Origin of the sequence: Hydrogenothermus marinus (assembly GCF_003688665.1) — a bacterium.
GTDB classification, from domain to species: domain Bacteria; phylum Aquificota; class Aquificia; order Aquificales; family Hydrogenothermaceae; genus Hydrogenothermus; species Hydrogenothermus marinus.
Genome location: NZ_REFO01000011.1, coordinates 171,354 through 286,696, shown reverse-complemented (window position 1 = coordinate 286,696; position 115,343 = coordinate 171,354). Strand labels below are relative to the sequence as shown.

Sequence of the window (115,343 nt, the reverse complement as noted above, 5' to 3'; positions counted from 1 at the left end):
AAGTTCTTTTCCTGTGCCATTTTCTCCATAAATTAAAACCCATGCATTTGTTTTTGCCACTTTTTGAATCTGTTGCTTTAGTTTTCTTATTGGAGGACTTTCCCCAATAATCTGAATTTCTGTTTCTTCTTTTTGTTTTAAAAACTCAAACTCTATTTCTTTTTTTATCTCTTCTTCAGCTTTTTCTAAAATAGCTAAAATAGCTTCTGTAGATATAGGTTTTTCTAAGAAATCATAAGCACCAAGCTTTAAAGCTTTAACTGCAATTGGTATATTTGCATGGCCAGAAATCATTACTATTTTTGCATTTTTGTTTGATTGTTTTATATCAGAAATAAGCTCTATACCATCTCCATCAGGAAGCCATACATCAAGGAAAATAATATCAAACTCTTTTTCTTTTAACTTCTGTTTTGCATCTTTTATTGAAATGGCAGTTTCTACAAAATATCCTTCATCTTCTAAAATATCCTGAACTAAATTTCTTATATTTTCCTCATCATCAACAACTAATATAGAAAGATTACCTTGTCCCATTTTTCACCTTTTCAATTCTTTTTACTCTTTTAGATATTCCACACATTATCTCATAAGATATAGTATCTGATATTTTTGCAATATCACTAAATTTTATTTCTTCTTTACCTGATTTTCCTATTATTATAACTTCATCACCAATTTTTGCATCTATATCTGTTAAATCTACAATTGTCATATCCATTGTAATATTTCCTATAATATATGCCTTTTTTCCTTTTATTAAAACATATCCTTTATTTGATACTGCTCTTGGAAGACCATCTGCATATCCAAAAGAAACAATACCTACTTTCATATCTTTTTTTGCTTTAAAGGTTCCACAATAAGATATTTTTTGACCTTTTTTTATGTTTTTAATAGAGATTAATCTTGCTTTTAAATACATTATATTTTTAATATTTAAAGGGAAATCTTCAAATGGTTTTTCACCATATAAAACAAGTCCAACTCTAACTAAATTGCAAAAATCACATTTATAAATAAGCCCTGCACTATTTTGGATATGGATATATTCTGGATAGATTTTATTTTTTCTAAAAAGATTAACTATACTTTTAAAATCTTCTATCTGTTTTAAAGTAAACTCTTTATCAATATCTGCAGAAGGAAAATGACTCATTAAGCCTTCTATTTTTATTTCATAGCTTTTCACTAAATCTATAATTTTATTTATATCTTTCTTATAAAATCCAAGTCTTGACATTCCAGTATCAAACTTAATATGGATATTTTTATTTTTTAAATAATTTACTAATTTTAAACTTTCAAAATCTGAAATTACAGGAATTAAAGAGTATTTATTAAAATATTCAATCTCATCTTTTAAAATTCCACCTAAAACAAGAATATCTTTTTTTATACCTTTTTCTCTTAAAATCTTTCCTTCTTCAGCAGTAGCTACTGCTAATATTTTTACAAATGGGATTTTTTCTAAGGTTTTAGAGATAATTACAGAATCATGTCCATAAGCATCTGCTTTTACTACTGCAATAATATCTTTTTTTGAAAATTTGTATATTTTTTCACAATTTCCAGTTAATAAATCTGTATAAACTTCTGCCCAGCTTCTTATTTTAATATATCTCCTTAGGTTTATTTTTATTTAGTATAAATCAGATTTTTATTTATTGTTAAATTTTAAGAAATGTTAAGATTTCTTAACAAAAACTTAATAATATCTTCATATTCAATTATTACAATAACTACCAAATAATTAACATTTGGAGGTTTGAAAAGTGAAGAAAAAAGTTTTAGCAACTCTTGGAGTAGCAGCATTATTTTCATCTTCTATGGCTGTGGAAGTAAAAACTAAAGCAGCTTTATTAAAGTTCAATGGAGTACATTACCTGGGTTATACTTACAGTCAGTATGACAAAAATAATTCCAATGCAAAAAATAATCGCAAGACTGATGTAAGTAGATTTGAAACAAGAAGAAACTATTTCCAAGTTAAAGCTTATTTTGACAAAAATAGCAAAGATTATGTAAGACTTACTATTGATACTTTTCAAAATAAAAGTGATGATAGAAAAGAGAAAGATAATGGTAGTTGGTTAGTTAGACTTAAATATGCTTACCTTTATTTAGATAATGTTTTACCTTATACAGGTGTTGAATTTGGACAAGTTCATAGACCTTGGATAGATTATGAAGAACACCATGGATGGCTTTATAGATCAATTTCTGAAACATTCGTTGAAACTTCTCATGCAGCTCATGTAATAAACTCTGCATCACCTGGTATAGACTTCAAAACAAAAACAGATTACTTTAGCAGTGAAATGGGTTTATTTAATGACAGTGGTTATCACGGAGAAAAAACTGGAAGTGGTCAAAGTTTTGAATGGAGATTAACTGCTCATCTTCTTGGAACAGGAAAAAAACATGTTCATGCAACAAAAGATAGCTGGGCAAATGTATCTTTCTATGGAAGATATTTAGCAGGTATAGACAGTGGACGTAGCAAAAATAATATGCTTGGTATCCATGCCGTATATAACAACCCTATGTTCCTTATAGCAGGACATATAATGACTAACGATGCTCCAAATTCATCTGGTAAAGATGGACATGGATGGAGTATAAATGGTGAAATTAGACCAATAGATAAAGTTTCTTTCTTAGCAAGATATGATCATTGGACAGTGAATAGCCAATATACAGATGTTAATAAAAAAACTTATAGTGACTATACTAAACAAAATATAATTGCTGGTGTAGCTTATCAATACAATAAATATGTAAAATTTATATTAAATACTATTTATTATGATCCAAGTAACCATGAATCTAGTGATAAATCAATTGATTATATGTTAACTGCTGAAGTTAAATGGTAATAAAAATTTATAAATAGGAGGAAAACTAAAATGAAAAAAAGATTATTATCTGCAGTAGTAGCTACTGCTGCTACTGTTTCTTTTGCAACTGCAGGAGAAACTATTACTGGAGCTGGTTCTACTTTTGTTTATCCAGTATTGTCAGCATGGGCTTATCAGTATTACAAAGAAACAGGAGTTAAATTAAACTACCAATCAATAGGTTCTGGTGGTGGAATAAGACAGGTTACAAATAGAACTGTTGATTTTGGTGCTTCAGATGCACCATTAAAACCAAAGCAATTAGATGAAAAAAGACTTTATCAATTTCCAGTAATTATTGGTGGTGTAGTACCTGTTGTTAATATCCCAGGAGTTAAGCCAGGACAATTAAGATTAGATGGATATACTTTATGTCACATATATATGGGACATATAAAGTACTGGGATAATCCAAAAGTAAAAAATTTAAATCCAAGTTTAAACCTTCCACATAAAAAAATTACTGTAGTTCACAGATCAGATGGTTCTGGAACAACTGCTATATTTACTCACTATTTATCAGCAGTTTGTCAAGATTGGAAAGAAGAAGTAGGAGCTGGAAAATCTGTAAAATGGCCTGTAGGAATTGGAGGTAAAGGAAACGAGGGGGTTGCTAACTATGTTAAAAGATTAAAATATTCAATAGGATATGTTGAGTATGCTTATGCAAAACAAAGCAGACTTTCTCATGCAATAATGAAAAATAAAGCTGGAAATTTTGTAGCACCATCAGTTGATACATTTAAAGCAGCAGCTGCAACTGCAAATTTTGATCCTAAAAAACATTTCTATCTCTGGCTTGTAAATGCTCCAGGAAAAGATGCATGGCCTATCGCAGGAACTCCATTTGTATTAGAACCTAGAGAAAAACAAGAAAGAAATAAAATAGTTAATAAATTCTTTAAATGGGTTTTTGAAAATGGAGATCAAATAGCACTAAGACTTGATTATGTTCCATTACCAAGAGAATTAAAAGGAAAAATATATAAATACTGGGAAGAAAAAGGAATAAATCCTTAATCTCCTGCTGCTACTAAACCTACTACTTGGGGGCTAAAAAGCCCCCTTTTTTTGTTATAATTTTAAATATATTCTAATAAGGTTAGGTAATAATGAAAAGACTTAGAAGATATCCTTTTGCAGATATAATATTTGGAACTGTTGCTTTTCTTGCATCTTTTTTAGTTTTAAGTTTAGTATTTTCAACAATTTTAGTTCTTTATAATGAATCATCTTTGGCTATCCATAAGTTTGGGATTATAAATTTTATTCTTACAAATGATTGGGATCCTGTTAGAGAAATTTTTGGTGCAGCGGCTCCTTTATATGGAACTATTATTACAACTGTATTATCTTTAATTTTTGCTTTACCAGTTGCCATAGGTATAGCTATATTCCTAAGTGAAGTATCTCCTTATCTTCTAAAATCTCCAATAGGAATAGCTATCGAGATGCTAGCAGCAATTCCAAGTATTATATATGGTATGTGGGGCTTATTTACCCTTGCTCCCTTAATGGCAGATTATATAGAACCTGCTATCCAAAAAACCTTAGGACATATTCCTATTATTGGGAAACTTTTTGAAGGTGAGCCTCAAGGTGTAGATCTTTTTACTGCAAGTGTTGTTTTAAGTATTATGATAATCCCTTTTATAGCAAGTATTGCAAGAGATTCTTTAAATCTAACTCCAAATATAATGAAAGAGTCTGCTTATGCTCTTGGTGCTACAAAATGGGAAGTAGTTAAAGATATTATGATACCTTATGCTAAACTTGGTATATACGGTGGTGTTGTTTTAGCTCTTGGTAGAGCATTAGGAGAAACTATGGCAGTAGCTTTTGTTCTTGGAAATAATCATCAAATTACAACCTCTTTATTTGATTCAGCAGCAACTATTACAGTAACCTTAGCAAACGAGTTTACTGAAGCAGATACAGATATATACCTTTCATCTTTATTCTATTTAGCATTTTTATTATTTATTTTAAGTTTTGTGATACTTGCAATAGCAAAATTCTTCTTGCTTAAAGCAGAAAAGAATTACTCAAGATAAAGCTTAGGAGCTATCATAATGATTTATAATGAAGCATATGTAAAAAGAAGAAAAATTCAAAGTTATATAGCTCTTTTACTTTCTACAGTAGCTGCTTTTATTGGGCTTTTTTGGCTTGGATTTATTTTGTTTGATGTTTTAAGACATGGCATTTCAGGATTAAATATTGAACTATTTACAGAAGATCCAGCACCTCCCGGTGTACCAGGTGGTGGTTTAAGAAATGCTTTTATAGGCCAGCTTGAGATAGTTTTTTATGCAACTATAATGGGAATTCCTTTAGGAATTTTAGCAGGTACTTTTATAGCAGAGTATGCAAGAGGTTCAAAATTTGCAAAAACTGTTTCTACTCTTTCTGATATTATGGTAAGTGTTCCATCTATTGTTGTTGGTACATTTATTTATGCAATATTAGTTAAACCTATTGGTCATATAAATTGGGGAGGGCTACTTGCAGTAGCATTTTTATCTGCAATAATAGCTATCATATTTGGTGGAATTTTAAATATTATAGTAAATAAATTTTTTAGTATAAAAACTGCTTCTGCAGGTAAATTTATAGGTCTTGTTATTGCTTTAATTTCAACGATTGTAGGTGTATTAGCATTTATAATACTTACTAATAAATTAGTTGATAAAATACAAGGATTCAACGGATGGGCTGGTGCTGCATCTCTTGCATTTATTATGATACCAGTTGTTTTAAGAACTACAGAAGATATGCTTTCTCTTGTGCCTTGGAGTTTAAGAGAAGCAGCATTTGCACTTGGAGCAACTTATTTTAAAGTAATTAAAGATATTGTTTATAAAGCTGCCGCTACAGGAATTTTAACAGGAATAATTCTTTCAATATCAAGGGTAGCAGGAGAAACTGCACCTTTACTATTTACATCATTTAATAATGCGTACTTCACAACAAATATGAATGAACCAATATCTTCTTTAACTGTTACTATTTTTGTATATGCAATGGGTCCTTATGATGACTGGCACTCTAAAGCTTGGGCAGCATCTTTCATAATTACATTTTTTATCCTAATTGTTACAATAGTAGCAAGAGCTATAATACATCTCCGTTATAAAGGATAGGAGGATTTTAATGTCTGAAAAAGAAAAAATAAAAGTTGAAAATCTGAAGTTTTGGTATGCAGGAGCAAAAGAACCTTCTTTAAAAGGTATTACAATGCCTATATATGAAAATAAAGTTACTGCTTTAATAGGCCCTTCTGGATGTGGAAAAACTACCCTTTTAAGATGTTTCAATAGAATGCATGACTTATATAAAGGAAACAGATATGAAGGTAAAATCTTACTTGATAATGAAAATATCTTAGACAAAGATTATGATTTAATCAAACTAAGAACAAAAGTTGGAATGGTATTCCAAAAACCAACACCATTTCCAATGAGCATATTTGATAATGTGGCTTATGGTTTAAAATTAAGAGGAATAAAAGATAAAAAAGTTTTAGAAGAAAAGGTAGAAAAAGCATTAAAAGAAGCTGCTTTATGGGATGAAGTTAAAGATAGATTAAATGAATCTGCTAACGGTTTATCAGGTGGTCAGCAACAAAGATTAGTGATAGCAAGGGCTTTAGCAGTTGAGCCTGAAGTGCTTCTTTTTGATGAGCCAACATCTGCTTTAGATCCAATATCTACTGCTAAAATTGAAGAATTAGTTGTTAAGCTAAAAAAAGATGTAACAATAATAATAGTTACTCATAATATGCAACAAGCGGCAAGAGTTTCAGATTATACTGCTTTTATGTATCTTGGAGAACTTGTTGAATTTGATAAAACAGATATTATATTTACATCACCTTCTAAAAAATTAACAGAAGAGTATGTATCAGGAAAATTTGGATAAGAGGTAAAAGAAAATGCTTATAAAACCAAAACTTGAAGAAATAAGAAACAAACTTATAGAAATGGCAGATTTATCTGTAAGAATGTTAGAAAATGCAGTAAAATCTATTGTAGAACATAATCCAGAACCATTAAAAACAGTAGAAGCTTTAGAAGAAGTTGTAGATAAATTAGAAGTTGAAAATGAAAGTTTAATTATTACAACTATAGCAAGATACCAGCCAGAAGCAAAAATACTTAGATTTTTAATAATGGATTTATTTGTAAATAGAGATTTAGAAAGAATAGCAGACCATGCAGAAAATATAAAAGAGCAAGCAGAAAGAATTATTAAAAAACCAAAACTTAAAGAATATGTTGATTTACCTTTAATGTCAGATATAGCTTTAAAAATGGTAAAAGATGCAGTAAAATGTCTTGAAACCTTAGATACAGAACTTGCAAGAGATGTTATTAAAAGAGATGATAAAGTAGATGCATTAAATGAGCAGATAATAAGAGAAATTTATACATATATGGTAGAAGATCCTAAAAATATTAAAGTAGGAATAAGATTAATAACAGTTGCTTCAAATATTGAGAGAATAGCAGATATAGCAACAAATCTTGCAGAAGAAGTAATTTATATGAAAGAAGGAAAAATGCTTAGACATCAAGAAGTAGATGAAAATGGAAAATCCTAAAAAAATAAATATTGCAGATTTAAAGACATTTTTAAAATTTTTAGATTTTTTAAATGAAGGAATTATTGTTATAGATGAAAATAAAATTGTAAATTATGCAAATAAATATGCAGAAAATCTTCTTGGAGTAAAAGAGCCTGAAGGTCAACATTTTTCAGAAGTTATAAAAAACAATTATCTATATTCAATAGTATCCCATAAATATAATGAAGATATTTATCAAACTGAAATAATAATAGATAGTAAAAAATTTTTAGTAAAAGTTTATAACATAGATAATAAAAAGTTTGTGCATCTTACAGATATTACCCCTTTTGAAGTTTACAAACAAGCAAAAAAAGATTTTGTCTCAAATGTAAGTCATGAGCTAAAGACACCTATAGCAGTATTAAAAGGAGCAATAGAAACTTTAGACCAAGAAGAAAAGGATAAAGATAAAAAAAGATTTATATCTATGGCTTTAAAAAGAATAAATCAGATGGATACATTAATAAATGATCTTCTAATTATTGCAAGACTTGAATCAAAAGAAGATAAAGTAGTAAAAACGCAGATAGATTTAAAAAGATTTATAAATGATGTATATGAAGATTTATCTCATCTTACAAAAGAAAAAAATATAAACTTTAAAAATAATATAAAAGAAAATTCAATTATATATGGAGATGAGCAAAAATTATCTATACTTTTTAAAAATCTTATAGAAAATGCTATAAAATATAATAAAGATAATGGAGTAGTTGAAGTAAACTCTTTTGAAAATGGAAAATATATAGTAGTTGAAGTTAAAGATACAGGAATAGGTATTCCTAAAAAAGCTTTACCTTTAATATTTGAAAGATTTTACAGAGTTGATAAATCAAGGAGTAGAAGTGTTGGTGGAACAGGTCTTGGCCTTTCTATTGTAAAACATATTACAGAAGCTCATAAAGGTAAAGTTGAAGTTGATAGTAAACTTGGAGAAGGCTCAAGTTTTAAAGTATATTTACCAAAACAATGAAAATTTTAATTACAGGCTCAACAGGCTTTGTAGGAAGATATATAGCAAATAAACTTTCAGAAAAATATAAATTAATCCTTCCTGTAAGAAATTTTGAAAAAGCAAAAAATGTATTGAATATAAATGAGAATATAGAGCTGCTAAAATTTTCAGAAGAGTTAAATAAAATAGTAGAAGACACAAAACCTGATATAGTTATAAACTTGCTTGGTATTTTAAAAGAAGATAGAAAAAATAATATAACCTTTGAAAAGGTTCATTATATCTTTACAGAAAAACTAATTATTGGTTCTAAAAAAGTAGGAGTAAAACATTTTATTCAGATGTCAGCTCTTGGTGCAGATATAAAATCTAAAAGCAGATACCAAAAAACAAAGGCAATGGCAGAGCAAGTAATAAAATCTTCAGGTTTAAATTATTCAATATTTAGACCTTCTATTATATTAGGAAAAGAACAGCTTTTATTTAAACAGTTTAAACAAGTAGCAAGATATTTACCTTTCTTTGTAGCTCCAAAAGGGAAATTGCAACCAGTTAATGTTCTTGATGTTAGAGATTGTTTTATTAAAGTAGTTGAAGATTTTAAACAGAATAATATTTATGAACTTTGCGGTCCAAAAATAATAACTTACAAAGAGTTATTTCAATTTGCATTAAACTATTTAAATATAAAAAAACCAGTACTAGAATTAAATAGATATTTTTTACTACCAACAGCCATATTAGGTTCTATTTTTGATTTCTTACCAATAAATTATGACCAATGGCTTATGCTTAAAAATGATAATATTTGCAGTGGTAAATACGAAGGTGTAAAATCTCTTTTAAAAGATATAAGAGATCCATTTAATATTTAAAAATAAAAAAGGAGGATAAAAATGAAAATATCAGCTCAAAAAGCAGTATTATTTTTACATGCATTTCCATTAAATAGTGATATGTATAAATATCAGTTTGAAGCTTTAAATAAAGAAGGAATTTCTTATATAGCAGTAGATTATCCAGGATTTGGTAATACTCCTGTTTTTGATACATTCCAAGATTTAAGACAATACACAGATTATATAGTTTCTAAATTATATGAAGCAGGAATTAAAAAAGTTGTTCCTGTTGGTGATTCTATGGGTGGATATATAATGTTTGATATGTGGAGAAGACATAGAAAACTTATAGAAGGTTTTGTTTTTGTATCAACAAGAGCAGAATCAGATACTCAAGAGCAAAAAAAAGTTAGACAAGCTACTATTGAAAGAGTGAAAGAAGAGGGAATAGATTTTCTTATAGAAGCTATGCTTGAAGTTCAAACTTCACCAGCTACAAAAAAAGATGATAAAAAAATGAAAGAGCTTGAATGTATAATGAGAAAAGCAACAAAACAAGGAATTATTAATGCAATTACATCTTTAGCAAATAGAGAAAATAATTTACCTATATTAAAAGAAATAGATGTGCCTACTATAGTTATAGCAGGAAAAGATGATGAAAAAGTAACACCACCAGAAATAGTAAAAATAATAGCAGATGGTATAAAAGGTTCTAAATATCAGGAAATTGAAAATGCGGCGCACCTTCCACCATTTGAAAATCCAGAAAAATTTAATGAGATATTAATAAACTTTTTAAAGGAAATAGGATTTTGAAGAAAGCTTTCTTAATATTCCTTATCTTTTTTTCTTTTTTAAAAGCAGAAACTTTAAAAACCTGCTATAAAGGTTATTACTTTTTTTTACCTTTAGTTGAAGACTGTATTATATATGAAAATGGAAAAATAACTGCAAAAGCTCATTCAACACCTATAGGCTCTTTATTTAAAAAAGTTGAATATTCAGGATATGCTATTTATAACAAAGAAAATTTAGATTCTAAAAAGTTTTACTTTGTCCAAAAAGAAGGAAAAATAAAATTTATCCATGAATATACTTTTTCAAAAGATTATATATTTTTCAAAAAAACAGAATATAGATTAAAAGATAATCAATATATTTTCAGGAAAAAGATTGAGAAAAAAATAAAAAATAACAACTATAAAGACCCATTTACATCTTCTATATATCTTTATACCATTGTAAAAAAACAGAAAGAAGGTAATCTAAATATATTTTATGATGGAAAAGGTTATAAAGTTCCTTTTAAAGTATTAAATGAAAATGAAACTATAAAAGTAAATGGCAAAAAATATAAAACAATAAAAGTATGGCTACATCCAAATTTTAAAACAAGAGGACTTTTAAAACCTACAGGAAACTGGATTATATGGATAGATAAAAAACTAAATATTCCTGTAAAAATGAGTATATCTTTTACAATTGGAAGCTTTAATTTATATTTAGAATAAATTCTAACTGGTATAATAATTAAAAACAATCTTATGTTTGGTGAGTAATGGCAGATATTTTAAAAGTTTTTGAAACAAGAAAACCTTTAATATGCTATTTTATGGCAGGTTATCCTTCTATTGAAGATAGTATAAAAACAGCTCAAGCTTTAATAGATAGTGGAGCAGATATATTAGAAGTTGGCCTTCCATTTTCTGATCCAGTAGCTGATGGTCCAACAATTCAAGTTGCCCATGAAAAAGCAGTAAAAGATGGAATTACACCTTTAAATGTTTTTGATATAACAAAAAAGATAAAAGAAGAAAATCCTAACATTCCTTTAATATTAATGACATATTTCAATCCTGTTTTTAGATTTGGTGTAGAGGAATTTTGTAAAAAGTCGCAAGAAAATGGTATTGATGGATTTATAATACCAGACTTACCACCTGAAGAGGCTACTGAGTTTAAAGAAATTGCAAATAAAGAAGGTTTAAAAACTATATTTCTACTTGCACCAACCTCAGATGAAGAAAGAATAAAATTAGTAAGTAAATTTTCTGATGATTTTATATATTATGTTTCTTTAACAGGTATTACAGGAGCAAGAGATACTTTGCCTTGGGAAGAGATAAAACAGAAAATAAATGAGATAAAAAATATTACAGGAAAATATGTTGCTGTTGGTTTTGGTGTTTCAAAAAAAGAACATTCTCAAATTTTATCTAAGTTTTGTGATGGAATTATAGTTGGTAGTGCAGTTGTTAAACTTCAAGGAATGAAAGATTTTGAAGGAATTAAAAATATTGTAAAAGATATAAAAGAGGGTATAAGTTGATTGTAGTTGTTGATTATGGAATGGGAAACTTAAGAAGTGTAGCAAAAGCTTTTGAGAAAGTAGGCTTTAATATAAAGGTTTCATCAAATCCAAAAGATATAAAAGATGCTAAAGCTATAGTTGTGCCCGGTGTTGGTGCTTTTGGAGATGCAGTTCATAACCTAAAAAGATTTAATCTTTTTGATGAAATTATAAATCATATACAAGAAGGAAAACCTTATTTTGGAATTTGTCTTGGACTGCAACTTCTTTTTGAATATGGGTATGAGTTTGGAGAACATGAAGGTTTTGGAGTATTAAAAGGAAAAGTTGTTAGATTTGAGAATAAAGAAGGTTATAAAATTCCTCATATGGGCTGGAATCAGGTTTGGATAAAACAAAAAGAAGGTTTATTTTCAGATATAAAAGAAGGGGAATATTTTTACTTTGTTCATTCTTATTATGCAAAACCTGAAAATAAGGAAGATATAGCATCTACTACAGATTATATAACTGATTTTTGCTCTGCAATTCAAAAAGACAACATATGGGCTGTTCAGTTTCATCCGGAAAAAAGTCAAAAGGCAGGATTAAAATTAATATCTAATTTTAAAAATTTTGTTGATAAATATTAATTAAGAAGGGGCTAAAGCCCCCTTCAAATTTTAAAACTCTGGTTTTGGAGTTTTATCTGTTGATGGTGGTAAAACAGGTGTTTTTAAAGCATCTTCAGGAAGTTTTCCTGTTAAAGATTTTAAAAATGCAACTATATCTTCAACTTGTTGATCTGTTAAATCTTTACCAAGCTGTGTTTTAGCCATTATTCTAACTGCATCTTCTAATTTCCATACACTACCATCATGGAAGTATGGATAAGTTTCAGCTATATTTCTAAGAGATGGTACTTTAAATACAAACATATCTGCTTTATTTTTTGTAACTCCAAATCTACCAAAATCAACTTTTATTGCAGGAGATTCTTTTAATACATAAGGATAAGTTTCTTTCCAGTATTCCTCAACTTGTCCAAATTTCATAAACATTGTTCCACCTATAGCTGGGCCATTATGACATCCTGCACAACCTACTGAAATAAATGTTTTTAGGCCTCTTTTTTCTTTTTTTGTTAATGCATTTGTATTTCCATTTAAAAATTCGTCAAATCTTGAAGGAGTCATTAAAGTTCTTTCAAAAGCTCCAATAGCTTTTCCAATATTTTCAAATTTAACAGGATCAGAATCATTTGGAAAAGCTTTTTTGAAAAGTTCTACATATTCAGGAATTGATTTTACTACCTTTACAACTCTTTCTTTCGTAGGCATTCCCATTTCTATTGGATTTAATATAGGACCTAATGCTTGTTCTTCTACATCTTTTGCTCTTCCATCCCAAAACTGAGCAATATGAAGAGCCGCATTGTAAACAGTAGGAGCATTTCTTGGACCTATTGCCCATTTATGTCCTACAGATGTTGGAGTATTATCAACTCCATATCTTGCTAAATTATGACAAGAATTACAGCTAATTATATTACTTCTTGAAAGTCTTGTGTCATAATAAAGCATTTTTCCAAGTTTTACTTTCACTTGTGTTACAGGATTTTCAGGATTATTAGCTACTTTTGGTAAAGGTTTAAAAAGATTCTTTGCCTGATTTAAAAGATCTGTATCAGAAGCAAAAGAAGATACTGAGAACATCAAAGCTGAACCTAAAACTGCAGTTAGTTTTTTCATTTCCATCCTCCTTAATAATAATTATTATTAATTATAATAATAAAATTATTATTAATTATAATAATAAAAATTTGAAACGAAGTCAATTTATTTATAATAATCTCTACAGATAAATATACATCAATTTTTGAATTATAAAAATATCTCGGTAAATATCAATATTTCCCATAATTTAAAGCATTAGGAAGTTTATCAACTTTAAAACTGAATACCCAAATCTTTCTTCTTTACTATATCCATACATATTCTGATCTTTCTGGGCCTGTAGAAAGCATTACTACCGGTGTTTCTGTCTCTTCTTCTATTGTTTCTATAAATTTCCAAGCTTCTTTTGGAATATCTTCTTTTTTCTTTATTCCTTTTGTTGATTTATCCCAGCCTTTTAAAGTTTTGTAAATAGGTTTACATTTTTCAAGAACTTGTAAAGATGCAGGAAAATCTTTTATTATTTCTCCTTCATACTCATAAGCAGTAGCTACTTTTATTTCGTCAAAATGATCCAATACATCTAATTTTGTAATAATTATTCCATCCATTCCATTTATACGAGATGCAAATCTTAAAGCTACTAAATCAAGCCATCCACATCTTCTTGGTCTTCCTGTAGTTGTTCCATATTCATGGCCTTCATCTCTTAGTTTTTGACCAATTCCATCGTTTAGCTCTGTAGGAAATGGACCAGCTCCAACTCTTGTAAGATATGCTTTACTTACACCATAAACCTTTGCTTTTCCAATCTGCTTTGGTGAAACTCCTGTACCATTACAAAGTCCTAAAGCTGAAGAATTTGAGGATGTTACATAAGGATAAGTTCCCATATCAATATCAAGCATTGTTCCTTGAGCACCTTCAAATAAAACTTTTTTGTTTCCTTTTAATGCTTTATAAAGCATTAATGAAGTATCTGCTACAAGAGGCTTTATTTTTTCAAACATTTTTAATGTTTCAAAGTAAACTTTATTTAAATCTATATTAATAGTTTCTCCATATACTTTTTCTGCTATTTCTTTTGCTTCATTAACTGCAGATTCAAGTCTTGTTCTAAAATAGTTTGGATCATATAAATCTGCTATTCTTATTCCTGTTCTTGCATACTTAGACATATAAGCAGGACCAATTCCTTTTAATGTAGTACCTACTTTATTTTTTCCTTTTGCTTTTTCTGAAAGCATATCTAAGATTTTATGATGAGGAAAAACAATATGGACTCTATCACTTATGAAAAGCTTTCCTTCAAAATCTCCAACAACTTCTTTTACTTTATCCATCTCTTTTAAAAGCTCTTCAAAAGAAACAACCATACCATTTGAAATAATATTTTTCTTACCTTCATGTAATATTCCTGAAGGTATTAAATGAAGGGCATACTTTTTATCTCCAACAATTACTGTATGGCCTGCATTACTTCCACCTTGGTATCTAACTATATATTCAAAATCTTCAGCTAAAAGATCAACTATTTTTCCTTTTCCTTCATCTCCCCATTGTGAACCAAGAATAACAAGAGAATTATCCATTAACAACAGCCTCCTAATTATTTATCCTCAAAGTAAAATTCTTTTATATCCTTTCTTTTCCAATGTCCAAGTGAAGGTACTCCTTCAATAAACTGCTTTTGAATATTTATTAATTTTTCTATACCAAGTTTTCCATATTCAATCATTTTATTTAGATGTTCTTGAGAAAATGTAAACTCTTCACCTGTTGCTTGTATCTCTACAAACTCTCCACTTCCAGTCATTACAAGATTCATATCTACTTTAGCCGCTGAATCTTCTTTAAAGTTTAGATCTAAAACAACTTCATTTCCATACACACCAGTAGATATTGCAGCTATAAAATCTTTTAAAGGATTAGATTTTACTTTTCCTGCTTCTGTTAGTTTAATCATTGCATCAGCAACTGCTATAAAAGCTCCAGTTATAGATGTAACTCTTGTTCCACCATCTGCTTGTAAAACATCACAATCAACCCATAAAGTTCTTTCACCTAATTTTTTTAAATCTACAACTCCTCTTAAAGATCTACCTATAAGTCTTTGTATTTCTTGAGTCCTACCTGAAGGAGAACCTCTTACAACTTCTCTTATATTTCTACTTTCTGTAGAGCGAGGAAGCATTGAATATTCTGCAGTTATCCAGCCTTGCCCTGATCCTCTTAAAAATGGTGGTACTTTTTCTTCTACAGATGCAGTAACTACTACTTTTGTGTTGCCAACTTCTATTAATACTGAACCTTCCGCATAAATATTAAAATCTCTTGTTATCTTTACAGGTCTTATCTGAGTTGGTTTTCTTCCATCAGGTCTCAAAAAATTTCCTCCATATTAAATTCACAAACATTTAATTTTACCATATCAAGAATTGGTTTCTTTAAATTTTATAAGTCTTGTAATTGTTTCATTTACAGGAACTTTTACTCTTTTTTCCTGTCCAAGCTTTACAATAGCTCCATTTAAAGCATCTATTTCTGTTTTTCTCCCTGATTTTATATCATAATACATTGATGGATAATGGTCTTTTGTTGGTGGTATAAGTTTTTCATAAAAATAATCTATATATTCTTTTGCTGTTTTCCATCTTAATTTTATTTTATGAAGTTTTGCAACTTTAAATATCTCAATAATTATCTTATTCATTAATCTTCTTGTTTCTTCATTTTCAGCTAAATCTCCATAAGAACATTCTAAGATAGCTCCAAGTGGATTTAATGCACAGTTATAAAGAATTTTATCCCATAAAATCTGATAAACCTCTGGAGAGTATCTTGCTGGTATTCCAGAGTTATTAATATAATCTACTATCTGTTTAACCTTTTCTTCATCTGCTAAATTTTCAGGCTGTCCTATTACAACATCATCTGCATTAACTGTAATTTCCACTTTCCCAGGCTTTAAAACCTTTGATCCAAATATAACTCTTGCAAGAAGAATATTTTTAGCAGGAATATATTTCTTTGCAGTTTCATAATTTCCATATCCGTTTTGAGCAAGCATTAAAAAAGTATTTTCTTTTACTAAATCTTTTAAATCTTTAACTGCTTTTTCTGTATCATAAGATTTTACAGAAAGTATAATTAAGTCAAAATTTTTTTCTGGAAGTTCATTAATATTTGAATATATTCCATTTAGTTTTGCTTGATGATTTCCCCATATACCTGAAACTGATACTTGATTATTTTTTATCTCTTTTAAATATTTTTCTTTAGTAATTGCATAAACTTTATAAGCATTTTCTTTTAAAAAGGTAGCAAATGCAGTTCCTATTGCTCCAAGTCCATAAATTAAAACTTTCATAATCCTAGATATTTTGCAATTTCATTAATATCAGGAGGTAGTTCTATAGGTTTTTCGCTCATTTTTATTGCAGTATCTGGGTCTTTTAAACCGTTTCCTGTCAAAGTACATACAATAGTTTCATTTCCTTTAAATAAACCTTTTCTATAAGATTTTATAAGTCCTGCTATTGATGCTGCAGATGCTGGTTCACAAAATACCCCTTCTGTTGATGCAACTAATTTATAAGCTTCAAGTATTTCCTCATCTGATACTGCATCTATAAATCCATTACTTTCTCTTGCTGCTTGAAGAGCTGGTTGCCAGCTATAAGGGTTTCCTATTTTTATTGCAGTTGCTATTGTTTGAGGATTTTTTATAGGAAAACCTTTAACTATAGGTGCAGCTCCTTCTGCTTGCCAACCTATCATTCTTGGAAGTTTTTTTGATTTTCCTTCTTTATGATATTCTTTATATCCTTTCCAATATGCAGTAATATTACCTGCATTCCCAACAGGAATAAAATGAAAGTCTGGTGCATCACCAAGCTGATCTATAATCTCAAAAGCAGCTGTTTTTTGTCCTTCTATTCTATAAGGATTTACCGAGTTTACTATCTCTACCGGATATTTTTCTCCAATTTCCCTTACTATTGTTAAAGCATCATCAAAATTTCCCATTAATGCAATTATCTTTGCTCCATATATCATTGCTTGAGATAACTTTCCAATTGCAACTGCACCTTTTGGAAGAAGAACATAAGCTTTCATTCCTGCTCTTGCTGCATAAGCTGCTGCTGATGCTGAAGTATTTCCTGTAGATGCACATATTACTGCTTCTTTACCTGCTTCTTTTGCTTTTGTTATGGCAAGGGTCATTCCTCTATCTTTAAAAGATCCTGTTGGATTTAATCCTTCATATTTTAAGAAGATTTTTAAGTTTTTATCTGGAGCTATAGCTTTTGATAAGTTATAAGCATCAATTAAAGGAGTATTTCCTTCATAAAGACTAACTATAGGAGTATTATCATCTACAGGTAAATATTTTGAATAAGCCTTTATTATTCCTTGCCATTTATAAGTCAAAATAAAAAATCCTCCTCATTGTTTAGATAGATATTATATCATTCATTTACACTATAGACATTAAAGCAATAGAAATATAAACTTAATATAGAAGAAAAAAAAGAAAGGAGTACCTAAATGAAAATAGTAGATTTAAGACATAAAGATTTTACAAAAGATGAAGATATTCAAAAGTTAATTAAAAGAAGTGAAGTAGATTTTGAAGAGTATGAAAAATCTGTAAAAGAGATAATTAAAAATGTAAAAGAAAAAGGGGATAAAGCTTTAATTGAGTATACAGAAAAATTTGACAATATAAAAATAAACTCTCCAGATGAACTTGTAATTGGGTTTGAAGAGTTAGAAGAAGCTTATGTTAACATTGAAGATGATGTTAGAAATGCTTTAGAAGTTGCAGCTGAAAGAGTAATGGATTTTCATCAATCTCAACTTGAAAACTCTTATATAAATGAGGAAGAAGGAATAATATTAGGTCAAAAGGTTATACCTCTTGAGAAAGTTGGGCTATATGTTCCTGGTGGAAAAGCGGCATACCCTTCAAGTGTAATAATGAATGCCATTCCTGCAGTAGTAGCAGGAGTAAAAAATATATATATGACATCTCCAAATCCAAATAAATATACCCTTGCAGCAGCTTATATATGTGGAATAGAAAAAGTTTATAGATTAGGTGGAGCTCAAGCAATAGCTGCTCTTGCTTATGGAACAGAAACAGTAGAAAAAGTAGATAAAATAGTTGGACCTGGAAATATTTATGTAGCTTTAGCCAAAAAAAATGTTTATGGAGTAGTTGGAATAGATTCAATAGCTGGCCCTTCAGAAATACTTGTTATTGCAGATAAAACTGCTAATCCAAAATGGATAGCAGCAGATCTATTATCTCAAGCAGAACATGATGAAATGGCAGCTTCTATTCTTATAACAGATGATGAAAATTTAGCAGAAAGAGTTCATGATGCAATATATGCAGATCTGCTTTTAAAAATGCCAAGAAGAGATATTATAGAAAAATCATTAAATAACTATGGAAAAATATTTATTGTTAATAACATAGAAGAAGCTTGTGCAGTAGCTAATTTTATAGCTCCAGAGCATCTTGAGCTTGTAGTAAAAGAACCTTTTTCTTATCTAAATGATATAGAAAATGCAGGAGCTATATTCTTAGGTGAATATTCAACAGAGCCTTTAGGAGATTATGTATTAGGTCCAAATCATGTACTTCCTACTGCAGGAACAGCAAGATTTTCCTCACCACTTGGAGTATATGATTTTGTAAAAAGATCTTCAGTTATATATGTTTCTAAAAAAGGATTTGATAGAGTTAGCAAAATAGCATCAGATATTGCAAAAGCAGAAGGTTTAATAGCTCATAAATTAAGTGTTGATATAAGAAGAAAGGATTAATGGATTTATCTTTTTTTAAAGAAACTTTATTTGAGATAGGTTTAATACTAGTTGTTGGTTATCTTTTTGGAAATATTGCTAATTACTTTAAACTTCCAAGGGTAAGTGGATATATTGTTGCTGGAATATTAATGAGTCCTTATGTTTTCAATATTATTGATAAGCAGTTTTTAGATAAATCTGATATTATTACCCATGCTTCTTTATCTATTATCACATTTTTAATAGGTGCATCTTTATCTTGGAAAAATATAAAATCTCTTGGGAAAAGTATCTCATTTATAACTTTAGGAGAGGCAGAATTAGCATATTTATTTGTTTCTATTGCTATGTTTTTATATTTTTTCTTTACACAACATTTAGATATTAAAGTTTTATTTGCTTTATCTTTATTATTTGGAGCTTTAGCATCTCCTACAGATCCAACAGCGACCCTTGAAGTTATTCATGAATATAAAGCCAAAGGTGTTCTAACTACAACTGTTCTTGGAGTTGCAGCTCTTGATGATGCAACAGGAATAATGAACTTTGTTCTTGGTTTTGCAATAGCTAAATCTGTAATGTCTGGACAAAATTTAGAAATTTTAAATATTTTTTTTAAAATCCTTTATCAGATAGGTGGAGCTGTTTTACTTGGTATTGTAATGGGATTTTTAATGCATTACTTAGGTAAGTTTGCAAAAGAAAGAAAAGAGGTTGTTACTGTAACTGTTGGTATTTTATTTTTAACATTTTCTATAGCACATGCAGTTAATGTAGATGAACTTTTATCTACTATGACAACAGGAATTACTTTAGTTAATATAGATAAAGAGAATGAAAAATTTAAAGGACCTCTTGAAAATTATATTGAGGATGTAATATTTACTGCATTTTTTGTAGTTGGTTCAGCATTTTTAAATATAAAGCTTATTTTTGTATTCTTACCTTTAGTTTTAGTTTATATTCTATCCAGATTTATTGGTAAATTTACTGGCGTTTATATTGGAGCTCATTTATCACAAGCACCAGAAAAAGTAAAAAAATATCTAGCCTTTGCTCTCTTTCCTCAAGGTGGTATAGTAATTGGTCTTGCTTTGCTTTCTTATCAAACTCCAGAATTTAAAGATTTTGGTTTAATTCTTGTTAATATGGTAATTGGAGCTACGGCAATTCACGAGTTCTTAGGCCCTGTGTTTTCTAAACTTGCTTTAGAAAAAGCTGGTGAAATAGAAGAGGTATGAAATTTTTTATATCTTTCATTGTAGGTTATATTTCAGGAATTATATATTTTTATCATCTTTATAAAAGTATTAAAAATGCTATTTTAAATAAAAAAATGAACTTAAAGTTCTTTTATAGATTTTTATTTTTATCAGTTATAGCTATCTTAGTTGCTTACTATTTTAAAGCTGGAATTATATTTTTTTTAATAGGATTTTATTTATCAAGGTTGACCTTTTCTAGATATTACCTTAAATTAAAGTTATTATGAATGTAGCTGAAAAAGTTTTTACAAAAGAGCTTTTTGATTTTGGATATATAACTATTGAGAATATAAAAATCCATCTTGCTCTTACAGATGTTGTAATAACAACATGGATAGCAATGGCTGTAATAATAGTTTTAGCATTTATATTTACAAGAAATCTAAAAATAAAAAATCCATCTACAAAGCAGATTTTTATAGAAACATTACTAATAGCAATAGCTAAACAGATTAAAGATTTTGCTCAGATGCCAATCTCACCTTTTTTTAATTTTATAGCTACAATATGGATATTTGTAGCATTTTCAAATATTATTGGAATGGTACCTCCATTTCATACACCAACAGGGGATATTTCGGCAGTGGCAGGGCTTTCTACAATTACATTATTTTCTATATATTATTATGGTGTCAAATTTCATGGTTTAAGCTATTTTAAAAAATTTTTTGAACCTGTTTTTATATTATTTCCTTTAAATATAGTAGGTGAATTTGGAAGAATATTGTCTTTAACATTTAGGCTTTTTGGGAATATGCTTGGATGGGACTTAATTATTGCTATTTTAGTTCTTTTAACAGCAGTAATTGTACCTGTTCCTATGATGCTTTTTAATATACTTGGAGATATTATTCAGGCATACTTATTTGGTATTCTTACTCTTGCTTATATAGTTGCAGGATTAAAGGTTGAAGAGTTAGATAAAAAGTTAGCATATTTAAAAGAAGACTGGTATGAACTATAAATAAGGAGGGAAAATTATGGATTCACTTACAATTATAGCAGCAGTATCAATATTTACAGCAGGTATTACAATAGCAATTGGTGGAATGATGCCTTCAAGAGGAGAAGGTGAAGCTCTAACAAAAGCTATAGAATCTGTTGCAAGACAACCAGAACAAGCAAATACAATTATAAGACTTTTCTTTATTGGTGCTGCAGTTGTTGAATCTGTTGCTATCTATTCTTTGGTAATTGCTTTAATTATACTTTTTGCAAATCCATTTATACATCTTTTTACAAAATAGGATAAAAAATGAAGTTTGATTTATTAACTTATCTTTTTGAGATTATAAACTTTTTTATTCTACTATGGATTTTGAAAAAGCTACTTTATAAACCTGTTATCTCTGTTTTGAAAAAAAGAAAAGAGTATATTGATACAAAGATAAGAGAAGCAGAAGAAGCTCAAGCAAAAGTAGAAAAGCTTAAACAAGAATATGAAAAACTATTACAAGATATAGAAAATATAAAAAAGGCTAAATTAGCAGAGATAACAAAACAAGTAGAAGAAGAAAAAGAAAAGTTGTATAAACAGATGAAAGCAGAACTTGATGCAGAAAGAGAAAAATTTTTAGAATCTCTTCAGATAGAGAAAAAGGAAGTAATCAATGAGATTAAGGAGTTTATTATAAACTACTCTCTTCAGTTTGTTTCTAAAATATTAGTTAAGGTTTCTGATGAAAATTTACATAAGAATTTATTCAAATTAGCCCTTGAAGCCATTGAAAATTTACCAGATGAAGATAAAAAATCCATATCAGAAGAATTAAAACATCAAAAATTTATTTTAATTGAAACTGCATATCCTTTAACAGAAGAAGAAAAAAACAAGCTGAAAGATTTAATAAAAAAAGAGTTTGGTATTGAAGTATCTATAAAAGAAGAAGAGAAAAAAGATTTAATTGCAGGAGTTAGCATACATATTGGTTCAAAACTTATAGATTTATCTCTTGAAGGCCAGTTATCTGTATTTCAAAATATAATGAGGAAAAAAATTGAAAGCTATTAATGGAATAGATAGATTTAAAGAAGCAATAAAAGAAGCAGTAAAAGATTATCAATTAAAGCCACTAATTGAAGAAGAAGGTGTTGTTGAATCTATAGAAGAAGGTCTTGCTAAAATTAGAGGTCTTCCAAATGTCCAGTTTTATGAAGTTGTAAAATTTGAAAATAATATAAATGGAATAGTTATAGATATAAAAGAAAATTTTTTAACAGCTATAATACTTGAAAAAGAAAAAAATGTTGAAGTAAATAGTATTGTTTACAGAACAGGCCATATAATATCAGTACCTGTGTCAGAAGATATAGTAGGTAGAATGGTTAATCCTCTTGGTAAACCTCTTGATGAAAAACCACCCATAAAAACTTCAACTTATTATCCTGTAGAAAGAGATGCACCTGCTATTTTTGATAGAGATTTTGTAAAAGATCAGCTCTACACAGGTATTAAAGTAATAGATTCTATGTTTCCTATTGGCAAAGGGCAAAGAGAGCTTATTCTTGGTGATACCTCTACAGGTAAAACTACCTTGGCAGTTGATACTATACTAAATCAGAAAGATAAAAATGTAATCTGTGTATATACTGCAATAGGACAAAGAAAACAGGCAGTTTTAGATGTCTACTCAACTTTAAAAAAATATGGAGCTCTTGATTACACAGTAATTGTAGCCGCAACATCAGATCAAAATCCTGGACTTAAATTTTTAGCTCCATACTCAGCAACTGCAATAGCAGAATATTTTCTTGATAAAGGCAAAGATGTTTTAATAGTTTATGATGATTTAACAAAGCATGCTTTTGCATATCAAGCTTTATCTCTTTTACTAAAAAGACCTCCAGGAAGGGAAGCTTATCCAGGAGATATTTTTTATATACATTCAAGACTTTTAGAAAGAGCTTGTAAAATAAAAAATGGTGGCTCAATTACGGCACTTCCTATAGTAGAAACTCAAGCAGGGAGAATTTCTTCATATATTCCAACAAATGTAATATCTATCACTGATGGACAGATATATCTTGATGCAAATCTTTTTAATATAAATCAAAGACCAGCAGTAGATGTAGGAAAATCAGTTTCAAGAATTGGAGGAAAAACTCAAATACCAGCTTTAAAAGATGTTGCAGAATCTTTAAGACTTTATTATGCTCAGTTTTTAGAAGTTGAGATATTCACAAAGCTTGGAGTAAAAGTGTTTGGAGAAACTGAAAAGATAATAAGAAGAGGAAAAAGATTAAGAGAGCTTTTAAAACAACCAAAAAGAAAACATTATCAGGTTGAACAACAAGTAATTATCTTTTTTTTATTAAATGAAGGTTATTTTGATAAATTACCAGAAGATCAGGTTAATTATAATGCAGACTTTGTTTTAGAAAGATTAGAAAAAGAAAAACCAGAAATACTAAAAGAAATTAAATACTCAAAAGTTTTAACAGAAAACCTAAAAAAAGAAATTAAAGATTTTGTAGAAAAGTTATGAATACAACAAAAGATATAGAACTGAAAATACATAAGTTTGAAGGCATCAAAAAAATAGTAATATCTATGAAATCTATAGCCTCTTTAAACCTACAAAAAGCTCAACATCTAATTGATAGTATTAGAGAGTATGAATCACAAATAAATGAAACATTAAAAGGTATATTATCTTACTATCCTGATATTAATTTATCCTTTGCAAAAGGCAAAAAAGCTGTAATTGTTTATGGCTCAGATCAAGGTCTTTGTGGTCTTTTTAATGAAAAATTAGCAAATTTTGTCCAAACAGAATTTAAAGAAAAAGAAGATTTTTATGGATTTATTGTAATTGGAAAAAAATTAGATGATTTTATTACCGATAATAAAATAAAAACCTTTCCAGCGCCTATAGATTATGGTTCAATTTATTCTTATGCTACAAACTTAATGGAGTTTTTATCAGATCTTTATATATCAAATCAGATAAATGAGATATATCTTTCTTATAATCAATTTGTAGGAATAGGTAAATTCAAAACAGTAATAAAAAAAGTAATACCGTTTGAGATAAAAAGAAAAAATATTTATGAATATCCTCCTATTGTTGATATAAATCCTATAGAGATATTATCCTCTTCAATTATTGAGTATATATACTCTAATGTTTTTAGAGCTTATATTGAGTCTTTCATATCTGAGAATGGTGTTAGGATGATGAATATGAATAATGCATCTAAATCAATAGAAAAAAGTATTAATAAATTAGAGATAGAAAAAAATTATTTTCGTCAAGAAGAAATAACAAATGAGATAGAAGAGATTATATCAGCTTATAAAGTTTTGGTAGGTGAAAAATGAGTGGTAAGATAGTAGCTATTAGAGAAAGTGTTATAGATGTTTCATTTCCTGAAAATGATATACCATTTATTAGAGAAATTCTTATAGTTGAAGAAACTCAAACAAAACTGGAAGTGCAACTTCTTAAAGAAAATAACATAGTTTCTTGTATTGTTCTTGGGAAAAGTATTGGAATTTCAAAAAGTATGAAAGTAAGAAGAACAAGAAAATATCTAACAGTTAAAGTTGGAGATGAAGTTCTTGGAAGGACTTTAAATGTAGTTGGAGAACCAATAGATAAACTTGGAGAAATAAATTCAGATAAAGAGTATCCAGTCTATAGAGACCCCCCTAAAATTACTGAAGAATCAGAAAAAAAAGAAATTCTTGAAACTGGTATAAAAATGGTTGATCTTCTTACACCGTTTGTTAAAGGAGGTAAAGTAGGACTTTTTGGCGGTGCAGGAGTTGGAAAGACAGTTTTATTAACAGAATTTATATTTAGAATGATAAAGATACATAAAGGTATATCTGTTTTTGCAGGTGTTGGAGAAAGAATAAGAGAAGCACATGAACTTTGGCATGAACTTAAAAGGGTTAATGTTTTAGACAAAACTGTTTTAGTTTTAGGACAGATGAATGAGCCTCCAGGGATAAGATCTAGAACTATATTCCCTGCTCTTTCTATATCAGAATATTTTAGAGATGAAAAAAATACAGATGTTTTATTTTTAGTTGATAACATCTTTAGATATGCCCAAGCTGGAATGGAAGTTTCTACATTACTTGGAAAACTACCAGCAAGAGCAGGTTATCAGCCAACATTAAAAGAAGAAATAGCATCTGTAGAAGAAAGAATAACCTCTACCAAAAAAGGATCTATTACATCTGTTCAGGCTATATATGTACCTGCAGATGATATAACAGATCCAGCACCTTCAAGTACTTTTCCTCATCTTGATAGTATCGTAATTCTTTCAAGGGAAAGAGCCGCAAAAGGATTTTATCCAGCAATAGATCCACTTTTATCAAATACAAAAGTTTTAGACCCTGAGATAGTTGGCATGGAGCATTATAATGTTGCAAATCTTGTTAGATATCATCTTCAAAGATATAAAGATTTAGAAGATATTATCAATATGCTTGGTATAGAAGAACTTTCTCAAGAAGATAGACTTATAGTTCAAAGAGCAAGAAAGTTAGAAAGATTTTTAACTCAACCATTTTTTACAACAGAAGCTTTCACAGGAAAAAAAGGTAAAAATGTACCTTTAAAAGAAACTATAAAAGGCTGTAAAGAGATTATAGATGGTAAATATGATGATATAGATGAAGCAAGATTTTATATGATAGGAGTTGTAGATGAAGCTATTAACCCTTAATTTTATAACTCCAGAAAAGAAGGAAAGCTATAAAGCAAAATTTATTTCTCTTGAAGATAAAGTTGGAAGTTTAGGAATTTATCCTAACCATGAAAGATATATAACAGTTTTAAATAGATCCATTGGTTATTTTATTGATGAGAATGAAAGTAAAAATTTTTTTGCTTATGATTATGGAATTTTAAAAGTAGAAAATAACTCTGTATCTATAATTACAAGAATATTTTTAAAAGGAAATTCAGTTGAAAGTTTAAAAGAAGAATTAGAAAAAAAATCTAGTAGAATTGATATATATGAAAAACAGTTAAGAGAAAATATAAAGATATTAGAAAGAACAATTTTAAAAAATATTGTAGAAATAGAAAGGTCTTAAAATGTCAGATTTTTTTAAAGATATAAAAGAAAAGATAAATAAATTAGAACAAAAAAAAGAAAAAAATATATGGTATGCTCTTACTTATATTGGAAGTATAAGTATTATCTTTTTACTTCCTGTTGTTTTAGGAGCATATATTGGCTGGTGGCTTGATGGAAGCTATAAAATTGGTAAAACTTCTTGGACAATAACAGGAATTCTCATAGGAATTTTTATTGGCATCTATAATATATATCAAATTGTTTATAAAAAAGATATAAAGGATTTTAAATGAAAAAAATAGTAGTAATAGATATAGGTTCAAACACTGTTAAACTTGTTTTGTATTCACTACAAGGAAAAAAAATAAAACAAATTTTTAAAAACTCTTATTATCTTAGGCTATTAAATTATCTAAAAGATGGAAAAATCACAGAAGAAGGAATAAATAAATTAGAAAATCTGATAAAAGATTTTTATAATGAAGTGAAACAGATAAATCCAGACTGTGTAATATCTTTTGCAACATATATAATAAGAGTTGCAGAAAATAAAGGTGAAATAATAAAAAGATTAAAAAAATATTTTGATATTCAAGTATTATCAGGGAAAGAAGAAGCTTATTACTCAGCTATAGGTGCATTATTGGATATAAAAGAAAAACAAGGATTAATATTTGATATAGGTGGCGGAAGTTTAGAAATTTGTGAAATAGAATCTTTAAAAAAGAGTAAATCTATAATAGATACTGAAAATTGTAAAAGCTATCCTTTAGGAACTTTAATATTTAAAGATTATATGAAAGATGGGAAAATAGAAGATGAGATAGCAATAAGAAGAAAAATTAGAGCTTTTGTTAATCCTTATGATTTTAAATTATACGAAACAAATATTATTGTAGGGGTTGGCGGTAGTATAAGAGCTTTAAAAAAGATAGCTGGAAAGAAAAGAATAAAAAAGAAAAAACTTAAAGAGATAGTAGAAAAAATAAAAAATATGACAGCATCTGAAATTATGGAGATTTATCCAATTTCTTTAGAAAGAGCTAAAACAGTAGCTGTTGCAAGTATTGTTGCTTTAGAACTAATGGATATCTTTAAAGCTAAAGAACTTGTAATTTCTAAGTATGGTATAAGAGAAGGAATAATTTACGAAAAGGTAGTAAAAAATGGGGAATGCTAAAAAGGATATAAATCTGGATAATCCTAAGCTTTATATTAATAGAGAACTTAGTTGGCTTGAATTTAATAAAAGAGTTTTAGAAGAATCAGAAGATGAGAATAATCCTCTTCTTGAAAGGCTAAAATTTATAGCTATCTTTTTCACGAATTTAGATGAATTTTTTATGATAAGAGTAGCAGGATTAAAAAAATTAGTTTCTGCAAATGTTAATACCCCTTCTTTTGATGGTTTAACACCAAAAGAACAACTTTCAAAAATAACAAAAAGAACAAATCAACTTTTAAAAGAAACAGAAAAGCAGTATAAACATCTGTTATCTAAGTTAAAAGAAGAAAAAATTCATATACATAGTTATAAAAAACTTTCTAAAAATCTAAAGAATAAAGCAGATAAATATTTTGAAGAGTTTGTATATCCTATATTAACACCTTTAGCAGTAGATCAGACTCATCCATTTCCTCATCTTTCATCTTTAAGTTTCAATATTATTGTTGAGATGATTTCTGAAGAAATACAATTTGGACTTGTTCCTATTCCAAAAATCTTGCCAAGATTTATAAGATTAAAAGAAAATGGTAAAGAAGAACATTATATATATTTAGAAGATTTAATAATTAACCATATTGATAAACTATTTCCAAATCAAGAAATAAGGAATGTAGCAACATTTAGAGTTACAAGAGATGCAGATATTGTAATACAAGAGCTAGAAGCAGATGATTTACTTGAAGAGATAGAAAAAGGTTTAAGAGAAAGAAGATTTGGAAAACCTGTAAGACTTGAAATAAAGGGTGGTTCTGAGTTTATACTAAACTTTTTAAAAGATGAGCTTAATATAAAAGATTATGATGTATATAGAATGAATATACCTTTAAATCTTTCTGATTTATGGACTTTATATAGAAAAATAGATAGACCTGATTTAAAATTTCCTCCTTATGTATCTTACTATCCACCTCAATTTAATGTAGAAAAAATATTTAATATTTTAAAAAAAAATGAGTACATAATTTTTACACCTTATGAATCATTTGATCCTATTGTAGAATTAGTAGAAGAAGCAGCAGAAGATCCAAATGTTCTTGCAATAAAACAAACTCTTTATAGAGTAGGTAAAAACTCACCTATAGTTGAAGCTTTAAGTAAAGCCGCTCAAAATGGAAAAGAAGTTACAGCAGTAGTTGAGATAAAAGCAAGATTTGATGAAGAAAGCAATATAGTATGGGCAAAAAGATTAGAAGAAGATGGAGTTCATGTAATATATGGAGTACCTGGATTAAAAACACATGCAAAAATATTAATGATTGTAAGGAAAGAAGAAACAGGATTAAAAAAATATATCCATCTTGGAACTGGAAATTATAATATAGAAACTTCAAAAGTATATTCTGATATTCATTTTTTAACTTCAGATAAAGACATAGGAGATGATGTTAACAAAATATTTAATTTAATAACCGGATATTTCCATCCACCAAAGCTAAATAAACTTTTTATATCACCAGTAAATCTAAAAGACAAAATTTTAGAGCTTATCAAAGAAGAAACTAAATATGGTAAAGATGGCAGAATTTTAGCAAAAATGAATTCCTTAGTTGATCCTGAAATTATTAAAGCCCTTTATAAAGCATCTCAAGCAGGAGTTAAAATAGATTTAATAGTAAGAGGTATATGTTGTTTAAGACCAGGTATTGAAAATATTAGTGAAAATATTAATGTAATTAGTATAGTTGGAAAATATTTAGAGCATGCAAGAATATTTTATTTTAAATCTGGTGGAGAAGAAAATATATTCATTAGTAGTGCAGACTGGATGCCAAGAAATTTCCACAGAAGAGTAGAAACCCTTGTTCCAATAGAAAAAAAAGAGCTTAAAGAAAAGCTGAAATCAATTTTAGAAATTCAGCTAAAAGATACTGCTAAAGCAAGGATATTAACTTCTTCAGGGGAATATATAAGACCTAAGAAAAGAGATTTTAACTCTCAGGAGGTGTTTGAAAAATGGGTAAGAAAGATATAAGAAAAATATTTTTAGTAAGACATGCAAAAGCAGAAAAAAGAGAAAATTGGGAAGGTGATGATTGCAAGAGACCTTTAACAGAAGAAGGAGAAAAAGAGTTTAGAAAGTTTACAAATTTTATTGTTCAGATATTACCTGAAGATATAAAAATAATATCAAGTCCTTGTGAAAGAGCTTTAAAAACAGCAAAGATTTTAGCAGAAGTTTTATATAAAGAGGTTAATATAGAAGAAAATCTTTCACCAGATGCAGAGCCTGAAGATTATTTAGAAGTAGTAAAAAATTATGAAGGTAATATTGTATTAGTAGGACATGAACCTGACTTAAGCCTATTTTTAAATGAAATTACCTGTATAAGTCCAAATAGAGTTGCTTTCAAAAAAGGAACAGTAGCTGAGATAATAGAAAAAAAAGATAAATTTCTTTTAGCAGGATTTTACAGACCAAACTTTTTAAAAAGCTAATTATTTTGCTTTTTCTAATATTTTTAAATAATTTTCATATCTCTTAGGGGATATTTCTCCTTTTTCTACTGCTTCTTTGACTTTACAACCAGGTTCTTTTGTATGTGTACAATCTGAAAATTTACAACTATATCTTAAAAACTCTCTAAAATGATTTTTAATCTCTTTTTTGTCCATAAACAAGGATGCATCAACACTTGAAAAACCGGGAGTATCAGCAATAAATGAGTTTTCTCCAAACTTAAAAAGTTTAATACCTGTTGTGGTATGTCTTCCTCTTTCTGTTTTTTTAGAAACATCTCCTGTTTCTAAATCTATATTTAAAATTTTTGATACTAATGAACTTTTACCTGTTCCTGAAGGTCCTGCTGTGATAATAATATCCCCTTCTAGAGATTTTTTTAACTTATCAATACCTTCGCCTGTTTTTGTACTTACTTTATAAACTTGATAGCCTGCATTTTTATAAAGATTTTCAATATCTGTAAGCTCTTTATTTTCTTCTTCGTTTAATAAATCAATCTTATTAAAAACAATTACCGGTTCTACTTGAAAATAATCATATATTACAAGAAGATTATCAAGAAGGAAATCATCAAAAGGTGGCATTTTTAATGTTTGAAGAATTAAAGCTTTATCAACATTTGCTACTTTTGGCCTTATTAAAAGATTTTTTCTATTTTCTATCTGTTCTATTGCAAAATTTTCATTATCTATGATCTTACCAAGAACATAATCTCCTGCATATATCTTTGTCTTTTTTAAAACCTTTTTTCTTGGAATACCTGTATATACTTTTCCATCTATATAAACACCTATATATTTAGCTTCTCTATCTACAACTAATCCTTTTTTCATAAATCTATCTCCTCAAAACTTTTAATCTGTTTATATGGAAAATTTTCCAAATATGGCACATCTTCAGGCCTTGAAACTTTAATTACTTCAAGTCCTGCTTCTTTTGCTGCCTTTATCTCATCAGGATTATCTGATAAAAATAGAATTTTTTCAGGTTTTAAACCTATTTCTTTAGCTATCTTTTCATAAGAGCTTTTTTCTTTTTTACTTCCTATTTTTAAATCAAAATGTCCTGAAAACCAATCTAAAATATTTCCATACTCTGTATAAGAAAAAAATAATTTTTGAGCATTAACAGAGCCAGAAGAGTATATATAAAGCTTATATTTATCTTTCCATTGTTTCATTTTTTCATAAGCATCTTTATAAATAGGAGCTTTTAATTTTCCTGTTTCAAATCCTTCTTTCCATATATATCCTTGAATTTCTTTCAATGGATCAATCTTTTTATCTTCATCTATCCATCTTTTTAATGTTTTTATAACTTCTTCATCTGTTAAATTTTTACCTTCTATTTCTCTAACTTTATCTAAAATATGCTTTACTTTTTCTTTATTATTTTTTATGTAATTTTCCATTTTTTCCATAGAATAAGGAAACATTACATCCTTAACAAAAGATATAGGTGATACTGTACCTTCTATATCAAGTAATATAGCTTTTATCATTAATTTCCTCCATGTAACATAAGATATAATTTTTGGATAAAGATATTCTTATTTTTGTATAGTCTGCTATATTATTATATTATGGATTTAGTTATATCAAAAAACAAAGTATTTAAAGCTATAAGAGATTATTTTAATAATACCGATGCTTATGAAGTAATTACAGATATACTTCAAGATTATCCAAATCTTGATCCAAATATTTATCCTATAGAATGTGAAGTGTTTAATGAAAAGAATGAAAAATTTATAAAATATCTTCATACTTCTCCTGAAATTCAGATGAAAAAATTACTTTCAAAATATAAAAAAGATATATATCAAATAACTAAGGTTTTTAGAAATTTTGAAGGTTCAAAAAAACATAAAATAGAGTTTATAATGCTTGAATGGTATAGAGTTGGATATAATCTTGAAGATTTAATGGAAGATACCCAAAATATCTTTATAGAAACTGCTATAGCTTTATATAAAAAGCCTGTTATTCAATACAAAGGAAAAAAGTATGACTTAAGAAAAGTAGAAAAAATATCTGTAGATGAAGCTTTTTATAAATTTACAAAAGTTTATCCAGAAGATTATGAAAACCTTTTAAGGTTTTTACACAAAAAAGAAGGATTGAAAAAAGAAATAGATTATGAAGAAGCTTATTTTAGAGTTTATGCTTTTTATGTAGAGCCAAATCTTGGAAAAGATAAATTAACTTTCATATATGATTACCCTCCAACATTTTCAGCTTTTGCTAAAATAGAAAATGGAAAAGGAAAAAGATTTGAAGCTTATATTAATGGAATTGAACTTGTTAATGGATACTATGAACTTACAGATCCAATAGAACAAGAAAAAAGATTTAAAGAAGATATTGAAAAAAAAGAAAAAGAAACAGGGAAAAAATACGAAATAGATAAAGAGTTTATAGATAGTTTGAAAAATATGCCTAAATCTTCAGGTGCTTCTTTAGGAATTGATAGACTTTTAATGATTTTATTAAATAAAGAAGATATTAAAGAGGTTAATTATTTGTATTATGTTTATTGAAGATAATTTTTTAAGAAAATTTACAAAATATTACAGGATTTTAAAAAGGAAAGTATATAACACAATTGAAAGTGAAACTAGTCCTCGTAAGCAGTTATATGATGTTGTTGCTCTTTTTGTTGTAATTACTTCATCTATAGCTATACTTCCTGATTTTATTCCTACATTCCAAGCTAAACTACCTCCTGACCTTAATAAATTTTTAAATGATTATGAAAATATAGCTCTATACTTTTTTCTAATAGAATATATATTAAGATGGTGGGTTATATCTAATTTTACGAAAGATTTTCTAAAAGGATTTGAAGAATACTTAGATTTACCTTTATATATAAGAATTTTTAAAGGTTTAAAATCAGCATTTATACCAAAATTAAAATGGATGATAACACCGTATGCAATTATAGACCTACTTGCAATACTTCCATTATTTAGACCTTTAAGAGCTTTTAGAATTTTAAGAGTTTTAAGAATATTAAAAATAATAAGATATGGCGGTGCTTTAAAAAGTCTTTATTTAGCATTAAAAGAACAAAGTTTTTTATTTGCATTTATTGCTTTTTCATTAATTACTTGGATATTTAGTATCTCTTTAATTGTTTATATTTATGAATATAATGCAGGAAATAAACTTTTTGAAAATATGTGGAATGCTTTATATTGGGGGCTTATTACTGTATCTACAGTTGGGTACGGAGATATTGTTCCTAAAACAGAAGAAGGTAGAATATTAACATCTGTACTTATAGCAGGTGGTATAGTTTTTGTTTCAGCTTTAACAGCTACTTTTTCTGCAGCATTAGTTGGAAGATTAATGGACATTAAAGGAGGAGAAATAAAATTGGATAACTTAGAAAATCATATTGTAATATGTGGATGGAATGAAACTGCTGAAGAAGTTATAGAACAGTTAATTGCTTCAGATGTAGAAAAAGAGATTGTAATTGTTACAAATTTACCAAAGTCAGAAATAGGAATTAAACTTCCAGATTATATAGGATATAAAAGAGGTGATTTTATTAATGATACTACTTTACTTGATGTAGCAGTAGATAAAGCTTCTGACGTAATAATAGTAGCAGAAAGAGAAGAAGGTATTTCTGAAAGAAATATAGATGCAAGAACAGCACTTACAGCTATGTTAGTTTCAAGTATAAATCCTACAGCAAATATATATGTTGAAGTATTACTTGATGAAGATGCTGAGATATTTAAAAAAAGAATGAGAGTTAAAGAAGTGTTAGTCCATGGACAATTATTAGGTAAAATCCTATTTAGTGGACTTGTAAATCCAGGTACAACAGATTTAATAAAAACATTAATAGATAAAGAAACAGGAATTAGAAAAGTTAAAGTATCAAGAATTGGAAAGTTTAATAATTTTGGAGAACTTCTTGCTTATGTAAGATCAAAAAATCTTATGCCTATTGCTATAGAAAGAAGAAAAAAGACATATCTAAATCCTCCTGACACATTCATAATTGAAAAAGATGATTATGTATTTTTAGTTCCAGGTGAAAGACAAGGATGAAAACATTACTAATTACAAGGGAAGATAAGTTAAATAAAAGTATAGAAAATTTGGCAAAAAGTAAGTATGTTAATTTAATATATTTTCCATTAATAAAAACAATTCCTTTAGATTTTGATTATATAAATTTACCCACAATTGATGGAATAATTTTTTCTTCAAAAAAGGCAGTTGATTATTTTTTAAAAAAACAAGATTTACCAAAAGATATATTAATTCTTGCAGTAGGAAATAAAACAGGTGAATATCTAAAAAATTTAGGATTTAATAATATTATTATTCCTGAAAAAAATTCTGCAGAAGGTATAAAAGAAATTATTGAAAAAAAATTTAAAGATAAAAAATTTATTCATATTACAACAAAAAAAGGTAGGCCAATAAATTTACCAAATATTAAAAGAGTTTTTGTTTATGATACAAAGCTTAATATTCCTGAAAATAAATATGAAATTTATAATTTATTAAAATCTGGAAATATAGATTATATTTTATTTTCAAGTCCTTCAACTTTTTTATCTTTCAAAAACCTATTTAAAGATTTTAAAGATTTATTAAAAAATACAAAAATTATATCTATTGGAAATACAACAAAAAAAGAGATAGAAAAAGAAGGTTTAAAAGTAGATATTATTCCTACGAAACCTTCTTTTGAAGAAATAATTAAGCTACTTTAAGATTTAAGCTTTCAAGTTTAGATGCAGGTACAAAATCAAATGCGTTTTCCTTTAATGCTTTTCTTAAAAATTCAGCATTTAATTTATGTCCACCTTTAAAAGATGTAATATCTGCAATTATAGGATACCCTAATAAATATAAATCACCTATCAAATCAAGAAGTTTATGTCTAACAGGCTCATCTTCATATCTTAATCCCTCAGGATTTAAAACATTGTCGTCTTTAAAAACTACTGCATTATCTAAGGAACCACCTCTTGCAAGCCCATTTTGTCTTAAAAATTCTACTTCTTCAAAAAAGCAGTATGTTCTTGCATCTGCTATATGATTATAGTTTTCTTCAAAAGGCTTAAACTCAAAATCTCTATTTCCGATTATATTATTATTATATTTAGCTTTGTATCTATATACAGGATTTTCAGAAATAGTTGCATGTATATATTTATCTTCATTTTCCACTAATATTTCTTTATTTAATACTGCATATACTTTTTCAGCTTTTTGATTTTGTATTCCTGCTTTTTTTATTTTCTCAATAAAACTTTTAGCACTTCCATCTAAAATAGGAATTTCCTTCCCATTAATTTCTATATAAATATTATCTATTCCTAAGAAAAACAAGCTAGCCATAAGATGCTCAATAGTTTGAACTTTTTGTCCATTTTTTTCTATAGTAGTAGAAAAATCAAATCCAGAAGCATATTTTATTTTCGCTGGGATAATTTCATTATTTTTTATAAAATTAATTCCTTCATTTTCACTTGCAGGTATTAATCTTAATGTAGTATATTCTCCAGAATGAAGTCCTATTCCTTCTATTAAAATTTCTTTTTTTATTGTTTTTTGATATTTATCCATAAATCCTACCTCTTTAGTATTCCAATTATTATATATGCAAAAAATATGCCATATAATATATAAACAAAAAACTATATTTTCCGATTATTTAAGTTGTATAATCTTTGATTATTTGCAAAAATAATAAAAAAAAGGTTAAAAAGTGAACACCGGAAATAAACTAAAACAACTTTATTCTTATATGGATCAAACCCAGAATATTGCTAAAAAAGTATATTCCACCTTAAGTAAATATATTGAAGAGACAAAAAATCTTTCAGATAAAGATGAAGTAAATATCTTCCTAAAAAATTTAGCTGATAATGAATTTAATAAATTATATTTATACTTAAAGCAAAATATAGAAACAATAAACACTCCAATAAGAGTACCAAAAAAAGGTTTTGATACTATTTATAAAGAAAAATTAGAAGAACTTATTGACACGTTAAATTACTTAGAACAAAAGTTAAATGAAATATATAAAAAATTAGAAGACTTTCAAGAAAAGCTGCATTCTAAAAGAGCAGAGAATGTAAGTTTTAAAGAGTTTATATTAGCAGAAAAAACTGAAATTGAGGATTATTTAAAGCTTGGGGTAAATAGAATATTAGATGATAAATTACACTTTTTCAAAGAAGAATTGGAAAAAATAAGAGAAATTGGAGAACCTCATTTAGTTATTAAATTTTTAAAAGAGTTTGAAAAAAATGTTAATTTATTTATAAAAGAGCAACTTTTTATGAATATTTCAGGGCTAAATAGATCATTAAAAGATACTTTATTAAAAAAAGCAGAAAACTATGTTGAAAAATTAGGAATTCCAGACCAGAAAAAGCATGTTTTATTAGATAATTTAAAAGTTTTCTTAGAAAATTATGAAGATATATATCCTTTAATATATTTTCAAATTCCACAAATTTCAGAAAAAATGTTTGATGCAGACTTAGAATATTCATCTCTTTTAGATAAATTTGCAGAGAATATAAATAGTTTTAGATTTTTATCTATATTTTTAACAGGAATAATCTTAACTTTAATAGGAATTTATGAAACTTTAAATTCAGATGTAGATATGTGGATGATTTTATCTATAGTAGGAATATTCTTTATTTTTGGTTCTTTAGTAGATGCTTTATTTTTCAATAAAAAATATAAAAAAGTATTTTTGCAAAAGCAAGAAGAGATATTAATCCAAAGTTTAAGAAAAAATTTAGATGAGATAAAAACGGCTCTACTTTTATATTTTTATGAAGAAAATCAGTTATTAATTGACAGAATAAACGAGATTATAAATGAAGAATTAGAAGTATACTCAACAGGTGGAAAATATCTTGAGAATATGAAAAATACCATAAAAAGTTTAAGAGATGAGGTTTATGATTTAAAAAGTAAAATAAAAACAGAGTTAAGTTAATGCTTCCAAAAACCATAGATATTAAATTTTTAAATGAAAAAGCTGGAAAAGTAAAAACATATATAAAAAAGATAAAGCAGATTTTAGATTTAGGCAAAGAAGAATTTGAAAATAAACCAATATATCCAGATAGGGTAAAATATTATTTAGTTGTTTTAAATGATGAATTAGAAGAAATATCTTGTCATTTACTTTCTATTATTTACAATAAATCTTTTAAAGACAACTGTTTAAAAATAATTTCAAAAGAGGAAATATTTAATCCTAAGCTTTCAAGGGCTTTACTTGATTTATATAATTTTAAAGAAAATCTAATGGAAAAAAATCTAAATTACCAACCTGAAAATATGTATTCTATAGTCTCTGATATAATCTTAACTTTAGACAATATGTTTATTCCAGAACTTTCAAAGATTGTAAAAGAATTAAAAGAAAAACAGCCTAAGCTAAAAATATCTATTAATATAAAAAGGGTTCAACAAAATATATCTGCCATTTTATCAAATATAAAAAAATTAAAAACTTTCTTAAAATATTCAAAAGAAGAGTTCATAAATTCGCCTTTGTTTATAGATAGATCTAAATATTTTTTAGTTGTTGCTATAGATGGAGCTAACTGGATATGTAAACATCTTTTAAGGAAGTTAGGAGAGAAAAATACAGATGAATGTTTTATAAAGCTATATGAAAAAAATATTATAGATAAAGAAACAGCATATTTTTTACAAGATTTACAAAATAACAGAATTAATCTTGCTGATCCAACAAAAGAAATTTCTTCAGAAAAAATTTATTATTGGGTTGAAAATAGTAATAAATATTTCAAAAGATTTATACAGGATATAATAAAGGCTGTAAAAGGTTAATTATATTTTTCTGTAAATTGCCCCTTTATTAGTTAATATACTTTCAATAACATTGACCTCAATATTAAATATATGTGCAAATTCTTTATATTGGTATTCTTTTAATTTTTCTTTAAATTGATGAATTTTTACAAATTTTGGTCTTTTTAATGTTATATGTGGAGTAAAACTTCTTTTTTCTCTCTCAAATTCTAAATTTTCTAATTTTTCTTCTACAAAATTATGTATTTCTTTTAAATCACCTTTTTTATCTTCAACAGATATGTAAAAAACCTTAGGATTTTCAATATTAGGAAATGCAGATAAGCCTTTTAAAATTATTTTTGTATTTATCTGTTTATCTAAAATTTCAGAAAGTACATTTTTTATATCTTTTACTTTGTTTTCGGGAACATTTCCTAAGAACTTATAAGTTATATGTAGATTTTCAGTAGGAATCCATCTACCAGAAATAACACCTGCAAAATCCTTTTTTATTTTTGAATAAAATTTTTTTGAAATTTTTTGGTCAATAAAACTTCCAACAAATACTCTTTTCATTTTTAAATCCTTAAAATTAGTGGGGTGTAGCTTTCAGGTAAGCCGGATTCTGTTTTAGACTGTCATTTATCTAAGCTCCCTACCCGAGAGCAAGCCGGGCCAGCCTTAACGCTCTCCTACTTGGGATTACTCCGGAAGGGGGTTGCCAGCTACTACTGTCGCCAGTAGTACTGGTAGGCTTTTACCCTACCGTTTCACCTGAACCTTCCTATTTACATTTCGGCTGTTTCCCAGCCTACTAAAATGAAGGTTGTCTATTTTCTGTGGCCCTTTCCGTGAGGTTACCCCCACCTGCCTTTCGGCAGCTTCCTGCCCTTTGGAGTCCGGACTTTCCTCTTTCTGAAAAATCAGAAAGCGACAGTCCCGAAAGCTACACCTACGAAAAAAAATATATAAATAATTTAAAATTTTCAAGTATAATAAAGAAAAAACAAAAAGGAGAATTTTTATGAAAAAATTTGTTTTATCTATCTTAACAATTTTCGTTTTAGCAGTTTCATCTTATGCAGAAGGGAAAATAGCTTACATTGATGTTCAAAAGGTTTTTACCCAATCAAAAGCAGGAATTGATCTAAAAGCTAAATTACAAAATATAGCAAACAAAGCAAAATCAGAAATTCAATCTAAAGCAGCAACTATAAACCAAAAAGATCAAGTAGCAATGCAAAAACTACAACAGGAAATAATTCAAAAACAACAAGAACTTCAGAAAATTCAGCAACAATCAGTCGAAAAATTTGCAAATTTCGTAAGAAAATCTGTAAACGAGTTTGCAAATAAAAATGGATATGAACTTGTTGTTGATAGTCAAGCAGTTTTATATGGAAAGGAAAAGTATGATAAAACTGAGGATTTTATAAAATATTTAGATAATAAATACCAAAAGGAAAAACCTGAATTTATTAAATGATAGCTCTTTTAACTGATTTTGGAATAAAAGATGGATTTGTTGGAACTTTAAAAGGGGTAATAAAAAATATAAATCCATCAGTAGATATTATAGATATATCTCATGATATAAACTCTTTTGATATATTAGAAGGGGCTCTTGTTTTAAGGGCTTCTTTTTCCTATTTTCCAAAAGGTACAATATTCTGTGTAGTAATAGATCCAGGAGTTGGTACAAAAAGGGATCCAATTATTATAAAAACAGAAAATTACTATTTTGTAGCTCCAGATAATGGTGTTTTATCATTAGCATTAGAAAAAGAAAAGATTAAAAAAATAATAAAAATTGAAAATGAAAAATACTTACTACCCAGAGATAATAATACATTTCATGGAAGAGATATTTTTGCACCTGTATCTGCTTATATTTCCAAAAAAATACCTTTAAATGAATTTGGCCAAGAAAAAAAAGATTACAAAAAAATAGTACTGCCAAAACTAAAAATAGAAATCAAGCAAATAATAGGAGAAATTATAAAATTTGATAAGTTTGGAAATGCTATTACAAATATAGAAGATTTACCTTCTTTCAAAATAGGTTATGTTAAAGGATTTAAAATAAATAAACTAGTAAATTCATTTTTAGAAGGAGAAAAAAATAATTTAAACATTATAAAAGGAAGTTTTGGATTTTATGAACTGTTTACTCCAATGGAAAATGCAAAAGAAAAATTTAATTTAAAAAAAGGGGATAAGGTAGTAATAGAAATTGAATAAATCTTACATTATAGTTAAAAATCTTGTAAAAAAGTTTGGAGATAGAGAAATATTAAAAGGTATATCTTTTGATGTAAAAAAAGGGGAAATTTTTGTTTTAATGGGAGGTAGCGGTAGTGGGAAATCAACTACTATTAAACATATAATAGGGCTTTTAAAACCAACTTCTGGACAGATAATAATAGATGGGATTGATATTACAAAACTATCTCAAAATGAACTTATAGAATTTAGAAAAAAAATGGGATATCTATTCCAAGAAGGAGCTTTATTTGACAGTTTAAAAATATGGGAAAACGTAGGATTTTATTATCTTGAAAATACTAAAAAGCCTATAAAAGAGATATATCAGCTTGCAAAAGAAAAACTTGAATTAGTTGGACTTAAAGGAGTGGAAGAACTTTATCCTTCTCAGCTTTCTGGTGGAATGAGAAAAAGAGCTTCCCTTGCAAGAGCTATAGCAACAAATCCTGAAATTATTTTATATGATGAGCCAACGTCTGGACTTGATCCTGTAATGAGTGCAATTATAGATAATTTAATACTAAAGCTTAGAAAAGAGATAGGAGTAACATCTATAGTAGTAACCCATGATTTAGAAAGTGCTTTTTCTATAGCTGACAGAATTGCTATTATCCATAAAGGTAAAATATATGCAATAGGAACTCCAGAAGAAATAAAAACTAATAAAGACCCTGTAGTTCAACAGTTTATTAATAGACTTCCTGAAGGCCCCATTACAAAGGATATATATTCTAATCAACCATAGACAAATCTAATTTTTTCAAGTCTTCATCAACTTTTTCAATTCTAACTTTAACTTTATCTCCAAGTCTATAAGATTTTTGCTTGTCTTCTCTTATCAATCTGTGATTTTGTTCATCATAAATATAATATCCTTCTAAAGAAGAAATAGGAATTAAACCTTCTATTATATATTTTTCAATCTCAACAAATAACCCAAAAGAAACTACGCCTGTAATTATTCCTTCAAACTCTTCACCAATATGATTAGATAGTATTCTAAGTTTTAATATTTCTAAAGCATCTCTTTCTGCTTCTTCTGCTACTCTTTCCATTTTAGAACATTGTTTTGCTACTTCTTCAAGTTTAATTGGTAATGTTTGTAAATCTTTTTTTGTAAATTTATTTTTTATTGATTTTTTAAGCATTCTATGTACAACTAAATCGGCATATCTTCTAATTGGAGAAGTAAAATGAGTATAAGTATCAAGTGCTAATCCAAAATGACCATAATTTTCAACTGTATATTTTGCTTGTTTCATACTCCTTAGTGCCATAAATCTAATAAGCTCTTCTTCAGGAGTGCCTGCTACTTTTTTTAATATCTTTTGTATAAATTTAGGAGTGATAACATCAGGATAATTAACTTCATATCCAAGTCCTGCTACTAAATCAACAAACTTTATAACCTTTTCAATATCTGGTTCTTCATGGGATCTATATATAAAAGGTTGTTCTAACTTCTCCATATGTTTTGCTACAGTTATATTTGCAATAATCATAAATTCTTCAATTAATCTATGAGCAAAATGTCTTTCATAAGGTACTACATCATAAGGATCTCCTGTATCTGTAAACAGTATCTTACTTTCAGGAAGATCAAAATCTATACTTCCTCTTCTTTCTCTTTCTTTTAAAAGTATTTTTGCAAGCTCTTCCATATATTTTAAAGGCTCAACTAAATCTGGGTATTTTTCAGATAATTCAGGATCTCCTAAAATAATACCTAAAGCTTGATCATAAGTTAATCTTGCTTTACTAATAATTACACTTTCATAAATATCATAATCTATCACTTTTCCTTTTGGATTTATAAGCATTTCACATGTGAAAGCATATCTTTTTTCCTTAGGCTTTAAACTACATAAATCTGCTGATAATCTTTCTGGAAGCATATGAAGAGCATTTTCAGGAAGATAATATGTATTACCTCTTTCAAATGCTTCTTTATCAATTGCAGAGCCTTCTTTTACATAATGGCTTACATCTGCAATATGAACATAAAGTCTATAATTTTCACCTTCTTTTTCTATTGCTACTGCATCATCAAAATCTCTTGCACTTTCTGGATCTATAGTAAAACATACCTGCTTTGTTAAATCTTTTCTATTTTTAGATATAACTACTCTTGATGATATCTTTTCTGCTTCTTGTAAAGCTTCATCAGAATGCCTTTTTGGAAGTCCATATTTTCTTGCTATTATTTCAGCTACTGTTTTTGTATTTCTTGTTTTTCCTAAAACTTCAACAATATCTCCTTTAGCTCTTTTTTTAGGTTCTGGATACTGTTTTATTTTTACAACAACATAACTACCTTTTACTATTTTCTCAGCTTGTTTTTTTGGAACATAGATTTTATGAGGAATAACTGTATCAGATAAGAGAACATAATATCCAGTTTTATCCTTTTTTAAAACTCCTACTCCTTCTTTAACTACCCTTTCTAATACTTTTACTACTTTTGCTTCATCTTTCTTTTTCTTTTTTATTGGTTTTGCTAAAACTATATCTCCATCAAATAAATATTTCATCTCAGGTGGAGGAATAAAAAGATCTTCTACTTGATCACCAATTATTAAGAATCCATATCCACTTGGATGTGCTTCAACTTGCCCTTTTACTAAATCTTCTTCTTGTTTTTTTTCTATTAGAAAATATTTACCTTTTTGATACTTAATTAATTTTTTCTTTTGAAGTTTTCTTAACATCTTTTTTAAATTTTGCTTTTCTGTCTTAGGTAAACCAAGCTGTTTTAAAAGAGTTTTTATATAAAAAGGTTTCTTTTTTTGTCTAAAAAGCTCTAAAATTTCATTTTCAGTTATTTCCATTTACTCTCCTTATTTAAAATTCAACTCCAACTTCTCCAAAGAAACCTTTAAATTTAAGATCAGAATAAACATTATCAATATCATCTAATTTTATTTTTTGATATCTATATCCACCGCCAACATAAGCTTTACCTATTAAAGGAATACCAATTAATGTAAACATTCCCATTGCCTTTATATCAATCAATCTATTTCCTTTATAAGCAATTCCTTTACCTTCAAAATCAAATTCTATAGGAAGTTTAGGAACTGATGCATGAAGTCCTAAATAAGCCATAGGAATAGGTGCTTTAAAATCTGCTCTATCTTCTTGACCTGTAGTTAAAGACTTAACATAAGCATATCCATCTGCATAATCTACAGCAACGCCTATTCTTGGCTTTACAAAAGGTATTGGCAAATTATAAAATAAAGATAAATAATATTGGTCAAGTTTTAATTTTGAATATATATTATCACTTGCAGTAAAGGTATAATCACCAAATTTAAAAGTTTTAGTTATTTTCCCTGTTCCATCATATTTAGCAGGTAGATATTCTACTTTAATATTTGGTAAAATAGGAAGTCCTAATTCTAAATAAGCATTTATATTGCCAGAATCTCCCCAGTGTAAATCATTTTTAACATCTACTTGATTACCTTTATATTTAACCCATCCAGAAGGAGACAGATTAATATATCCAGCACCTACTTTTAAGTCTATCCCAGGGATAGCAAAGGATGTTCCAACTACTGCTGTAGAAATTAATATAGCTAAAGAAAATTTTTTCATTTTAAATTTCCTCCAAAGACTTTTTTAATATTTCTATTGCTTCATCTATTTCATTATAATTTATAATAAGTGGTGGAACAAATCTTAAAGTATTATTTCCTGCCATACCTACTATTAATCTATTTCGTAGGCAAACTTTAACTAAATCTTTCACAGAAATATTTTCGGGTAAAGGTACTCCTATCATTAATCCTAATCCTCTTGGTGTTAAGCCTAATTTTTTCAATCTATCTTTTAAATATTCTCCTTTTTTATAAACTTCATCTAAAAATCCATCTTGTAATACTTCATTTAGAACCACTTTTGAAGCAGTCATAGCAAGATAATTACCACCAAAAGTTGAGCCATGGGTTCCTGGTGTAAAAGATTTTGCTATATCTGTTTTTGCAATTACAGCTCCAGCAGGAACTCCTCCTGCAATGCCCTTTGCTGAAGTTATTATATCTGGCTCAATGTTGAAATGTTGATAAGCAAAAAATTTACCTGTTCTACCTATACCAGTTTGAACTTCGTCTACCACAATTAAAATTTCTTTTTCTTTTGCTATAGTTATAATTTCTTTTAAAAACTCTTTATCTATTGGATTTATTCCTCCTTCTCCTTGAATTATCTCAAACATTATTGCTGCTGTTTTTTCAGATAAAGCTTTTTTTAAACTTTCTATGTTATTAAACTCTGCATATTTTATTCCTTGTAGAAGAGGTTTAAAACCTTCATGATATTTTGGTTGTGCTGTAGCAGTTAATGAGCCAATAGTCCTTCCATGAAATCCACCTGTAAAGGTAATTATTTCATACTTTTCAGATTTTCCTTTATCATAAAAATATTTTCTTACAAGTTTTATAGCTGTTTCATTTGATTCAGCTCCACTATTACAGAAAAAAACTTTACCATCTTTAATACTATTTTCAACTAAAATTTTAGCAACTTCTTCTTGTGGTTTTATTTTAAAAAGATTTGATACATGAATTAATTTTTTCGCTTGACTGCAAATAGCTTCTGTTAATTTAGGGTGTGCATATCCAAGAGTGTTAACTGCAATACCTGCAAGCATATCTATATATTTTTTTCCTTTATCATCATATAGATAAACTCCTTCCCCTTTTTCAAAATAAATATCAAACCTTGCATAATTTCCCATTAAGTAGTCCAAAAAATTTTCCTCCAAAAAATTTTTTTTCTGCTTAATTATTTTATATTTTTTTTATTTATTAAATAAATTAATAATAATAATAATAGGTGTGGAAAAATTGTGGATAAGTGGTTCAAAATGTTGATGTACAAGGGTTTTAGATTGTGGATAAGTTGTGGATAACTTGTGGATAACCTGTGGATAACTTGTGGATAACTCAAATTTAAGCCTGATTTTTCTTAAGTTATCCACATATTTTTTGTAGGTTGTGGATAACTTGTGGATAACTTTTGTGGATAAATTGGATGAAACTGGTTCAAACAGTTGATATTAAAGGGTTTCAACTTGTGGATAACTTGTGGATAACCTGTGGATAACTTGTGGATAATGAAGGGAAATCTAAAACAGAAAAAAGATTATTTCCCTTCATTATTTTCTAATATTCTAAATTCTAAAATCCTTCTACCACATTTAGGGCAATTTACATCAAGAATTCCTGTATTTTGTGATACAAGGATTGTATCTTTTCCTTTGTATCCACATTTACACTGGTAAGGAACTTCTTCAAACCTAATGTCTGAATCTGGTTTAACTATTGCTAATTTTTTCATTTTCTATCACCTCCTTTTTTTATTTTGATTTTAATTTATACCTTTTTTGTAAAGGTAGTATGAAGAAATGGTTAAGTTTTTTTTATATTTTGATATAAAAATTTATTTCAGCTTATGTATTTTTGTATGATAATAAACATAATTTGAGTTTATAATTTACAAATTATTTTAGTGTAAAGATTATAAATTAGGAAAGAGGAAAAGCATTCCTCTCTTTAATTAAAGAAAAGCTTTAAAACTGCTTTAACTTAAAATTAAGGTTTACAAAATAAATCTTTGATTTATCATTCAAGATTTATCAACTTTAGGACTAAATATCTTCTTTACTTTTTTCTTTTCCTTCTTTCCAGTCTTGTTTTATATTTTATTACCTTTTTCTTTTTCTTCTCTTTTTTTGGTGTATCTAAGTTTGTAGATGCTTTTTCTAAATTCTCTTCTGCTTGTTTTTTTAGCTCTTCTTCTTGTTGTTTTAATTCTTCTTCTGATTGTAGTTGAACTTTATATAAATACTCAAGGGTGTTATATTTTAATTTATAAAGCATATCTTCAAACAGTTCAAAAGATTCTTTTTTATACTCAACAAGAGGATCCCTTTGTGCATAACCTCTTAAAGAAACACTTTCTCTTAATCTATCAAGTAAGTGTAAATGCTCTTTCCAAAGATTATCTAAAACTTGTAAAGTGATATATCTTTCAAGTTCTCTATATACTTCTTCACCTATCTGTTTTTCTCTTTCTTGATAGTAATTTTCAAGCTTGTTTAAAATATAATCTTCAAGCTCTTTTCTATCCCATTCTTTATTTTTATTTAGGTTTAATTCTATACCAAGCCATTCTTTAAATGAACTTTCAAGTTCTTTTAAATCCCATTTTTCTTGATACTCTTCTGCTGGAGCATATTTATTAGTAAAATCAATTGCAACATCATAAAGCCATTGTTTTAGCTCTTCTTTTAAGTTTAATCCTTCAAGGATATCCTTTCTTAAAGAGTATACAACCTGTCTTTGTTTATTCATTACATCATCAAACTCTAAAAGTCTTTTTCTAATCTGAAAGTTCTGCCCTTCTACTCTTTTCTGAGCATTTTCTATAGCTTTTGAAACCATAGAACTTTCTATAGGTTCTCCCTCTGGTATTTTAAGTCTATCCATAATTGCTTTTAACTTATCTCCACCAAAAAGTCTTAATAAATCATCTTCAAGAGATAAATAAAATCTTGAACTTCCTGGGTCTCCTTGTCTTCCTGCTCTACCTCTAAGCTGATTATCAATTCTTCTACTTTCATGTCTTTCTGTACCTATTACTGCAAGTCCACCAAGTTCTATAACTTTTTTCTTTTCTTCAGATGTTATTTTTTGTGCTTCTTTTAATGCTTCTTTATATTGTTCTTCTGTTGCTTTCTCTGGTGTTAAACCTTTTTTCTTTAATATTTCTCTTGCTAAAAATTCAGGATTACCACCAAGAAGTATATCAGTACCTCTACCTGCCATATTTGTAGCTATAGTAACTGCCCCAACTCTTCCTGCTTGTGCTATTATTTCTGCTTCTTTTTCGTGATGTTTTGCATTTAAAACATTATGTGGTATTTTTCTTTTCTTTAATAATTTAGATAAGTATTCTGAAGTCTCTATTGAAGCAGTACCTACAAGTACAGGTCTTCCTTGTTTGTGGAGTTTTTCTATTTCTTTAATAACATTATCAAATTTTTCTTTTGCAGTTTTATATATAAGATCAGGGTAATCTTTTCTTTGAATTGGTTTATTTGTTGGCACTACTAAAACATCTAAATCATAAATCTCTTTAAACTCTTCAGCTTCTGTTTCTGCTGTACCTGTCATTCCTGCAAGCTTTTCATACATTCTAAAATAGTTCTGGAAGGTAATAGATGCCAATGTTTGATTTTCTGCTTCTATTTTTACTCCTTCTTTTGCTTCTATAGCTTGATGTAAACCATCAGACCATCTTCTTCCAGGCATAAGTCTTCCAGTAAACTCATCAACAATAATTACTTCTCCATCTTTTACAACATAATCTTTATCTCTATGGAATAAGGTATTTGCTCTTAAAGATTGATTTATTGCATGTAATATATCTATATTTTTAGGATCGTATAAATTTTCAATATTAAAATATTTTTCAGCTTCTTGAACACCTTTTTCTGCTAAGACTGCTGTTTTATTTTTTTCATCTACCTCATAATAATCATTTTTTAGAGGATCTAAACCTTCTTCTTTAGCTTTTTGTAATAAATTTTTAACAAAGCCATCTGCAGAATAATATATAGAAATATCTTCTTCAGCTTGTCCTGAAATAATTAAAGGAGTTCTTGCTTCATCTATTAATATACTATCAACCTCATCAACAATAGCATAATGATGGCCTTTTACCTGAACCATTTGATCCTTAGAAAAAACCATATTATCTCTTAAATAATCAAATCCAAACTCATTATTTGTACCATATGTAATATCTGCTTCATAAGCCTGTCTTCTTTCAGCTTCTACTGCTATAGTAAAGAAATTTTTTCTTGCTTCTATATTAAATTTATCTTCAGGTAAAAGCTCTCCCTTATATCCTTTTTCCCAAACTCTTAAGTCTTCTTCTATAGCTTTTTTGAAAGCTTCTTCATCAGCCCATTCTATTAAAAAAGATTGTTGATTTGTATTTATAGCTCCTATGGTTAACCCTAAAAATCTATATATTGCTCCCATTAAAACTGCATCTCTTTTTGCAAGATAATCATTAACTGTTACAAGATGTACACCTTTTCCAGTTAAAGCATTCAGATATATAGCAATAGCTGCAACTAAGGTTTTACCTTCACCTGTTTTCATTTCTGCAATTTTTCCTTGATGTAAAGCAATAGCACCTATTAACTGAACATCAAAAGGTCTTAATCCTAAAGTTCTTTTTGCCGCTTCTCTTACAATTGCAAAAGCCTGCGGAAGTATATCTACTATTTCACCTTTTGTTATAGCATCTGATAACTCTTTATCTGATTGAACTTTTTCTTTTAGCTGGAGACTTTTTTCAATAAGCTCTTTATTAGATAATTTTTCTATATCATCTTCTAATGCATTTATCTGATCTACTATTTTTCTTAACTTTTTTATCTCTCTTTCATTTTTTGTTCCAAATATTTTTTTAGCTAAGAAACCTATCATTTTATAAATAAAACCTCCAGCAATTTACATTTATTAAATTTTACTCTAAAAATTATTCATTATTTTTATTTTTCAATCTTTTTTTTAGATAAATTTCATTAAAAACAAAACCGATAATACCAATTGTAATAGATGCATCTGCTATATTAAAAGCAGGCCAATGGTAGTTAAATATATGAATATCTATAAAGTCTCTCACTTTTCCAATAAAAAATCTATCATAAAGATTTCCTAAGGCTCCTCCTGCAATTAATCCAAGAAAAATCATTTCAAAAACAGAGATATTAAATCTTTTTATATAGGCATAAATAGCAGTAATTATAACTGCTATTGTAGATGCTCCTAATAGGATAGCTTTTCTAATCCATTCAGAAGAGTTTGCAAATATTCCAAATGCAGCACCTTTATTCCATACTAAAGTCAAATCAAAAAAATTAGGAATAATAACTATATCTTTATTAGCTAAAAGTGATACAGCTAAATTTTTAGTTATTAAGTCTAAAATTAAAACAAAAAAAACAACTATTAAAAAGATTCTAAAATTTCCTGTGTTATTCAGAGACAGATTTATTATCCTCCTCTTCAATAAAGTTTGATGCATCTGGAAGAATATTATAATAATTTATATCTTCATATCCATTTGAAAGTCTTAAAGCTTCTTCATTTTGACTACAATCTATACAAAGTCTTACCCAAGGAATAGCTTCTAATCTTTTTTCTCCTATAGGATTTCCACATTCTTCACATATACCATAAGTTCCACTTTCAATTTTCTTTAAAGCAATATCTATTAAGAATAATTTTTCTCTTTCTGTTTGAGACAATTTATATAAAGTTTCTCTTGAAAGCTCAGCTGTTACTTCATCTGCTGCGTCTTCTACACCGCTTTTTTCATTTTGACTTTCCTTTTTATTATTTTCAAGAGATTCTATAATCTCTGCTCTTTTCTTTAATAATTCTTCTCTTACTTTTTCAATATCCATTTTTAAATCCTCCCGGTAAATTTAACGGATAGTAATATACTTTTTTTGTTATTTTGTCAATAGGAAAAATTATATACTAAATTAAAGTCTTGCTTTTTTCTTTTAGCTGTCTTATCCTACTTTAAAGCTTAATATATAAAGAAAGGAGAAAGATGAAGGAGATACCACAAGAAGTAAAGGAAAATCTTTCAAAACTCAGAGAGCAGATAGACAAAATTGATGAAGAAATAGTAAGATTATTAAATAAAAGAGCAAAACTTGCAAAAGAAGTTGGTCATATAAAAAAGCAGTACAGACTTCCTATATATGTTCCAAGTAGAGAAAGGGAAATATTTGAAAGATTAATTAAATTAAATGAAAAATATAAAGAGTTCCCAACTGATTATATAAAACCGGTATTTAGAGAGATTATATCTGCTTGTAGGTCAACAGAAGAAAATCTAAAAGTTGCATATCTTGGTCCAAAAGCAACCTTTACCCATCAAGCAAGTATTCAATATTTTGGCCAAGCAGTTGAGCATATTCCTGTTGCAACTATTAAAGATGTATTTGAAGAAATTGTAAAAGGTAAAGTAGATTTTGGAGTAGTTCCTGTTGAAAATACTATTGAAGGAGTTGTTAATTATACTTTAGATATGTTTATGGATTTTGATTTAAAAATTACAGGGGAGATAATATTAGAAATTTCACTTCATTTAATGGGAATAAATCCTAATTTAAGCGAGATAGAAAGGGTTTATTCTCATAGGCATGCTTTTGCAGAATGTAGAGATTGGCTCCATAAAAATTTACCAAATGCTCAATTAATAGAGGTTGAAAGCACTGCAAAAGCAGCAGAGATGGCAAAAGATGATTATGAATCTGTAGCAATAGCAAGTGAGGCTGCAGCAGATATTTATGGGCTTCATATAATAGAAAGAAAAATAGATAAACATCTTCATAACTTTACAAGATTTATAGTAATAGGAAAAGATATACCAAAACCTACTGGAAATGATAAAACCTCTTTTATATTTTCTGTTAAAAATGAAGTAGGAGCTTTATATAAAACTTTAGAACCTTTGTATAAAAGAGGAATAAATATGACAAAAATAGAATCAAGGCCTTCTAAAAAAGGAGCTTGGGATTATATCTTTTTTACAGATATTGAAGGACATATTGAAAATAAAAATATTAAAGAAGCTCTTAAAGAGTTAGAAAATATATCACCTTATTTTAAGATTTTAGGTTCTTATCCTAAAGCTCAGTGAACTTTATTTTTTTGATAAAAACTATTCCTAAAACAGCATAAAATAGATTTACAAATAAAGGTGAAAAATAAGGGATAGCTCCTGTTTCTGCTAAAGATGCAAGAGCAGATATAAGATACCAATATAGCAATATTAAACCAACAATGATTATATATTTTTCTTTTCTTTTTAGCCACAAAAATGGATAAGTAAATAATATTAAAACTATTGGTGAGAATATAGAGGTTGTATAAGAAAAAAATCTACTCCAAAAAAATCCAGAAGGATACCCAAATTTATCTGCAATAACTGCCTTTTTATAAAACTGAGAAATAGAAACTGCTTTTTTTATTTTTATAAGTTTTTTTAAATTTTTTAAATCTATTTTTACAGGATAATCTAAATTATCAAATTTTGTATATTCAAAGTTTTGTATATTAGCTAAAGAAACTATCTTACCTTTTTTCAGAAAAATTTTATTTTTATCAAGCTTTACATCTTTTGCTTCTATCCTATATAAAGGATAAAAATTATCTTTTTTAACTTGAATAAATACAAAATCTTTTCCTTTATTTTGATTTAAATCTAAAAAGCCAAAATAAATAAATGTTGTATCATTTAATTTTATCCATTGGTGTGCAGTTATTAAATGTTTTTCTTCTTCTAGATTGTCTCCTTTTAACTTTTTATAGTGGATAGATGCCAATTGGTTAGTTGTTGGCATTATAAATTCTATATTTAATAATTCAATTACGAAAACAAAAATAGAAAATAAAAAAGCTGGAAGATAAAGATATTTTAAAGATATTCCATTTAATAAAATTGGATAAATTCTTTTTGATATTTGCAGTTCTCTATAAACTATAAAAAATACAATAACAGAAACAGTAGGAATTACATAATATAATTTTTCTGGTAAAGAAAATAAAACAAATAAAGAAAAATCATAAAAATTAAAAACCTTTATATTACCTATCTTTTCCAAAATTAAAATTAATGCAGCAATAAATGCAAATGCCGGTAAAGCTATAAAATATAAAATCAACTGTTTTTTTAATATATACCAGTTTAGGAGCTTCATTTATAATAAATTTACCTTTCTTAAAAATTCTTTAAAATCTTTTGGTATTGGAGAATTAATTATAACCTTTTTCTTTAAATATGGATGAAAAAAAGATAAAGTAGAAGAATGAAGTAGTTGTCTTTTTACGGATTTTAAAATAGGATCATCTATATATTTATATCCATAATCTTTATCTCCAATAATCGGATGTCCTATTTTTGATAAATGAATTCTTATCTGATGTTTTCTCCCTGTTTTTATATTTATCTTAAATAATGAATAAAATTTATTAGTTTTTATAGTAAAAACTTCTGATTTTGCATATTTATTATCTATTGGAAAGTTTATTATTTTCTTTTTAAATTCTGCTTTTTTATGAGATATAGCTATATATTCTTTTTTTATATTTTTTTCTTCCCATAATTTTTTAAACCTTTCAAAAATAGAAAAAGATTTTGCAAAAAGTAGTATTCCTGTAGTTTCTTTATCAAGTCTATGTATAGCTTTTATATTTTTCCCTTTTAGTTTCCTTAATTGATCTTCCACTGAATCTCTTTTACTTTCTGATACTATGAAAGCTGGTTTATCAATAGCTATAATAAAATCATCTTCATATAAGATATTATTTTGAGAAATTATTGTCGTTTTTTTTACTTCTTTTTTTATTTCTGGAATTTCAACAATATCTCCTTTCTGTAGCTTATAAGTAGCTATCCATACTCTTTTACCATTAACAAAAATATTTTTTGTATCTATTAGATTTTTAGATTTTGTCTTAGAAATATTTAAACTTTTAGATATAAAACTTTTTAGGTCTATTGGTTTTTCTACTATTAATTTTTCCATTATTAAGAAAATACTTTAGTTTTATATATAAAAATGTCAGGGTGATATTTTAACCAGCAATCAGGAGGAAGTCCAGCTTTTAAACAAAGATGAGACATAAACTCTTTTTTATCCGGTAAATCTTCCCATACATCTGGTAAAAAAGTTCCTTGATTATTGTTTAACTTTAAAATAAGTCCATCTTCAAATGGTTTAATTTTATTTAATAAATCTTCAGGTGTAGAATACTCAAGTTTTTGAGGAAAAGATAATATGGAAACTTTTATATTTAATAAAGGAAGTTCTTCTAAGCTTACAGGTACAAATCTTGGATCCTTAGTTGCAGCTGCTATAGCATTTGAGATTACATCTTGGTATAAAGGCCTAAAAGGTATTATTGAGCCAATACATCCTCTTAATTGTCCTGTATCTTTTCTTTCTAAAGTAACAAAAGAAGCTCCTTTTTTCTTCCAGTTTTCATAAGGTATTTCTTTTAAATCTATAATTTTTCCTGATTTTAAATATTCCTCAATCGCAATTCTTGCAAGTTCTACTAAAGCTTTTCCTTCTTCTTCAGAAATCTGATTTAAATCTATAATTAGTTCTTCCATTTTTTAACCTCTATAAAATATTGCACTTAAATATCCTACAACTGCATCTTTATCACCTGCAGTATCCCCTGATGTTCTATAATCTAGGATTTTAGATTTCCATCCAATTTTTCTTGCATAATCAATTATTGCTTCCATTCCTATTTTTCCACATGCTTCACAAATATTCATATATCTTAAATCTTCATTTTCAACTGCAACTAAACAGTTATAATCTATCTGTTTTGCAATATCATAAGGATAGTAATGACTTAAATCTGTGCTTATAACAACTATTACATCTTCCCTATCTGCTTTAATATCAGCAATAATTTTTTCAACTATAGAATAATCTACTTGTCCATAAACAACAGGTATTATTGAGAAATTTTCTAAAACTATTTGTAAAAATGGAACCTGAACTTCTAAAGAATGCTCTCTTTGATGTGGAATTGTATTTAAAGTAATAGGTAAGTTTTGATTTTTAACTACAAAATTTTCAATCTCTTTTTTATCTACTTTTACTTTTCCAAAAGGTGTTTCCCAATAATCATAATATCCAAAAGATATACCATTAAAAGGTACAAAATGAGAAGGTCCTATTAATAATATTTTGTAATGTTTATCTTTATCTAAATTTAAAAGCTGTTTATATCCATAAGCAGCTGTTGGTCCTGAGTATATATATCCTGCATGAGGACTTATTATAGCCTCTGGTTTTATATTAAATAAAGGAGCATTATCAAGAAAATTTAATAGCATTTGTTTCAAAATTTCTGGATTATCAGGGTAAAAAGTACCGCTTACTGCAGGTTCTCTTATTTCTACTTTCATTTTTAATCCTCCTTATATTCTTCTTTTTTAGAAATAATATATGCAAAAATTTCTGCAATTACTTGATATAATTCAGGTGGTATCTCATCTCCAATGTCCAAGGAAAACAATATTTCTAAAGTTTCAGGATCTTCATATATAGGTATATTTTCTTTTTTAGCAATTTCTAAAATTTTATCTGCTATTTTTTCTTTTCCTTTTGCTATTACTTTTGGAGCATTATCTTTTTTTACCTCATATTTTAAAGCTACTGCTTTTTTTATATCTTTCATACTTTTATATTAAATATGTTTGTAAATTTATTTTTAGCAATATTTTCTAAATTTATATTTCCCTCTATGAAAGAGAAATTTGCATTAAAAGATAACATTTGTAATTTACTTTGTAATTCTTCTATATTTTTTTTTATTTTTTCTAAAAATTTCTTATTTTCACTAAAGAATGATATATTTAAATTTTTTTCAAAGTTTAATATATTTATCTGTAAATTGCCTATGCTTTTTAAAGTTAATGGAATAATAATAAGATGATATTCTTTATTATTTTTTCTTAGTTTTTTATAAATAAAATCTACTTTTTCTAACTCTTTATCAAAAAAAGGTATAAAAGTCCATATAGAGTCTGTTAGTTTTGATAGAAACTGATATTGTTGAATATCTTTTATTAATTGTTTTACTTTTTCTTTTTCTGCTGGATTAATATTTTCATCTGAAAGTAATTTTAGTAACTTAAATTTTAAGTCATTTTTATAATCTAAATTTTTTCTTATTTTAGATTCAAAAAAAACACCAGAATTTTTTATAGCTTGTTCTAATTTTGAAGGGTTTAGATTTAAAACCAATTGTTCATTGATTAAGTTTAATATTTGAACAGATTTAAAATCTAAATTTGAAGGTTTTAATTGAAAGTTTTGTAAGATAGTTTTAATAATATTTGCTTCATTTTTAGATAATATAGAAATTAATCTTAATTTTACATTGTTTTGATCAGATGAAGGTAAAATTTTTAATAATAACTGAGTATCCTTTTGTAAAGGAATTTCTGATTTTACTTCTACTAACTGGCCCTTTAATCTTATTACAACTCCACCTGAAGGCAAAATATCAACAACTTGAGCTTTTATATTTTCTCCTGCTTTTAAAGTTAAAGATTTAGCAGGTAGTTTTACTATATTTAAGTATTCTGCTTCTATACTTGGTAATTTAAAATTTAGCACTTTACAATCCGAAATATTTATTTATAATAAAAATAAAGAAAATATGATATAAATCAATATTTGCAATATTTTTGTTAGAATAATGTTAAATTAAAGAAAAATTGAAATATTGTAGGGGGAATATTTAATTAATAAAATTAAGAGTTAATATACTTTAATTTAGGAGGTATTCTCATGGGAGAAAACACAACTATCAGGTGGCTGCTCTTCTTCTTTATGCCAGCCTTGTTTGTGTATGGGCTTTTACATGTTATGTCTTCAAAGCCTGCACAAGCAAAAAAAACAAAAGAACTAACTGCTCAAGAAGAAGCAGGTAGGCAAGTTTACAACAAGTTTTGTGTAGGTTGTCATGGGGTAAATGGAGATGGTAAATCTAAAGCTGCTGAGTTTTTTATTGTTAAACCACCAAACTTCCATACTGCAGTTTTCAGATGGAAATCTACACCAGCAGGAACTCTTCCTACAGATGAAGATTTACTCCACATTTTAAACTGGGGTATTCCTCAAACACCTATGCCATCTTTTAAGCTTATGCCTGAAGTTCAAAAAAGAGCTGTAATAGCTTACATTAAAACATTCTCTGACAGATGGGAAAAAGAACAACCAGGTGAGTCTGTTTACAAAAATATTAAAAGACCTGCTTATTTTGGTACACCTGAATCTATTAACAGAGGTAAAAAGATTTATGCTACTAATTGTACTTCTTGCCATGGAGAAAATGGACAAGGAGATGGTCCTTTAGCAAAAACATTACCTGTACCTCCAACAGATCTTACTTATCCAGTAAGAGCAGCAGGTCCAAAACCAGAAGATACTTTCAGAGTTTTAACTGTTGGTCTTGAAGGTTCTCCAATGCCATCATTTGGACATCTTTCAGAAAGAGACAGATGGGATTTAGTTTCTTATATTGCATATTTAATGAATAAAGGTAAGTAATAAGGAGGTATATAAAAATGGGAGATACTCAAGAACTTAAAAATTTAGTTAATTATGGTCTTGTAAAAGCCCATGTTGCAATGGGTTTAATATTCTTTATTATTGTTGCATTAATGGGATTTTTATACTCATTACAGCTTGATGGAATTTATCCATTTCCAGGAATAGAATTTTTATCTCCTGGTAGAGTTAGAATGATCCATACAGCTGGTGCAGCATATGGATTTTTAGTAAATATGTTTACCGGATTACTTTATTGGGCTGTTCCAAGATTTACTGGATATAGAGTTTTAAGTGATAAACTTGGTTGGTTTATGTTCTATGCTTTACAAGCAGCAGTTTTAATAACAGTTGTTGCAATTTTATTCCTTGGACAAGCTGATAATGTTGAATGGGGTGAAACTCCTTGGTGGATTGATCCTATAATTGTATTTTGGCTTTTACTCCATTTAATTCAATTTGGTGCTCCACTTTATAAAGCATCTCAAAGAGGGCCACTTTATGTTTCTGGATGGTATATATCTGCAATGCTTGTATGGACTCCACTTGTTGTTTTTATGGGTAATCTTATACCAAGATTTTGGTCTGTAGGTTCAGGAGCTGGAGCTGTTCAATCAACATTTATTCATGATCTTGTTGGGCTTTATGTTACTCCAGTTGCATGGGGATTAATGTATTATTTTGTTCCTGTAATTATGAAAAAACCTATGTGGTCTCATGGATTATCACTTCTTGGATTTTGGGGATTAGCATTCTTCTACCCTATGAATGGGGTTCACCATTTCTTATGGTCTCCAATACCAATGTTTGCTCAATATTCAGCAGTTTTTGCAACTGTTGCTGTTGAGTTTGCAGTTACTTCAGTTTTAATTAACTTTATGATGACTTTAAGAGGTTCTGCAGAACAGCTTAAATATAATGTTCCATTAAGATATATGTATACTGGTGCTATTTTCTATTGGATTACATGTTTCCAATGTGCATTCCATGTTACTTTAACATTCCAAAAAGTAATCCACTTTACAGACTGGGTAACAGGACATGCCCATCTTATAATGTTTGGTACTTTTGGTCTTTGGGTTCTTGGAATGGCTGAATATATCTGGCCAAGACTTTTCGGAAAAGAAACTATGTATTCTAAAGGTCTTTCTGAAGGTGCATACTGGTTAATGGGTATTGGTGTTTTTGCTATGTTTATTGACTTAACAGCTGGTGGACTTGTTCAAGGTTTTGATTGGATAGGATTAAATCCTTGGATTGACTCTGTAAACTTCTCAAAACCATTCTGGTACTTTAGAAGTGTTGCTGGAATAATGATGATAACTGGTCTTTTAATGTATGCAGTAAACTTCTATAAAACTGCAACTGCTGGAAAAAGCTTATCTGCAGAACTTAAAAGTGATACAGTATAAGGGAGGTAGATTATAATGGGTAAAATGGAAAGGTTCTCTTTTGTTGCTTTAGTTGCAGGGATTATATTCTTCTTATTTGCTGACTTTGTTTCGTGGGCTTTGCCTATGTTTGTTTTACAAGATATACCAAAAAAATCTGTAATAGATTTAGCTAAAGAAGCAAAAGCAAAAAATACAACTGCTTGGTCTGATTTTAAACATATCGCAAGAGCTTATCCTGAGCAGTTTAAAAAATATTATGGAGAAGTTAATGAACAATCTTTTGCAAAAGCTTTAACTGTAGGCCATCATTGGTATGTTGCTGAAGGTTGCTGGAACTGCCATTCACAAATGATAAGACCTGTTTCTAATGAAACTTTAAGATTTGGTATTCCAGGAGTATCTAATACGGTTTCTTATCCTTCTGAATTTAATAATGAACTTCAAGCTCCTGTTTTATGGGGAACAAAAAGAATTGGCCCTGATTTAATAAGAGAAGCTGCTGTTCATAATCTTGGATGGCAAGTAGCTCATCTTTATGATCCACAAAGTACTTCACCAGGTTCTAATATGCCTGGTTATCCTTGGTATTTTGAAAAAACTAAGGATGGAAAGATTGTTCCTAATGAAAGAGGTATAGGACTTCTTACTTATATTATGTGGCTTGGTTCATGGGAAGTTAAACCACCGAAAGATTTTAGAGTTAGTGTAACTGCAAAACAGCTTGCAAGTGCATCTACAACAGTTGTACCTGGAGCAACTAAAGAAAAGGCTTCTGCTCCTACAAAAGTAGCTTCTGCAAAACCTGATGGTTCTAAAATCTTTCAATCTAAAGGATGTGGGGCTTGTCATCAAGCTACAGCTGATACAGTAGGTCCTTCTTTAAGTAAAATTGCTAAAGCTTATAAAGGAAAAGAAGATGAGTTGTTAGCTTTCTTAAAAGGAGATCATGAACCTATAGTTGATCCTGCTAAGTTTGTGATGATGCAATCTCAACTTGCTACTACAAAAGCTTTAACAGATGCTGAAAGAAAAGCTCTTGCTGACTTTATTCTTAGTCATTAATATTAATAAAAAGGGGAGTTTTCTCCCCTGATTTCTCCAATTGGAGGTGATAAAAATTGAGAATTACTCAAAAGACAGTAGCTCTTTTAATATTATTTATTTTTATATTCGTTGTAGGTACTATAATTGCAACTAGAACTGTTGCTTATTTAGAAGCTGGTATGGCTGGGGCACAACTGAAAGGATTTTTAGTTGAGGTAATAGCTTATATTATTGCTTTAACAGGTTGGCTATTTTTATTTATATATTCTTATTTAAAGGGGGACTTTAAAGATATAGAAGGTCCAAAATATGATATTTTAGAGTTAGAAGAAAAAATTATTAAAGCAGAAAAAGAAGGAGGTAAGTACTAATGGCTTCACATTTAGAAAATACAAAAGCAGTAGATAAAATTACATATCATACAGATGCAGTTCCAACATGGTGGATGTTATTCTGGATAGGATATATTTTATTTACTGTTGCATATATAATTTTTGATTGGATACCTGATTTTACAGGATGGCTTGGAGTAATAGGTCAAGGACCAGATGCGGCAGATAAATATATCTGGTTAAGAGAATTAATGAGAAATGGTTGATAATTTTTAAATTTTGTTGTATATTGTTATTCCCTCCCCCCTCCCTCCCCCAAAAATTTTGGTGCCTTGCAAGAAGGCACCCTTTTTAAATTCTAAGGAGATATCTAATGATACCCATTAAAGATAATATTCCAACAAGAAATATCCCAATAATAAACTATTCATTAATAATCTTGAATATTATTGTTTTTATATATGAGATAACTCTCTCAAAGCAAGAATTAGAATTATTTTTTCATACATGGGGATTATTACCTGTTGATCTCATGAATTTACATTGGATAAATTTTCTAACGGCTATGTTTATCCATGGAGGCTTTGCCCATTTGTTTGGTAATATGCTTTTTTTATATGTATTTGGAGATAATGTTGAAGATGCCTTAGGTAAAATTAGATATATTTTACTTTATATTCTTTCTGGTTTAGGTGCAGCTTTACTACAATCTGTTATAAGTTTGATGAGTGGTAGTTTAAATATTCCTATGATAGGTGCATCAGGTGCTATAAGTGGAGTTTTAGCAGCTTATGTAAAACTTTATCCAGAAGCTAAAGTATTAACTATTATTCCACCTTTTATATTTTTTGCATTTATACTTCCTGCTTGGTTTTTTATTGGATATTGGTTTCTTATACAAGTCTTATTTGCAGTATCAGTACCTCCTAATATTGGTGGTGTAGCTTGGTATGCCCATATAGGTGGTTTTATTACAGGATGGTTTTTAACTGATGTACTTTATCCGAAAAAGAATCCAAAGTTAGTTCATTATTCTATTTTAAGATAAGCAGGTTTACTTTTGTTTCCTGCTTTATCAACTGAAATTATTGCAAATATATCCCCTTTTTTATAATTTTTAATTTCCACATAATAGGACTTTATTACTGCATTAAAAATAGGTTTGCCATTTTTTAAGATTAAAAATCCTTCTAAATCTTTATCTTCCGGTGGTTGCCATATTATTATTAATTTTTTGTTTTTAACAATATAAGTTAGATTAATTGGAGGTTTTGGAGGAAAAAAGTCTTTAAATTTTGTACATTTTGAATATATTCTATTACTTTCTATTCCATTTATAGTTGCTGTTATGTAATAACAGTAAATTTTATTTAAGTTTACTTTGTTATCTATAAAATAATTTTGATTTTTTATTTGCTCATAAGGAATGGGAATTATCTCTGAATAAGAATCTCCTTTGTAAATGTTTGTAATATTATATTTATTATTCCATTTTAAAAGTATTCCGTTTTCTATAATTTTTACATTAATCTTATCTTTAATCTTAGTATAAGATGTAGTTTTAATGCATTTGATTATAGAGTTTTTTTCAAACTTTTTGTAGGTAGTTTTTATATAAAAACAGTATTCTTTGTTTATTTTTGGATATTTATAATCTATCCAGTAATAATCATTATAATGATTAATTTTTATATTAATAGCTTTTCCATTTATATAAACTTTTTGCCTTATTTTTTTTGTTTTATCATATTTCCAGTATAAAACTAATAAATCTCCTTGCTGTTTTAGGTTCATATAAGAAATAGTAGGAGGTAAATCTATTTGAGGAGGCTGCGGAGAACCTTTAACTCCACAAGAAGATATAAAAGCAAAAGATAGTATTAACCCTTTTTTATATATTTTCATTTTCTATAAAATTTTTAAGTTTTATAAGTTTTTCTAAAATATCTGGAAAATCTTTTAATGGTATTTGATTTGGGCCATCTGATAAAGCTTTATCTGGATTTGGATGGGTTTCAAAAAATAGTCCATCTACTCCTACAGAAATAGCAGCTTTTGCAAGAGGATATACAAACTCTCTTTGTCCTCCTGATTTGTCTCCTTGTCCCCCTGGTAACTGAACACTATGGGTAGCATCATATATAACAGGTGCAAACTGTCTCATTATTGATAAACTTCTAAAATCTACAACTAAATTGTTATATCCAAAAGATACTCCTCTTTCTGTAAGGTAAAACTTTTTAGCTCCACCAAATTTAAGCTTTTCAACTATATTTTTTGTATCCCAAGGTGCTAAAAACTGGCCTTTTTTTACATTTATCTCTTTTCCTGTTTCTGCAGCTGCTAATATTAAGTCTGTCTGCCTACATAAAAATGCAGGAATTTGTAAAATATCAACAACTTTTGCTACTTCTTTTGCTTGATAGCTTTCATGAATATCTGTTAATACTGGTAGATTGTATTTTTCTTTTACTTGAGAAAGGATATATAATCCTTTTTCAAAACCAAGTCCTCTAAATGATTTATGACTACTTCTATTTGCTTTGTCAAATGAAGATTTAAAAACAAATCTTATATCTTTATATTTTTCTTGAAGATTTTTTAATACATCTGCCACTTCAAAACAAAGTTCTTTACTTTCTATTACACAAGGTCCTGCTATTACTGTAAATTTTTCCATATATTTACCTTCTTAAAATTTTTTAATATTTTATCATTGAAACTCTTTTTTTGGTTGTCTACTCATTAATTTTTTTACTGCTTTTTTTGGAGATAAACCTTCGTATATTATTTTATAAACCATTTCAGATATGGGAAGTTCTAAATTATATTTTTCTGATATTTTTTTTACTGCTTTTACTGTTTTTACACCTTCTACTACCTGTCCTATCTCCTTTAGAGCTTCTTCTGATTTTTTACCTTGTCCTATAAGAAGTCCAAATCTTCTATTTCTTGAAAGATTACCTGTTGCAGTAAGAACTAAATCTCCAAGTCCTGCAAGTCCATAAATTGTTTCTGTTTTTCCACCAAGTATATTTACAAGTTTATTAATCTCATATAATCCTCTTGTAATAAGTCCTGCCCTTGCGTTATTACCTAAATTTAGTCCATCACTTATACCTGTTGCTATTGCTATTACATTTTTTACTGCTCCTGCAAGTTCAACACCTTTTATATCTTCACTTATATATAATCTAAAATTTTCACTACTTAAAATATTTTGAAGTTCTTTTGCTTTGCATATTTCACCTGCTAAAGTAATAGCAGTTGGAAGTCCTTGTGCTACTTCTTTGGCAAAAGAAGGTCCTGATAATGCAAAAACATTTTCTTCATCTATACTTAAACCTTTATAAATCATTTCTGAGACTAATTCTAATGTATCAATATCTATTCCTTTTGATGCTGAGATAAAAATCTTATTTTTAACATTAAAATTTTTTATTTTTTCTAAAAACTCTTTTATTGTTTGAGTAGGAATAGCAATAATAATAATTTCTGAATTTTCTATAGTTTCCTTTATATTTTCTGTAGCTTTTATATTTTTATTTAACTTTATATTAGGTAGATATTTTTTATTTTGGTGAGTTTTATTTATATCATTTATAACTTTTTTATCTCTTCCATATAATAAAATATTATCTACCTTCTTAGAAAAAGCTTGAGCAAGAGCCGTTCCCCAACTTCCAGCTCCAATTATAGAAATACTCATTTATACTCCTTGCTTTTTTTTCATAAATATAATATAAAATAACATTATGGAATTAAATATTAAAAGCTACTTTAATAAATGGGTCTTTCTAATAGGTTTAATTATAGCAGTTATAATTAATTTTTCTTTATTTTATACTTATGGATATATTACATCAAATATTAAACCTATAGAAAAATTAAAACAGCCAAAAGTAAAATTTATTGAGATTAAAGAAAAAAAAGTTGAAAAAAAGAAGGAAAAAATTGTCAAAGAAAGAAAATACAAAAAACAAGAAAATAAAGTAAAAGCTCCAAAAGTATCAAAATCATCAGGTAAAATCAAAGATAAAAAACCAGTTGTACCTATTGCTATTCCTATTTTACCTGAGACTGTCCAACTTGAAGAAAAAAAGATTACTATACCAGAAAATGAAGAGAACATAGCTTCAATATCTGAAAATAATGTAAAAATAGGTGATTTAAAAGTTTATAAACCTGTATTAGAAGGAAATTTTAATCCAAGCTTTGGTACTAAATTAAATAAATTTGATGAAACTGCTTTTGGCCCTGCGGCAGGTAGAGTTATTGTATATAAACCAGAAACACCAGTTATAAAAACAGCTTTACCGCCACCTTCAAAAATAAAAGTAAAACTTTGGATAAATCCTGATGGAACTGTTGATAAAGTAGATATAATTTATCCAAAAACTCTTGGAGATATAAAGCTTAAAAATATAATTGAAAGTTATGTTTTAAGTTGGAAATTTAACGCTATCTCTTCTGATAAAAAACAGTGGGCAGTAACAACTATAAAATTTAAAGTTGAAAAGTAAATCACTGTTATAATATTAAAAAAATTTTGTTAGGAGAAGTTGTATTATGTCAAAATTAGCTTTTGTTTTTCCAGGACAAGGCTCTCAAGAAATTTGTATGGGAAAAGATGTTTATGAAAAATATCCTGAAATTCAAGAGTTACATGAAAAAATAAATGAAAAACTTGGTTTTAATATTACAGATATCATTTTTAATAATGAAGAAAAACTAAATCTTACAGAATATACTCAACCTGCTTTAGTTATTACATCTTATAGCCTTTTTTATGCTTTAAATAAAGAAAAGCCTGATTTAATACCTGATTTTGTAGCAGGACATTCCTTAGGAGAGTTTACAGCTTTAACAGTTGCAGGCTCTTTAAATATTGAAGATGCAGTATGGATAACAAATATAAGAGGGAAATTAATGCAAGAGGCGGTTCCTGAAGGTGTTGGAGCAATGGCAGCAATTATTGGCTTAAAAGCTGAAGATATAGAAGAAGTATTAAAAGATATAAATGGAATTGTTGAGATAGCAAATTATAACTCTTATCAACAAACAGTAATTTCTGGAGAAACTGAAGCAGTAGAAAAAGCTATGGAGATTTTAAAAGATAAAGGAGCTAAAAGAGTAGTAAAGCTTGCAGTTTCAGTCCCTGCTCATTCATCAATGCTTAAAGAAAAAGCAAAGGAGTTTGCAAAATATATAGATGAGATAGAAATAAAGGATGCTAAAATCCCTGTAATTTCCAATATTACTGCAACACCTATAAAAGAAGCAGATGAAATTAGAAATGAATTAAAAGCTCATTTTTACTCTCCTGTTAGATGGGTTCAAACTGTTGAGTTCTTAAAATCTCAGTCTGTAGATACAATATTTGAAATTGGTCCTAAAAATGTATTAACAGGATTAATAAAAAGAATAGATAAATTTAATCTTAAAAATATAAGAAATTTACAAGATATTCAAAACCTATGATATTTATTACAGGTACAGATACAGGGGTAGGAAAAACTTATATTTCCTACCTTCTTACAAAAGCATTGTTAGAATCAGGTAAAAAAGTAGCTTATTTTAAGCCAGTTGAAACAGGATGCATTTCTGAATGTGAAGATGCAAAAAAATTATCTTCTATAACAGGTCAATCTATTGATGAAGTAGTTCTTTATAAATTTAAAAATCCGGTTGCTCCTTTAGTTGCTGAGAGAGAAGAAGGTTTAAATATTTCCATAGATAAAATAATGGATCATTTTGAATATCTAAAAAATAAATATAATTTTGTTGTTGTAGAAGGTGCAGGTGGAATTTATGTACCAATTACTAAAGTGAAAGGAAAAATATATACTTATCTTGATTTAGTAAAAGATTTAAAAATTCCTGTGATTATTGTAGCAAGGGCAAATCTTGGAACTATAAATCATACAGTTTTAACAATAAATGCTTTAAAAAATATAAAAGCAGATATAAAAGCAGTAATTTTAAATAAAGCTTCTAAAAATCCTAATTTAGCAGAAAAAACAAATCCTGATATAATCAAAGAGATGACAAACATTGAAAATATTATAAAAGTTTATGAAAATCAAAAAGATTTTAAATTATTGCCCAACCTTTTGGAATAAATATTTTTTCATAAGTTTTTATGGCAAATCTATCAGTCATTCCTGCAACATAATCAACTGCCGCTTGCTTAGGATCATATTTACCCCATAAATTTAAATATTTTTCATAATATGGAATTTCTTCATAATTTTCTAAATAATACTCATATAAAGCTTTTACAATTCCTTTACCTTTATTTAGCTCTTTAACAACTGGCTCTGATAAATAAACATTTTCAAAAAGCCAATCTCTAAGCTCATACATAGCTTTATATATTTTTTCTTCCATAACAATATGTTTATACTCATTTTCTATAGTCGTATTTATTACGCTTTTTACTAATGTTTTTATTTTTTCAGACTTTGTTTCACCAAGAATTTTTGTAATGGATTTTGGAACATCTTCATATCTAACAATTTTTGCTCTAACAGCGTCTTCTAAATCATGATTTATATAGGCTATTTTATCTGCAATTCTAACTATTTCACCTTCAAGGGTTTTAGGCATATTCCCTTCTGCTACTAAAGGAGATTTACCTTTGCTATGTTTTAATATTCCATCTTTTACTTCTTTTGTGAGATTTAATCCTTTTCCATCATTTGCAAGCTTTTCAACAACTCTTAAACTTTGCTTTGCATGGTGATAACTTCCACTTTCCCTTAATATAAATTCTCCAGCATGTCCAAAAGGTGTATGGCCAAGGTCATGTCCTAAAGCTATAGCTTCTGTTAAGTCTTCATTTAATCTTAAAGCTTTTGCTATTGTCCTTGCTATCTGAGAAACTTCAAGGGTGTGAGTCATTCTTGTTCTATAATGGTCTCCTTCTGGAGATAAAAAGACTTGTGTTTTATGTTTTAATCTTCTAAAAGGTTTTGAATGTAAAATTCTATCTCTATCTACTTGAAATTTAGTTCTTACATCGCACTCTTTTTCTTCTTTATCTCTTTTAGCTTGTCTGCTTTTTGTTGCTTTTGGATGTAAAAATTTATATTCTAATTCTTCAAGCTGTATTCTTATCATAAACTTTCCTTTAAAATTTTATAAAATTTTTTATTAAAATTTAATATATGCGAGGTTTTAAATGAGGCTACTTTTAATTATATTAATACTTTTCGGTTTTTCTTTTGCAAAAACAATACCTGATTTTAAACTTTTAGATGAAAATAGAAAAGTTGTAAAAAGAGATGATTTAAAAGGTAAACCTTCAGTTTTAATATTTTGGGGATTATATTGTGGAAGTTGTAAAAAAGAACTACCTATAATTGAAAAATATTATGAAAGATATAAAAATAAGATAAATTTTTATGCTATTGTACTTGAATCAGAAAACAGTAAAGATGTTGAAGAAATAAAAAAAGCATGGGGTTTTAATATACCTGTTTTGCTTAATGGCAAAAAGATAATGTATAAATACAAAATTTTCGGTGTTCCAATTAGCTACTTTGTAGATAAAGATTTAAAAGTTAAAAAGATTTTAATAGGTAAAGTTCCTGAAGAAAAAATAAAAAAGGAGATAGAAAATCTCCTTAAATAGAGTTTAAAATAGATTTTAAGATAAAAAGTCCATCCTCTGTGCCAAGAATACTTTCTGCTGCTCTTTCTGGATGAGGCATTAACCCAAAAACATTTTTTTCTTCATTACAAACGCCGGCAATATTTTTTATTGAGCCATTTGGATTTGATTTTTCTGATATATTTCCATCTTTATCACAGTATCTAACTATAATCTGTCCATTATCTTCCATCTTTTTTAATGTTTCTTCATCTACAAAATAGTTTCCATCATGATGAGCTATAGGTATTTTTAAAACCTGTCCTTTCTCACATTTATTTGTAAACGGAGTTTCATTATTTTCCACTTTTATATATTGATGTTTACATACAAATTTTCCATGGATATTTGGCATTAAAGCTCCTGGAAGAAGATGACTTTCTGTTAAAACTTGGAAACCATTACATATTCCAATTACTAATCCACCTTTTTTAGCAAAATCTTTAACTGCATTTGTCAAAGGCGTATGAGATGCTAAAGCTCCTGGTCTTAAATAATCTCCAAAAGAAAATCCACCAGGAATAATTATACAATCAAAATCTTTTATATTAGTTTCTCTATAATCTATAAAGCTTACTTCTTCTTTTAATATATCTCTTATTACATGGTAAGTATCATAATCACAGTTAGAACCAGGATAAACGGCTATACCAAATCTCAAGATTAATCCTCCACTATTTCAAACTCATAATCTTCAATAATATCATTAACTATTGCTTTTTTTGCCATTTCTTTTGCTTCTTCAATAGCTTTTTCTTTATTTGTCTCATTAACATAAACTTCAATATATTTTCCAACTTTTACATCTTTTACATTTTCAAAACCTAAGCTCCTTAGATTTTCTGCTACTGCTCTTCCTTGAGGGTCTAAAACACCTTTTCTTGGTTTAATATAAAATTTTATAAGCATAAAAAAACTCCTTTAATAATAAGGATTCTCGGAAATTATTATATCATTTATGAAATATGAAATAATACATTTGATAAATATTTTTTTGTTCATTTTTTGGAAAAATATATAAAAATTCCTAATGCTACTATTAAAAGTGAAATACCACTAATCAAGTAAAAAGGATAGATCATTTGGTCAATACTATGTAATGCTACTTTAAAAATCATCATAAGAGATTCTATTAACAATGCTATGCAAATTTAGTTAAAACTTTGACTTCTATTTGATTTCTTGAGTAGTTCTTGAAAAATATTTCTTCCTCTAAAATAGTTTTTGTTAAATCATAAATTGCGATTCCTAAGGTTAAAGCAATAATTGGTTTAAATATTGTTTCAATTGAAATTTTTTGAGATAATAAAGAGTCAATAAAAGAAAAAAGTGCATAACCTACTATAAAAAAAGATAGAATTATTAATATAGAAGAAGAAAACAGATAAAAGCCTCTATTTATATAGTTAAATTCCCGTTGTGTCTCAATTAAACCCAATTTTTGCAAAAGAATGAAGAGATTAAAGTCAAAGAAATAAATCTTACCGCTTTCTTTTTTTGCAATAGTAATACATATATTTCCTGTTGCACTACTAATATAAGGCTGTGAGATAGCAATATCATTTTCATTAAAGTTTAGTTTATCAATCAGGTATCTTCTATTTTTTCCCATAGCTGACTTCACTACTTTTTTTCTATATATATTTGGAGATATCTGTATTAAAGTTTTTTCATCACATACATAGACTAATTCAAGAGATAAAAAAATTTTGAATAACTTCTTAAAATTTTTCTCTTCGTGTATAGATAAACTACCAATATTTGAAAATGTTTCTAATAAAAAATTTTCTATTGTATCAACATTAGACTTATAAATATAAATTAAATCTTGCATTTTTCTTTCTCCTTAAATATTATTAAATTTATAAATTGTATTATTTTTAAAACTTTAAATTTATGCCATTTTACTTTTCTTCAAAATACAGTCTTTATGGGGAAAAAAGGTATTGACATATTCAAATTATGGATAAATAATTTATAGTTAAGTTAATATTAACCAACTGAGGAGGTTGAAAAATGGATTTAGACGCTCTAACGCTTGCCAGATGGCAGTTTGGCGCTACAGCATTCTTTCATTTCATTTATGTTCCATTAACTCTTGGTTTAGGTATTCTCATTGCTATTATTGAGACTTTATACCTTAAAACCAAGAAACAGGTTTATTCAGATCTTGCTATGTTCCTTATGAAGCTTTTTGCTATTAACTTTGCAGTAGGGGTTGCAAGTGGTCTTACAATGGAATTTGAGTTTGGTACAAACTGGTCTGAATATTCAAAACTTGTTGGAGATATTTTTGGAGCTCCACTTGCTTTAGAAGGGTTAACTGCTTTCTTCTTAGAGTCAACTTTTATAGGGTTATTCTTATTTGGTAAAGGAAGAGTTTCTGATAAAGTACATGCTTTTTCTGCTTGGATGGTAGCAATAGGAGGATCTTTGTCTGCGCTATGGATACTTATTGCAAACTCTTGGCAACAAACTCCAGAAGGTTATAGATTAGTAGAATCTCCTCAAGGAATTAAAGCAGAATTAACAGACTTTTTAGCTGCAGCATGGAATCATACAACTTGGATTAGATTTTTACATACTGTAGATGCTGGTTTTATTACTGCAGGATTTTTTGTAATGGGTGTAATGGCTTTTTACCTTATTAAAAAAAGACATGTTGAATTTGCTAAAGTAGGATTAAAAATAGCTTTAATATTTACTACAATAGCATCTCTTATTCAAATATTATTTGGAGATTTACACGGATATTTAGTAGCTCATCATCAACCTTTAAAACTTGCAATGTTTGAAGGTAAATTCCAAACAGAAAAAGGAGCATCTCTTGATTTATTTGGAGTAATAGATCAAGAACATCATCAAAGTAGAATGATAATAAAAATACCTTATTTATTAAGTATTCTTTCTTATCATGATCCAAATGCTGAAGTTAAAGGAATTGATGATTTAGTAAAAGAGTATCAAGAAAAAGCTAAAGAATATGAATCTAAAATTCCTGTTATAAAAGAAAAATTAGCTCAAGCAACAAATCCTGAAGAAAAGCAAAAACTTCAAGATCAATTAGTTGAGGCTAAAATAAAAGCTCATGCTTTAAATATTAAATATGAAGATTTACCTTCTATTGCTTTAGTATTCACAACTTTCCACTTAATGGTATATCTTGGATTTTTATTTGCATTAATAGTTTTAATTGCTCTTTGGAAACTCAAAAGAGGAACTTTATATAACAGTAAAGGTTTCTTATGGATTTTAGTACTTTCTATACCTTTACCATATATTGCAAGTGAGCTTGGCTGGATCTCAACAGAAGTTGGAAGACAACCTTGGATTGTTTATGGAATATTAAAAACTGCTGATGCAGTATCTCCTGTACCAGCTGCTAATGTAGCTTTATCTTTAACTGTATTTACTATTATTTATACAATTCTATTTATAGTTTTTGTGTATGCTATGGTTAGAGCTATAAATAAAGGTCCTAACTTATCCCCTTCAAGCCCTGATTATAATACTAATGCGGCAGGTAATGTGGGTGTTTCTACTGCATTTTCTCAAATAAACAAGGAGGGAAGATAAGATGCCAATGGAATTAATTACAACATTAAATGGTATTTGGTTTTTACTTGCTGGCATTTTCCTTGTTGGATATTCTTTAACTGATGGCTTTGATTTAGGAAGTGGGATATTACATATCTTTACAAAAGATGAAGAAATAAGACTTACAAATATGAATGCTATTGCTCCTGTTTGGGATGGTAATGAGGTTTGGCTTATTGCTGGTGGTGGAATGCTTTTTGCAGCATTCCCTATAGTTTATGCAGTATCTTTTAGTGCTTTTTATTTAGCAATGTTTTTAGTTTTATGGGCTTTAATATTAAGAGCAGTTGCTTTTGAATACAGAAATAAAAAAGATTCACCAACTTGGAAAAAATGGTGGGATATTGCTTATTGGATAGGAAATATTGTACCTGCATTCTTATTTGGTGTTGCAGTTGGAAATGCAGTAATAGGTATTCCTATTGATGAGAAAGGTGTTTTTTATGGTAATTTATTTACTCTTTTAAAACCTATTCCTATATTAATGGGATTTGTATCTGTATTTATGTTTTTAATCCATGGAGTAGCTTATCTTTTAATTAAAACAGAAGGAAAAGCTTTTGAATTTGCAAAGAAAGCAGCAATTATAGGATTTGTTGGATATGTAGTAAGTGTTGCAGTTGCAGATTTCTTTATAATTGCTTTAAAATCTGAACTTTTTAATAACTTTTTTGATTATCCATTATTCTGGATAGCTCCTATCTTAATGATAATTGGAGTGTTTTTATACTTTAAATGGCTTGTAGTTGACGAAAAATATGATAAAGTTATTTATGCATCATCAATTACAATAACAGGTACTGTTTTAACAATTGCTTTAGCAAGTTATCCAGTATTTATCAGATCTACAATTGATGAAAAATATAATTTAACTATCTGGAACTCATCTTCTTCTGATTTGACATTAACTATAATGCTTGTATCTACTTTAATATTCTTACCTATAGTTATTGGTTATACTACCTATGTTTATAAAGTATTTAAAGGTAAAGTTTCAGCAAAAGGTGGATATGGTCATTAATTAAACTGAACCTACCGACTTAGTCGGTAGGTTTTTTTTAAAGTAATACTAATATTATTTAAAATTTCTTTTTTAGTTTTTATCTATATCCTGATATAAAATCTATTACAAGAATTTCAATTAAATTTTGATAATTAATATTATGAAAGGATTAGTATAATTAAAAACTTTATTTACAGGATTTATAGCTTCATTTTAGAAGAAAAGCATTTTCACAAAATTAAGCAAGGAAATTTTTTAATATAATAAAAAGAGGCCAAAAGACCTCTTTTATAAAAACTTTAATGAACTTTTCTTACAAGACTCCAGAATTTTAATCCAAGTATAATTGCTCTAAAAAATTGATAGAAATAACTTTTTCTTCTTTTTCTATCTTTATCTGAGAATCTAAATGTTGCTCTTTTTTCAGTTTTTTTATGTCTCAATTTTTAATCCTCCTTTTATGGTATTAATTTCCAGAAAGGTTTTGCTTGAAGTTTATATAAGAAAGCATAATGAAGGGCATATTTAAACCAAGCTCCTGCCATACCAATTTCTGCTGTACAGCTATCTAAATCTCTACCATATTCAGGGTATTTTGTATAATCTCTTGCTACTGGATAGATTGCAATTGTAGCAGCTTCTCCACCAAATACATGTTTCTTCATTGATGCAATACAAAGCCCTGGAGTTTCTGCCATAGATGCATGATGAGTAGGTTTATTTCCTTTTATCATTTCTGCAATATTTAATGCTGCTGCTTTTCCTGAAAGTTCTGCAGTATATCCTGTTCTTGGAGGTGCAGGTCCTATTAAAGTACCATTTGGAGATTTATTTGGTTCAGACAATGGTCCAGGAGGAGCAAACGCTATACCAGCGGCAAATATATTTTCATAAACTGGTGATTGATATGTTTTAGGCCAATCAGGACCATCTAATTCTTCCCAACTTTTTCCATAATTTGCATCAACTTTAACAAATCCGGCAGGATTACATACTTTGTTTGTAATATCATTTCCATCTTTATCAAACCATTTTATAGGTTGACCTTTAAATGGAGGTATTAACATAGCAAAATCATATTCTATTTCTTTAAATTCACCATCTAAATTTTCTGTATATATTTTTTTATTATCTACTTTATGCACATGGGAGCGAATTTGATATTCTATTCCATAGTCTGCAAAAAGGCCTTCTGCCATCATTTCAGATGTAAAAATTAAAGAACCTCTTTTTGCTTCAAGTCCATCAATTCCAAAGTCTCCAAGTCTTGGTTCATTTGAAAGCCATATTAATCTTACTTTATCTCTTAAACCTCTATCTACTAAATCATTACAAATATTACATATATACTCAAATGCAGCACCTTGACATGTAGCAGTTCCATGTCCTGTACCAACAACTACAGTAGCTTTATCTCCCTTCTCTAATCTTGCAACAAGTTCTAAATAATTCGCTGCAGCTTCTGTTGCATGAGGAGGAGAACATATAGATTGGGTATAACCATTTTCAGGACCAAGTCCTTCTGTAGCTTCAAAGTTAAGATAAGGACCAGTTGCCATAAGTAAGAAATCATAATCTACTTTTTGAGTTTTGCCATCAGGAAGCTCAACATTTACATACTTATTATCTGGCCATACTTCTGTTACTTTTCCATGAATAAAGTTTATTCCTAATTTGTCATAAACAGGTTTTAGATCAAACTGAGTTTTTTCTGCTTTCATAAGATTTATTCCAACCCATACAAGAGAAGGAATATAGGTAAATTTAGGAACTCTGCTTATAACAGTAATTTCATGATTACCACCTATTTTTTTTAGTTCATCTTGAAGAATTAAAGCACCGTAATGGCCTGCAAACCCAGCACCAACTATTACAACTTTAGCCATTTAAAACCTCCTATTAGTTAATCTTAACTAACTATTATGTTACTGAAAAAAACTTTTTTCAAGTCTTATCTGAATTTTTATGCTTTTCTAAATATGATTTAATTATCTCAATAGTTGTAACTGGAATTTCTATTCCTTCTTCTTCAAACTTTTCCCAAGCTTTTTTATATATTTCACTTTTTAACCATATTATTCTTTTCCAGTTTCTCGCATCTATCCATATAACAAGTACATATTCATTATAATAATCTTTCATTTCAAAAAACCATACTTGAGGTTTATTATATTTTGATAAAAAATTTTTAAAATCTTCAACAGAAGAAAGGAGTATCTCTTCAACTTTTTTATTTGGTGCATCATAAGGTATTTTAAATGGAATTCTCATTCTTACGTAATTATTTTCTAATGTATAATTTATAATATTATCTGAAACAAATCTTGAATTTGGTATTGCTACACTTATTCCATCTACTGTTTTTATTACAGTATTTATAACTCCAATATCTGTAACAATACCAAAAATTAATTCTTGAGGGTTGCCTACAAAATCTCCTGCATTTCCTTTTATTTCTACTACATCTCCTATTTCTACTTTACGATTAAAAATCATTATAAAACCACTTATATAGTTATTAATAATAGATTGAAGACCAAATCCTGCACCTATGCCTAAAGCACCAATAATAGGAAGTAAAACTTTCCAAGTTATACCAAGCATAGATAAAGCAATTATAGATGCTAATAATATTCCAAAATTATAAATTACAGCTTCTATAGGAGAAGGCTCAAACTCTCCTTTCTTTTTAAATTGTAAATATCTTATAAATACTTTTAAAAGTATTATTAGATTTAAAATAAATAAATAAAAAATAATGGCTTCTATTAAAGAATATACAGATATAGATAAAACATCTGTTTTTACTATATATAAACTTTTAAGTTTTTGGTGGATGTATTTTACATTGAAAACTTCTAGTATATAAAAATAAGAGGAAATAAAATATATTATAGCTAAAACTGTATCTACTCTGTTTTTAAAATCAGGAAAAACTTCTAATATAACTTTTAAATTTTTATTTATATAGTCATTAGCCCAAAATAGTGTAATTAAAAATAAAATGGTAAGTAAGGAAATTCCAACAAATCCTAAAATAATTGTAAAAGTAATTTTAAATATCCCAGTAATCCAAAGAATTGTAAATATAGCAAGAAATATATTTGTTATATAAAAGATTTTATTTATTAAATTTTTTAAGGTTTTATTTTCTAGAGGAAGTTTTATACTTGCTCTCATTGAAAGGTAAAAAAATGTAATTAAGAAAGGAATAGCCACTATTATTTTTAGAAATATTATTAAATTGTAATTTTTACCATAAGGTAATGAAAAATTATGCATTAAATCAAGGAAAAAAAGTATTACTATATTAAGACCAAGTAGAAAATCTATAAAATTTTTTAGCTTTTTTCTGTTTATTTTAAAAACTTCAAAAATAAGATCTATTATCTGATAAAAAATAAAAAACATAAATATATTTTTAAATAGAGGGCCAGTAATATAGCTTTTTAGTTTCATTTCTAAAAAAAGAAAGGCTAAAAAAGAAGAAAAAATATAAAAAAACTTTATACCTTCGTAAAGGTACCAATTTTTAAAGTCATCTCTATGCTTTTTTAAAAGAAAAAACAATATTACAGAAAATATCCCAAGAATTAATGTAATAATTTCTGTATATATATTACTCTTTAAATACTCAGTAAATATGGAAACTACTTCTTCCATTTATAAATTTCTCACATATCTAAAAATTTTTGCACAATACTCTAAATCAGATGCAAGATTTACAGCCTTTATAAGATTTTCGGCTTTTATAAAACAACCATGAGTTTTTACTACCACAATATTATATTCTTTTAAACTATCTGAAACCTTTTCTGCAACTTCTTTTGATGCACTTGGAACCTTAGCTTCAATAATTGGAACTTCTTTTATAAAAAGCTTTCCTTCGCTATCTATAGGAATAAATTTATCTATCTTAAAAGATAAAGCTACCATATTTACTGGATGGGCATGGACTATAGCTTTAGCATCTGTTTTTTCATATATAGCTCTATGTACTATAAGCTCAGTTGATGCTTTTTTATCTTTTTCTGAAGGTTTTATGTCAACTTCTACAATATCTTCTTCTTTTAAAAATCCAAGCATTGCACCTGTTTTTGTAATATATATCTTATCTCCTTTCCTTACAGAGATATTACCAGCATGAGAGTTTACAAGATTTTCTTGATATAAAACTTTTCCTGCAAAGATAATTTCTTCTATAATAGACATTATTCTTTCTTTAAAGCGGCCATTAATGTTGCTTCTGCTACAACTTGTCCATCAACCTTTGCAACACCTTTTATTTTTCCCATTGATTTTTTTATATTTATACCTTCAACTTCAAAAATTATTTGATCTCCAGGTCTAACAGGTTTTCTAAATTTTGCATTATCTATTCCTGCAAATAAAACTGTATAATCTCCATCTATTCCTTCTTTTTGTATTTTTTTTATCATCATATAAGCTCCAACTTGTGCCATTGCTTCTATAATTAAAACGCCTGGCATTACAGGAAAATGTGGAAAATGTCCATTGAAAAACTCTTCATTAATAGTTACATTCTTTATTGCTTTTATTTTTAAATTTTCAAGATCAAGCTCTAAAATTTTATCAACAAGTAAAAAAGGATATCTGTGAGGTAAAACCTGCATTATTTCCATTACATCTGCAAAACCTTCCATTTTATAACCTCCAGTTTAAATAAATATCTAATATTACAAAAAACATATAAATAATGCTAACATAACCATTTATTGTAAAAAAAGCAACATTTATATTTGATAAATCATTTTCTTTTATTAAAGAATGCTCATATACCAAGAATAAAGTAAGTATAAAAAGCCCTATATAATAGATAAGTCCTAAATCTGCATATATTCCTGTTAAAATAAGGAATATTAAAGTTAAAAAATGAAAAAATCTTGCAAATAAAATAGCATTTTTTATACCAAACTTAGAAGGTATAGAATAAAGTCCAACTTTTTTATCAAACTCAATATCTTGAAGAGAATAAAAAATATCAAATCCAGAAACCCAAAAAGCCATTGCAAGACCTAAAAAAACTGCAGAAGGTACGACAGATGCTTTTAAAGCAATGCTTACAGCTATAGGTATAATAAAATATACTGCTCCTAAAATAAGATGAACAAAGTTTGTAAATCTTTTTCCAAGGGGATAAATAATAAGTAATAGTATAGCTATAGGTGAAAGATAAAAAGCAAGTTTATTAAGCATATAAGCAGAAAAAATCAAAACTATAGAAGATATAATAGCTAAAACTAAAATTTCAATAGGCTTAACAAGACCAGAAACAGATGCCCAGTTTTTTGAACGAGGATTTAATTTGTCAAAAGGAAGATCAAAAAACCTATTAAAAGCCATTCCAGCTGTTCTTCCTGCAATTACTGCAACTAAAATCCAAAAAAGTTTATCTACTGAAGGAAGTCCTTTTTCTACTATAAAGATAGATGCAATAGCAAAAGGTAAAGCAAAAATAGTATGTTCTATCTTTATAAGCTCACCATAATACTTTAATTTTTTTATCAATTATTAATATTCCTTAATAAATTTTTAACTTTTATTTTAACAAAAATTACTATTGACTTTGTCTTCTCTCTTTTTTAAAATTATGACTGATGAGTCAGTCAGATACAAAACAAAGGCTTATAAATAGTGCAATAAAAATATTTTCAGAAAAAGGATTTTTTAATACTAAAGTTTCTGACATTGTAAAAGATGCAGGTGTTGCTCAAGGAACTTTTTATATTTATTTTAAAAGTAAAGAAGATATATTTATTTATATTATTGAAACTATAACAGCTCAAATTGAAAATATAATAAAAGAAAATAAATCATTAAATCTTCCTATTGATAAAAAATTAGAGAAATTTAACAGTGAATTATTTAGTCTTTTATATAAATACAAAAATATAGGAAGGATTTTTTTCTTTCAGCTTTTATGTATTGATGAAAAATTTAAAAATATCTTCTTACAGACAAATAAAAAAATATCTCAGTTTTATTTAGAGCTTTTTAAAGAATATAAAGAAAAAGAGCTTATTACAGATTTATTTATGGGTTTTGGAAAAAGATTATTTGAGTTTTCAATTTTAATTGAAGATAAACCTTTAGAAGAGATATTAACTGAATATAAAAAAGGAATAAAAGTAATATTAGGAGGATTAAAATGAAAAAGTTAGCATATATTTTATTTTTACCAATAGCCTCTTATGGATTAACAATAGATCAAGCAGTTCAAAAAGCATTAAATCAAAACTTAAACTTAAAAGAGTATAAACAAGATATAAAAGCTAATCAATACCAACTAAAAGAAGATAAACAGTTATGGTTTCCTCAATTTTTTGTAAGTTATTCTTATACTATGTTTAAAGATACACCTTATACACAAATACCAATATCTTTTGGTAGTATTAGTCCTCCACCTTTTAAACAGTTTAATAAGCAGTTTTCTAATTTTGATATAGGAATTAATTATCCTATTTTTACAGGTTTTCAAAGAATAAATAAGATTAAAATATCAAAATCTCAGATAAAGTCGTCAAAATATATGTATCATGAACAAGAAAATGAGATAAAAGCAAAAGTAGAAAAAGCATATCTTAATGTATTAATGGCAGAAGATGCACTAAACATATATAAATCTCAAAAAAAGGCAGTTTCTTATGCAGTCAAAAAAGCAAAAGAACAATATAAAGAAGGATTAAGAACAAAAGTAGATGTATTACAAGCAAAAGTTAAACTTTCAAAAGTTGAAAGAGATATTAAAAAAGCAGAAGGTAATCTAAAAATTGCAAAAGCATATCTTAATAATTTATTAAATCAAGATATAAATAAAGATTTCCAAGTAGAACATGTAAAGTGGAATATTCCAAAAAATCTTAATTTAGAAAAACTTCAAGAATTAGCAATTAGAAATAGGAAAATAATAAATGCTTTGTCAGAACAAGAAAAACAAGCAGAATATCTTTATAAAATAAATCAAGCAAGCTTTTATCCGCAAGTTGTTGCACAAGCTAAATATAATTACTCAAATCAATCTCCATATCTTGATCCAAAAGGTAATTATATTTTTGCTATAGCTTTAAATCTTGAATTTCAAGGAATAAAACCTTATTATGCAAGCTTAAAAACAAAAGAATTAGAAAAAAAATTAGTTATAAAAATTAATCAGCTTAAAAACAATATAAAACTACAAGTAAAATCTGCTTATGAAAACTTTCTTACAGCTCAAAAAAATTTAGATATAGCAGAAAATACTTTAAAAGAAGCAGAAGAATATTACAAACTTGTTAAAGGCCAGTATGAAAATCAGCTTGCAGATATGACAGATCTTTTAAATGCAGAATCATCATATACAGCGGCAAAAAGAGGAAGAATGATTTCTTATTATGAATTATTAAAAGCATTTGTTGATCTTGAAAAAGCAGTAGGAGTAGATTTAAATGAAAAATAAAATTGCTCTTATTATCTTAGTAGTTTTATTAATAGTTTTTGGATTTGTTGCTTATAAATGGATAAAACATAGAATAGAGTATGCAATTTCTGATGCAGTTTTTGTAGAGACAGATAATCTATCAAATATAGCTTTTAATAGAGTTTCAGGAAAAATAATAAAAATGTATAAACAAGAAGGAGACAAAGTAAAAAAAGGAGAATTATTAGCAAAAATTGATCCTACCGATTATAAAACAACACTATCTAAAACAGAAAAAGAGATTGAAAATCTTTTATTTGAAAAAAAAGCATTAGAGATAAAAAAAGATAGAATAGAAAAGCAGTTAAACATAGCTATAAATATAGCTCAAACTGAACTAAATCAGTTAGATTTAGAAAAAAAGGCTATAAAATATCAGATTGAAGAGTTAAAAGCACAGAAAGAACAACTTCAAAGGGATAAAAAAAGATATGAAAATCTTGTAGAGAAAAATTTAACTGCTAAAAGAAACCTTGAGGAAATAAATACTCAATTAAAAATATTAAATGCTAAAGAAAATTCATTAAAAGTAAAACTTAATCAGTTAGATTATAAAAAGAAAATTTTAGAAGATAATCTAAAACTAAACAAAGTAAAATTAGCCCAGGTAAAAGAGCTTGAAGAAAATATAAAAGCATTAAATAAAAAAATAGAAAGTTTAAAAGAAACTAAAAAAGATATACAAAATCTTATATCTTATACAGATTTAAAAGCTCCATTTGATGCTATTATTGCTAAAAAGTTTAAATCTGTCGGAGAAGTGGTATCTGCAGGAAAACCTATTTATTCAATCTTTCCAAGAAATAATTTGTATATTCTTGTTTTACTTGATGAAAACAAACTAAAAGGTGTTAAAGTTGGAAGTAAAGCATATATAACATTAGATGCATATCCTGATAAAAAGTTTGAGGGTGAAGTTTTTGAGATAAATCCAACAACTGCAGCAAAATTTGCTCTTGTACCAAGAGATATTACTGCAGGAGAGTTTACAAAGGTAGCCCAAAGAATACCTGTGAAAATAAGAATTACCAAAGGAGATATTAGCCTTTTAAAAGTTGGTCTTGGTGGAGAAGTTGAGATAAAGAGAAAATAAATGGAAAATAAACCAATTTATGAAAAAATATCAAATAAGGAAAGATTTTTAATAACATTCATTGTTATGTCTGGAGCCTTTATGGCTGTTTTAGATACAACAATAGTAGATATTATAATTCCTAAGATAACAGGTCCTTTAAGTACAGATCTTTATGGTGCTCAATGGATAATTACAGCTTATATGATAGCCTCTGCTACAATGTTAATTCTTGCCCATTGGCTTGATAAAAATTTTGGACTAAGGAACGTTTATATTGCAGGGATTATTCTTTTTACATTTTTTTCTTTTGCATGTGGAATATCAAACTCCCTTGAAAGTATAGTTGGAGCAAGAATATTCCAAGGTATAGGTGAAGCTTTAATTATGGCTACTGCTCAAACTATTCTTTTTGCTGTTTATCCTCCTGAAAAAAAAGGTTTAGCAATGGGAATTTTTGGACTTGGTGTAAGTTTTGCTCCTTCTCTTGGTCCTACTCTTGGAGGATATTTAACTGAGTATTTAAGCTGGAGATGGGTATTTTTTATAAATTTACCATTTGGAATTTTAACTATAATTCTTTCTTTATTTTATCTTCCAGAAACTTCAGTATTTAAAGAAAAAGCAAAACTTAATTTTATATCTTTCTTCTTTTTATCAGTTTTTACAATTACAACCTTAATAATACTTTCAAAAGGCCAACAGCTTGGCTGGTTTATGTCTGATATTATTGTTTATTTAACTATTATTGCAATTTTTTCTTTAATTTTATATTTTATTTCAGAAATTGTTTCAAAAGAACCTTTAATAGATTTTTCTATCTTTAAAATAAAAGAGTATGCTATTGGTATTTCTGTTTTCTTTTTCTTGCTTGGATTTTCTATGTATCAGATTTTTTATCTTCTTCCAATATATTTTGAAAAATTAAAAGGTTTATCAACCTTAGATGCAGGTCTTCATATACTTGCTTTTGCAGTTTTTATAGCTTTATTTTCACCAATTGCAGGAATACTATCTGATAAGATAGGAGAAAGATATGTGATTTTCATACCTGCAGTTTTATATTTAATAAGTTCTTTATGGATAATACCAAAACTAAATTATTTTACTCCAAGTGTACAAGCGGCAATATTAACTATTCCTCTTGGTATTTCCTTAGGTATGTTTTTTGCTCCAATTACAACTTTAGCTTTAAGAAATTTAGGAGATAAAACATCCTTAGGTACAGGACTTCTTCATTATTCAAGATTTGTAGGAGGTTCTTTTGGAACAGCAATAGCTACAAATAATTTATATAAATATCAGTATGAACATTACGAAGGTATAAATAATACTCAAAATCATTCATATATTTTAATGGAATTTGAAAGATTGAAAGAAATATTTTCACAAATAGTTAATCCAGAAAAAGTATTCTATATATCTAAAATTATTATTTATAAGCTACAACAGATTTATAGTTTTAGCTGGGGATTACAAGATACTTTTTTTGTTGCAGGGCTTTATGGACTTTTAGGTGTATTTCCATTATTAATAATAATATACTCAGATTTGAAAAATAAATTAAAAAAGGCTTAAAAAATGAAAAATATAGTAAAGAAATACTGGACTGCAGTAATTGGAATTGCACTTTTAATAGTTGCCGTGTTCTTTATTTATCAAAAGCTTAATAAAAAGCAACTTCCACCAAATCTTGTAATGGGAACAGGTACCATAGATGGAGATTTGGTAAATATAAATACAAAATATCCTGGAAGGATAAAAAAATTATATGTAGATGAATCAGATAATATTAAAAAAGGGCAATTAGTTGCAGAAATAGAAGATGATGAGTATAAACAAAAACTAAAAGCAATAGAAGCTCAGATAAAAGCAAAGGAAAAAGAGCTTGAAGCTAAAAAAATTCAGTTAAAAATGACAAAAAAAGATTTAAATGAAACTATCAAAAAAGCAAAATCATCAATAGAGATAAATAAAGCAATGCTTTCAGAACTTGAAAAAAATATAGAGAGCTTAAAAAAAATTATAGAGCAAGATAAAAGAGATTATAAAAGATTTAAAAATCTAACAGAAAAAAATTTAATGCCAAAAAGGAATTTTGAAGAAATAAAACTTAAACTTGAAACAGACAAAGACAAACTTTCTGCATTATTAGATAAGAAAAAACAGATAGAAGAAAATATAAAGATAGCTGAAAGTAATTTAAATCAAGCAAAAAATGGACTTAAAAATCTAAAAATACTAAAAAAAAGTATAGAAGCTTTAAAAAATGCTATAGACGCTCTTAAAGCACAAAAAGGAGAAATAGAAGTAGTCTTAAATGAGCTTTTAATAAAGGCACCACTAAATGGATATATAGTTGACAAAATAGCAAATGAGGGAGAAGTAATAGGTGCTGGAATGCCTATATTTACAGCTATTGATCCAAAAGAACTTTATTTAAAGATGTATGTTGATACTATTAAAAATGGAAAGATAAAAATAGGAGATAAAGCAGAAATATTTCTTGATGCATATCCAGATAAACCAATACCTGCAAAAGTTGTAAAAGTAGCTAAAAAAGCAGAGTTTACACCAAAAGAGGTCGCAGTTAGAGAAGATAGAATCCAAAGGGTTTATGCAGTTAGACTAAAACCTTTAAAACCAAATCCCTTATTGAAACTTGGACTTCCTGCAACTGGAGTTATATCCTTAGATGGAAAAAAACTACCAAAAAGCTTAAATGAACTACCTGAGTTATGAATAGAAATATTGTTGTTCTTGGCTTAGTAAGTTTTTTTACAGATTTTGCTACGGCAATGATAAATCCTATTCTGCCAATTTTTGTAGTAGTTATTTTAAATCAAAGTATGGATAAACTTGGAATTATAGTTGCAGTTGCCACATTTGTTTCTTATGCAGTTAGACTTTTATCAGGATATATTGCTGACAGGTTTGGTATAGTAAAACCTCTTGTTGTAGCTGGATATGTAATATCTGCAATAAGTAAACCATTAATAGGTTTTTCTGATAATTATAAATCTGTTGCTTTTTTAAAGGCTTTTGAAAGGCTTGGAAAAGCTATTAGATCTGCACCAAAAGATTATATGATTTCCTCATTTACAAAAAAGAAAAAATATGGGAAAAGCTTTGGATTTCATAAAACTCTTGATATTGGAGGAGAACTTGGCGGTACATTAACTCTTTTTTTTATTTTGCTTTATTTTTCACCAACAGAACAGGTTATAAGAAATATATTCTTTTTAACTATTATCCCAGGAATAATTGGTGTAATTTTAGTTGCTTTTTTTGTAGAAGATGTACCTAAGGTAAACAAAATAAAAAAAGTTAGTTTCAAGCTTATAGAAAAAGATAAAGAAACAGTAAAACTTCTTATTTTTTATTTCTTATTTGTATTTTTTATATTTAATGATGCTTTCTTTACAGTTCAAGCAAAAGAAGTAGGTATATCAATATCTATAATTCCATTACTATTTGTAGTTTTAACTGCAGTACAAACTGCTACAAGTTATATATTTGGCCTTGCAATTGATAAATATGGGGCTAAAAAAATACTTTTGTTTGCATATATATCTGGAATAATTTCTGAGCTTTTATTACTACAAGAACAGCCTATTTATACATGGTTTGCTTTTGCATTTTTAGGACTTTTTACAGTTTCATCTTTAAATGCTAATAGGGCTTTTATAGCGAAAAATGCAAAAAATCAAGGTTCTGTTTATGGTATTTTTTACAGTGGAGTTGCAGTTTTTGGAGCTATAGGTGCTTATATTGTTGGCTTAATATGGAATAAATTTGGTATGGAATTATCAATAATATTTTCATTGATAGGAACATCCTTCATTACCTTATTATTCTCAATTTATATCCTTAGGAATAAAAATTATGGCTGATTTAGAAGTTAAAAATATAACAGTTAGATATAAGAAAAAGGTAGGTATAAAAGATGCATCATTTACAGCAAATAATGGTGAAATTTTAGGATTTATAGGTCCTGATGGTGCTGGAAAAAGCTCTTTAATGTTTGCTATCTCAGGAGTAAAAAAGTTTGAAGGAGAGATTATATATAAAGGATATAAATATCATTCACCAAAAGAGGCAGAAAAAATAAAAAAATATATAGGTTTTATGCCTCAAGGTATAGGATTAGTTTTATATCCAGAGCTTACTGTATCAGAGCATTTAGAGTTTTTTACAGAAATAAGAAATATAAAAAAAGATAAATCTTATTATGAATATAGAGAAAGACTTTTAAAAATGGCAGGTCTTTATAAGTTTCAAGATAGAAAAGCTCAAAATTTAAGTGGAGGTATGCAACAAAAACTCTCTTTAATATGTACTTTAATACATAAACCAAAACTTTTAATCCTTGATGAACCAACAACAGGAGTTGATCCTTTAAGCCGTAGAGAACTTTGGGAAATTGTAGATGAGATAAGAAAAAAAGAAGGAATAATAGCAATTATAAGTACAGGATATATGCAAGAAGCTGAAAAAATGGATAAAGTGTTTTTATTTGAAGATGGGCAGATTATAGCAACAGGTACAGCAAATCAGTTAAAAGAATCAGTAAAAAATTATACATATATAGAAACAAAATGTTATGAGGAATGTTTTACCTTTAATAAAAAAACATACTCTTTAAAACCTTTAAATGTTCCTCATGCTGAACCTGATCTTGAAAGTGTATTTTTTGTTTATGCTTTAAAAAAATATAAAAAAATACCTGAAATAAATTTAGAGGCAAAAGAAAATAAGGATACATATTTAGAAAATACTGATATTGTTTTAAAAGGAAAAGGTTTAACAAAAAAGTTTGGTGATTTTATAGCAGATGATCATATAGACATAGTTTTAAAAAAAGGAGAAATTTTAGGACTTCTTGGAGCAAATGGAGCTGGAAAAACTACTTTAATAAAAATGCTACTTGGACTTTATCCTATTGATGAAGGAGAGCTTTGGCTACTTGGTAAAAAAATAGAAAGCTATAAAGATAGATTAAATCTTAAAAGCAAAATTGGATATGTAAGTCAGAAATTTTCCCTTTATAAAGATTTAACTGTTAGAGAAAATCTAATATATTTTGCAAATATACATCAAATACCTTCAATAAAAGCTATAAAGAGAATAAATAGATTATCAGAAGAACTTGAATTTAAACAGTATTTGGATTATCTTCCTACAGAACTTCCTCTTGGAATAAATCAAAGATTATCTATAGCTGCTGCAATACTTCATGAGCCTGTTGTTTTATTTTTAGATGAGCCTACAAGTGGCGTTGATGCTATAGCAAGGGCTCAAATGTGGCAGATTATCCATCAGTTAAAAGAAAAATGGGGAGTATCAGTTCTTATTACTACCCATTATATGAGCGAAGCAGATTTTTGTGATAGGGTTATTCTATTGAAAGAAGGGAAAAAAATAGCTGATGATAAACCTGAAAATCTCTATAAGAAATATTCAGACGCTAAATCATTTGAAGATATATTTATAAAAATACATGAAGAAAAGCAGGTAAAAATTTGAATACTGGAGTAATAAAAGCTTACTTTTTAAAAGAGATAAAAGAACTTGTAAGATCAAAGCTTATAATCTTTGTTTATCTTATGCCTACTATGGTTCTACTTTTATTTAGTTATGGTATTAGAATGCAAGTTGAACATATAAAAACAGTGATAATAGATAAAGATCAAACAAAACTATCAATAGATTTTACATCTGCTTTACAACATTCAAAATATTTTGATACAAAAATTACATATTTACCAGAAAATAAAATTTTAAATAATATGAAAAAAGGAAAAGTAGATTTAATTATAATTATTCCACCTTCTTTTGAAAAAAGAGTTTTAAAAGGTCAAAAAGCAGATATTGGTATTTTTGTTGATGCTTCTTTTCCATTTAGAGGAAGTACAATAGAAAGTTATGTCAAAGGTGTTTTATTTAAAACAGCCCAAGATTTTTTTATAAAGAAAAATATAAATCTTAAATTTGTTGATATAAATAATAGAAATCTTTTTAATCAATCCATGAGAGATGAAAATGCAGTAGTACCTGGATTAATAGGACTTATCTTACTTATAGCCCCTGCTATATTATCAGCTTTACTTATAGTAAGAGAAAAAGAAAATGGTACTATTTTCAATTTTTATTCATCTTCAGTTAAAAAATCTGAATTTTTAATTGCAAAACTTATTCCTGTTTTTTTACTTCACTCTATAAATATTTTTATTTTATTTTTATGGGCTACCTATCTTTTTAAAGTACCATTTAAAGGTAGTTTTTTTATTTACTGGCTAACTTCTGAAATATATATAGTTATAAGTCTTTCAATTGGCCTTTTAGTTTCTGTAATAGCAAAAACTCAGATAGTGGCATTAATAGCAACAATTGTTATTACTATAATCCCAGGTTTCTTATATTCTGGAATTTTAATGCCAATTTCTTCCTTAAAAGGAGAAGCATATATTGAAGCACATATTTTCCCTGTTATGTATTATAACCATATTATTTATGATACTTTTTTGATAGGACAGGGATTTAGCTCTGATAAAAATCTGTTTTATTTTTTGATACTTATTTTTTATGCAATATTACTTTTGACCTTAGGTAGTTTATTTATGAAGAAGGAATTAAGATGAAAGCATTTTTGACAATATTTTTTAAAGAGATATTAACCTTTTTCAGAAATTGGGGTCTTGTTCTTCTTGTTTTATATTCCTTTACATTAGATGTTTATATTGCAGGGGAAGGATTTGAGATAAAACCAAGAAATATATCTGTAGGTTATGTAGATTATACTCAAGGTGTTATATCAAATAAAATTTTAAGTACACTTCATAAACCAGAATTTCAAAAACCAAAAATGTTTAAATCTGAGGAAGAACTGAAAAAAGCTATTTTTAATAGAGAGATAATAGTAGGATTAATTTTTGATCCTGATTTTGAAAAAAATCTAATAAAAACAGGAAAAGCAAAAATTAATGTGATGCTTGATTCAACAGCAGCAGCTCAAGCCTATATTACTCTTTCTTATATTCAAGATAGTGTAAGTCAGTTTTCTAATCTAAAATTTCCTATTGAACTTAAAATACACAAACTATTTAATCAAAATGCAGATACAAAAAAATTTATATCTTTTTCTGAGTTTTTATCTGTTTTAAGTTTATTAAGTATTATATTATCTGCAGTTGTTTTTGTAAGAGAGAAAGAAAACGGAACTTGGGATTTAATGTTATTAATGCCTATAGATTCTAAGCTTATAATTTTAGCTAAAAGTTTGTCTCAAATTGTAATAATCTTTTCAGCAAGTTTAATATCAGTAGGTATTGTTTTATTTAAGATTTTTAATGTTCCAATGAATGGTAATTTTATATATTTTTTAATTTTGACCTTAATATTTTTATTTTCTATGACAGGAATAGGCTTATTTATTGCATCTATAGCCAAAAATCTTCTTCAGGTGGCACAGCTTTCAGTTCTTATAATGATGCCAATGATATTTTTAAGTGGAGCCTGGACTCCAATATCTTCAATGCACCCTTTTATTCAGTATTTATCTTATATATCCCCTTTAAGGTACTATATCCAAGGAAGTATAGGTATTTTCTTTAAAGGTATGCCTCTTGATGCATTAATCCCTTATTTCATAGCTTTATCTCTTTTAAGCTTTAGTCTGTATATGTTTGGTTTTAGAAAAATAGGAAAGCTATTTTAATCCCTATCTAAGGATTCATCTATCCATTTTAGATAATCATTAGAACCAGCAATTATAGGTAGAGCTATTATTTCAGGAACAGAATAAGGATGAACTTCTTTTACTCTTTTTTCTAAATTTTCAAATTTATCTTTTCTTGTTTTTATTATCAAAAGAGATTCATCATCTTTTTCAATATTTCCTTGCCAAAAATAAGTAGAGCTTATATTAGGAATAACATTTACACATGCAGCAAGCTTTTCTTTTACTAGTATATCTGCTATCTCTTGTCCTTTTTCTAAAGAAGGCGTTGTAATATAAATAACTATATAGTTCATATTTCCTCCTTTTTGCTTGTATATGAAAATTTTTTAGATATATTTATAAATTATAACAATATAAAAAAAGGATTAAATTATGTTTAGATTTTTTACATATCTTTGGATATTTGCAGTAGTAGTAATTGTAATTGCAGTAAGTATTACATTATCTTTATTTGCATTTATTATAGGTTTAATTCTATTGGCTATTACAATCCCTTATTTTCTATATATTAGATGGAAAGCAAAAAAGGAATTAGAAGAATTAGAAAAGGATTTTATAGATGTTGAGTATGAGGTAGAAGAACCAAAAAAGCTTAAAGACAAATTTTAATTTTCTAAATTTGCTAATGATTTAAATACTTCTAATACTGAAGAAAAATCACTATCTCCTAAGCCTTTAGCTTTAGCTGCTTTATAAAGTTCCTTAGATATAGATGTTAATACTGCAGGTGTATTAATTTTGTTTGTTAACTCTATTGCATAATTTAAATCTTTTAACATTAAGTTCGCAGAAAAATGAGTAGAGTAATCTTCGTTTAATAATTTTTCTTTTTTGGCTTCTAAAACAGCAGATTTACCTGCACCATTTTCTAATACTTTCATTGTAAGTTTTGGATCAATTCCTAGTTTTTTGGCAGATACAAAAGCTTCTGTTAAAGTTGTTAAAAAAGATGCCAAAACCATATTATTTATGAGTTTTAAAGATGTAGCTATTGTATAATCACCTACATAGATTATTTCTTTTCCTAATACTGAAAATATACCTGTTAAATCTTTATAGATATTTTCATCTCCACTAACTAATATAGTTAAAGTTCCTTTTTCTGCTAAAGGAACACTACCTATTACAGGAGCTTCTAAAAAATTAGCTTTTTTTTGAATAAGCATTTCTGCTATTTTTTTTACAGTTTCTGGTTTAATAGTTGTCATATCTATAAATGTTTTATTAAATATATCTAATTTTGTTATTTTAGAATAAACCTCTAAAACAGAATCTGAATCATAAAGCATAGTTATAATAATATCTCTATCATTAACAAGTTCTTCTAAGGTTTCAGTATAAGGTAAATTATTTTTTTTAGCTTTATCTAAGGTTCTATTCCAAACTTTTACATCAAGTCCTGCATTAATAAGATTTTTTACTAAAGGAAGTCCTATATGTCCAAGTCCTATCCATCCTACCCTTTTCATTTAACCACCAATTTTTATTTTTTTTCTGTTTTTACAGGTAAATTAGCTGGTATATCTGTAAATTTAGGTTTATGTTTATAATGATCAATTAAAGATAAAGTTAAAACTATAGCTAAAAATATTCCTCCAAGCCAGTATGTAAGTTTTGTTAAAAAATTAGATGCTCCTGCTCCAAGTACAGCAGCTGCAGCACCTGAGCCAAAAACTGCTCCAATTTCTGCACCTTTTGTTTTTTGCATAAGTATTAAAATTACAAGAAGTATCCCATCTATAATAAGTAATATAGATAAAATTGTATATAAAAGCTCCAAATTTATTCCTCCAAAGAGTTTATTATTATTTTATAAAATTTTTCAGGATCAAGACTTGCACTACCTACTAAAAAACCATTTATATTTTCTTGTTTTATTAAATCAGTAGCATTTTCAGGTTTAACACTTCCACCATATAATATTCTTGTTTTATCATCATTTCCTTTAGACATCTCATTTATTAAACTTCTTATAAATCTATGAACTTCTTCTGCTTGTTCAGGAGTTGCTGTTTTTCCTGTACCAATAGCCCAAACTGGTTCATAAGCTATATCAATATAAGGCATATCTTTTTCTATTCCTGCTAATCCTTTTCTTATTTGATTTTCAATAACATTTAATGTTATTCCTTGTTCTCTTTCTTCTATTGTTTCTCCGACACATAATATAGGTCTTATTCCATGCTCTATTGCTGAATACATCTTCTTATTTATAAGTTCATCTTTTTCTTTGAAAATATGTCTTCTTTCAGAATGACCAAGTATTACATAATCAATATTTAGCTCATTTAACATAATTGGAGATATTTCTCCTGTAAAAGCTCCTTTTTCTTCAAAATACATATTTTGAGCACCTAACTTAACATTAAACTCTCCTTCTTTTTTAGCTGCATCTAATCTTATAGATGCAGAAGAAAGAGCTGTAAAAGGAGGAGCTATCATTATTTCTACATTTAGAATATCTTTAACAGAAGGTAAAAATTTATCTAAATAATCAAGGGTTTCTGCACAAGTTTTATGCATTTTCCAGTTTGCCGCTATCAAATATTTCATATTAATCCCCTAAATGTCTTATTTCTTTGTTCAAAAGTTTTCCATTTTCATCAAGTTCATAAACTATTGGTGTACCTGTTGGAATTTCTACTTTTACTATTTCTTCAGGAGATAAATTTTCTATATACATAACTATACTTCTTAATGAGTTTCCATGGGCAGAAACTAAAACATTTCTTCCATCTAAAATATCTCCCATAATTGTTCTTTCTAAAAATGGTATTGTTCTTGCTGCTGTATCTTTTAAAGATTCTCCTTCTGGTGGAGGAATATCATAACTTCTTCTCCATAAATGGACTATCTCTTTACCCCATTTTTCTCTTGCTCTATCTTTATTTAAACCTTGAAGTGCTCCATAATGTCTTTCATTCAAAGCTTGATCTTTAATTACAGGAATATAAAGACCTATTGTTTCAAGGATTATTCTTAATGTTTCTTGTGCTCTTGTAAGCATTGAAGTATAAGCAACATCAAATTTTATATCTTTTAAAAGTTCTCCTGCTTTGTAAGCTTCTTCTTTACCTTTTTCGGTTAATGGTACATCTATCCATCCTGTAAATCTGTTTTGTAAATTCCAAACAGATTGACCATGCCTAACTAAAACTAATTTTGGCATTTATATACCCCTTTAATTTTTTTAGTTTATTTTTATTATATCAAGACTTGTTTATTTTTTCTTTTACTTAGAATTAAGAAAGGATTAAATCTAAAAATTTTTAACTTGTAAGTATTTTATCTCTTAGAAATTCTACTGTTAATTTAAATTTTCTATCTTTTTCCATCTGTTTTTTTACTTTTTCTATTGCATTTATTACAGTTGTATGATCCTTTTTCTTGAAAGCTTTTGATATTTCATTTAAAGATTTATCAGTTAAATATCTAGCAAGATACATAGCTATCTGTCTTGCCATTACTACTTTTTTCTTTCTTGAAGAGCCTAATATCTCATTTATATTAACTGCAAAATAATTAGCTACTTCTTTTTGTATTTTTTCTATTGAAAATTCTTCAATCTGCTTTATTTCTAAAATATCTTTTAAGACTTCTCTTGTCATATCAAGGGTTACAGGCCTTTCCATTATTTGACTATAAGCCTTTAACTTAGTTAAAGAACCTTCAAGTTCCCTTATATTTGTGTTTACTGTTTTTGCAATAAAAAGCATTACATCATAAGGAATATCCATTTTAAATTCTTGTGCTTTTTTCTTTATTATTTTCAGTTTTGTTTCAATATCAGGTGGTTTAACCTCAACTACTAATCCACTTGCAAATCTACTTAACAATCTACCTTGAATTCCTTTTAGTTTTGAAGGTGGTGTATCTGATGATAAAATCACTTGCTTTCTTATTAGATGTAAAGCGTTAAATATATAATACAACTCAATCTGAGTTCTTTCTTTTCTTACTAAAAACTGGACATCATCTATAAGTAGTAAATCTATATTTTTATACTTTCTTCTAAAGTCTAAGATAGAACCTTTTTGCATATATGCTATAAGTTCTGACATAAAAGCATCTGCAGTAGTATAAATAATATTTGCATCTGGATTTTTAGAAAGCATATAGTGGGCAGTAGCGTGTAATATATGGGTTTTCCCAAGCCCTATATCTCCATATATAAAAAGAGGATTATAAATATTTCCCGGATTTTCTGCTACTGCTATAGCTGCTTTGTAGGCTACTTTATTACAATTTCCAATAATAAGATTTGAAAAGGTAAATTTAGGATTAAGATTTATTGGTTGTGCTAATTTTTCTTTTGGAAGCTGTTTTTCTATTTTTCTTTTTTCTTTTTTTAATTGGATTTCTTCTTCAGATATTACTTCAACAATTAGATTTTTTCCTGTTAATCTATAAAGTATTTTCTTTATATCTTCTTTATAGTTTGAATCAAGCCAGTCTCTATAAACTATATCTGGGGTATATATTTTAAATTTATTATTTTCTAATTTTGTTTTATGTATTCCCTTCAAAAGCTTTAAAGAATTTTTATCTATATTTGGAGCCATTGAAGAGACAATATCACCCCAGATATCCAAGTTAAAAATCACCCCTTTTTTGTTTTTTTGGAGGAAAATAATAACTCTAAAAAATTTAAAATTAAAGTGAAAAATTTTTTTGACGAAAAATTTTTTTATGCTAAAATTTGATAATTTTTTTATTCAAAATTTTCTTTTATAAATTTTTTTAAATCTTCTCTATTATTAGTAATTACAAATACTTCTTGGATTGTAGAGCCTTTTTTTAAAAGAAGTTTTGCTCCAGACTGTGTATCATACTGATAAGTAAGTCTTATTTTGCCTGGCCTTCCTTTTGGAGTTGTTTTTATTCTACCCGGTATTATAGAATCTGCTAAACCTTCTTTTATTAATTGGTTTAGTACAGCCTCTCCATCTTCTATAATATGATGTTCTTTCTTAATACCCTTTTTTCTGTATTTCATTGTTTATAAAAAAAGGGAGAAAACTCCCTTTTAAAATGGTTTATTAGGTACAGATTCCCAATCTTTTAAAAATCTTTCAAGTCCTATATCTGTAAGTGGATGTTTTACAAGTTGAGATATTACTTTAAATGGTATAGTTGCTATATCTGCTCCAAGTAATGCAGATTCTATAACATGAATTGGGTTTCTTACTGAAGCAACTATTATTTCTGTATCAAAATTATAATTATCCCTAATATTTACAATATCAGAAATTAAATCCATTCCTGTATGGCTTATATCATCAAGTCTTCCAACAAAAGGAGATATATAAGATGCTCCTGCCTTCATAGCAAGTAATGCTTGTGCAGGAGAAAATATTAAAGTAACATTTGTTTTAATTCCTTTATACTCAAAATGTTTTACTGCTTTTAATCCATCTAATGTCATTGGTATTTTTATTACAACATTACTTCCAAATTCTGCTAAATATTCTCCTTCTTTTATCATTCCTTCATAATCTGTGCTTGCAACTTCAAGACTTACAGGTTTATCTGGTACTTCTTCTAATATCTCTTTAACAACATCCATAAAAGGTTTTCCTGTTTTAGATATTAAAGTTGGATTTGTCGTAACACCATCTAATATTTTTAAAGAGTTTGCCTCTTTAATCTCATCAATATTTGCAGTGTCTATAAAAAATTTCATCTATTTTTCACCTCCATATAATTTCTTTATTTTATTATACTCATTTTCAAATCTTGTTTTTATCCATCTTCTATCAAACCATTCTATAGGATGAACTTCAAGACCTTGAACTAAAACACCAAAATGTAAATGATCTCCTACTGCTAATCCTGTTGTGTCTGTTATTCCTATCTCTTGTCCTTTTACAACAGTATCTCCTACTTTTACTTTACTTTCTGCAAGATGAGAATATAAAGTAAATATACCCATTCCATGCTCTATTATTATTGAGTTTCCATAAATTCCTAAGAATCCTACAAATCTAACTATTCCATCATTTGCCGCTTGAACAGGAGCATTTTTTATAGATGCTAAATCCATACCTTTATGGTAAGCATCTGCTCCTTTTATTATTTTTCCTTTATATCTATATTTTCTATAATCAGCAAAACCACCTAATCTTTTAGAATTTTTCAGTTGTAAAAATCTTCCATGGAACATTGGCTTTATTATTTTTACATCAGATGTAATTTGGTGGATTTTGTCTTCATTTCTTTTCCTAACTTCTACATTAACATATTTAAATAGCTCTATAGGATCTTGAATATCTTTATCTGAAAGGGGTCTTACTTTTGTTTCTATAAATGTATCTGTTATATTAACTATTGATCTTTTATATCTAACTTTTTTGAAAAAATACATTAAAGAGTTTTGAGAACTATTCCCTGCTTTATCAATAGCATAAACTATAATAGGTTTCTTTGTATTCCAGTAATAAGGATATGGAAATGCACAACCATATATATTTGGATTTTTAAAAATTCCATTAAAACATTTAAAGTCTAAATCTCCTACTTTAACGCCAGTTTTTTCTATGTCTTTTGATGTTCTATAAAATACAAATCCTGTACCACCATTTATTATAGTTGCAGGAGAAGACAGAATACTTAAAGTTGGTGGAGTTAAATCAACCTTTACAGGTATTTCTAATGTAGTTTTATTTTTTAGCAAGGAACCATCTTGAGCAATTATTAATATTTTTGCTTTACCTTCTCTTAGTCTTAGCTGTCTTGCTTTTATATCTAAGGAATAATCTTTTTCCTTTATTCCCTCTGGTACATTTTTATCTTCAAATATTTTTATATTTTTTTCATTTTGAATTACAAAAACTTCTACTGATTTTATACCTGGATTATTATCCTCTACTTTAAACTCTATATGTTTATTTGCACCTACAAACTGAGGTTTTTCTTTAAAAATAACCTTAGGTTTTGTAAAATCTATAATTCCTACAAAATATGCATAACCAATAGCTATTAAAATTATTATCAATAATATTAATAAAGATTTCTTTTTCATATTTCCTCCACAGGTCTTATATTTATTCCTTTTTCTAAAAGATAATCTTTTACTTCTTTTATTGTAAGTTCTTTAAAATGAAATAATGATGCTGCTAATGCAGCATCTGCTTTTCCTTCTTGAAAAACTTCATAAAAATGCTCTTTTTTACCAGCACCACCAGAAGCAATTACAGGAATAGATACTGTTTCGCTTATTTTTTTTGTTAACTCTACATCATATCCTGATTTTGTACCGTCTTTATCCATTGAAGTTAAAAGTATTTCTCCTGCTCCTAAATCTTCAACTGCTTTAGCCCATTCTATAGCATCTTTCCCTGTTTTTGTTCTTCCACCATTAATATAGACTTCCCATTTATTTTCTTCTACTTTTTTTGCATCTATTGCTACTACTATTGTTGAAGATCCAAATCTTTTTGCTGCTTCTTCTACTAAAATAGGTTCTTTTACTGCAGCAGTATTTATTGAAACTTTATCTGCTCCACTTTCAAGAAGTTTCCTTATATCCTCTAAACTTCTAACTCCACCTCCAACTGTAAGAGGCATAAAAACAGTTTCTGCAGTTTCTTTTACAACATCTAATATTATGTCTCTATCTTCTGCTGAGGCAGTAATATCTAAAAAAACGAGCTCATCTGCTCCAGCCTCATCATAAGCTTTTGCTATTTCTACAGGATCTCCTGCATCTATAAGATTTACAAAATTTACCCCTTTTACAACTCTTCCTTTATTTACATCAAGACATGGGATTATTCTTTTAGCAATCATTTAATTCCTCTATAGGTAAATTTTCTATCTCTTTTATATTAAAATTTTTTAAATACTCTCTAAAAGATATTTCTACAGGAATTCCTTCTCTTTCTAAAATAAATTTGAGTTTATTAAATATTTTTTCTCCTTGTTTATCTAAGTCTAAAAGAAGTATGCAAAGCTTACAGTATTCAAGGTCTTCTACCACATCATAAAATCTTTTTCCTTTTAATGAGTATAGATTTTTTACTCCTAAGTTAGAGAGGGTTTTTATATCATTTTTTCCTTCTACAATTACATAAACTTCTGGATATCTTGAATATTCTACAAGTTTGTTTTTCCATTCTTTTAAAGAGTTAAATATCATTTTCCTAATAATTTTTTGAATAGATTAATAATCTTTTCAATAATCCTTTTTAAAGAGGATCTATCTGCTTCAGTAGTATGAAGTCTTTCTTTTACATACTCTTCACCTTTTTCCTTTTTCAATATTTCAACTATTTCTGTCAGAACTTCAAGAGGATTGAATGGCTTTAACATTATAGAAGAAACACCCATTTTTTTAAAATATTCTTCTTCTTCCTCTGTAATTTTAGTAGTTAATAATATAATTGGAATATCTACATTTTTTTCTTTTACTATGTTTAAAATTATTGCAATAGGCTTATTTTGAGTATATTTTTCTGTTATAATTCCATCGATATCAACTGTTTCAGACTTATCTAAAAAATCTTCAGCTTTCATTATATCGTCAAAATATATTATTTCTGACTGACTGAGTTTTGCTACCTCATTAAGAACCTCATATGTTTCTGGATTTTCATCAATTAATAAAATCCTCATAGCTTTTACCTACACAAATTTGATCTCTGGTATATCTGGAATTAAATTTAAATTTTTTGCTTCATTTAAAAATAATTCTATAGCTTTTTTCCCTCTTTGGCCATAATCAACTGTTAAATCATTAACATACATTCCAATGAATTTATCTGCTTTTTCTTTTGTCATATCTCTTGCAAATTTTAAAGCATAATCAACTGCTTCTTCTCTATGTTCTAAAGAATATTTTATACTTTCTTTCAATATCTCAGATATTTCTTTCATTACTTTTTCGCCTAAATCTTTTCTTATAACATTTCCACCAAGAGGAAGAGGTAGTCCTTCTGTTTTCTCATACCACCATTTTCCAAGGTCAACTATACATTCTAAACCTTCATCTTTGTAAGTAAGCTGTCCTTCATGGATTATTAATCCTGCATCTACTTTTCCTTCTTTAACAGCAGGAATAATTTGATCAAAAGGTATCACTTCATAATTGAAATCTTTAGATTCTAAAAATAATTGAAGTGCCAAGAATGCAGATGTTAATGTACCAGGTACTGCAATTTTTTTATTTTTTAGCTGATTTATATCAAATTTTTCTTTTGCGACTACCATAGGTCCATAATTATCACCCATAGATGCTCCACTTGATAAAAGAGCATATTTATCAGCAACATAAGGAAATGCATGGATAGAAATAGCTGATACTTCATATGTACCTTTTAAAGCTTCTTTATTTAAAGTTTCTATATCAGATAAAACATCTATAAATTCATAACCTTTTGTATCTATTTTTTTATGGTTTATTGCATAAAACATAAAAGCATCATCTGAATCTGGGCTATGGGCTACATGTATTCTCATAAAAAACCTCTATAAATTTAAAATTTAACTAATATTTTAACAAAATTTACATAAAAAGGGGGAATAACCCCTTAAATTTATTTTGCTTTTTTTAATAAAAACTGAGTGATTGTTCTAACAGGAAATCCTGTTCCACCTTTTGGATGATAGTACCATCCTGATGTTGTATGGGCAGGTCCAGCTATATCTATATGAGCCCAAGGAATATTTTCTGGCACAAATTTTTCAAGGAATAAACCAGCTGTAATAGCTCCTCCGTATCTTGATTTTCCAATATTATAAACATCTGCATTTGGAGCTTTTATACTTTCTCTAAGCATATCATTAAATGGAAGTTGCCACATCCATTCTCCTGTTTTTTCTGACACTTTTAAAATATTATTAATTAATTTTTGATCATTTCCCATTATCCCTGCAGTATATTCTCCAAGTGCTACCACACAAGCTCCAGTTAAAGTTGCCATATCTATTAATATATCTGGTTCTTGCTCTGATGCATAACAAAGGGCATCTGCTAAGGTTAATCTTCCTTCAGCATCTGTGTTTCCTACTTCTATAGTAACTCCATTTTTTGCAGTTAATATATCATCAGGTCTATATGCTTTACCATCTGGCATATTTTCTGCTGCTGCTATAACACCATGAACTTCTATACCTTCAGGTTTCAGCTGCCCTAAAGCTTTAAATATTCCAAGAACGGCGCAAGCTCCTGATTTATCAGATTTCATCCATCTCATATAATCACCTGGCTTTATATTAAGGCCACCACTATCAAATGTTAAACCTTTTCCAACAAGGGCTATTTTTTCTTTTGGATTTTTTCCTTTATATACTAAATGTATAAATCTTGGAGGATTTGCACTGCCTTTTGCTACTGCAAGATAAGCATTCATTCCCATTTTTTCACATTCTTCTTCATCATAAACCTTTACTTCAATTCCATACTCTTTCCCAAGTTCTAAAGCTATCTCTGCAAGTTTCTCAGGATTTATAACATTTGGAGGTGTATTTACTAAATCTCTTGTAAAGTTTTGAGATTCAGCTAATATTTTTCCCAGCTCTACTTTTTCTTCTGCTTTTTCTTTGTGTTTTTTACTTACTCTTATATTTAAACTCTTTATCTCAAAATCATCTTTTTTAGATTTATATTTATCAAAAGAATAACTTCCAAGTATAATTCCTTCTACAATCGCTTGAGCTAAATCTTCTTCATTTTCATTTACATCAAGTTTCTTTAAATCAAATAATATTTTAGTTGCATTTATTCCTTTAGCTACTTTTACAGCATTTGCACCTACTCTTCTAAAAATATCAAGATCTGCTTTTTTCTTGCTACCTGCACCTATTAAAACTATATATTTTGCTTTTAATTTTCCAAAAGTAGGAACTACTAAGCTTTTTCCTAAATCACCATTAAATTTTTGATCTTTTTTTAATTTTGAAATTGCATTATTTAGTTCTAAATCTAATTGTTCAACTTCTTCAGAGAAATTTTTCTTATCAGAAAATACAGGAATAAAAAGAGCATCCACTCTTTGAGTATTTATTTTTCCACTAAAAACTTTTATATCCATTGATTTTTACCTCTTTTTATATATTTAATATTAGTTATTATAAACGAAAGGTTTTAAAAATGAAATTTATTATTGATAAAAATAATCCAGATATTTATTTCCCAGACCCTTATTTCGCACCTGATGATTTTCCTTTGGCTTATGGTGGAGATTTATCTGTAGAAAGATTAATTTTTGCTTATAAAAATGGCATTTTCCCTTGGTATAGTGAAGATGAGCCTATTTTATGGTGGAGTCCTAATCCAAGAATGGTGTTATTTCCTGAAAATCTAAAAATCCAAAGAAGCTTAAAAAAAGTATTAAAAAAGAATAAATTTGAGATTAGATTTGATGAAAATTTTGAAGATGTTATTAAAATGTGTGCTACTGTAAAAAGGAAAGGACAAGATGGAACTTGGATAACTACGGAGATGATAGAAGCATATATAAACCTTCATAAAATAGGTATTGCTCACAGTGTAGAAGCGTACATAGATAATAAGCTTGTAGGTGGACTTTATGGTGTTTCAATTGGTAGAGCATTTTTTGGAGAATCTATGTTTCATATAGTTTCAGATGCCTCAAAAGTTGCTTTTGTCTATTTAGTAAAAAAACTACAAGAATGGAAATTTGATATTATAGATTGTCAGCAAGCAACAGTTCACATGGCTAGATTTGGGGCTATAGAAATTCCTAGAAATCAGTTTTTAGATATATTGAAAATTTCTACAACAAAACCAACATTATTAGGTAAATGGGATAAAGACTTCCAAGAAATAATAATTTAATTAATGATAAATATCATTTAGAGATACATATATTAGAAATAAAATAAAAACCAAAATTAAATACTTAAGGAGGTATGAAAATGCCAAAAATAAACAACTATGTTGATATTTCAACAATTGACAAAGAAGCTAAAAGAGACTATATTGACAGACATTCTCCATTTGTTCATGTTGAAGGAGAAGCAGTAAAAGGACAAAAATTAAAAGTTAAAGTAAAAGTTGGTGAAGAATATTGTCATCCTGATGATTTTGATCATTACATTGCTTGGGTTCAACTTTGGGATGGTGATACTTTCTTAGGACAAGCTACATTTGTTCCAGGAACACAAGGAAACCAATGCTCTCAAGCTGAAGTTGATTTTTATATTGTTCCTACTAAGAAAAAAATGAAACTCCAAGCTATGAGCTACTGCACAAAACATGGTCTCTGGCAAGGTCCAGAAGTTGAAGTAGAAGTTAAAGAAGCTGAAGAACCAGTAGGTGCTTAATATATTTTAAAAGCCCCTTTTTAAAAGGGGCTTTAATTTTATTCAAGTCTTTCCTTTCTCATTTAAATCATCATAATTATAAAATCATTAATTTTAGTCTTTTTGTAATTTCCTAAAAAAGATATAATTTATTCATTATGAAAAAATTTTTCACAATATCTATATTCCCACAACTTATTGAAGGATTAAAAGAGACAGGTATTATAAAACAGGCTATAAAAAAAGGATTAATATCTATTGAAAATATAAATCCACGAGATTTTACTACTGATAAACATAAAACTGTAGATGATGTAGTATATGGCGGCGGCCCTGGTATGCTTTTGAAACCAGAACCTATTTTTAAAGCTTATGAAAGTATATTAGAAAAAGGATATAAACCTTATGTTTTAATTACAGAGCCTTGGGGAAGAAGATTTAATCAAGAGTTTGCAAAAGAGCTTTCTAAAAAGGATGAAATATTAATTATTTGTGGAAGATATGAAGGAGTTGATGAAAGGGTAAAAACAATTGTTGATGAAGAGGTTTCCATAGGAGATTTTATTTTATCAGGTGGTGAGCCTGCTGCTGTTGTAATTATAGATGCAGTATCAAGGTTAGTTCCCGGTGTTGTAGGTGATGAAGATAGTTTAAAAGTGGATTCTTTTTCTGACAATCTTTTAGGGTATCCTAATTATACAAGGCCTGCAGAATATAAAAATATGAAAGTACCTGAAATTTTATTATCTGGGCATCATGAATTAATAAAAAAATGGAGAAGATGGAAACAGCTTGAAAAAACATATAAAAAAAGGCCTGATTTATTAGAAAAAACAAACCTTTCAAAAGAAGATTTAAAAATGCTGGAATTTATAAAAAAAGGAAAAACATTTGAAGATATTTATAAAAAGGGGACATAAGCCCCTTTTTTTTTATTTAAACTCCTGGTGCTATAAGTCCATAGTTCCCAGCTTTTTTTCTATATATTACATTAATTTCACCTGTTTCTGCATTTCTAAAAGGTAAGAAAAATGCTCCCATTTCTTCAAGTAATAGTCTTGCATCATCAACTGTCATAGGTTTTTCCATAGGTAAAGGCTCTAAAGTAATTAATGGTTTTTTTATGCTTTCTTCTTCAACTGCAGTTCTTCTTTCTTGTTCTTTTAGTTTGGCAAGTCTTCTTCTTTCTTCTACTCTTCTTGCTTTTAATCTTACAAGCTGTCTTTCTACTTCATCTATTACAAAATCTATAGCTGCATATAAATCATTGCTTTCCTCCCATGCATGAATTACTCCACCGCCTGGAGTATTAAAATAAATATCTATATCTACTCTATTTCTATGTCTATGTTTTTCAAAATCATAGGTTATTTTTACAATAACAGAATCTTCAGATATATCAATATCCTTCAAATATGGCTTTAATTTTTCCAGTTTATGCTCTGCATAATCTTTAATAAAATCTGTAACTTGGATGTTTTTTCCTACATGTTCAATCTTCATTTTTTCTTCCTCCTTGCAGTTGAATTTGGTATTTTTAATTCTTCTCTATATTTTGCTATTGTCCTTCTTGCTACTCTAATTCCATATTCTTTTCTAAGTACCTTAGATATTCCTTCGTCACTTAAAGGTTTTTTCTTATCTTCTTTTTCAATAATCTCTTTTATAAGATATTTTACTTTTTCTGAAGATATATCTTGACTGAGCTTGCTTACTTTTGAAGCAAGGAAAGATTTTAAAGGAATAACCCCAAGAGGCGTATATGCATATTTATTTGAAATAATTCTACTAATAGTTGATTCATGTAATTCAACTTTTTCAGAAATATCTTTTAACGTTAATGGTTTTAAATATGCTTTACCTTTTTTTAGAAATTCAGTTTGGGCTTCTACTAAAGCTTTTGTTATCTTTTCTAAATTTTCTCTTCTTTGTTGAATCCCTTTAATTATTCCTATTGCTTTTTCCAATTTTTCTTCTAAAAACTTTTTAGTTTCTGGTGATAAATCTTTTTTATTAATTAATTTTTTATACTGAGTAGTTAATTTTAAATTAGGAATACCTGTTTCATTTATTTTTATATCAAATCCATCTTCTTTTTCAACAATAAATATATCAGGTTCTATATATTGAACATTATCCAAAGATAAATCAAAAGTTGGATATGGTGTAAGTTGCTTTATATTACAGATTTTGTCCTTTAATTCCTCTTCATGAATAGAAGAATATTTTTCTTTTAAATATTCAATATCATTTAGATAAAAAGCATCTTCTTTAATAATTTTTTCTACAACTTCATCTTTTCCATATCTTTCTTCATATTGAGTAATTAAATATTCCTCTATGCTTTTAGCACCAATACCAGTTGGTTCTAATTTTAAAACCCTTTTTCTAACTTCTTCTACTTTTTCTTTTGAAACTTTAAGCTTATTTGCAATATCTTCTATATCTACATCTAATAAACCTTTTTCATCTAAATTTCCAATAATTTCTCTTGCAATATCTTTTTCTTTGCCTTCAAATTCTAAATCTATCTGAAAATCAAGGATATCAAAAAGTGTTGGTGTATAAGCTATTCTATTAGATAATGAAATCTCTTCATCTTCATTATAATAAGAAGATAAATCTTTTAAAGGCATATAATCAGATTCTAAATTTGCTATCTCTTCTAAAAATGGATTTTCCTCAAGCTCATGTCTTATTTCTTCTTTAAGTTCTAATTTATTTAAAGTTAAAATTTTTATCTGTTGTTTTAAACTTAAAGTAATTACAAGCTTATTTGAAAGTTTTAAATTTAAAGTTTGTTTCATTAATTTATTCTTTCTTTTATTTCTTTAATTTTTTTATTTGGATCTTTTGCTTTTATTATAGGCCTTCCTACAACAATAATATCGGCTCCAAGATTTATAGCTTCTTCTGGTGTTAATACTCTTTTTTGATCATCTCCTTCTATTTTTTCAGTTCTTATTCCCGGTACTACTGCTATAAATTCTTTCTTTATGTCTTCTTTTATCTGTTTTACCTCTTCTGCAGAGCAAACAATGCCATCTATACCTATATTTACTGCATTTTTTGAAAGTTTTAAAGCTAATTCTTTAATAGAATATTTACTACCTATATAATCTAAATATTTTTCATCATGACTTGTTAATATTGTAACGCCAAGTAATTTTAAATCTGAATCCTTCTTAGCTTCAACTGCTTTTTCTAACATTTTAATACCACCTAAGGTATGAATTGTCAAATAGTCTGCTCCTGTATAAAGAGCCGCTTTTACCCCATTATAGACTGTATTTGGTATATCATGAAGTTTTAAATCTAAAAACAGGTCAAAACCTCTGTTTTTTACAAAATCTGTAATATCTGTACCATACTTTATGAATAAAGAGTATCCAATTTTAATAATTATATCTTTATCTTCAATATTATATAAAAATTTTTCTGCTTCTTCTATAGTTGTAAAGTCTAAAGCTACTGCTAACCTTTTTTTCTTTTTCATATTTTTAAGTTTAAGCTCCTTTTAAAAATTTGCCAATATATTTTAACAGGAAAAGAAAAATCTAACTTAAATCATTTTTTTTTAGTAATATTTAGATTTACAATTTTAAAAAAATTTTCAAGGAGGAAACTAAATGGCAGATCAAACTTTTAGACATGTTTTTGTATGTATGCAAAATAAACCACCAGGAATGCCATCTTGTGGAGCTCAAGGCTCTGACAAAATATTTACTAAGTTTCAAGAAGTTTTAATGACTAAACCAGAATTAATGAGTAAAATGGCAGTAACTCCAACAGGATGCTTAGGGCCTTGTATGTTTGGTCCAAATGTAGTTGTTTATCCTGATGCAGTTTGGTATGGAAGGGTTACTCCAGATGATGTAGAAGAAATTATTGAAAAACATATCTTAGGTGGGGAGCCTGTAGAAAGACTTATAACATCTAAAGGAAAACCTCCAGGAATGTTTTAAAAAAAATGAGGGCTTTTAGCCCTCATCATATATTTAAGATATTTCTCCTGTTAAATACATATCTATTATTTTGCATAATGTATGTTCTAAGGTCAGATGAACTTCTTGAATCCTTGCAGTATTATTATGAGGAACAATAAAGGCTTTATCTACTATATTTTTTAGTTTACCACCATCTTTTCCTAAAAATCCTACTGTAAATAGATTTAATTCTTTTGCTTTTTCTACTGCTTTTATTACATTTTTTGAATTTCCACTTGTTGATATTCCAATAAGAATATCTCCTTTTTCTCCAAGAGCTTCTACTTGTCTTGAAAATATTTCTTCAAATCCATAGTCATTTCCTATAGCTGTTAAAGCTGAGGTATCTGTTGTTAAAGCTATAGCAGGATAACCTTTTCTTTCTTTTTCAAATCTTCCAACTATCTCTGCGGCAAAATGCTGACTATCTGCAGCACTTCCACCATTTCCACATATTAAAATCTTATATCCCATTTTAAGCCTTTTAGCCATTAAAATACCAAGATTTACTATATCTTCAGAGTATTGATAGGCAAACTCTTCTTTAAGTTTTGCACTTTCTAAAAATATTTTCTCAACAAATTCTTCCATCTTTTACCTTTTATTTTAGTTTTTTCAAGCTTTCAATTATTTTACTAACTTTTTCTTGTTTTTCTTTTAGTTCATTATAAAGCTGTCTTTCCTTTTCTACTACATGCTCAGGTGCTTTTTTTACAAAGTTTTCATTTGAAAGCTTTTTCTCAGATATAGATATAGATTTTTCAATATCTTTTAATACTTTTTTCTGTCTTTCTAACTCTTTTTCTATATCAATAGCGCCGGCTATATCAAGATAACTTTCTGCTATTTTTGAAATAGATACTGCCATATTTTCTGGTTTTTCAAGTTCTGTTGATATTTTTAGATTTTCTGCTTTTATAAGTCCTTTTAATGAGTTTACTAAATTATTTAAAACCCTTTCTATTTCTTTATTTGTAGGTTTTATAAATACATCTACTTTTCTTGAAGGCTGGATACCAAAATCTGCCCTTGTTGCTCTAATTCCAATAATCATCTCTTTAATATCTTCTACTAACTGTTCTTCTTTTTCAAAAACTTTATTTTCATCATATTCAGGGAAATTAGCTATAGGTAAATACTCTTTATCTTTTGTAGGTATTTTTTGCCATATTTCTTCAGTAATAAATGGCATAACTGGATGTAAAAGTCTCATAGACTGGTCTAAAACATAGATTAATACAGATATTGCTGTCTGTTTATCTTTATCTGAGCCTTTGTATATTCTTTCTTTTGTAAACTCAAGATACCAATCACAGTAATCATGCCAGAAAAAGTCATAAATACTATTTGCATAATCATTATATCTATAACTTGTTAATGCATCTTCTAATTTTTTTATAGTTTTTTGAAGTTTAGATATTATCCATTTATCTTCTTCTGATAAATTGAGAGATAAAATATCTGAAACTACAGTTGCTTTATCTATATTTTGAAGGACATATTTGGATGCATTCCAGATTTTATTTGCAAAATGTTTATATCCTTCTATTCTTTTTTCTGAAAGTTTTATATCTCTTCCTTGAGCTGCTAAAGCAGCTAAAGTAAATCTTAAAGAGTCTGCTCCATATTTTTTAACCATATCTAAAGGATCTATTACATTTCCTTTTGTTTTAGACATTTTCTCGCCTTTTTCATCTCTAACAAGAGCATGAATATACACATCTGAAAATGGTTTTTCTTTCATAAAATGCATTCCCATCATTATCATTCTTGCAACCCAGAAGAAGATAATATCAAATCCAGTTACAAGTAATGAAGTTGGATAATATTTATTAAGCTCTTTTGTATTTTCAGGCCAACCAAGAGTTCCAAATGGCCAAAGTCCTGATGAAAACCAAGTATCAAGTACATCTTCTTCTTGTTTTAAGTTTCTACTTCCACATTTTTCACATTTTAAATCTATAAAGTAATAAACATCTTTTATACTTTCTTCAATAATTCCAAAACTGCCATCTATTTCTGAAAAGAAAATTCTTCCATTTTTGCAGTTACCATATGCATGATCTATAAGCCATTTTTCTAATTTTTCTTTATCTTTTAAGATTTCCTCTTTTTTTATTCTATTTAAGAACATATTTAGAATATCTTTTATCTCTTTTTCATGTTCTTTGTAAGCTTTTAAAATATCTTCAGCTGTAAAATTATCTTTTATATATCCATTAATATACATATAGAAAATTGCATGTGGTACAAAACCTATAAAATCTTCATTATTTTCTTTATTTAATGAAGGAACCTTTTTATAATTTTTATCTAAAAACTGGTGTAGATTTTCTTTTTTTAATTGAGGTATATCTTTTTTGAAAACAATCTTTTCATAAAACTCAAGATTTGTTTTATCTGAATGAGTAAAGTTTTGGCTGTTTAAATAGCTTTCTAACTCTTTTAATGTAAAAAACTGAGATATTCTTGTATCTGCATAGATATTAAATATTACTTTATCTGCAATATTTTCAAAAATTTCATCATTAAATACATTTACATTATTACAATCTTGACAATACCATACAGGGATTCTATGTCCCCACCATATCTGTCTAGATATACACCACTCTCTAATCTCATACATCCAGTTTAAATAGGTTTTTTCCCATTGTTTTGGAATAAATCTTATATCTTCATTCTCTACAACTTTTATAGCATTTTTTGCAAGCTTTTTGGTATTAACAAACCATTGTATGGAAAGATATGGCTCTACGACTGCTCCTGATCTTTGAGAATGTCCGACACTATGGACTATGTCTTCTATTTTTTCTAAAAGTCCTATTTCTTTAAGTTTTTCTACTATTTTTTTTCTTGCTTCAAATCTATTTAGCCCTTTAAACTCTCCTGCATTTTCATTCATGGTAGCAGATTCATCCATAACTATTACCATAGGTAAATTATGTCTTTTACCTACTTCAAAATCATTTGGATCGTGAGCTGGTGTTATTTTTACTGCTCCTGTTCCATATTCTGGATCAACATATTCATCTGCTATTATTGGAATAAGATTTGAAACTTCTTTATCATCCCATGTTTTTCTTATCTCTTTTGCTAATGGAAGTTTTACTTTTTTGCCTACTAAATGTTTATATCTTTCATCTTCAGGATGTACTGCTACTGCAGTATCTCCAAGCATAGTTTCTGGTCTTGTTGTAGCTACAGTAATATATTCACCTGTTTCATTTCCATTTTCATCAACTACTGGATATTTTATATACCAAAGATTTCCTTTTTCTTCTTTATACTCAACTTCAAGATCAGAAATAGCTGTCCTATCTTTTGGGTCCCAGTTAACTATGTAAGGTGCTTTAAATATATATCCTTCTTTATAAAGTCTATAAAATGCTTCCCTTACTGCTCTTGCAAAACCTTCATCTAAAGTAAATCTTTGTTTTGACCAATCACAAGATGCTCCAATTTTTTCAACCTGTTTTTTTATAGTATCTCTTGCTTTTGGTACCCATTCCCATACTTTTTGTATAAATTTTTCTCTTCCTAAATCAAATCTTTTTATTCCTTTTTCTTCAAGCTGTCTTGTAACTACCCATTGAGTAGCAATTCCTGCATGATCAAATCCTGGTAGCCATAAAGTGTTATAACCTTTCATTCTTTTATATCTAACAGAAATATCTTGAAGAGTTATATTTAAAGCATGGCCAATATGAAGACTTCCAGTAACATTTGGCGGTGGCATTACAACAGAAAAAGATTCTGCTTCATTTTCAGGAGTAGCGTAAAATATGTTATCCTTTAGCCAATTTCTATACCATTTTTCTTCTATCTGTGCAGGATTATATTCATTAAGTGGCAATATAGAAATCCTCCTTAAAAAGTTACTAAATTGTGCAATTTAGTATTATATCATCTTAAATATAGACTAAAACATAACACCTACACTTGAGAAGAATCCTTCTGCAGTATTTTTAGATTTTATATCTCCATCTTTAAGTTTATATTTTATTACTCTATATCCTGCTTCTACAAAGAAATGTTTATAATTTACCCTTGCAGAATCTATAAAATCATGTAAATACTCTCCATTCCATACATAAGACTGTAGTTCTAAAATAATTTCAGCAGTTAAATCTTGATTTACAGGTAAAACTTCTGTTTCTGCTTCAATATCAAACATAGGTTTTAAACTTGAATAATCTTTTTTATATTCAGAGCCATTTTCAGCTTTAAATTCCATACTTGCATTTAAATATCTTAAACTTGCACCAACTCTTATATCCAATCTATCTTCTGTTTTTTCTTTTAGTTCCTCAATATCATATAAAAGCCCAAAATCATAATTATTAAAATCATATTTGCTTTCATATTTTTCACTAGGAGCTACGTTAAACTCTTTTATAGATATATTAGATGTTGCCTCTTTATCTTTTGCTTCAAATTTAATAGGTGTATATGCCAAAACAAGATTTAAGTTTTTGTCTAAAAGTCCTTCATATATAAATTTAGCTCCTATATCTTTTGCTTTATCATATCCAATAGTATCCATACCATAATTTTTCCCTTCTACATTTATATTTCCATCAGGAAAAGCCACCCAGTAGTCAACAGAAAACTCTACTCCAAGTTCCTTAGATTCTTCATTATTCTCTGAAACTTCTGAAGCAAAAACAGGTAAGCCAACTGCCAAGATAGGTATTAAAATTTTTTTCATTCTCAAACCTCCTAAAACTTTTTTAAATAAAAAATTTTATCGAAAATATAAAAGTATAGGTTATAATTTTATCTAAAAAGGATGTATAAAATGGAAAATAAAGATTTATATGCAACATTAACTTTATATGGCGATCCTACAGAAAAATTAGTAGATGAGGTAAGACTTGCAATACATGATGCAGAAGGAAATCTTGTTTTTGCAACTTACTGGGAAACAGATGTAATGGATAAAGAGGAAATAAAAAAAGCTATAAATGCTATCTGTGCAAATTATAATGTTAAAGATTTATTTTCTTCTGAAGAGGTTTTTGAACCTGAATATGAGATTATAGATGGGCAAAAAATGAGAATTTTTAGAGCAAATAAAGTTAACTCTTAATTGCCTCAATAAATAATAGCTTAAATTTAGTATTTATAGGATAGCTTGTATTAAATAGTTTTTTTATATTTTTTAGCTTTTCTCCTATGGTTTTGTCTTTTTGATTGAGAGAAGTTCCTGTAAGTTTAAAATAAAGAGATAAATCTTTACCGTTTTCAAAGGATAATTTTTTTTGCTTGATAGTTATATTTTCAATTCTAAAATAAGGCTTTAAACTTTCTACAACACAATCTTTTGAATAAAACTTAAATGTTTCTTTATCTAAAATATTATGTATTTCTGAAAGAGAGTCTTTAATTGGAATATTAAATACAAATTTTCCTTCTTCTTTTAAAACTCTATAAATTTCTTTAAAAGATTTTTTAATATCTGTCCAATGAAGAGCAAAACTTGAAACTGCAAAATCAATGCTATTTTTTTTAAAAGGTAAACTCTGAATATCTGCTGTAATTCCTATAAATCCTTTTTTATTGTAAATATCAATCATATTTTTGGAAATATCTACTCCAATTATTTTATTAAAATCATTTTTGACTACTTGTGTTAAAAATCCAGTTCCACATCCTAAATCTAAACCTTTACCTACGAAAAAATATTTTTTAAATTCTAAAGAAACTTCTTTTTGAATGTTTGCATATTTTTCATAAAATTGGCTATATTTTGAGAAGTTTTTTTCTATTAATTTCAATTTATTTCCATTTTGTTAACTTAATATTAAGAATAAGTTAACATATTCAGATAAAAAAATTCAATTATGTTATTCTTTCAACTCTAACTATTTTATTTCCCTCTTTTATAATTCTAACTCTATCTCCTTTTTGAATATTTACACCTTTTACAATTACAACTATTTTTCTACTATTATCTAATTTAATAAAAAGTTCTTCTGCATTTGCTTTGTCAAGTTGATTTCCTGCATAAGCTCCAACCAAACCACCTAATAAAGTAGATAAAGATGTTGCTTTCCCTTCCCCTATAAAACTTCCAAGAACAGCACCGATAGCTGCCCCTATAAATGTTCCACTTCCATCATCTTTTATAATTACAGGTTTTATATCCTCAACAACTCCTTCTTCATATGTTAATACTGTATTTGTATCATATACTGAAACTTCATTTGAGTTATACATTCTTGTACAGCTGAAAGATAAAATACCTATGGCTATAATCTGTAAAAAAATTATTATTTTTTTCATATTTTTTACCTATTTTAGCTTGATTTTACATATAAATAAGCCATAACAATAAATAATATAATAGGAATTACAATTAAAGTGTATTTAATTCCTGCTTCATACCATTGATAAATTTTATTTAGCATTTTAATCTCTTATGGATAAAGTTGTTCTCCTGTTTCTGCATCATATATTATAATTGCATCTACTGGGCAAGCTTCAGCTGCTCTAAAAATTTCTTCCTCTTTGTCAATAGGAACTTCTACTTCTACAACCTGTTTTTTCTTTTCTTCTAACTGTTTAAAAAGTTCTTCTTTGTCTTTGCCAGGCTCTAAAAATACTGCTTTATGTCTTTTGTCAAGTTCTATTAAATCTGTTTCTTCAGCACAAGGTCCAATTCCTTCACATGTAATTCTATCTATTACTATTTTTAGTTTTCCCATTTTACATTACCTCTTTTTTATATTTTTTATTAAAATTAAATAAAACAAATTTTAAGGTTTATCTATGACTAAAATTATAATGAAAAATACAAGTTTGTCTATAGTCGCAGGAATTTTATTGTCTATCTCTTTACCTAACTTTTATATTCCTTTTGCTTTTATTATAGGCTTTTTTATATTATTTCAGTTAACTGCTGAAAATAGTTATAAATATACTCTTTTTTATTCTTTTATAACTGGTTTTTCTTTTGCTTTATTTTCTTATTACTGGATAATAAAAGCCATTAATTATTATGGTGGTGTAAATATTTTTGTTTCTATTTTATTGTTAATTTTATTTTCTTTTTTTTATTCTATTTTATATTTTGTTTCATTTTCTTTAATTTTAAAAGGATTTATTAACAGATTTGGATTAATTGCTATATTTTTAGCTCCTTTTTTATGGGTTTTAATAGAAATATCAAGAGAGTATTTTCCATATTCTGGGTTTCCATGGAATTTAGCAGGTTATATGATTTCTTATATGCATCCTATAGAAAATTTAGCATCTTATATTGGAATTTATGGACTTTCTTTTATTGTTATATTAATCTCTTCTTTGATTTTTTATTCAATTAAAAGAAAAAATATTATCTATTTTGCTTTAGCAGTAATTATTTTTATAGTTCCTTATACATTTTTTTCATTTTATAAAAAAAGTTTTTATGGAAAAAGTTATAAAATAGCTATTTTACAAGGAAATATAGAAGAAGATATTAAACAAAATGATAAAAAATATTCTGATTACATACTTAATGTTTATTTAAATTTATTTAAAAAAGCAGTAAAACAAAATCCTGATTTGATAATTCTTCCAGAATCTGCAGTTCCATTTTTCTATTTTTCAGAAAGTGAGATTAAGGATAAATTTTTTAAAGAGATAAAACCTTATAAGATCCCATTTTTAATAGGACTTGATAACTTTATGTATATTGATGATAAGCTTTATTTATTTAACTCATTATTTTTATTTGATGAAAATCATAATTTAGTTGATTTTTATAACAAAATAAAGCTTGTTCCTTTTGGTGAATATACTCCTTTTCCTTTTAAGCTTTTTTCAAGTTTATTTCCATATCTTGAAGGATATGATTTTAAATCAGGAGAAAGAATGAATATTTTAAATTATAAAGATTTTAAGTTTATTCCTTTAATATGTTTTGAGGCAATATTCCCAAATTTTGTATCAGACTTTGCAAAAAAAGGAAATATTATTGTAAATGTTTCAAATGATGCATGGTTTGGAAAAACTTCTGCTCCTTTTCAGCATTTTGAGATGGCAAGAATTAGAGCAGTTGAAACCGGCAGATTTTTAATAAGAGCTACAAATACAGGAATTTCTGCAGTAATTTTACCTGATGGTACAGTAGAAAAAAAATTACCATTATTTAAAAGAGATATTCTTATTGCAGATGTTAAACTTTTATCAGAAAATACTTTTTGGATTAAGTATAAAAATATTTTATTTATTCTTTTTATTATCTTATTTATTGGATATATAAGCTTTTTAATAAAAAGAAGTAGCTAAAGTTTATCTTTTAATCTTTTTTCCCAGTTTTCTTTTATGATTTCTTTTGGTAAGTCTAAGTTCTCATTATCATAATAAGAAGTAGCATAAGGAGATTCTTTTAATCTTTTTTCTTCTTTTTCTGTTAAAGGTGGAATACTACCATTTATTGTTGCTACTGTTGAATAACTTTTTCTTCCTATTGGTTCAACAAGACCTATCTTAAAACCTGCTTCTATTAAACCTTTTCTAACTGCTAAAGATGCACTATAAGTTGCCAAAATAGCTTTTTCTTTCATTAAATTTTTAACTATCTTAAAAATATTTACAGTCCACATCTCTGTGTTAACCTTTGGAGAAAATGCATCATAAAACACTCCATCAAAAAAGTTTGAAATTTCTAAGGATAAATCTTTTAAAATCTGTCTTCCTTCTCCTAAAATTACTTTTAGATTTAGATTTTTATTTTCTACTTTATAAATTTTATATTCATTTTTTCCTACATTTTCTTTTTCAAAAATACCTAAATTTATTATTTGATAAGCTTTTTCTAATTCGGTAGGAATATTAAACTTTTTTATTCTTTCAAAATTTTTTTCATCTTTTTCAATTGAGATGATATTAAGTTTTATATCCGGATTTACTTTTATAGCTTCTGTATAACAGACTGCAACATTATATGCAAGACCAAAACCTACATCTAAAATATTTATCTGATTTTGATTTTTTGCCAGTTCTTTTATTTTTGTTGGATTTATAAATTTATGAAGACTTTCAGTATAAGCTCCTGCTTTTGTACTATGGTAAGCTTCATTATATTCTTTATTAAAAAAAGTTTCTGTTCCGTCTGCTGTTACTATCTTACTATCCATTCTTTTTCTACAATAATTTCATTATTTTTTAAAATTCTTCCTACAAATTTATCACCTTTTTCAAAATATCCAACTCCTTTTGGCGTTCCTGTCATTAAAATATCTCCATTTTTAAATGAAAAATATTCACAGGCTTTTTGTATTATCTGATATGGCTTATATATCATTAAGCTTATATCTACTTTTTGTCTTAGATTGTCATTTATATAAAGCTCCATCTGTAAATTTTCTAAATTATTTATTTCTACAAATTCTGAAAAAATAGCAGAGTTATCAAAGGCTTTTGCTTTTTCCCAAGGAAGTCCTTCTTTTTTTGCTTTTTCTTGTTCTTCTACTAAGGTTAAATCTATTCCAAATCCAACTGCTTTTATCTGATTATCAAATATTAAAAAGGATATTTCCCCTTCATATCTACATTTTTTGGCTGGTTTTATAATCTGACCTGAAATAGAAGAGTTTGGTTTTATAAAAAATACAATATCATCTGGAATTTTATTATTTAACTCTTTTATATGTTCTACATAATTCCTACCAACACATAATATTTTAGTTGGGAAAATATCTTTTCCTTCAAATATCACTTTTTTCATTTTCTTCCTCTATTGCTAAATTATAAGCTTCCTTTTTTGAAATATTGTATTTTTCTGCAACTTTTTTTGCTATCTCTTTAGTTTTTATTCCTTTTTCTTTTAAAGTTTTTATCTCTTTTATCATATCTTCTTTACTACTTTCTTTTTCTTCTTCTGGATAGCATATAATTACAAACTCTCCTTTTAGTTTGTCTGGATTTTCTTCAAGATATTTAATTATTTCAGATGCTTTTCCTCTTATAAATTCTTCATGTATTTTTGTAAGTTCTTTTGCAACTACAACTTCTGACGAAGGTAATATATCTTGTATTGCTTGTAATGTTTTTAAAACCCTTTTTGGACTTTCATATAAAATAAAAGTAATTCCACATTCTTTTAGCCATTCTAACTGCTGTTTTCTTTTAGTATCTTTATTTGGTAAAAATCCTACAAATAAAAATTTATCAGTAGGAAGTCCTGAAGCAGATAAAGCAGTAGCTCCTGCAAATGCTCCCGGTATAGGAGAAACTTTAAAGCCTTTTTCATAAGCAAGTTTTACAAGTTTATATCCAGGGTCAGATAAAGTTGGTGTTCCTGCATCTGAGACTAAAGCAACATCTTCTTTTTCTAATATTTTTAGTATTCTTTCTGCAGATTTTTCTTCATTATGCTCAAAGTAGGATATTAATTTTTTACCTTCTATTCCATAATGATTTAAAAGTTTTTTTGTCTGTCTTGTATCTTCGCAAGCAATATAATTTACAGATTTTAAAATTTTAATAGCTCTAAATGTAATATCTTCAAGATTTCCAATTGGTGTTGCCACAACATATAAAGTTGCCATTACTTGCTTTTATATATAGTTGTTTTGTTAAAAGTTTGATTTTTGTATTTATAAATAATTCCTTCTTCATATTTTTCTGGAGGGATATCTGCTTTTATTACTTTTTTACTAAAAGCTGGTAGATATACATTTTTAAATTTCTTTGTAAAAAAGTTTCCTTTTAAAACTAAATCTATATTTTTAAAATCAACAGGAGTATTATTTTCAAGTATAAAATAAGCAGTTAATCTTTTATTTTCCTCAATATATTTCATTGAATATTTAATACCTTCAACAGGATAAATAATTTTTATTGTTTTTTCTTGAATATCTTTTGAATAAATCTTTAAATTTAAAGTTGGTGAGAAACTATCTTGAAATTTTCCTTTTAAAGATATTCTTGCTGGAAATTTTGGAATAGTAGTGATTGTAATACCTTTTGGAGTATCAATTATTATATAGTTATCTTGTATATCTATTACTTTTCCAGTTATAAATCTTCCATTTCCTTCTACAGATACTATTTTTCCTTTTAAATTTTTTTCCCAGTTTTTATTAAAATCTGATAAAAGATAACTTATTAAATAGCCATTTTTTAATTCTACTTTAATTAATGAAGAAGATATAATTGGAATAAGTTTTATAGGACCAATTACATTTTCACCTTCTGCAAACATAAATTTTTCTTCTTGTATATAAGTATCTTTTCCTTTTTTATTAATTATTAAAGTATCAGCATAAGCAAATCCAATTAGAAATAAGATTAAAAATATTATTTTATTCTTCATAATATTCTGCTCCACCATGTTTTGTTTCCCATACTACAACTTTTTGAAGAGATGGATATCTTTCTTTAATTTTATCATATAGATATTT

At 27.5% G+C, this 115,343-nt stretch carries 128 protein-coding genes and 1 other RNA gene (2 of these 129 cut by a window edge); 63 read left to right on the top strand and 66 right to left on the bottom strand.

Annotated elements, in window-relative coordinates; genetic code table 11:
• Both CLV39_RS04505 and alr read right to left on the bottom strand, forming a co-directional pair.
• Nucleotides 1-537, bottom strand: the 5' end (the start) of a protein-coding gene (locus tag CLV39_RS04505) for a sigma-54-dependent transcriptional regulator (RefSeq protein ID WP_121923045.1). The gene continues 822 nt to the left of window position 1, outside the view; 537 of the gene's 1,359 nt are visible here — the first part of the coding sequence; its start codon is at nt 535-537; its stop codon lies beyond the left edge, outside the window.
• Nucleotides 524-1,612 (bottom strand): alanine racemase, encoded by a 1,089-nt coding sequence (gene alr, locus CLV39_RS04500; RefSeq protein WP_281271971.1) that lies wholly within the window; start codon nt 1,610-1,612, stop codon nt 524-526. The genes CLV39_RS04505 and alr overlap by 14 nt, the downstream gene beginning before the upstream one ends.
• A 163-nt stretch (nt 1,613-1,775) precedes the next feature.
• On the opposite strand from alr, the gene CLV39_RS04495 reads away from it, so the two are divergent.
• The 12 genes from CLV39_RS04495 (at nt 1,776) to hisH (ending at nt 12,270) form a co-directional block, all read left to right on the top strand.
• Nucleotides 1,776-2,879: a hypothetical protein gene (locus CLV39_RS04495; RefSeq protein WP_211325053.1), complete on the top strand. Its 1,104-nt coding sequence runs from the start codon at nt 1,776-1,778 to the stop codon at nt 2,877-2,879.
• Nucleotides 2,880-2,909: 30 nt separating this feature from the next.
• On the top strand, nt 2,910-3,920 hold the full coding sequence (gene pstS, locus CLV39_RS04490; protein WP_121923043.1) for a phosphate ABC transporter substrate-binding protein PstS: 1,011 nt from the start codon (nt 2,910-2,912) through the stop codon (nt 3,918-3,920).
• Nucleotides 3,921-4,012: 92 nt separating this feature from the next.
• Nucleotides 4,013-4,954 carry a phosphate ABC transporter permease subunit PstC gene (pstC, locus tag CLV39_RS04485; protein ID WP_121923042.1) on the top strand — a complete coding sequence of 314 codons (942 nt, stop codon included), beginning with the start codon at nt 4,013-4,015 and terminating at the stop codon, nt 4,952-4,954.
• 18 nt (nt 4,955-4,972) lie between these two features.
• A complete protein-coding gene (locus tag CLV39_RS04480; protein ID WP_245960309.1) occupies nt 4,973-6,043 on the top strand; it encodes an ABC transporter permease subunit in 1,071 nt (356 codons plus the stop codon).
• Nucleotides 6,044-6,053: 10 nt separating this feature from the next.
• Entirely contained in the window at nt 6,054-6,821 is a 768-nt protein-coding gene (pstB, locus tag CLV39_RS04475; RefSeq protein ID WP_121923041.1) for a phosphate ABC transporter ATP-binding protein PstB, read from the top strand.
• Nucleotides 6,822-6,834: 13 nt separating this feature from the next.
• Nucleotides 6,835-7,503 (top strand): phosphate signaling complex protein PhoU, encoded by a 669-nt coding sequence (gene phoU / locus CLV39_RS04470; RefSeq protein ID WP_121923040.1) that lies wholly within the window; start codon nt 6,835-6,837, stop codon nt 7,501-7,503.
• Nucleotides 7,490-8,503, top strand: a complete 1,014-nt coding sequence (locus CLV39_RS04465) for a sensor histidine kinase (RefSeq protein WP_245960308.1) — start codon at nt 7,490-7,492, stop codon at nt 8,501-8,503. Before phoU ends, CLV39_RS04465 begins: the two co-directional genes overlap by 14 nt.
• Nucleotides 8,500-9,360 (top strand): NAD(P)H-binding protein, encoded by an 861-nt coding sequence (locus tag CLV39_RS04460; protein ID WP_121923038.1) that lies wholly within the window; start codon nt 8,500-8,502, stop codon nt 9,358-9,360. The genes CLV39_RS04465 and CLV39_RS04460 overlap by 4 nt, the downstream gene beginning before the upstream one ends.
• A 21-nt stretch (nt 9,361-9,381) precedes the next feature.
• Nucleotides 9,382-10,143 (top strand): alpha/beta fold hydrolase, encoded by a 762-nt coding sequence (locus CLV39_RS04455; RefSeq protein WP_121923037.1) that lies wholly within the window; start codon nt 9,382-9,384, stop codon nt 10,141-10,143.
• A complete protein-coding gene (locus CLV39_RS04450; RefSeq protein ID WP_170145604.1) occupies nt 10,140-10,838 on the top strand; it encodes a DUF3108 domain-containing protein in 699 nt (232 codons plus the stop codon). Before CLV39_RS04455 ends, CLV39_RS04450 begins: the two co-directional genes overlap by 4 nt.
• 47 nt (nt 10,839-10,885) lie before the next feature.
• Nucleotides 10,886-11,656, top strand: coding sequence for a tryptophan synthase subunit alpha (gene trpA / locus CLV39_RS04445; RefSeq protein ID WP_121923035.1), 771 nt, complete (start codon nt 10,886-10,888; stop codon nt 11,654-11,656).
• Complete coding sequence (gene hisH, locus CLV39_RS04440) at nt 11,653-12,270, top strand: imidazole glycerol phosphate synthase subunit HisH (protein WP_121923034.1); 618 nt, start codon at nt 11,653-11,655, stop codon at nt 12,268-12,270. Before trpA ends, hisH begins: the two co-directional genes overlap by 4 nt.
• A 30-nt stretch (nt 12,271-12,300) precedes the next feature.
• On the opposite strand, the gene CLV39_RS04435 is transcribed toward hisH, so the two are convergent.
• From CLV39_RS04435 to thrC, 5 genes are all read right to left on the bottom strand, one after another.
• Entirely contained in the window at nt 12,301-13,368 is a 1,068-nt protein-coding gene (locus tag CLV39_RS04435) for a cytochrome-c peroxidase (RefSeq protein WP_121923033.1), read from the bottom strand.
• A gap of 230 nt (nt 13,369-13,598) precedes the next feature.
• Nucleotides 13,599-14,885, bottom strand: coding sequence for an adenylosuccinate synthase (locus CLV39_RS04430; RefSeq protein ID WP_121923032.1), 1,287 nt, complete (start codon nt 14,883-14,885; stop codon nt 13,599-13,601).
• Between the two features lie 17 nt (nt 14,886-14,902).
• Nucleotides 14,903-15,679 (bottom strand): ribonuclease PH, encoded by a 777-nt coding sequence (rph, locus tag CLV39_RS04425; protein ID WP_121923031.1) that lies wholly within the window; start codon nt 15,677-15,679, stop codon nt 14,903-14,905.
• 45 nt (nt 15,680-15,724) lie between these two features.
• Nucleotides 15,725-16,663 (bottom strand): ketopantoate reductase family protein, encoded by a 939-nt coding sequence (locus CLV39_RS04420; RefSeq protein ID WP_121923030.1) that lies wholly within the window; start codon nt 16,661-16,663, stop codon nt 15,725-15,727.
• Nucleotides 16,660-17,727 (bottom strand): threonine synthase, encoded by a 1,068-nt coding sequence (gene thrC, locus CLV39_RS04415; protein WP_121923029.1) that lies wholly within the window; start codon nt 17,725-17,727, stop codon nt 16,660-16,662. Before thrC ends, CLV39_RS04420 begins: the two co-directional genes overlap by 4 nt.
• Nucleotides 17,728-17,844: 117 nt before the next feature.
• On the opposite strand from thrC, the gene hisD reads away from it, so the two are divergent.
• The 14 genes from hisD to CLV39_RS04345 are packed head-to-tail and all read left to right on the top strand — an operon-like array spanning nt 17,845 to nt 30,081.
• Nucleotides 17,845-19,131, top strand: coding sequence for a histidinol dehydrogenase (gene hisD / locus CLV39_RS04410; RefSeq protein ID WP_121923028.1), 1,287 nt, complete (start codon nt 17,845-17,847; stop codon nt 19,129-19,131).
• The gene (locus CLV39_RS04405; protein ID WP_121923027.1) at nt 19,131-20,354 is read left to right on the top strand and encodes a cation:proton antiporter domain-containing protein; all 1,224 of its coding nucleotides are present in this window, start codon (nt 19,131-19,133) and stop codon (nt 20,352-20,354) included. The genes hisD and CLV39_RS04405 overlap by 1 nt, the downstream gene beginning before the upstream one ends.
• Nucleotides 20,351-20,605, top strand: coding sequence for an N-ATPase subunit AtpR (locus CLV39_RS08850; protein WP_121923026.1), 255 nt, complete (start codon nt 20,351-20,353; stop codon nt 20,603-20,605). The genes CLV39_RS04405 and CLV39_RS08850 overlap by 4 nt, the downstream gene beginning before the upstream one ends.
• Nucleotides 20,602-21,342, top strand: a complete 741-nt coding sequence (locus tag CLV39_RS04395) for a F0F1 ATP synthase subunit A (protein WP_121923025.1) — start codon at nt 20,602-20,604, stop codon at nt 21,340-21,342. The genes CLV39_RS08850 and CLV39_RS04395 overlap by 4 nt, the downstream gene beginning before the upstream one ends.
• Nucleotides 21,343-21,358: 16 nt before the next feature.
• Nucleotides 21,359-21,625 carry an ATP synthase F0 subunit C gene (atpE, locus tag CLV39_RS04390; protein WP_121923024.1) on the top strand — a complete coding sequence of 89 codons (267 nt, stop codon included), beginning with the start codon at nt 21,359-21,361 and terminating at the stop codon, nt 21,623-21,625.
• 8 nt (nt 21,626-21,633) lie between these two features.
• The gene (locus CLV39_RS04385; RefSeq protein WP_121923023.1) at nt 21,634-22,389 is read left to right on the top strand and encodes a F0F1 ATP synthase subunit delta; all 756 of its coding nucleotides are present in this window, start codon (nt 21,634-21,636) and stop codon (nt 22,387-22,389) included.
• On the top strand, nt 22,376-23,863 hold the full coding sequence (locus CLV39_RS04380) for a F0F1 ATP synthase subunit alpha (RefSeq protein WP_121923022.1): 1,488 nt from the start codon (nt 22,376-22,378) through the stop codon (nt 23,861-23,863). Before CLV39_RS04385 ends, CLV39_RS04380 begins: the two co-directional genes overlap by 14 nt.
• Nucleotides 23,860-24,699 carry a F0F1 ATP synthase subunit gamma gene (locus CLV39_RS04375; protein ID WP_121923021.1) on the top strand — a complete coding sequence of 280 codons (840 nt, stop codon included), beginning with the start codon at nt 23,860-23,862 and terminating at the stop codon, nt 24,697-24,699. The genes CLV39_RS04380 and CLV39_RS04375 overlap by 4 nt, the downstream gene beginning before the upstream one ends.
• Nucleotides 24,696-26,060 (top strand): F0F1 ATP synthase subunit beta, encoded by a 1,365-nt coding sequence (gene atpD, locus CLV39_RS04370; protein WP_121923020.1) that lies wholly within the window; start codon nt 24,696-24,698, stop codon nt 26,058-26,060. Before CLV39_RS04375 ends, atpD begins: the two co-directional genes overlap by 4 nt.
• A complete protein-coding gene (locus CLV39_RS04365; protein WP_121923019.1) occupies nt 26,041-26,433 on the top strand; it encodes a F0F1 ATP synthase subunit epsilon in 393 nt (130 codons plus the stop codon). Before atpD ends, CLV39_RS04365 begins: the two co-directional genes overlap by 20 nt.
• 1 nt (nt 26,434) lies before the next feature.
• Nucleotides 26,435-26,710: an AtpZ/AtpI family protein gene (locus tag CLV39_RS04360; protein ID WP_121923018.1), complete on the top strand. Its 276-nt coding sequence runs from the start codon at nt 26,435-26,437 to the stop codon at nt 26,708-26,710.
• Nucleotides 26,707-27,597 carry a Ppx/GppA phosphatase family protein gene (locus CLV39_RS04355; RefSeq protein WP_121923017.1) on the top strand — a complete coding sequence of 297 codons (891 nt, stop codon included), beginning with the start codon at nt 26,707-26,709 and terminating at the stop codon, nt 27,595-27,597. The genes CLV39_RS04360 and CLV39_RS04355 overlap by 4 nt, the downstream gene beginning before the upstream one ends.
• Nucleotides 27,584-29,617 (top strand): polyphosphate kinase 1, encoded by a 2,034-nt coding sequence (ppk1, locus tag CLV39_RS04350; RefSeq protein WP_121923016.1) that lies wholly within the window; start codon nt 27,584-27,586, stop codon nt 29,615-29,617. The genes CLV39_RS04355 and ppk1 overlap by 14 nt, the downstream gene beginning before the upstream one ends.
• Complete coding sequence (locus CLV39_RS04345) at nt 29,599-30,081, top strand: SixA phosphatase family protein (protein ID WP_121923015.1); 483 nt, start codon at nt 29,599-29,601, stop codon at nt 30,079-30,081. Before ppk1 ends, CLV39_RS04345 begins: the two co-directional genes overlap by 19 nt.
• Here the strand turns inward: CLV39_RS04345 and rsgA are convergent, their stop codons facing one another.
• A complete protein-coding gene (rsgA, locus tag CLV39_RS04340) occupies nt 30,082-30,939 on the bottom strand; it encodes a ribosome small subunit-dependent GTPase A (protein WP_121923014.1) in 858 nt (285 codons plus the stop codon).
• The gene (mtnC, locus tag CLV39_RS04335; RefSeq protein ID WP_121923013.1) at nt 30,936-31,607 is read right to left on the bottom strand and encodes an acireductone synthase; all 672 of its coding nucleotides are present in this window, start codon (nt 31,605-31,607) and stop codon (nt 30,936-30,938) included. Before mtnC ends, rsgA begins: the two co-directional genes overlap by 4 nt.
• An 81-nt stretch (nt 31,608-31,688) precedes the next feature.
• Here mtnC and epmA point away from each other — a divergent pair, with 81 nt between their 5' ends.
• The 3 genes from epmA to CLV39_RS04320 are packed head-to-tail and all read left to right on the top strand — an operon-like array spanning nt 31,689 to nt 34,850.
• The gene (gene epmA, locus CLV39_RS04330; RefSeq protein WP_121923012.1) at nt 31,689-32,645 is read left to right on the top strand and encodes an elongation factor P--(R)-beta-lysine ligase; all 957 of its coding nucleotides are present in this window, start codon (nt 31,689-31,691) and stop codon (nt 32,643-32,645) included.
• The gene (locus CLV39_RS04325) at nt 32,635-34,176 is read left to right on the top strand and encodes an ion transporter (RefSeq protein WP_121923011.1); all 1,542 of its coding nucleotides are present in this window, start codon (nt 32,635-32,637) and stop codon (nt 34,174-34,176) included. Before epmA ends, CLV39_RS04325 begins: the two co-directional genes overlap by 11 nt.
• Nucleotides 34,173-34,850, top strand: a complete 678-nt coding sequence (locus CLV39_RS04320) for a uroporphyrinogen-III synthase (protein WP_121923010.1) — start codon at nt 34,173-34,175, stop codon at nt 34,848-34,850. The genes CLV39_RS04325 and CLV39_RS04320 overlap by 4 nt, the downstream gene beginning before the upstream one ends.
• Here the strand turns inward: CLV39_RS04320 and lpxC are convergent.
• Nucleotides 34,837-35,709 (bottom strand): UDP-3-O-acyl-N-acetylglucosamine deacetylase, encoded by an 873-nt coding sequence (lpxC, locus tag CLV39_RS04315; RefSeq protein ID WP_121923009.1) that lies wholly within the window; start codon nt 35,707-35,709, stop codon nt 34,837-34,839. The two genes, CLV39_RS04320 and lpxC, sit on opposite strands and share 14 nt — an antisense overlap.
• A 142-nt stretch (nt 35,710-35,851) precedes the next feature.
• On the opposite strand from lpxC, the gene CLV39_RS04310 reads away from it, so the two are divergent.
• Both CLV39_RS04310 and CLV39_RS04305 read left to right on the top strand, forming a co-directional pair.
• A complete protein-coding gene (locus tag CLV39_RS04310; RefSeq protein WP_121923008.1) occupies nt 35,852-37,105 on the top strand; it encodes a hypothetical protein in 1,254 nt (417 codons plus the stop codon).
• Nucleotides 37,105-37,971 (top strand): HepT-like ribonuclease domain-containing protein, encoded by an 867-nt coding sequence (locus CLV39_RS04305; protein WP_121923007.1) that lies wholly within the window; start codon nt 37,105-37,107, stop codon nt 37,969-37,971. Before CLV39_RS04310 ends, CLV39_RS04305 begins: the two co-directional genes overlap by 1 nt.
• Here the strand turns inward: CLV39_RS04305 and thpR are convergent, their stop codons facing one another.
• Together thpR and rnpB are read right to left on the bottom strand one after the other, a co-directional pair.
• Complete coding sequence (thpR, locus tag CLV39_RS04300) at nt 37,972-38,511, bottom strand: RNA 2',3'-cyclic phosphodiesterase (RefSeq protein WP_121923006.1); 540 nt, start codon at nt 38,509-38,511, stop codon at nt 37,972-37,974.
• Between the two features lie 22 nt (nt 38,512-38,533).
• An RNA gene (gene rnpB, locus CLV39_RS04295) (RNase P RNA component class A) lies at nt 38,534-38,885 on the bottom strand.
• Between the two features lie 74 nt (nt 38,886-38,959).
• Here rnpB and CLV39_RS04290 point away from each other — a divergent pair.
• From CLV39_RS04290 to CLV39_RS04280, 3 genes are read left to right on the top strand one after another with little or no spacing between them, the layout of a single operon-like run.
• Complete coding sequence (locus CLV39_RS04290; protein WP_121923005.1) at nt 38,960-39,421, top strand: OmpH family outer membrane protein; 462 nt, start codon at nt 38,960-38,962, stop codon at nt 39,419-39,421.
• Nucleotides 39,418-40,176: an SAM hydrolase/SAM-dependent halogenase family protein gene (locus CLV39_RS04285; protein ID WP_121923004.1), complete on the top strand. Its 759-nt coding sequence runs from the start codon at nt 39,418-39,420 to the stop codon at nt 40,174-40,176. The genes CLV39_RS04290 and CLV39_RS04285 overlap by 4 nt, the downstream gene beginning before the upstream one ends.
• Nucleotides 40,169-40,945 (top strand): ABC transporter ATP-binding protein, encoded by a 777-nt coding sequence (locus CLV39_RS04280; RefSeq protein WP_121923003.1) that lies wholly within the window; start codon nt 40,169-40,171, stop codon nt 40,943-40,945. The genes CLV39_RS04285 and CLV39_RS04280 overlap by 8 nt, the downstream gene beginning before the upstream one ends.
• On the opposite strand, the gene rnr is transcribed toward CLV39_RS04280, so the two are convergent.
• The 7 genes from rnr to CLV39_RS04245 form a co-directional block, all read right to left on the bottom strand.
• On the bottom strand, nt 40,932-43,028 hold the full coding sequence (gene rnr / locus CLV39_RS04275) for a ribonuclease R (protein ID WP_121923002.1): 2,097 nt from the start codon (nt 43,026-43,028) through the stop codon (nt 40,932-40,934). The genes CLV39_RS04280 and rnr overlap by 14 nt on opposite strands.
• Before the next feature lie 13 nt (nt 43,029-43,041).
• Nucleotides 43,042-43,800 (bottom strand): TIGR04219 family outer membrane beta-barrel protein, encoded by a 759-nt coding sequence (locus CLV39_RS04270; protein ID WP_121923001.1) that lies wholly within the window; start codon nt 43,798-43,800, stop codon nt 43,042-43,044.
• 1 nt (nt 43,801) lies between these two features.
• Nucleotides 43,802-44,941 (bottom strand): aspartate aminotransferase family protein, encoded by a 1,140-nt coding sequence (locus CLV39_RS04265; protein WP_121923000.1) that lies wholly within the window; start codon nt 44,939-44,941, stop codon nt 43,802-43,804.
• 407 nt (nt 44,942-45,348) lie between these two features.
• Entirely contained in the window at nt 45,349-45,543 is a 195-nt protein-coding gene (locus tag CLV39_RS04260) for a hypothetical protein (protein WP_121922999.1), read from the bottom strand.
• A 323-nt stretch (nt 45,544-45,866) separates the two neighbouring features.
• A complete protein-coding gene (gene secA, locus CLV39_RS04255; protein ID WP_121922998.1) occupies nt 45,867-48,707 on the bottom strand; it encodes a preprotein translocase subunit SecA in 2,841 nt (946 codons plus the stop codon).
• 52 nt (nt 48,708-48,759) lie between these two features.
• Entirely contained in the window at nt 48,760-49,293 is a 534-nt protein-coding gene (gene lspA / locus CLV39_RS04250) for a signal peptidase II (protein ID WP_245960306.1), read from the bottom strand.
• Nucleotides 49,259-49,690, bottom strand: coding sequence for a TraR/DksA family transcriptional regulator (locus tag CLV39_RS04245; RefSeq protein ID WP_121922996.1), 432 nt, complete (start codon nt 49,688-49,690; stop codon nt 49,259-49,261). The genes lspA and CLV39_RS04245 overlap by 35 nt, the downstream gene beginning before the upstream one ends.
• Nucleotides 49,691-49,842: 152 nt before the next feature.
• On the opposite strand from CLV39_RS04245, the gene pheA reads away from it, so the two are divergent.
• Nucleotides 49,843-50,940: a prephenate dehydratase gene (gene pheA / locus CLV39_RS04240; RefSeq protein WP_121922995.1), complete on the top strand. Its 1,098-nt coding sequence runs from the start codon at nt 49,843-49,845 to the stop codon at nt 50,938-50,940.
• On the opposite strand, the gene CLV39_RS04235 is transcribed toward pheA, so the two are convergent.
• From CLV39_RS04235 to CLV39_RS04210, 6 genes are read right to left on the bottom strand one after another with little or no spacing between them, the layout of a single operon-like run.
• Entirely contained in the window at nt 50,927-52,000 is a 1,074-nt protein-coding gene (locus CLV39_RS04235) for an LptF/LptG family permease (RefSeq protein ID WP_121922994.1), read from the bottom strand. The two genes, pheA and CLV39_RS04235, sit on opposite strands and share 14 nt — an antisense overlap.
• The gene (locus tag CLV39_RS04230) at nt 52,001-52,828 is read right to left on the bottom strand and encodes an RluA family pseudouridine synthase (RefSeq protein ID WP_245960305.1); all 828 of its coding nucleotides are present in this window, start codon (nt 52,826-52,828) and stop codon (nt 52,001-52,003) included.
• 2 nt (nt 52,829-52,830) lie between these two features.
• The gene (gene amrA / locus CLV39_RS04225; RefSeq protein WP_121922992.1) at nt 52,831-53,418 is read right to left on the bottom strand and encodes an AmmeMemoRadiSam system protein A; all 588 of its coding nucleotides are present in this window, start codon (nt 53,416-53,418) and stop codon (nt 52,831-52,833) included.
• 3 nt (nt 53,419-53,421) lie between these two features.
• Nucleotides 53,422-54,231: an AmmeMemoRadiSam system protein B gene (gene amrB / locus CLV39_RS04220; RefSeq protein WP_121922991.1), complete on the bottom strand. Its 810-nt coding sequence runs from the start codon at nt 54,229-54,231 to the stop codon at nt 53,422-53,424.
• Nucleotides 54,232-54,233: 2 nt separating this feature from the next.
• The gene (locus CLV39_RS04215; RefSeq protein ID WP_121922990.1) at nt 54,234-54,503 is read right to left on the bottom strand and encodes an EscU/YscU/HrcU family type III secretion system export apparatus switch protein; all 270 of its coding nucleotides are present in this window, start codon (nt 54,501-54,503) and stop codon (nt 54,234-54,236) included.
• Entirely contained in the window at nt 54,500-55,447 is a 948-nt protein-coding gene (locus CLV39_RS04210; protein ID WP_121922989.1) for a hypothetical protein, read from the bottom strand. The genes CLV39_RS04215 and CLV39_RS04210 overlap by 4 nt, the downstream gene beginning before the upstream one ends.
• 216 nt (nt 55,448-55,663) lie before the next feature.
• Between CLV39_RS04210 and CLV39_RS04205 the strand changes: the two genes are divergently transcribed.
• The 6 genes from CLV39_RS04205 (at nt 55,664) to CLV39_RS04180 (ending at nt 60,201) form a co-directional block, all read left to right on the top strand.
• Nucleotides 55,664-56,383, top strand: coding sequence for a c-type cytochrome (locus tag CLV39_RS04205; RefSeq protein WP_245960304.1), 720 nt, complete (start codon nt 55,664-55,666; stop codon nt 56,381-56,383).
• A 17-nt stretch (nt 56,384-56,400) separates the two neighbouring features.
• Nucleotides 56,401-57,795, top strand: a complete 1,395-nt coding sequence (locus tag CLV39_RS04200; protein ID WP_121922987.1) for a cbb3-type cytochrome c oxidase subunit I — start codon at nt 56,401-56,403, stop codon at nt 57,793-57,795.
• Between the two features lie 15 nt (nt 57,796-57,810).
• Nucleotides 57,811-58,839, top strand: a complete 1,029-nt coding sequence (locus CLV39_RS08725; protein WP_245960303.1) for a cbb3-type cytochrome c oxidase subunit II — start codon at nt 57,811-57,813, stop codon at nt 58,837-58,839.
• Nucleotides 58,840-58,895: 56 nt separating this feature from the next.
• Nucleotides 58,896-59,192: a hypothetical protein gene (locus CLV39_RS04190; protein WP_121922986.1), complete on the top strand. Its 297-nt coding sequence runs from the start codon at nt 58,896-58,898 to the stop codon at nt 59,190-59,192.
• Nucleotides 59,192-59,419, top strand: coding sequence for a cytochrome C oxidase subunit III (locus CLV39_RS04185; RefSeq protein WP_121922985.1), 228 nt, complete (start codon nt 59,192-59,194; stop codon nt 59,417-59,419). Before CLV39_RS04190 ends, CLV39_RS04185 begins: the two co-directional genes overlap by 1 nt.
• Nucleotides 59,420-59,526: 107 nt before the next feature.
• Nucleotides 59,527-60,201, top strand: a complete 675-nt coding sequence (locus CLV39_RS04180) for a rhomboid family intramembrane serine protease (RefSeq protein ID WP_121922984.1) — start codon at nt 59,527-59,529, stop codon at nt 60,199-60,201.
• Here CLV39_RS04180 and CLV39_RS04175 read toward each other — a convergent pair.
• The 3 genes from CLV39_RS04175 to CLV39_RS04165 are packed head-to-tail and all read right to left on the bottom strand — an operon-like array spanning nt 60,183 to nt 62,862.
• A complete protein-coding gene (locus CLV39_RS04175; RefSeq protein ID WP_121922983.1) occupies nt 60,183-61,058 on the bottom strand; it encodes a fibronectin type III domain-containing protein in 876 nt (291 codons plus the stop codon). The genes CLV39_RS04180 and CLV39_RS04175 overlap by 19 nt on opposite strands.
• Nucleotides 61,045-61,833, bottom strand: a complete 789-nt coding sequence (kdsA, locus tag CLV39_RS04170) for a 3-deoxy-8-phosphooctulonate synthase (RefSeq protein WP_121922982.1) — start codon at nt 61,831-61,833, stop codon at nt 61,045-61,047. Before kdsA ends, CLV39_RS04175 begins: the two co-directional genes overlap by 14 nt.
• Nucleotides 61,834-61,866: 33 nt before the next feature.
• A complete protein-coding gene (locus tag CLV39_RS04165) occupies nt 61,867-62,862 on the bottom strand; it encodes an NAD(P)H-dependent glycerol-3-phosphate dehydrogenase (RefSeq protein ID WP_121922981.1) in 996 nt (331 codons plus the stop codon).
• Between the two features lie 46 nt (nt 62,863-62,908).
• Here CLV39_RS04165 and CLV39_RS04160 point away from each other — a divergent pair, with 46 nt between their 5' ends.
• The 3 genes from CLV39_RS04160 to bioD are packed head-to-tail and all read left to right on the top strand — an operon-like array spanning nt 62,909 to nt 65,275.
• Nucleotides 62,909-63,676 (top strand): hypothetical protein, encoded by a 768-nt coding sequence (locus CLV39_RS04160; RefSeq protein WP_121922980.1) that lies wholly within the window; start codon nt 62,909-62,911, stop codon nt 63,674-63,676.
• 46 nt (nt 63,677-63,722) lie between these two features.
• Nucleotides 63,723-64,634, top strand: coding sequence for an ACP S-malonyltransferase (gene fabD / locus CLV39_RS04155; protein WP_121922979.1), 912 nt, complete (start codon nt 63,723-63,725; stop codon nt 64,632-64,634).
• Nucleotides 64,631-65,275, top strand: a complete 645-nt coding sequence (gene bioD, locus CLV39_RS04150; protein ID WP_121922978.1) for a dethiobiotin synthase — start codon at nt 64,631-64,633, stop codon at nt 65,273-65,275. Before fabD ends, bioD begins: the two co-directional genes overlap by 4 nt.
• Here bioD and CLV39_RS04145 read toward each other — a convergent pair.
• Entirely contained in the window at nt 65,247-66,275 is a 1,029-nt protein-coding gene (locus CLV39_RS04145) for a deoxyguanosinetriphosphate triphosphohydrolase (protein WP_121922977.1), read from the bottom strand. The two genes, bioD and CLV39_RS04145, sit on opposite strands and share 29 nt — an antisense overlap.
• Before the next feature lie 61 nt (nt 66,276-66,336).
• Here CLV39_RS04145 and CLV39_RS04140 point away from each other — a divergent pair, with 61 nt between their 5' ends.
• On the top strand, nt 66,337-66,789 hold the full coding sequence (locus tag CLV39_RS04140) for a TlpA family protein disulfide reductase (protein ID WP_121922976.1): 453 nt from the start codon (nt 66,337-66,339) through the stop codon (nt 66,787-66,789).
• Here CLV39_RS04140 and purQ read toward each other — a convergent pair.
• From purQ to CLV39_RS04125, 3 genes are all read right to left on the bottom strand, one after another.
• Entirely contained in the window at nt 66,782-67,468 is a 687-nt protein-coding gene (gene purQ / locus CLV39_RS04135; RefSeq protein WP_121922975.1) for a phosphoribosylformylglycinamidine synthase I, read from the bottom strand. The two genes, CLV39_RS04140 and purQ, sit on opposite strands and share 8 nt — an antisense overlap.
• A 2-nt stretch (nt 67,469-67,470) precedes the next feature.
• On the bottom strand, nt 67,471-67,716 hold the full coding sequence (gene purS, locus CLV39_RS04130; RefSeq protein ID WP_121922974.1) for a phosphoribosylformylglycinamidine synthase subunit PurS: 246 nt from the start codon (nt 67,714-67,716) through the stop codon (nt 67,471-67,473).
• Between the two features lie 232 nt (nt 67,717-67,948).
• Nucleotides 67,949-68,641 (bottom strand): PDC sensor domain-containing protein, encoded by a 693-nt coding sequence (locus CLV39_RS04125; RefSeq protein WP_211325051.1) that lies wholly within the window; start codon nt 68,639-68,641, stop codon nt 67,949-67,951.
• A 182-nt stretch (nt 68,642-68,823) separates the two neighbouring features.
• On the opposite strand from CLV39_RS04125, the gene CLV39_RS04120 reads away from it, so the two are divergent.
• Nucleotides 68,824-70,383, top strand: coding sequence for a cytochrome ubiquinol oxidase subunit I (locus tag CLV39_RS04120; protein WP_121922973.1), 1,560 nt, complete (start codon nt 68,824-68,826; stop codon nt 70,381-70,383).
• 1 nt (nt 70,384) lies between these two features.
• The gene (cydB, locus tag CLV39_RS04115) at nt 70,385-71,425 is read left to right on the top strand and encodes a cytochrome d ubiquinol oxidase subunit II (RefSeq protein ID WP_121922972.1); all 1,041 of its coding nucleotides are present in this window, start codon (nt 70,385-70,387) and stop codon (nt 71,423-71,425) included.
• A gap of 281 nt (nt 71,426-71,706) precedes the next feature.
• Here cydB and CLV39_RS08590 read toward each other — a convergent pair whose 3' ends face one another.
• From CLV39_RS08590 to CLV39_RS04090, 6 genes are read right to left on the bottom strand one after another with little or no spacing between them, the layout of a single operon-like run.
• Complete coding sequence (locus tag CLV39_RS08590; RefSeq protein ID WP_170145603.1) at nt 71,707-71,850, bottom strand: hypothetical protein; 144 nt, start codon at nt 71,848-71,850, stop codon at nt 71,707-71,709.
• A 15-nt stretch (nt 71,851-71,865) separates the two neighbouring features.
• A complete protein-coding gene (locus tag CLV39_RS04110) occupies nt 71,866-73,293 on the bottom strand; it encodes an NAD(P)/FAD-dependent oxidoreductase (RefSeq protein ID WP_121922971.1) in 1,428 nt (475 codons plus the stop codon).
• Nucleotides 73,294-73,351: 58 nt separating this feature from the next.
• Nucleotides 73,352-75,070: a mechanosensitive ion channel family protein gene (locus tag CLV39_RS04105; RefSeq protein WP_121922970.1), complete on the bottom strand. Its 1,719-nt coding sequence runs from the start codon at nt 75,068-75,070 to the stop codon at nt 73,352-73,354.
• A complete protein-coding gene (locus CLV39_RS04100; protein ID WP_245960302.1) occupies nt 75,071-75,619 on the bottom strand; it encodes a class II aldolase/adducin family protein in 549 nt (182 codons plus the stop codon).
• Nucleotides 75,619-76,071 carry a 3-hydroxyacyl-ACP dehydratase FabZ gene (gene fabZ / locus CLV39_RS04095; RefSeq protein WP_121922968.1) on the bottom strand — a complete coding sequence of 151 codons (453 nt, stop codon included), beginning with the start codon at nt 76,069-76,071 and terminating at the stop codon, nt 75,619-75,621. Before fabZ ends, CLV39_RS04100 begins: the two co-directional genes overlap by 1 nt.
• A gap of 1 nt (nt 76,072) precedes the next feature.
• Nucleotides 76,073-76,936: a UbiA-like polyprenyltransferase gene (locus CLV39_RS04090; RefSeq protein WP_121922967.1), complete on the bottom strand. Its 864-nt coding sequence runs from the start codon at nt 76,934-76,936 to the stop codon at nt 76,073-76,075.
• Nucleotides 76,937-77,025: 89 nt separating this feature from the next.
• Between CLV39_RS04090 and CLV39_RS04085 the strand changes: the two genes are divergently transcribed.
• From CLV39_RS04085 to CLV39_RS04045, 9 genes are read left to right on the top strand one after another with little or no spacing between them, the layout of a single operon-like run.
• A complete protein-coding gene (locus tag CLV39_RS04085; protein ID WP_121922966.1) occupies nt 77,026-77,580 on the top strand; it encodes a TetR/AcrR family transcriptional regulator in 555 nt (184 codons plus the stop codon).
• The gene (locus tag CLV39_RS04080; RefSeq protein WP_121922965.1) at nt 77,577-78,863 is read left to right on the top strand and encodes a TolC family protein; all 1,287 of its coding nucleotides are present in this window, start codon (nt 77,577-77,579) and stop codon (nt 78,861-78,863) included. The genes CLV39_RS04085 and CLV39_RS04080 overlap by 4 nt, the downstream gene beginning before the upstream one ends.
• On the top strand, nt 78,853-79,977 hold the full coding sequence (locus CLV39_RS04075) for an HlyD family secretion protein (protein WP_121922964.1): 1,125 nt from the start codon (nt 78,853-78,855) through the stop codon (nt 79,975-79,977). Before CLV39_RS04080 ends, CLV39_RS04075 begins: the two co-directional genes overlap by 11 nt.
• A complete protein-coding gene (locus tag CLV39_RS04070; RefSeq protein WP_121922963.1) occupies nt 79,978-81,534 on the top strand; it encodes a DHA2 family efflux MFS transporter permease subunit in 1,557 nt (518 codons plus the stop codon).
• A gap of 3 nt (nt 81,535-81,537) precedes the next feature.
• Nucleotides 81,538-82,698 (top strand): HlyD family secretion protein, encoded by a 1,161-nt coding sequence (locus CLV39_RS04065; RefSeq protein WP_121922962.1) that lies wholly within the window; start codon nt 81,538-81,540, stop codon nt 82,696-82,698.
• A complete protein-coding gene (locus CLV39_RS04060) occupies nt 82,695-83,849 on the top strand; it encodes an MFS transporter (protein WP_121922961.1) in 1,155 nt (384 codons plus the stop codon). Before CLV39_RS04065 ends, CLV39_RS04060 begins: the two co-directional genes overlap by 4 nt.
• Nucleotides 83,842-85,482, top strand: coding sequence for an ATP-binding cassette domain-containing protein (locus CLV39_RS04055; RefSeq protein WP_121922960.1), 1,641 nt, complete (start codon nt 83,842-83,844; stop codon nt 85,480-85,482). Before CLV39_RS04060 ends, CLV39_RS04055 begins: the two co-directional genes overlap by 8 nt.
• A complete protein-coding gene (locus tag CLV39_RS04050) occupies nt 85,479-86,597 on the top strand; it encodes an ABC transporter permease (protein ID WP_121922959.1) in 1,119 nt (372 codons plus the stop codon). Before CLV39_RS04055 ends, CLV39_RS04050 begins: the two co-directional genes overlap by 4 nt.
• Entirely contained in the window at nt 86,594-87,673 is a 1,080-nt protein-coding gene (locus tag CLV39_RS04045; RefSeq protein ID WP_121922958.1) for an ABC transporter permease, read from the top strand. Before CLV39_RS04050 ends, CLV39_RS04045 begins: the two co-directional genes overlap by 4 nt.
• Here CLV39_RS04045 and cutA read toward each other — a convergent pair.
• Nucleotides 87,670-87,990 carry a divalent-cation tolerance protein CutA gene (cutA, locus tag CLV39_RS04040; protein ID WP_121922957.1) on the bottom strand — a complete coding sequence of 107 codons (321 nt, stop codon included), beginning with the start codon at nt 87,988-87,990 and terminating at the stop codon, nt 87,670-87,672. The genes CLV39_RS04045 and cutA overlap by 4 nt on opposite strands.
• Nucleotides 87,991-88,069: 79 nt before the next feature.
• Between cutA and CLV39_RS04035 the strand changes: the two genes are divergently transcribed.
• The gene (locus tag CLV39_RS04035) at nt 88,070-88,306 is read left to right on the top strand and encodes a hypothetical protein (RefSeq protein ID WP_121922956.1); all 237 of its coding nucleotides are present in this window, start codon (nt 88,070-88,072) and stop codon (nt 88,304-88,306) included.
• On the opposite strand, the gene CLV39_RS04030 is transcribed toward CLV39_RS04035, so the two are convergent.
• The 13 genes from CLV39_RS04030 to CLV39_RS03970 form a co-directional block, all read right to left on the bottom strand.
• Complete coding sequence (locus tag CLV39_RS04030; RefSeq protein ID WP_121922955.1) at nt 88,303-89,166, bottom strand: NAD(P)-dependent oxidoreductase; 864 nt, start codon at nt 89,164-89,166, stop codon at nt 88,303-88,305. The genes CLV39_RS04035 and CLV39_RS04030 overlap by 4 nt on opposite strands.
• Nucleotides 89,167-89,180: 14 nt before the next feature.
• Nucleotides 89,181-89,477: a preprotein translocase subunit SecG gene (gene secG, locus CLV39_RS04025; protein WP_121922954.1), complete on the bottom strand. Its 297-nt coding sequence runs from the start codon at nt 89,475-89,477 to the stop codon at nt 89,181-89,183.
• A gap of 2 nt (nt 89,478-89,479) precedes the next feature.
• Nucleotides 89,480-90,250: a triose-phosphate isomerase gene (gene tpiA / locus CLV39_RS04020; RefSeq protein ID WP_121922953.1), complete on the bottom strand. Its 771-nt coding sequence runs from the start codon at nt 90,248-90,250 to the stop codon at nt 89,480-89,482.
• 1 nt (nt 90,251) lies between these two features.
• On the bottom strand, nt 90,252-90,866 hold the full coding sequence (locus CLV39_RS04015) for a 2,3-bisphosphoglycerate-dependent phosphoglycerate mutase (protein WP_121922952.1): 615 nt from the start codon (nt 90,864-90,866) through the stop codon (nt 90,252-90,254).
• 100 nt (nt 90,867-90,966) lie between these two features.
• Nucleotides 90,967-92,289: a chromosomal replication initiator protein DnaA gene (gene dnaA / locus CLV39_RS04010; protein ID WP_121922951.1), complete on the bottom strand. Its 1,323-nt coding sequence runs from the start codon at nt 92,287-92,289 to the stop codon at nt 90,967-90,969.
• A 119-nt stretch (nt 92,290-92,408) separates the two neighbouring features.
• Nucleotides 92,409-92,693 (bottom strand): DUF2103 domain-containing protein, encoded by a 285-nt coding sequence (locus tag CLV39_RS04005; protein WP_121922950.1) that lies wholly within the window; start codon nt 92,691-92,693, stop codon nt 92,409-92,411.
• 30 nt (nt 92,694-92,723) lie between these two features.
• Nucleotides 92,724-93,380 carry a fructose-6-phosphate aldolase gene (gene fsa / locus CLV39_RS04000; RefSeq protein ID WP_121922949.1) on the bottom strand — a complete coding sequence of 219 codons (657 nt, stop codon included), beginning with the start codon at nt 93,378-93,380 and terminating at the stop codon, nt 92,724-92,726.
• On the bottom strand, nt 93,381-94,718 hold the full coding sequence (locus tag CLV39_RS03995) for a M23 family metallopeptidase (RefSeq protein WP_121922948.1): 1,338 nt from the start codon (nt 94,716-94,718) through the stop codon (nt 93,381-93,383). It lies immediately after the preceding gene.
• A complete protein-coding gene (gene hisF, locus CLV39_RS03990) occupies nt 94,715-95,485 on the bottom strand; it encodes an imidazole glycerol phosphate synthase subunit HisF (RefSeq protein ID WP_121922947.1) in 771 nt (256 codons plus the stop codon). Before hisF ends, CLV39_RS03995 begins: the two co-directional genes overlap by 4 nt.
• On the bottom strand, nt 95,475-95,834 hold the full coding sequence (locus tag CLV39_RS03985) for a toprim domain-containing protein (RefSeq protein ID WP_121922946.1): 360 nt from the start codon (nt 95,832-95,834) through the stop codon (nt 95,475-95,477). The genes hisF and CLV39_RS03985 overlap by 11 nt, the downstream gene beginning before the upstream one ends.
• Nucleotides 95,831-96,310 carry a response regulator gene (locus CLV39_RS03980; RefSeq protein ID WP_121922945.1) on the bottom strand — a complete coding sequence of 160 codons (480 nt, stop codon included), beginning with the start codon at nt 96,308-96,310 and terminating at the stop codon, nt 95,831-95,833. The genes CLV39_RS03985 and CLV39_RS03980 overlap by 4 nt, the downstream gene beginning before the upstream one ends.
• A 9-nt stretch (nt 96,311-96,319) precedes the next feature.
• Entirely contained in the window at nt 96,320-97,153 is an 834-nt protein-coding gene (locus CLV39_RS03975) for an MqnA/MqnD/SBP family protein (protein ID WP_121922944.1), read from the bottom strand.
• A gap of 77 nt (nt 97,154-97,230) precedes the next feature.
• Entirely contained in the window at nt 97,231-98,727 is a 1,497-nt protein-coding gene (locus tag CLV39_RS03970) for a leucyl aminopeptidase (RefSeq protein WP_121922943.1), read from the bottom strand.
• 59 nt (nt 98,728-98,786) lie between these two features.
• Between CLV39_RS03970 and aat the strand changes: the two genes are divergently transcribed.
• The 3 genes from aat (at nt 98,787) to trmD (ending at nt 100,881) form a co-directional block, all read left to right on the top strand.
• Nucleotides 98,787-99,494, top strand: a complete 708-nt coding sequence (aat, locus tag CLV39_RS03965) for a leucyl/phenylalanyl-tRNA--protein transferase (RefSeq protein WP_121922942.1) — start codon at nt 98,787-98,789, stop codon at nt 99,492-99,494.
• A gap of 80 nt (nt 99,495-99,574) precedes the next feature.
• Nucleotides 99,575-99,982 (top strand): desulfoferrodoxin family protein, encoded by a 408-nt coding sequence (locus CLV39_RS03960; protein ID WP_121922941.1) that lies wholly within the window; start codon nt 99,575-99,577, stop codon nt 99,980-99,982.
• A gap of 137 nt (nt 99,983-100,119) precedes the next feature.
• A complete protein-coding gene (gene trmD / locus CLV39_RS03955) occupies nt 100,120-100,881 on the top strand; it encodes a tRNA (guanosine(37)-N1)-methyltransferase TrmD (protein WP_121922940.1) in 762 nt (253 codons plus the stop codon).
• A gap of 16 nt (nt 100,882-100,897) precedes the next feature.
• Here the strand turns inward: trmD and hpf are convergent, their stop codons facing one another.
• Genes hpf through pyrF form a run of 3 tightly spaced genes read right to left on the bottom strand, consistent with a single transcriptional unit; the run spans nt 100,898 to nt 103,457 of the window.
• Complete coding sequence (gene hpf, locus CLV39_RS03950; RefSeq protein WP_121922939.1) at nt 100,898-101,464, bottom strand: ribosome hibernation-promoting factor, HPF/YfiA family; 567 nt, start codon at nt 101,462-101,464, stop codon at nt 100,898-100,900.
• Entirely contained in the window at nt 101,461-102,768 is a 1,308-nt protein-coding gene (rpoN, locus tag CLV39_RS03945; protein WP_121922938.1) for an RNA polymerase factor sigma-54, read from the bottom strand. Before rpoN ends, hpf begins: the two co-directional genes overlap by 4 nt.
• Nucleotides 102,768-103,457: an orotidine-5'-phosphate decarboxylase gene (gene pyrF / locus CLV39_RS03940; protein ID WP_121922937.1), complete on the bottom strand. Its 690-nt coding sequence runs from the start codon at nt 103,455-103,457 to the stop codon at nt 102,768-102,770. The genes rpoN and pyrF overlap by 1 nt, the downstream gene beginning before the upstream one ends.
• Before the next feature lie 133 nt (nt 103,458-103,590).
• On the opposite strand from pyrF, the gene CLV39_RS03935 reads away from it, so the two are divergent.
• Nucleotides 103,591-103,926 (top strand): (2Fe-2S) ferredoxin domain-containing protein, encoded by a 336-nt coding sequence (locus CLV39_RS03935; protein WP_121922936.1) that lies wholly within the window; start codon nt 103,591-103,593, stop codon nt 103,924-103,926.
• Between the two features lie 33 nt (nt 103,927-103,959).
• Here CLV39_RS03935 and gmhA read toward each other — a convergent pair whose 3' ends face one another.
• The 3 genes from gmhA to CLV39_RS03920 form a co-directional block, all read right to left on the bottom strand.
• Nucleotides 103,960-104,538 carry a D-sedoheptulose 7-phosphate isomerase gene (gene gmhA / locus CLV39_RS03930; protein ID WP_121922935.1) on the bottom strand — a complete coding sequence of 193 codons (579 nt, stop codon included), beginning with the start codon at nt 104,536-104,538 and terminating at the stop codon, nt 103,960-103,962.
• Between the two features lie 10 nt (nt 104,539-104,548).
• Nucleotides 104,549-107,803 carry a valine--tRNA ligase gene (valS, locus tag CLV39_RS03925; protein WP_121922934.1) on the bottom strand — a complete coding sequence of 1,085 codons (3,255 nt, stop codon included), beginning with the start codon at nt 107,801-107,803 and terminating at the stop codon, nt 104,549-104,551.
• A gap of 66 nt (nt 107,804-107,869) precedes the next feature.
• On the bottom strand, nt 107,870-108,658 hold the full coding sequence (locus CLV39_RS03920; protein ID WP_121922933.1) for a porin family protein: 789 nt from the start codon (nt 108,656-108,658) through the stop codon (nt 107,870-107,872).
• A gap of 90 nt (nt 108,659-108,748) precedes the next feature.
• Here CLV39_RS03920 and CLV39_RS03915 point away from each other — a divergent pair, with 90 nt between their 5' ends.
• Nucleotides 108,749-109,039: a hypothetical protein gene (locus CLV39_RS03915; RefSeq protein WP_121922932.1), complete on the top strand. Its 291-nt coding sequence runs from the start codon at nt 108,749-108,751 to the stop codon at nt 109,037-109,039.
• On the opposite strand, the gene CLV39_RS03910 is transcribed toward CLV39_RS03915, so the two are convergent.
• The 3 genes from CLV39_RS03910 to CLV39_RS03900 form a co-directional block, all read right to left on the bottom strand.
• Nucleotides 109,029-109,727 carry a methyltransferase domain-containing protein gene (locus CLV39_RS03910; protein WP_121922931.1) on the bottom strand — a complete coding sequence of 233 codons (699 nt, stop codon included), beginning with the start codon at nt 109,725-109,727 and terminating at the stop codon, nt 109,029-109,031. The two genes, CLV39_RS03915 and CLV39_RS03910, sit on opposite strands and share 11 nt — an antisense overlap.
• 64 nt (nt 109,728-109,791) lie before the next feature.
• Nucleotides 109,792-110,235 carry an outer membrane lipoprotein gene (locus CLV39_RS03905; RefSeq protein ID WP_121922930.1) on the bottom strand — a complete coding sequence of 148 codons (444 nt, stop codon included), beginning with the start codon at nt 110,233-110,235 and terminating at the stop codon, nt 109,792-109,794.
• Between the two features lie 134 nt (nt 110,236-110,369).
• Nucleotides 110,370-110,657 carry a ferredoxin gene (locus tag CLV39_RS03900; protein WP_121922929.1) on the bottom strand — a complete coding sequence of 96 codons (288 nt, stop codon included), beginning with the start codon at nt 110,655-110,657 and terminating at the stop codon, nt 110,370-110,372.
• A gap of 64 nt (nt 110,658-110,721) precedes the next feature.
• On the opposite strand from CLV39_RS03900, the gene lnt reads away from it, so the two are divergent.
• Nucleotides 110,722-112,224, top strand: a complete 1,503-nt coding sequence (lnt, locus tag CLV39_RS03895; RefSeq protein ID WP_121922928.1) for an apolipoprotein N-acyltransferase — start codon at nt 110,722-110,724, stop codon at nt 112,222-112,224.
• Here lnt and CLV39_RS03890 read toward each other — a convergent pair.
• The 5 genes in view from CLV39_RS03890 to CLV39_RS03870 are tightly spaced (each overlapping or abutting the next) and all read right to left on the bottom strand, a layout consistent with a single transcriptional unit that may run on beyond the window.
• A complete protein-coding gene (locus tag CLV39_RS03890; protein ID WP_121922927.1) occupies nt 112,221-113,075 on the bottom strand; it encodes a tRNA (5-methylaminomethyl-2-thiouridine)(34)-methyltransferase MnmD in 855 nt (284 codons plus the stop codon). The two genes, lnt and CLV39_RS03890, sit on opposite strands and share 4 nt — an antisense overlap.
• Entirely contained in the window at nt 113,060-113,665 is a 606-nt protein-coding gene (locus tag CLV39_RS03885) for a fumarylacetoacetate hydrolase family protein (protein ID WP_121922926.1), read from the bottom strand. Before CLV39_RS03885 ends, CLV39_RS03890 begins: the two co-directional genes overlap by 16 nt.
• Nucleotides 113,646-114,488, bottom strand: a complete 843-nt coding sequence (gene rsmI / locus CLV39_RS03880; RefSeq protein ID WP_121922925.1) for a 16S rRNA (cytidine(1402)-2'-O)-methyltransferase — start codon at nt 114,486-114,488, stop codon at nt 113,646-113,648. The genes CLV39_RS03885 and rsmI overlap by 20 nt, the downstream gene beginning before the upstream one ends.
• Nucleotides 114,488-115,255, bottom strand: a complete 768-nt coding sequence (locus tag CLV39_RS03875; RefSeq protein WP_121922924.1) for a hypothetical protein — start codon at nt 115,253-115,255, stop codon at nt 114,488-114,490. Before CLV39_RS03875 ends, rsmI begins: the two co-directional genes overlap by 1 nt.
• A protein-coding gene (locus tag CLV39_RS03870) for a 6-pyruvoyl trahydropterin synthase family protein (RefSeq protein ID WP_121923130.1) crosses the window boundary here: on the bottom strand, nt 115,245-115,343 show its end. Its footprint extends 249 nt past the window's final position; only the last 99 of its 348 coding nucleotides appear in the window; its start codon lies beyond the right edge, outside the window; it ends in the stop codon at nt 115,245-115,247. The genes CLV39_RS03875 and CLV39_RS03870 overlap by 11 nt, the downstream gene beginning before the upstream one ends.

Excerpts from the sequence above, each read along its gene's own strand:
- pstS (WP_121923043.1), top strand. The coding sequence starts at position 2,910 with ATGAAAAAAAGATTATTATCTGCAGTAGTAGCTACTGCTGCTACTGTT.
- pstC (WP_121923042.1), top strand. The coding sequence starts at position 4,013 with ATGAAAAGACTTAGAAGATATCCTTTTGCAGATATAATATTTGGAACT.
- CLV39_RS04480 (WP_245960309.1), top strand. The coding sequence starts at position 4,973 with ATGATTTATAATGAAGCATATGTAAAAAGAAGAAAAATTCAAAGTTAT.
- pstB (WP_121923041.1), top strand. The coding sequence starts at position 6,054 with ATGTCTGAAAAAGAAAAAATAAAAGTTGAAAATCTGAAGTTTTGGTAT.
- phoU (WP_121923040.1), top strand. The coding sequence starts at position 6,835 with ATGCTTATAAAACCAAAACTTGAAGAAATAAGAAACAAACTTATAGAA.
- CLV39_RS04465 (WP_245960308.1), top strand. The coding sequence starts at position 7,490 with ATGGAAAATCCTAAAAAAATAAATATTGCAGATTTAAAGACATTTTTA.
- CLV39_RS04460 (WP_121923038.1), top strand. The coding sequence starts at position 8,500 with ATGAAAATTTTAATTACAGGCTCAACAGGCTTTGTAGGAAGATATATA.
- CLV39_RS04455 (WP_121923037.1), top strand. The coding sequence starts at position 9,382 with ATGAAAATATCAGCTCAAAAAGCAGTATTATTTTTACATGCATTTCCA.
- trpA (WP_121923035.1), top strand. The coding sequence starts at position 10,886 with ATGGCAGATATTTTAAAAGTTTTTGAAACAAGAAAACCTTTAATATGC.
- CLV39_RS04435 (WP_121923033.1), bottom strand. The coding sequence starts at position 13,368 with ATGAAAAAACTAACTGCAGTTTTAGGTTCAGCTTTGATGTTCTCAGTA.
- CLV39_RS04430 (WP_121923032.1), bottom strand. The coding sequence starts at position 14,885 with ATGGATAATTCTCTTGTTATTCTTGGTTCACAATGGGGAGATGAAGGA.
- CLV39_RS04420 (WP_121923030.1), bottom strand. The coding sequence starts at position 16,663 with ATGAAAGTTTTAATTTATGGACTTGGAGCAATAGGAACTGCATTTGCT.
- hisD (WP_121923028.1), top strand. The coding sequence starts at position 17,845 with ATGAAAATAGTAGATTTAAGACATAAAGATTTTACAAAAGATGAAGAT.
- CLV39_RS04405 (WP_121923027.1), top strand. The coding sequence starts at position 19,131 with ATGGATTTATCTTTTTTTAAAGAAACTTTATTTGAGATAGGTTTAATA.
- CLV39_RS08850 (WP_121923026.1), top strand. The coding sequence starts at position 20,351 with ATGAAATTTTTTATATCTTTCATTGTAGGTTATATTTCAGGAATTATA.
- CLV39_RS04395 (WP_121923025.1), top strand. The coding sequence starts at position 20,602 with ATGAATGTAGCTGAAAAAGTTTTTACAAAAGAGCTTTTTGATTTTGGA.
- atpE (WP_121923024.1), top strand. The coding sequence starts at position 21,359 with ATGGATTCACTTACAATTATAGCAGCAGTATCAATATTTACAGCAGGT.
- CLV39_RS04385 (WP_121923023.1), top strand. The coding sequence starts at position 21,634 with ATGAAGTTTGATTTATTAACTTATCTTTTTGAGATTATAAACTTTTTT.
- CLV39_RS04375 (WP_121923021.1), top strand. The coding sequence starts at position 23,860 with ATGAATACAACAAAAGATATAGAACTGAAAATACATAAGTTTGAAGGC.
- atpD (WP_121923020.1), top strand. The coding sequence starts at position 24,696 with ATGAGTGGTAAGATAGTAGCTATTAGAGAAAGTGTTATAGATGTTTCA.
- CLV39_RS04365 (WP_121923019.1), top strand. The coding sequence starts at position 26,041 with ATGAAGCTATTAACCCTTAATTTTATAACTCCAGAAAAGAAGGAAAGC.
- CLV39_RS04360 (WP_121923018.1), top strand. The coding sequence starts at position 26,435 with ATGTCAGATTTTTTTAAAGATATAAAAGAAAAGATAAATAAATTAGAA.
- CLV39_RS04355 (WP_121923017.1), top strand. The coding sequence starts at position 26,707 with ATGAAAAAAATAGTAGTAATAGATATAGGTTCAAACACTGTTAAACTT.
- ppk1 (WP_121923016.1), top strand. The coding sequence starts at position 27,584 with ATGGGGAATGCTAAAAAGGATATAAATCTGGATAATCCTAAGCTTTAT.
- CLV39_RS04345 (WP_121923015.1), top strand. The coding sequence starts at position 29,599 with ATGGGTAAGAAAGATATAAGAAAAATATTTTTAGTAAGACATGCAAAA.
- rsgA (WP_121923014.1), bottom strand. The coding sequence starts at position 30,939 with ATGAAAAAAGGATTAGTTGTAGATAGAGAAGCTAAATATATAGGTGTT.
- mtnC (WP_121923013.1), bottom strand. The coding sequence starts at position 31,607 with ATGATAAAAGCTATATTACTTGATATAGAAGGTACAGTATCACCTATA.
- epmA (WP_121923012.1), top strand. The coding sequence starts at position 31,689 with ATGGATTTAGTTATATCAAAAAACAAAGTATTTAAAGCTATAAGAGAT.
- CLV39_RS04325 (WP_121923011.1), top strand. The coding sequence starts at position 32,635 with ATGTTTATTGAAGATAATTTTTTAAGAAAATTTACAAAATATTACAGG.
- CLV39_RS04320 (WP_121923010.1), top strand. The coding sequence starts at position 34,173 with ATGAAAACATTACTAATTACAAGGGAAGATAAGTTAAATAAAAGTATA.
- lpxC (WP_121923009.1), bottom strand. The coding sequence starts at position 35,709 with ATGGATAAATATCAAAAAACAATAAAAAAAGAAATTTTAATAGAAGGA.
- CLV39_RS04305 (WP_121923007.1), top strand. The coding sequence starts at position 37,105 with ATGCTTCCAAAAACCATAGATATTAAATTTTTAAATGAAAAAGCTGGA.
- thpR (WP_121923006.1), bottom strand. The coding sequence starts at position 38,511 with ATGAAAAGAGTATTTGTTGGAAGTTTTATTGACCAAAAAATTTCAAAA.
- CLV39_RS04290 (WP_121923005.1), top strand. The coding sequence starts at position 38,960 with ATGAAAAAATTTGTTTTATCTATCTTAACAATTTTCGTTTTAGCAGTT.
- CLV39_RS04285 (WP_121923004.1), top strand. The coding sequence starts at position 39,418 with ATGATAGCTCTTTTAACTGATTTTGGAATAAAAGATGGATTTGTTGGA.
- rnr (WP_121923002.1), bottom strand. The coding sequence starts at position 43,028 with ATGGAAATAACTGAAAATGAAATTTTAGAGCTTTTTAGACAAAAAAAG.
- CLV39_RS04270 (WP_121923001.1), bottom strand. The coding sequence starts at position 43,800 with ATGAAAAAATTTTCTTTAGCTATATTAATTTCTACAGCAGTAGTTGGA.
- CLV39_RS04265 (WP_121923000.1), bottom strand. The coding sequence starts at position 44,941 with ATGGGAAATTATGCAAGGTTTGATATTTATTTTGAAAAAGGGGAAGGA.
- CLV39_RS04260 (WP_121922999.1), bottom strand. The coding sequence starts at position 45,543 with ATGAAAAAATTAGCAATAGTTAAACCAGATTCAGACATTAGGTTTGAA.
- secA (WP_121922998.1), bottom strand. The coding sequence starts at position 48,707 with ATGATAGGTTTCTTAGCTAAAAAAATATTTGGAACAAAAAATGAAAGA.
- CLV39_RS04245 (WP_121922996.1), bottom strand. The coding sequence starts at position 49,690 with ATGGATATTGAAAAAGTAAGAGAAGAATTATTAAAGAAAAGAGCAGAG.
- pheA (WP_121922995.1), top strand. The coding sequence starts at position 49,843 with ATGAAGGAGATACCACAAGAAGTAAAGGAAAATCTTTCAAAACTCAGA.
- CLV39_RS04235 (WP_121922994.1), bottom strand. The coding sequence starts at position 52,000 with ATGAAGCTCCTAAACTGGTATATATTAAAAAAACAGTTGATTTTATAT.
- CLV39_RS04230 (WP_245960305.1), bottom strand. The coding sequence starts at position 52,828 with ATGGAAAAATTAATAGTAGAAAAACCAATAGACCTAAAAAGTTTTATA.
- amrA (WP_121922992.1), bottom strand. The coding sequence starts at position 53,418 with ATGGAAGAACTAATTATAGATTTAAATCAGATTTCTGAAGAAGAAGGA.
- amrB (WP_121922991.1), bottom strand. The coding sequence starts at position 54,231 with ATGAAAGTAGAAATAAGAGAACCTGCAGTAAGCGGTACTTTTTACCCT.
- CLV39_RS04215 (WP_121922990.1), bottom strand. The coding sequence starts at position 54,503 with ATGAAAGATATAAAAAAAGCAGTAGCTTTAAAATATGAGGTAAAAAAA.
- CLV39_RS04205 (WP_245960304.1), top strand. The coding sequence starts at position 55,664 with ATGCCAGCCTTGTTTGTGTATGGGCTTTTACATGTTATGTCTTCAAAG.
- CLV39_RS04200 (WP_121922987.1), top strand. The coding sequence starts at position 56,401 with ATGGGAGATACTCAAGAACTTAAAAATTTAGTTAATTATGGTCTTGTA.
- CLV39_RS08725 (WP_245960303.1), top strand. The coding sequence starts at position 57,811 with ATGGGTAAAATGGAAAGGTTCTCTTTTGTTGCTTTAGTTGCAGGGATT.
- CLV39_RS04185 (WP_121922985.1), top strand. The coding sequence starts at position 59,192 with ATGGCTTCACATTTAGAAAATACAAAAGCAGTAGATAAAATTACATAT.
- CLV39_RS04180 (WP_121922984.1), top strand. The coding sequence starts at position 59,527 with ATGATACCCATTAAAGATAATATTCCAACAAGAAATATCCCAATAATA.
- CLV39_RS04175 (WP_121922983.1), bottom strand. The coding sequence starts at position 61,058 with ATGAAAATATATAAAAAAGGGTTAATACTATCTTTTGCTTTTATATCT.
- kdsA (WP_121922982.1), bottom strand. The coding sequence starts at position 61,833 with ATGGAAAAATTTACAGTAATAGCAGGACCTTGTGTAATAGAAAGTAAA.
- CLV39_RS04165 (WP_121922981.1), bottom strand. The coding sequence starts at position 62,862 with ATGAGTATTTCTATAATTGGAGCTGGAAGTTGGGGAACGGCTCTTGCT.
- CLV39_RS04160 (WP_121922980.1), top strand. The coding sequence starts at position 62,909 with ATGGAATTAAATATTAAAAGCTACTTTAATAAATGGGTCTTTCTAATA.
- fabD (WP_121922979.1), top strand. The coding sequence starts at position 63,723 with ATGTCAAAATTAGCTTTTGTTTTTCCAGGACAAGGCTCTCAAGAAATT.
- bioD (WP_121922978.1), top strand. The coding sequence starts at position 64,631 with ATGATATTTATTACAGGTACAGATACAGGGGTAGGAAAAACTTATATT.
- CLV39_RS04145 (WP_121922977.1), bottom strand. The coding sequence starts at position 66,275 with ATGATAAGAATACAGCTTGAAGAATTAGAATATAAATTTTTACATCCA.
- CLV39_RS04140 (WP_121922976.1), top strand. The coding sequence starts at position 66,337 with ATGAGGCTACTTTTAATTATATTAATACTTTTCGGTTTTTCTTTTGCA.
- purS (WP_121922974.1), bottom strand. The coding sequence starts at position 67,716 with ATGCTTATAAAATTTTATATTAAACCAAGAAAAGGTGTTTTAGACCCT.
- CLV39_RS04125 (WP_211325051.1), bottom strand. The coding sequence starts at position 68,641 with ATGCAAGATTTAATTTATATTTATAAGTCTAATGTTGATACAATAGAA.
- CLV39_RS04120 (WP_121922973.1), top strand. The coding sequence starts at position 68,824 with ATGGATTTAGACGCTCTAACGCTTGCCAGATGGCAGTTTGGCGCTACA.
- cydB (WP_121922972.1), top strand. The coding sequence starts at position 70,385 with ATGCCAATGGAATTAATTACAACATTAAATGGTATTTGGTTTTTACTT.
- CLV39_RS04110 (WP_121922971.1), bottom strand. The coding sequence starts at position 73,293 with ATGGCTAAAGTTGTAATAGTTGGTGCTGGGTTTGCAGGCCATTACGGT.
- CLV39_RS04105 (WP_121922970.1), bottom strand. The coding sequence starts at position 75,070 with ATGGAAGAAGTAGTTTCCATATTTACTGAGTATTTAAAGAGTAATATA.
- CLV39_RS04100 (WP_245960302.1), bottom strand. The coding sequence starts at position 75,619 with ATGTCTATTATAGAAGAAATTATCTTTGCAGGAAAAGTTTTATATCAA.
- fabZ (WP_121922968.1), bottom strand. The coding sequence starts at position 76,071 with ATGGAAGGTTTTGCAGATGTAATGGAAATAATGCAGGTTTTACCTCAC.
- CLV39_RS04085 (WP_121922966.1), top strand. The coding sequence starts at position 77,026 with ATGAGTCAGTCAGATACAAAACAAAGGCTTATAAATAGTGCAATAAAA.
- CLV39_RS04080 (WP_121922965.1), top strand. The coding sequence starts at position 77,577 with ATGAAAAAGTTAGCATATATTTTATTTTTACCAATAGCCTCTTATGGA.
- CLV39_RS04075 (WP_121922964.1), top strand. The coding sequence starts at position 78,853 with ATGAAAAATAAAATTGCTCTTATTATCTTAGTAGTTTTATTAATAGTT.
- CLV39_RS04070 (WP_121922963.1), top strand. The coding sequence starts at position 79,978 with ATGGAAAATAAACCAATTTATGAAAAAATATCAAATAAGGAAAGATTT.
- CLV39_RS04065 (WP_121922962.1), top strand. The coding sequence starts at position 81,538 with ATGAAAAATATAGTAAAGAAATACTGGACTGCAGTAATTGGAATTGCA.
- CLV39_RS04060 (WP_121922961.1), top strand. The coding sequence starts at position 82,695 with ATGAATAGAAATATTGTTGTTCTTGGCTTAGTAAGTTTTTTTACAGAT.
- CLV39_RS04055 (WP_121922960.1), top strand. The coding sequence starts at position 83,842 with ATGGCTGATTTAGAAGTTAAAAATATAACAGTTAGATATAAGAAAAAG.
- CLV39_RS04045 (WP_121922958.1), top strand. The coding sequence starts at position 86,594 with ATGAAAGCATTTTTGACAATATTTTTTAAAGAGATATTAACCTTTTTC.
- cutA (WP_121922957.1), bottom strand. The coding sequence starts at position 87,990 with ATGAACTATATAGTTATTTATATTACAACGCCTTCTTTAGAAAAAGGA.
- CLV39_RS04035 (WP_121922956.1), top strand. The coding sequence starts at position 88,070 with ATGTTTAGATTTTTTACATATCTTTGGATATTTGCAGTAGTAGTAATT.
- CLV39_RS04030 (WP_121922955.1), bottom strand. The coding sequence starts at position 89,166 with ATGAAAAGGGTAGGATGGATAGGACTTGGACATATAGGACTTCCTTTA.
- tpiA (WP_121922953.1), bottom strand. The coding sequence starts at position 90,250 with ATGAAATATTTGATAGCGGCAAACTGGAAAATGCATAAAACTTGTGCA.
- CLV39_RS04015 (WP_121922952.1), bottom strand. The coding sequence starts at position 90,866 with ATGCCAAAATTAGTTTTAGTTAGGCATGGTCAATCTGTTTGGAATTTA.
- CLV39_RS04005 (WP_121922950.1), bottom strand. The coding sequence starts at position 92,693 with ATGAAATACAGAAAAAAGGGTATTAAGAAAGAACATCATATTATAGAA.
- fsa (WP_121922949.1), bottom strand. The coding sequence starts at position 93,380 with ATGAAATTTTTTATAGACACTGCAAATATTGATGAGATTAAAGAGGCA.
- CLV39_RS03995 (WP_121922948.1), bottom strand. The coding sequence starts at position 94,718 with ATGAAAAAGAAATCTTTATTAATATTATTGATAATAATTTTAATAGCT.
- hisF (WP_121922947.1), bottom strand. The coding sequence starts at position 95,485 with ATGATTGCTAAAAGAATAATCCCATGTCTTGATGTAAATAAAGGAAGA.
- CLV39_RS03985 (WP_121922946.1), bottom strand. The coding sequence starts at position 95,834 with ATGATATTTAACTCTTTAAAAGAATGGAAAAACAAACTTGTAGAATAT.
- CLV39_RS03980 (WP_121922945.1), bottom strand. The coding sequence starts at position 96,310 with ATGAGGATTTTATTAATTGATGAAAATCCAGAAACATATGAGGTTCTT.
- CLV39_RS03975 (WP_121922944.1), bottom strand. The coding sequence starts at position 97,153 with ATGAGAATACATGTAGCCCATAGCCCAGATTCAGATGATGCTTTTATG.
- CLV39_RS03970 (WP_121922943.1), bottom strand. The coding sequence starts at position 98,727 with ATGGATATAAAAGTTTTTAGTGGAAAAATAAATACTCAAAGAGTGGAT.
- aat (WP_121922942.1), top strand. The coding sequence starts at position 98,787 with ATGAAATTTATTATTGATAAAAATAATCCAGATATTTATTTCCCAGAC.
- CLV39_RS03960 (WP_121922941.1), top strand. The coding sequence starts at position 99,575 with ATGCCAAAAATAAACAACTATGTTGATATTTCAACAATTGACAAAGAA.
- trmD (WP_121922940.1), top strand. The coding sequence starts at position 100,120 with ATGAAAAAATTTTTCACAATATCTATATTCCCACAACTTATTGAAGGA.
- hpf (WP_121922939.1), bottom strand. The coding sequence starts at position 101,464 with ATGAAGATTGAACATGTAGGAAAAAACATCCAAGTTACAGATTTTATT.
- rpoN (WP_121922938.1), bottom strand. The coding sequence starts at position 102,768 with ATGAAACAAACTTTAAATTTAAAACTTTCAAATAAGCTTGTAATTACT.
- pyrF (WP_121922937.1), bottom strand. The coding sequence starts at position 103,457 with ATGAAAAAGAAAAAAAGGTTAGCAGTAGCTTTAGACTTTACAACTATA.
- CLV39_RS03935 (WP_121922936.1), top strand. The coding sequence starts at position 103,591 with ATGGCAGATCAAACTTTTAGACATGTTTTTGTATGTATGCAAAATAAA.
- gmhA (WP_121922935.1), bottom strand. The coding sequence starts at position 104,538 with ATGGAAGAATTTGTTGAGAAAATATTTTTAGAAAGTGCAAAACTTAAA.
- CLV39_RS03920 (WP_121922933.1), bottom strand. The coding sequence starts at position 108,658 with ATGAAAAAAATTTTAATACCTATCTTGGCAGTTGGCTTACCTGTTTTT.
- CLV39_RS03915 (WP_121922932.1), top strand. The coding sequence starts at position 108,749 with ATGGAAAATAAAGATTTATATGCAACATTAACTTTATATGGCGATCCT.
- CLV39_RS03905 (WP_121922930.1), bottom strand. The coding sequence starts at position 110,235 with ATGAAAAAAATAATAATTTTTTTACAGATTATAGCCATAGGTATTTTA.
- CLV39_RS03900 (WP_121922929.1), bottom strand. The coding sequence starts at position 110,657 with ATGGGAAAACTAAAAATAGTAATAGATAGAATTACATGTGAAGGAATT.
- lnt (WP_121922928.1), top strand. The coding sequence starts at position 110,722 with ATGACTAAAATTATAATGAAAAATACAAGTTTGTCTATAGTCGCAGGA.
- CLV39_RS03890 (WP_121922927.1), bottom strand. The coding sequence starts at position 113,075 with ATGGATAGTAAGATAGTAACAGCAGACGGAACAGAAACTTTTTTTAAT.
- CLV39_RS03885 (WP_121922926.1), bottom strand. The coding sequence starts at position 113,665 with ATGAAAAAAGTGATATTTGAAGGAAAAGATATTTTCCCAACTAAAATA.
- rsmI (WP_121922925.1), bottom strand. The coding sequence starts at position 114,488 with ATGGCAACTTTATATGTTGTGGCAACACCAATTGGAAATCTTGAAGAT.
- CLV39_RS03875 (WP_121922924.1), bottom strand. The coding sequence starts at position 115,255 with ATGAAGAATAAAATAATATTTTTAATCTTATTTCTAATTGGATTTGCT.